This window comes from Bacillus sp. FSL K6-2944 (assembly GCF_038005385.1).
Taxonomy (GTDB): domain Bacteria; phylum Bacillota; class Bacilli; order Bacillales; family Bacillaceae_G; genus Bacillus_A; species Bacillus_A cereus.
On sequence record NZ_JBBOTE010000001.1, the window covers coordinates 690225 to 805567 of the forward strand.

Below are 115343 nucleotides of genomic sequence, written 5' to 3' on the forward strand. Positions count from 1 at the left end.
CTGCTGCCTTACAGCAAGTGTTTTCGGCTTTATATTTACAAAACAAATGCTCACAACAATAAATAATAGGCCAATAAATAAGCTCATTGTAATGGCTTCATGTAAGAAGATTGAACTTACAATAATAGCGATAAGAGGAATAAGGAATGTATAAGCCCCTACTTTACTCGCTTCACCAGCTCCAACGAGTGTGAAGTATGCAAGCCACCCCATTGCAATAACAAAGAATGAAATAAAGAGTAGTACACTAACAAATGGCATACTCCAAGCAATACTAGACCAACTTTCAAATTCTGAGCCAAATCCGATTAAACAAAGACCACCGATAAGAAGCTGAATTGTTACCATCCAAATGGCATTCACACGGTGACCAGTCTTCTTAATGAATACTGTGCCAAGTGCCCAGCCAATAGCGCATCCTAACGCGAGAAGGATTCCAATAACAGAAATATGTCCTGTTAAACTGCTTGAGCTAATAACACCTACACCAATAAATCCGAGAACAAGCCCGAAAATTTTCAAGCCGTACATTGATTCTTCAAGCCATATCCACGAGAAAATACCGAGTAAAACTGGTTGTAGAAATACAATGGCGGAAAATAACCCAGCAGGCATATATTGAAGACCAACAGTTTGTAACCCGTAAAATATAATGATGTTAAGTAAAGAAGAAATAACGTATAAATGCCACGTTTCTTTTAAATGTAATTCTTTATATTTGGGTAGAGCGAAAAGGAGTAAAATGAATCCTCCAATTAAAGTTCGAACGCCTGCAAATAAAACGGGTGGTGTATAATGCAGGGCAAACTTAGATAAAGGCCAATTGATTCCCCACATGAAAACGAGAAAGGTAAGGATTATGGCCGTCTTAGTTCGAGAAAGCTGTGTCACGGTAAGACCTCCTTGTTGTTATTCATTTCACTATGATATGATATCGAATGTAATAAATAAAATGAATCTTTTTTATAAGGAGTATAAGTGATTAGTTATGACTATTACACAACTGCAAGTATTAATAAAAACTATTGAGTTAGGTAGTTTTACGAAGGCTGCCAGGGTGTTAAATATGACGCAGCCAGCTGTAAGTCATGCCATTTTAAGTATTGAGTCAGAGTTAGGAGTTACGATTCTTATACGTGATAAACGACAAGGATTACTCGTTACGGATGTAGGAAACAGAATTCTTGTACATATTAGAGAGATTTTGAACGGTGTAGAGAAGATTGAACAAGAAGTTGCGATGGAGAAAGGACACGAAGTGGGGACGATTCGAATTGGGAGTTTTCCGAGTGCTTCTGCACATTTCTTACCGAAAATGATAAACCATTTTAAGGAGAAGTATCCGAGCTTAGAGGTCGTTCTTTGTGAAGGAACAATTAAAGAAGTTGAAGATTGGTTAATATCGAGGGTTGTTGATATAGGAATTGTTATTTTGCCTAATAAAGAGATGGAGATTGTCCCGTTAACGAAGGGAAAAATGGTTGCTATCTTAAGAGAGGATCATCCTCTTTGTAAGAAGGACTCTATTACAATTCGTGATTTGGAGAATGAACCGATCATATTATGTAAGGGCGGATACGAACCACCCATCATTGATATGTTTAAACAAGCCAACGTACCACTTCGGGCTGAGTATGTAATTTCTACCGTTACTACAGCTTTAAATATGATTCAAGAAGGATTAGGCATTGCAATATTAGCTGAATTATCTTTAACGAATTTACCACAGAATGTGCAAACGAGAGAATTGGAACCGCAAGTATGGAGAGAAATTGCTTTAGCTGTTCCTTCATTAAAGGATTCTTCAATCGCTGTACAGCTATTTATTGAAGAATTTCAAGCGCTATTTGCAGAATAAAAAGGGGTGTCTCATATATCATAATGGGGCACTTTTTAATTTGCTTATAAAAAATCTATGAAAAGGATTGACTTATTTTTTAGTTGTAACTATAATGATTACATCGAGGTGGTGATTACGATGAAAATTAGTAGCCGCTTTTCCATAGCTGTTCATATTTTATCTATTTTGAAAAACAATCCATCTTCACTTTGTACTTCAGACTATATGGCTGAGAGTGTCAATACAAATCCAGTAGTCATTCGTAAAATCATGTCGTACTTGAAACAAGCTGGCTTTGTTTACGTAAATCGTGGACCGGGTGGCGCGGGATTACTAAAGGATTTACATGAAATCACATTGTTAGATGTGTATCATGCAGTGAACGTAGTCGAAGAAGACAAGCTATTTCATATTCACGAGCAACCGAATCCAGATTGTCCAATTGGGGCGAATATTCAAGCGGTGTTAGAAATTATTTTAATTCAAGCACAATCCGCGATGGAAGAAGTTTTGAGAAATATTACGATGGGGCAGTTGTTTGAAACTTTGCAAGAAAAAATGAATGCTTAAATAATATTTATATTTTTTTATCATTAATGTAACTGGTTTGATTACAACGATAAGGTAAGGTGTAAAAGTTATGACTGTAAAAATGAAAGTATACTCAGATTTTATATGTCCGTTTTGTTTTTTAGCAAAAGGTCCATTAGATGAGGTAGCGAAAGAGAAAGGTGTAGAGATTGAATGGATGCCATTTGAATTACGTCCAAGTCCATATTCAAAAATAGATCCATGGAATGAACCAGAAAAATTAGGTTCATGGGATGCTTTCATTCTTCCGACAGCGAAGAAGTTTGGAATTGATATGCGCTTGCCACGTGTTTCACCACATCCATATACACATTTAGCTTTCGAAGGATGTCAATTTGCGAAAGAACGTGGACTAGGTAATGAGTATCATCACCGCGTATTCACAGCATTTTTTCAAGAAGAGCAAAACATTGAAGATATTGATGTGTTAACAAAATTAGCGGTAGAAGTAGGACTTCCTGAGGCGGAATTTAAAGATGCTTTAGTAACTCGTAAATATAAAGAAAAGCATCAAGAAGCAATTCAACACGCATATGATGAAGCGAATATTATGGCTGTTCCAACTGTCATGATTGGAGATGAAGTCATTCAAGGGCTTGCTAGTAAAGAAACACTAGAAAGGGTCATTGATAAAGAAATTGAAAAGGATAAAACAAATTCATTTGAAGGTATGCAATGTAATACCGATGGATATTGCTAATTCGCTTGTTATGAAATAACAAAATAAATTATAAAACAAACATTTGGAGGAATTAAAATGTCAGCAACTACAACAAACTTAAAAGAAGCGATCGTGAACCGCCGTTCAATTCGTAAAGTAACAAAAAACGATGCAATTACGAAAGAAAGAATTGAAGAAGTGTTAAAAACAGCTTTACACGCACCAACATCTTTCAATATGCAAAGTGGTCGTATGGTTGTATTAATGGATGGAGAGCATGAAAAGTTTTGGGATATCGTTAAAGAAACACTAAGAGCACGCGTACCAGCAGAAAACTTTGAAGCGACTGTAGAAAGACTAAAAGGCTTCCATGCAGGTGTAGGAACAGTTCTATTCTTTGAAGATCAAGCAACTGTAGAAAAAATGCAAGAAAATGCCCCATTATACAAAGATCAGTTTCCATTCTGGTCTCATCAAGGAAATGCGATGTTACAACATACTGTGTGGATGCTATTATCTGCTGAAGGAATTGGGGCGTCATTACAACATTACAACCCAATCGTAGATGCTGAAGTGAAAGAAACTTGGAACATTCCGGCAGAGTGGAGCTTAGTAGGTCAAATGCCATTTGGTGAACCAAACGAACAACCAGCAGAAAGAACGTTCTTGCCTACTGAAGATGTAGTGAAATTTTATTAAGAAATACAATATGTAACGAGAAGGAAGCTGTGCTTAAAAACAGCTTCCTTTTTTGTAGTGGTGTTAATTTATGCGCATTTAGGGAAGAAATATAAGAAATAATACGGTGAGAAGGGAATTAGAAAAATGAATGATGAGAAAAAATATACAGTGGTAGGTACTGATGTTGAGGAAGTAAAGCGTTTAAATAAAAATTCAGGATTAACGTATAATCAAGTGAAAGAAATGTTAGCAAAGCAAATGCAAAAAAAGAAGTAATTAGATTGAAATCTTTCATTTTTTCATTTAGCATTTTGATTGGAGAGAGTTAAGTAAAAGGTAACTCTCTTTTTTGTATAGCTAAGCATCTTATAGAGTGGAGGAAGCAACATGAAGAAATGGGTAAAGGTAACGCTGTCTATCACTGGAGGCATTGTCTTATTAGCGTGTGCCGGCGGATATTACGTGTATAAAAATTATTTTCCAAAGGAACCTGAGCGTATTGTATATGATAAAGAAAGAGTGCTACAACCGATACATAATCAGCTTAAAGGAATCAATATAGAAAATGTAAAGATAAAAGAAAGAGAAGTCGTAAATGCGACTGTAGATGAGCTTCAAAAAATGATTGATGATGGAAAGTTGTCATATGAAGAATTAACGAGTATTTATCTCTTTAGAATACAAGAACATGATCAAAATGGAATAACATTAAATTCTGTTACAGAGATAAATCCTAATGCGATGGAAGAAGCAAGAAAGTTAGATCAAGAGCGGGGTAGAAACAAAAATTCGAATTTATATGGTATTCCTGTCGTTGTAAAAGATAATGTACAGACGGAAAAAGTGATGCCGACTAGTGCAGGAACTTATGTATTAAAAGATTGGATTGCAGATCAAGACGCAACAATTGTGAAGCAGTTGAAAGAAGAAGGAGCATTTGTTTTAGGAAAAGCGAATATGTCTGAGTGGGCGAACTATTTATCTTTTACAATGCCAAGCGGGTATAGCGGGAAGAAAGGACAAAATTTAAACCCGTACGGTCCGATTACATTCGATACTTCAGGATCAAGTTCAGGATCTGCTACAGTAGTTGCAGCAGATTTTGCGCCGCTTGCAATTGGAACAGAAACGACGGGATCGATTATTGCACCAGCGGCGCAGCAATCAGTAGTTGGGTTACGTCCATCTTTAGGTATGGTAAGTAGAACAGGAATTATTCCATTAGCTGAAACTCTTGATACAGCAGGACCTATGGCAAGAACAGTAAAAGATGTAGCAACGTTATTTAATGCAATGATAGGTTATGACGAAAAAGATGTTATGACAGAAAAAATGAAAGATAAAGAAAGAATTGATTATACAAAGGATTTATCAATAGATGGATTAAAAGGGAAAAAGATAGGGCTTCTTTTTTCTGTAGACCAACAAGATGAAAATAGAAAAGTAGTAGTAGAAAAAATTAGAAAAGACCTTCAAGATGCAGGTGCGATATTAACTGATAATATCCAGTTAAGTGCTGAGGGTGTAGATAATTTGCAAACATTAGAATATGAGTTCAAGCATAATGTAAACGACTATCTTTCACAGCAAAAGAATGTACCGGTAAAATCGTTAGAAGAGATTATAGCGTTTAATAAAAAGGATAGTAAAAGACGAATAAAATACGGACAAACATTAATTGAAGGGTCTGAAAAATCTGCTATAACGAAAGAAGAGTTTGAAAACGTAGTGCAAACGAGTCAAGAAAATGCAAGAAAAGAGCTAGATAGGTATTTAGTAGAAAAAGGTTTGGATGCTCTAGTTATGATTAATAACGATGAAGTCCTTCTATCAGCTGTAGCTGGTTATCCGGAATTAGCGGTTCCTGCTGGATATGATAAAAATGGAGAACCAATCGGTGTAGTGTTTGTAGGGAAACAGTTTGGTGAAAAAGAGCTTTTCAATATTGGATATGCGTATGAACAGCAGTCTAAAAATAGAAAATCACCTAGTTTATAAAAGATTATATGAAAAATAACTGCCACCGAAATTATGTTGGTGGATTCCAGTTAAACGAATCTAACAATATGAAAAGAAAAAAAGGATTCTTCTCAATTAGTAAGAAAGATTGTCTATAGGAGTTCATAAAATGTAATATATTCAATTTCCATCCATTGAAGGGGGGGGGGGTTAATTCTTAATGAATGAAGTAAAGAGTTTTTTTCGAAGTAGAGGGTTTCAACGGTTTCTCGTTTTAATAATAGTAGCGCTTGTATTATACGCATTAAAAAGTATGATTAATTTAATATTAATTACGTTTATACTGACGTTTTTAATGGATCGATTTCAACGTTTTATTTCAAGAAAATTGAAAGTAAACCGGAAAATTGTTATTGCATGTTTATATATAATACTAGTTTCCTTTATAGGCACAACATTATATAAATATTTACCTGTGCTGACGATACAAATTTCACAATTAATTTATCAATTTAAACTGTTTTTTCAAAATCCACCTGATAATGAAATCGTTAAATATGCACTTTCGACAATTAATGGGATGGAAGTATCAAAATATATAGAACAAGGTGTAGACGTCATATATCAATCAATAGCAAATATAGGAAAGGTAAGTTTACAAATATTATTATCTCTAATTTTAAGCTTATTTTTCTTATTAGAAAAAGAGCGTATTATTACATTTACATCAAAGTTTAAAGATAGTAAGTTAAAAATCTTTTATGGAGAAATTGCATATTTTGGTGAAAGATTTGCAAGATCGTTCGGCAAAGTAATTGAGGCTCAGTTTTTAATTGCCGTTGTAAATTGTATTCTTACTGTCATTGCATTAATCGTTTTAGGATTTCCACAGCTACTTGTATTAGCTGTTATGATTTTCTTACTAGGGTTGATTCCTGTTGCAGGTGTGATTATTTCTTTGTTTCCACTTTGTATCATTGCTTACAACGTAGGCGGAGTTATGTACGTAGTATACATACTCGTATTCATAACAGTAATCCATGCTCTTGAAAGTTATTTTTTAAATCCGAAGTTTATGTCTGCAAAAACAAATTTACCAATATTCTACACATTTATGATTCTTATCTTCTCAGAGCATTTCCTTGGAATATGGGGGCTTATTATCGGGATACCAATCTTTATCTTTTTATTAGATGTACTTGATATAAATAATGAGGATGCGACTAAAAAATAAGAAATGATAGAAAATCACTAAAAAGTCATAGGAGATAATTAAAATAAAAAGCAATCCAAAATAAATTGGATTGCTTTTTATCTTAATTAAAGAACCGGAGCCATTGTTTCTTTCAATACTTGAACAGAGTGGTCGAATTTTAATTCTTCATCTTCACTTAATTCAACCTCTAAAATTTCACGAACACCGCCGCGATTTAAAACAGCAGGTACCCCGATATAAACATCTTTTTGACCGTATTGACCTTCTAAGTAAGCTGATACAGTTAATACACTATTTTCGTCGTTTAAAATTGCTTTTGTAACACGTAGAAGTGACATACCGATACCATAATAAGTTGCGCCTTTACGCTCAATAATATGGTAAGCTGCATCACGGACGTTTATGAAAATTTTGTCTAAATCTTCTTGATTATACGTGTTGTCTTTTTCAAGCAGTGTTTGTAGTTTTTGGATACCAACGGAAACATGGCTCCAAACTGGAAGTTCAGTATCGCCGTGTTCTCCGATAATATAAGCGTGAATGTTGTGTGGACCAATATCGAAGTACTCACCTAACATATAGCGGAAACGAGCAGAATCAAGCGTTGTACCAGAACCGATTACACGTTCTTTCGGTAAACCAGATTCTTTCCAAGTTACGTAAGTTAAAATATCTACAGGGTTTGTTGCGATTAAGAAGATGCCATCAAATCCGCTATCCATAATACTGCGAACGATTTGTTTGAAGATTTTAGCGTTTTTCTCAACTAAATCTAAACGTGTTTCGCCTGGTTTTTGTGGTAATCCAGCTGTAATAACTACAAGGTCAGCATCTTTACAATCTTCGTAGCTGCCTTTCCATACTCTAGTTGGAGCTGGTGCGAATGGGACAGCATGACTTAAGTCCATTGCTTCCCCTTCAGCTTTTGCCTCATTTACATCGACTAAAACAAATTCTTCAGCTACAGCCTGGTTAATCATGCAGTAAGCATAACTACATCCAACTGCTCCTGTTCCTACTAATACAACACGGTTAATACCTTTTTTCATTTCAAAATTCCTCGCAATTTCATTGATTTTATTATGTAAGATAATACGTCTTACTTCTATAGAGTCATATCTAGTTTATTACATTTTATAAAAGATATTCAAGTATTTGAAAATGTATCCGTGCAAATCCGCGAACAAAACATAGGAATTCAGTGAACCGAATATAATTCAGTAAAATCCTTTGTAAAAGGGGAAATGGCATGGGGAATCCATTAGCAATGGAAGAAATGCTTCATATTATTCATGCAGGGCTTGTTAAAAAGAATAACCCAAAACGGATTACGATTGCAGGTGCAGGGATTTCTGGATTAGTTGCAGGTTCTTTATTAAAAGAGGCTGGGCACGAAGTAACGATTATAGAAGCAAATAACAGAATAGGTGGCAGAGTGTATACGATTCGGGAACCATTTAGTGTGGGTTTATATTTTAATGCGGGACCGATGAGAATCCCTGACACCCATAAGTTAACCTTAGCGTATATTCATAAATTTAAACTACCTTTAAACCTTTTTATAAATAAAACTTTTGCAGATATCATTTATACGAATAACATTCAAACGAGATTGAATGTGTTTGAAAATGATCCAAGTGTACTTGAATATCCAGTTTTGGATAAAGAAAGAGGAAAAACGGCAGAAGAGCTAATGATTGAAGTATTAGAACCAATACTAAATTACATTAAGAAGGATCCTGATAAAAACTGGCTTATCGTTGAAAAAAAGTATAAAACGTATTCGCTTGGTTCATTTTTAATGGAGTATTATTCAGATGGTGCGATAGATATGATTGGGGTACTTCTTGATATGGAAGCTTATATGGGAATGTCCTTAATTGAAGTATTACGTGAAATGATTTTCTTTACTTCAACAACGAAATATTATGAAATAACTGGTGGAATGGATAAGTTATCGAATGCATTCTTACCACAATTAAGGGAACATATTTTAATGCCGTATAAGGTTGATAAAATTATACAAGAAGATAATAAAGTAATGTTACAAGGAAATCATGAACAAACGTTAGAGCAATTTACAATAACAAGTGATTTTGCTATTATTACAATTCCATTTTCAGCGTTAAGATTTGTAGAAGTTCAGCCATACTATTTATTCTCTTATTTTAAAAAAAGAGCAATTCGTGAATTAAATTATATTGCTGCAACTAAAATTGCAATAGAGTTTAAAAGTAGATTTTGGGAGAAAGCGGGACAGTGTGGCGGTAAATCTATTACTGATTTACCGATACGGTTTACATACTATCCGAGTTATGGCATTCATACTCCAGGACCAGCTATCGTTATAGCAAGTTATACGTGGGCAGATGAGGCGTTAACATGGGATAGTCTCCCGCAAAGAGATCGTATTCGGTACGCATTAAAAAATTTAGCGGAAATATACGGTGACATCGTCTATAGTGAGTTTGTCACTGGAACATCTTTTAGCTGGAGTAAAAATCCGTATTCTTGCGGTGCATTTACAGCTTTCGAACCAGGCCAAGAGCTCGAGTTATTTCCGTATATTACACCACCATCTGGAAAAGTACATTTTGCAGGAGAGCATACGACATTAACACATGGATGGATGCAAGGGGCAATTGAGTCTGGAGTTAGAGTTGCATATGAAGTAAATGAACAGTGAATCTCTTATATTTACAAATGGTCATTCTTTTAATAAAATGATAAATATAAATCGTAATTATTACGCTTTGAATACATTTGAAGTAAAGAAATGGATGGTCGGTTGAATGAATAAAGTGGAGATTCATATATTAGGTGGTTTTTTGGGTAGTGGAAAATCAACATTATTACAAAATTTATTGTTAGCAGAGAAAAAGAAGAATAGAAAAGTTGCAGTATTAATGAATGAAATTGGTGAATACTCAGTAGATACAGATATTATTGGAAAAGAGAATGTTTTAAGAGAACTTCTTAAAGGATGTATTTGTTGTACGTTAAAAGAAGAGCTTGAAATACAATTACATTCGTTATACCAACAAGAAAGACCAGATGTAATTTATATAGAAACGACAGGTGTTGCGCATCCAATTGAAGTGTTAGACGCGTGTGTCTCGCCAATTTTAGCTCCTTTTCTGGAAGTGAAATCAATTGTAGTCGTTTTAGATGCAGTAAGGTGGTTAAATCGAAGTATATTAAGTGCAAATGTACAACAGCTATTGCATGAGCAACTGAAATTTGGTAGTCACATTCTTGTTAATAAAGCAGATTTACTAACAGATGAAGATAAGAATACAGTATTTGAAGAAGTAAAGGCAATAAATGATCATGCGAAAATGTATGAGACAAAGTATTGTAATATATCTTTAAAAGATATAGAAGAAGCAGAATTTCCAAATGATGAGGAACACGAGACACTACATGTCAAACAGCATTTACATATACAAACAATGACATATCAATTTACGAAACCGATTGATCAAGACAAATTATATGAATGGCTTTCGAATTTACCAGATAGTATTTATCGAGTGAAAGGTTTTGTGAAATTCCATGGAGATAAATACCCTCACCTATTCCAATATTCGTTCGGAGTACCAACTTTATTAGAACAAGACTTCGGTTTCCCGACAAACTTAGTAGTAATAGGAGAAGGACTAGATAAGAAACAATTGGCTGAAGGGTTAGAGAAAGTAGAACTTAACTCTAATTAAGGGGAAAAGACTAACTTAAAAATAAGTTAGTCTTTTTGTATGGTCATTACTGAAATGAAACAGTATTTTCAATTGGATTGCAGAATATATATTGATTGTATGTCCGTTTCCATTACATAGGAAGGTGATTATATATTTGTGCCGAATGTAGAGGGTACTACAAGAGTTTTCCATTATCTATCGAATTAGTTAGTCATGATTACGGACAGGGGATTTTGGCGTGTTTGATTCTATCAGAAAGTAAAGTATGGGGAGGATCACAATGTCGATGAAAAAACGTAAGTGGCTAAAAACAATGTTTACTGGTTGTGTTTTAGGTTCGTTATTAATAACGGCAGCTTGTTCAGGAAAGAAAACAAGTACAGAGGATGAAAAAACGATTAAGGTAGGAGTCCTTGCTTCTTTAACAGGACCGCTAGAATCGTATGGAAAACAAACAGTGAACGGATTTGAATTAGGGTTAGATTATGCAACTGGTGGAACTGGGAAAGTAGATGGGAAAAAGATTAAGTTTGTTGTAGAAGATACAGAAACGAAAGCGGATGTAGCAGTTAAAAAAGCTACGAAGTTATTAGAAGAAGAGAAAGTTGATTTTTTAGTTGGATCGTCTAGTTCAAGTGATACGTTAGCGGTTTTACCACTGGCTGAAGAATATGAAAAGATTATGGTTGTAGAACCGGCAGTTGCGGATAGTATTACCGGGAAGAACTGGAATAAATATATTTTTAGAACTGGAAGAAGTTCCTCACAAGATGCGATTGCAGGAGCAGCAGCAATTGCGAAAAAAGATGTAAAGATTGCAACATTTGCCCCAGATAACGCTTTTGGTCGTGAAGGGATTGCTGCATTTAAAGCGGGTGCGAAAAAATTAGGTGCGAACATTGTGAATGAGCAATACGCGGATACAAATTCAACAGATTTTACAGCGAATATTCAAAATATCATTAGTTCAAAACCAGATTATTTATTTATCGTTTGGGCAGGGGCAAATTCACCTTGGAAACAGTTGAAAGATATGAATGTGGAAGCGCAAGGTATTAAAATTTCTACAGGTGCACCAGATATACCAGCATTAAAAACAATGGATGCATTAGTAGGTATGCAAGGTTTTTCTGTATATTATCACACACTTCCAAAAAATAAAGTGAATGATTGGCTAGTTGAAGAGCATAAAAAACGTTTTAATGGTGCAGTGCCAGATTTGTTTACAGCAGGAGGAATGTCAGCAGCAATTTCTATTGTAGAAGCCTTAAAGAAAACAAAAGGTGATACAGATGTAGATACCTTGATTAAGAAAATGGAAGGAATGGAATTTGATACACCGAAAGGAAAGATGAAGTTTAGAGAGAAGGACCACCAAGCGATGCAGACACTGTATTCTATCACATTGAAAAAGCAAGACGGTGTTGATTATCCGGTGCCAGTGTTAGAGCGAGAATTAACGATGAAAGAAACAGAACCACCAGTTCAAAATAAATAGACTGAATTTTCTGTTGTTTTTGTATAAAGAGGGGGGACCCTCTTTATACATATTTCTTTCATACTCACGGCTTTAAAGGGAGGGATTTCGTGACACATTTGCTAGAGACGAAAAATCTTAGTGTATCTTTTGGTGAACATCAAGTTATTAAAGATGTAAATTTAACTGTCCAAAAAGGAAAGCTCATTTCTATTATTGGGCCAAATGGTGCGGGGAAGACAACGTTATTTAATTTACTAAGTGGACAGATTTCACCCACAACAGGTGAAGTGTATTTTAAAGGGCAAGATATTACAAAACTATCGATTTCAGATCGAACACGCTTAGGAATCGGTCGCTCTTTTCAGCTTACAAACATATTCCCAGAATTAACGGTACTTGAAAATGTCCGTTTAAGTGTTCAATCATTCGTACAAGATTACTATAGTTTTTTCCCGAGTTCAGCAAAATTAAAGCAACAAGTTGGAGAGGCGAGACGTTTCTTAAAAACAGTATTACTTCATGAAAAAGAGAACGTATTAGCGAAAGATTTGGCACATGGAGAGAAAAGGAAGCTAGAACTTGCGATGTTATTAGCTTTAAAAACGGATGTGTTATTACTTGATGAGCCGACGGCAGGTATTTCGGTTGAGGAAGTCCCTGCTATATTACAAGTGATTGAAAATATTAAGAAACATCCAGAGAGCACAATTGTACTTATCGAACACAAAATGGATATGATACTAGGTTTGTCAGATCATCTTATCGTTTTATTTCATGGAGAGTTATTGGCTGAAGGATTGCCAGAAGAAATTATGAAAGATGAGCGTGTACAAAGTGCTTATTTAGGGGGATTATATAGTGGCACTATTACAAGTGAATAATATAGAAACGTATTTAGATCAGTTTCATATTTTGCAAGGAGTATCTCTTACTGTTGAGAAAGGGACGATTACTGTACTGTTTGGTAGAAACGGGGCAGGGAAAACAACGACATTACGTTCAGTGATGGGGTTTCACCGCATTGCAGATGGTGAAATTTATTATGATAGTGCAAAAGTAAGTGGATTACCTACACATTTAATTTCAAGGAAAGGAATAGGATATGTACCAGAAAATCAAGGTATTTTTCATGATTTGACAGTAGAAGAAACTTTCGCTCTTGCTAGGGGGAAAGGTGAAGAAGTAGAAGGGAAAATAGAGTGGATGCTAGAACTATTTCCGGATTTAAAGCAGTTTTGGAATAAGAAAAGTGGGCTCTTGAGCGGAGGGCAAAAGCAAATGTTGGCTATTTCAAGAGCGTTTATTAATAGTGATGGATTATTACTTATTGATGAACCGAGCAAAGGGCTATCCCCGATAATGGTGGAGAAATTAATGGTAGCTATTTTGAAGATGAAAGAGAAAACAACAGTTTTACTTGTTGAGCAAAATTTTATGATGGCTAGTCAAATTGGCGATTATTTTTACATTATGGATAACGGACGAATTGTTCATAACGGTTTTATGAATGAATTAAAAAAGGATAAGGAAATGTGTCATAAATATTTAGGAATCTCTTAACATGAATCCGAGGTGAAAAGGATGGATGTGTTAATCAATTTATTTGTAAATGGGATTTCAACAGGGATGCTCATTTTTTTGTTAGCATCAGGTCTTTCACTTATTTTCGGTTTAATGAGCGTTTTAAACTTTGCACACGGTGGTTTATTTGCATGGGGAGCATTTACAGGTGTTTGGTTATTTAATGTGACAGGAAGTTATATATTAGCTTTAGTTGGAGCAGTAGCCATGGGAATGTTCCTAGGATTTATTTTAGAAAGGTTTCTTATTAGGCCGGTATATGGAAATCATGTTCGACAGCTGCTCGTTACGCTTGGAGGAATGCTCGTTCTTAGTGAGTGTATTAAAATATTTTGGGGGCCAAACCCTATTAGTGCAAAATTACCGTTATGGTTACAAGGAAGTTTTACATTCGGAGGTATTATATTAATTAAATATCGTCTATTTGTTATTTTGATTGGGATAATTATTTACATTGCACTACTACTATTACTCAAAAAGACGAAGATAGGTCTTATGATCCGTGCAGGTGTAATGGATAAAGAAATGGTTCAAGCGCTTGGTATTAATGTAAAAGCGATATTTTCTTTCGTCTTTTTATTAGGGGCAGGGATGGCAGCTTTGGGAGGATTCTTATTAGCACCGTATTCGGGCGTTATTTTCGCCGAGATGGGCATGCAGTATGCAATTTTAGCTTTTATAGTAGTAATTATCGGTGGATTAGGAAGCGTTCAAGGTTCAGCTATTGCTTCTTTAATTGTCGGGTTAGCTGGTGCTTTTACAGCGTATTTTATACCAGATTTATCACTTGCAATTAATATGTTAATGTTACTATTTTTCTTAATAGTGAAGCCAACTGGACTTGTTGGTGAAAAGGGGTGAAATGGTGAACAACACATCGGACCGAATTAAAGTATACTTCGGAGTATGTATGCTCATTTGTTTAAGTGTATTTCCGTTCGTAAATGATTCACGGAGCCTGTTAATTTTGTTCACTCAAATCTTCATCTTTGCTATTTTTGCAATGAGTTTTGATGTATTACTTGGGTATACAGGAATTGTATCGTTCGGTCATTGTATGTTCTTTGGGATAGGAGCATATGGGGTAGCGCTTTTATTTGATCGACAAGGCGTATCAATAACGAACTTTTTAATTGGAATAGTAGCTGCAATTATCATTTCAGCAATCGTTAGTTATATAATTGGTTTACTTTCTTTACGATTGAAAAGTCATTTTTATGCAATGTTAACACTTGCTATTTCACAGTTGTTTTTCGTACTTGCTGAAAAATGGCGTGGGCTTACTCACGGAGGAGATGGTTTTACATTTGGGGTACCAGAAATATTCCGTGATCGTTTTACTTTTTATTATGTATCACTTGTATGTTTATGCTTCATTTTTATTCTATTACGTCTTTTTACAAAGTCTTCTATTGGGAAAGTATTAAAGGCAATTTCACAAAATGAACAACGTGTTGAAGCACTTGGATATAAAGTGCTTCATTATAAAATTATTGCTAGCATTGTTGCAGGAGTAGTAGCTGCGATTAGCGGTGGTTTATTTGTTATCACATTGCGTTTTGTTAATACGACTGTATTTTCAATTGAAATGACATTAAATGCATTATTGATGACGATGATTGGTGGGGTTGGAACGTTAATTGGAGCAATTGCAGGAGCTGGAATTATTGAATCTCTAAAATATTATTTATCAGAACTAGCTACAGAGTATCCGATCTTTGAACGATGGACGATTATTCTTGGTTTATTGTACATTATCGTATTGCTAGTTTTCCCGAAAGGATTAGTTGGCACGGTTAAGGGACTGAAGAATATGAAGCGGAATAAGAAGGAGAAAAGTGCAGAAGTGGAGCAAAATGTGTGAAAAATCAATTGTATAGAATATGAAAATCCCTCTTTTAGATTCATAAAGGAGGGATTTTTTATTAACCGAATAGTTCATCAGGGATTTGTTTGAAAGAGTTTTGATTTGTAAAAAAATGAACAGCTAATTTTTCAACTGGAACATCTTCAATTGGTACCAATTTATCATTTTTAATCGGCAAAAAGGCTATCCCTTTTCCGTCCTGAATAAACTCTTCCATAAGCGAATAAGAATCTAATTGTTGAAGTTGACGCTGAGATAAATTATTTTCTTTTAGAAATTGTATCGTCTTATTTCTAAAAGGGCACTTTTTGTCATTGCTAACGAAGAAGAGTTCCTTTGAATAGTCAATGATACATTTTTCTTGATCTTTTAGTAAGCCTATAGAAATTGAAGTAGTAAATACTTTTTTAAAACCTGCACCAGAATCATCCTCATAAGTGATGACCATATCAACTTTTTGTTGCTGCAGTAATTTTGGCAAATGACTACTATTTTCTACATATATTTGATAATTCATGAAATTTTCTTTAATACGCTTACTTAAATAATTAGTCAAAATCGATTGTGACGTCGCGATTATATAAGAAGACCCACTTGTTTTAATTTTATCTTTCGCTTCTTCTAATAGAGTTAATATTTGATTCGTGTAATCTAATAAAATGTCACCAGAAGGTAATAAGGAAACGCCTTTGTTATCTCTATGTAGTAAGGGTGTTTCTAATTCTTGTTCTAATTTTTTGATTCTTTCAGTTACGTTCGGTTGAACATAACCTAACTCTTTAGCAGCTTTACTAATAGAACCCTCACTGGCTACAGTTTTGAATATAATAAGATCATTTATTTCCATATATCTCAGCCCCTTATGCACTATCATTATAAATGATACCAAACATAATTTATACCTATTTTACGTTAGCTACTTATCGATTTATCATAATGTATATAAGATTGAAAGCGAGTGATAAACATGATTGGAATGCAATATAAGGTCATTTTGCCAAAGGATTATGACATGGAAATTATTAAGAAAAGGGTAAAGGATAATGGTTATAAAACTGATGGTTTCCAAGCACTAAATTTTAAAGCTTATTTAATTACGGAAACGGAGAAAGACGGGAATTTTTATAACTCCTATGCACCTTTATATATTTGGAATGGGCATGAAGGGATGAATAAATTTATCTTTGAAGGGTATTACGATAATATTTTACAATCGTTTGGTTGGCAACAAATACATATAGGTGTTCCATTAGTTGTTAATCTAAGTGATGATTTTAAGAAATGTAAGTATGTTGTTGAATACGTGGGGAGTATTTCTCAAAAGAATTCATTGATTGAAACTCAATTTAACTTTTTTAATAAGAATGTCCAGAATACAGAAAATTGTAAAGGGAATGTAATAGTGTATAACCCAGATAAGTGGGGATATAGTCAGTTTGAATTTTATGAAGTAAAGCCTGAAATTGAAGAGATAGAGGATATTACATTATATGAGGTTTTACACATTTCACAGTAGATGCGGAATTGAAATAGAAATAAATTATTTATAAAAAATCCATTTTGATTCAAGTAATAATGTTCAAAATGGACTTTTCTTAATTATCTTATGTATATTCAAAACAAATTACTGCTTTTCTTAATTCTTTATTAAAGAATAAGTAAATACGATCGGCACCATAAGCTTGAAAATAATATCCTGTAACAAATCCAACATATGTAAAGGGATGTCCATATTCATCTTTTTGTATATATAGAAGATTCGTAAAGTCAAAAATTTCGTCTTCGTTATCGCAGTCTTCTAATAATTCTTCACCTTCTTCTGTCATAAAACGAACATCATCTAGGATACCATTTACCACAGGATAATTTAATCCCCAGCCATTTGTTTGTTTTTCAACAAACTCTTGTTCTAATACTTCTACAGATGTTATTTCTTTTCCTAAGCTAGAATAAGGATAAATTTTTTGATTACGTTGAAAATACTCTTTACGGATTTGATAATCTCTTTTATTACTCTCATAGGCTTGTTCTATTATGTCAGAATTATTTTGTTCGATTTCGAAATAATTCCAATCCGCTTCAAATTTATATTTTCCATTAATGACATCGAATCCTAATGTATCTGCTTTCGTAAAATTTGTGTGAAATGGTTTGGTGAAATCACCCACGCAACCATCATGGATTTCTTTTGCTGACACAATATGTACCCATTCGTCCAATTCCGGTTCAATACATTGTAAGTTTATAGAACAAATGGGTAAAAAGTGCTTTTTATGTTGTTCCAAATCATCATAAAATATGTCTTCATATTCAGGGAATGGTTTTATAAATTGTTTAGAAATATGCATGTTCTGCCCACCTTTATATTAGTGATTTGTTTAATTTTATCATTTTATTTTAATTTTTTCTTATTTAAAAATTTATGATACACATAGTTATGGGAATAAAGAGTTCGTAAGTAAGGTGGATGTCTTATTGTTAAAATTTTATCATATGTCGAACAGTTGAGAGATGAAGCAAAGTAAGACTTCATACTTATACATAGCCTTATTACATTCGACACATAACGACAATATGCTGTTCATTTATCTGTTAGTATAATATATAGTTTTTGGGGATTTTTATCATTTTTACATTGGGGGAAGGGAATTTATGTTTAAAAAAATCGCGACAGTCACTTTAGCAGGGACGTTAGCTTTCAGTTTATCGGCATGTGATGAGAAGAAAGAAGTAGCTAAAACTGTATCAAATAATACGAAGGAAGAGCAAAGTAGTGCCAAAAAAGAAAATACGAAGAATGAAGATACAAGAGAATATAATGTTGAAAAAACTACTCAAATTAGAAATCAAAAATTAACAGTCCATAAAGTACAAATAGCGCAAGTGGCAGAATATGATAAGCTGGAAAAAGGTAATGAGTTTGTTATTGTTCATGTTACAGTAGAGAATATTGGTAATCAAAAAGTTAGAATTAATCCATTAGATTTTTACCTTGAAAGAGGAGATGGAAGTATCGTGGACCATACATTTTCAACTAGTAATAAAAACGTTTTTAAAATTAAAGATGTAGATCCAAACGGTAAGATAACAGGAGCCATAACGTTTGAAGCGAAAAAAGGTGATTCTAATCTTGAATTAATTTATAGACCTGATGTTATGTCTAAAGAGGAAGTAAAGGTAGAACTTAAATGATATATCCTGTAAAAGCCCAATTGGTGTAAACAAGGTTTTTTTATGCAAACTTATACAGGTTTTACATGAAGACGGTATGCTCAAATGAATTTACGTTACGATAAAAGAAAATAATAGATTAGATGGTGTGAATTTCAAACATACTGTTTTGAAAACAAAAAATAAATGCATGATAAGGATTGGCGTTGGAGCTTAATCCTTTTTTTATGAAGATGTAGAGAATGGCAAGTAGACCTAATACTACACGAGTGATGCCTTTAGTTAAGTAAAAGTAAGTTGAGTTATATAAAAAATGTGATTTTCTCTTGCATTACTATCACTTGAGTGGTAAAGTGATAGTAAGATTCACGATAGGAAGTGATCAAACATGCGTGATAATACGATAGGATCATTAATATGGTTACGTTTAATACGATTTACGAACCAAAGTAATCAAATGTCAAATGAGTTTTTAAAACGTTTTGATTTAACGACAGCTCAATTTGATGTGCTTTTGCAAATACGTACGTATCAACCACTAACACAAATGGAGTTAGCTGAAAAGGTAACTGTTACACAAGGTGGCATTTCTCGAATGTTAACTCGTCTTGAAAAAGAAGGATATATTGTACGAAAACAAGATTGGAAAACGAAAACAATTAGTCTTACAGAGCAAGGAGAAGCGGCTTTAGAGAGAGCATTGCCAGAGCAACTTGCATTTCAATCTTCGTTTTTTGATGATGTATTAAATGAAGAAGAGCAGAAAATATTATATGAGCTGATGACGAAAGTTCATAAGCATAGTGAAAAAAAAGAATTACCGCAAGAGTAATTTTTTTTACACCATCAATTGACTAATCAAGTGATGGTGTAGGTAATACGGAGATAAACTTGACTTACCAACGTTTTTAGAAAAAAACTAATACTACTTTATTAAAGGGGAGAGTAACTATGGAAAAATACCGTATAGATACAAGAAAAGGAATTGAGTTTGGATTATATTCAATTGGTGATCATGTTTTAAATCCACATAATGGGGACAAAATTACGCCAGAAAAAAGAATTCACGAACTAATTGAAACAGCTAAGTTAGCAGATGAGGCAGGACTTGATGTGTTTGCTGTCGGCGAAAGTCACCAAACACATTTTACAACGCAAGCTCATACAGTTATTTTAGGTGCGGTCGCGCAAGCTACGAAAAATATAAAAATTGCAAGTTCCGCAACGATATTAAGTACATCTGATCCAGTTCGAGTATATGAGGATTTCGCTACCATTGACTTGATTTCTAATGGACGTGCAGAAATTGTGGCTGGTCGTGGATCTCGTATTGGAGGATATAGTTTACTTGGTTATGACGTGAATGATTATGAAGAATTATTTGAAGAGAAGATGGATCTTTTATTAAAAATTAATAACGAGGAACATGTAACATGGAATGGACAGTTCAGAGCACCGCTCGCACATGCATCGGTTATTCCAAGAGCGAAAAATAATAACTTACCAATTTGGCGTGCAGTTGGAGGTCCACCAGCTAGTGCAATTAAAGCAGGACGTGCAGGTGTGCCAATGATGATAACAACACTTGGTGGTCCAGCAATTAACTTTAAAGTGTCAGTAGATGCTTACCGCGAGGCTGCTCAGCAAAGCGGATTTGATCCAGCTAGTTTACCAGTTGCGACAACTAGTTTATTTTATACGGCAAAAAATTCACAAGATGCACTTAGTGAATATTACCCTCACATTAATGCTGGTATGCTTACACTGCGCGGTGATGGGTATCCGAAACAGCAATTTACAAATGCAATAGATTACCGTGATGCTTTAATGGTTGGTAGCCCACAACAAATCATTGAGAAAATGCTTTACCAATATGAATTGTTTGGCCAACAACGCTTTATGGCACAAATTGATTTTGGCGGTGTACCATTTGATAAAATTGAGAAAAATATTGAATTAATTGCTACTGAAATTTTACCAGCCGTTAGAAAACATACAGCAAAATAAATAAAAAAACTGAGAGTTTAATCGACTCTCAGTTTTTTTATTTGTTCTGGAAAAATGACAAAAAAATGAACTTTTAGTCGAGGAAGAGGGAAGTTGTTTTCTATTTTTGAATAACATTATTTCGAGTTTGAATTTTGAAAATACATTTTTCTCTTGACAAAAAATAAGCATTTATCGTGGGTGCTTTCGAGGACATTTTTCCGAGTAAAAGTCAAGCGTATGAAGAAAAAACGATTGTTTTATAGATACAAAAGTAAGAAGTATATTGAAAAAACACATTTTGCTAATGAGAAAAATCTGATTCAAAAAAATGACAAAAGACATATTTCAGACAAAATGATGTCAATAATACGTCAAAAATAACCTGAATTTACTATGCAGGTATATTATACAATTCGATTAACGAATAAAACACTACAGAAATAGTGAAAAGGTAAAAAATAGCATTACAATAGTTTGAAAAACTGAAACTTCATATTTTTCGACAATACATACAAAATGTTTTTGTCTTTTCGTATTTCTTAATAATTGAGTTTGATAAGATTGCTCAATTAACTTTTATTATAAAAACTATGAAGGAAGTGATTTTAGTATGGAAACGCTCGAATTGGCACGAATACAGTTCGCATCAACAACGATTTTCCATTACTTTTTTGTTCCGCTGTCAATTGGTTTAGCTTTTATTATTGCGATCATGCAAACGTTGTATGTGGTAAAAGGGCAAGAGGTATATAAGAAGATGGCAAAGTTTTGGACGCAATTATTCCTTATTAACTTTGCAGTAGGTGTAGTAACAGGTATTTTACAAGAATTTCAGTTTGGTATGAACTGGTCAACGTATTCACGTTTTGTAGGTGATGTATTTGGTCCCTCGCTTGCAATTGAAGGATTACTGGCATTTTTCATTGAGTCTACATTCCTAGGTTTATGGGTATTCGGTGAGGACAAATTACCGAAGCGAATTCACTTAATGTGTATTTGGCTCCTTTCAATTGGAACGATGTTATCAGCATTCTGGATTTTAACTGCAAGTGCATTTATGCAGTCACCTGTCGGGTATGAAATGGCAGCTGATGGTCGTGCGCAAATGAATGATTTCTTAGCCATTATTCAAAACCCACAACTATGGGTACAATTCCCGCATACAATTACAGCGGCAATTGCAACAGGTGCATTCTTTATTGCTGGTGTAAGTGCATGGAAAATTACAAAAGGACAAGAAACTGTAGTATTTAAAAAATCTTTCCGAATTTCTATCATTGTTGGAACAATTACAACGGCGCTTGTATTGTTCTTTGGTCATGCACAAGCGCAACAATTAATTAAGACACATCCAATGAAGATGGCGGCAGCTGAAGCGCTATGGAATACAAGTGAGGATCCAGCACCATTTACAGTATTTTCGAAAATTGATACAGAGAAGAAAGAAAATTCGTTTGAGATTCAAATCCCTTATATGCTAAGTCTATTATCGTATGATAAGTTTAGCGGTCAAGTTGAAGGAATGAATCAAATTCAAAAACAATATGAAGAAAAATATGGACCTGGGGATTATATTCCTCCAGTGCATACAATGTTTTGGAGTTTTAGAGCGATGGTAATGAGTGGAACATTCATGCTTCTTCTAGGAGCTTACGGATGGTTCTTATCAAGAAAAGATCGTTTAGCTGAAAAAACGTGGTATTTAAAATTAATGGTGTATGCAATTTCTCTTCCATTCATCGGTAATACAGTAGGGTGGATTATGACTGAAATGGGTCGTCAACCTTGGGTAGTATTTGGTGTAATGAAAATAGAAGATGCTGTATCACCAAATGTAACATTCGGTGAAGTATTGTTCTCACTTATTTCATTCACATCAATGTATTTAATTATGGGTGGAATTTGTGTGTACTTATTTGTTCGTACCATTAAGGGCCACACGAATAAGAAAACGAAAAAGGATTATCAAAGCCATGATCCATTTGATAAGGAGGAAGAGTATGTTATCTCTTAATGAGTTGTGGTTTTTAGTTATTGCAATCTTGTTTGTTGGATTCTTCGTACTGGAAGGTTTCGATTTTGGTGTAGGAATGGTTTCGAGGTTTTTAGGAAAGAATGATTTTGAAAAACGAGTTTACTTAAATACAATAGGACCGTTCTGGCACGCGAATGAAGTATGGCTTGTTTGTGCTGGTGGAGCCATGTTTGCGGCATTTCCGCACTGGTATGCAACTTTATTTAGTGGTTTTTATATTCCATTTGTATTTATGCTTCTTGCTTTAATTTTAAGAGGTGTTTCCTTTAAATTTCGTGCGAAAATAGATAATCATAAATGGAAGAGTGCATGGGATTGGGGGATGTTTATTGGAAGTATGTTACCTCCTATCCTTTGGGGAGTTGCGATTGCAAACTTTATGGTAGGTGTACCTATTGATGAGAGTAAAAATGTTGTAGGTGGATTCTTGCAATTACTTCATCCATTTGCGTTACTTGGAGGAGTAATGTTTCTCCTACTATGTATTGTTCACGGATTACAATTTCTTACGATACGTACAACTGGTAAATTGAGAGAACGTGCACGAATTGCTGCAATAAAAATTGCACCATTTTCATTAATTACACTTCTTGTTTTTGCTGGTGTGGGGTTATGGAAAACCGACATTTTCACTGCTCATGGAACAGAATGGATTATGGTACCAATCGGAGCTTTTGTAGCACTATTAGTGTCCACTTTATTAAATAAAAGAAGAGATGGTTGGGCTTTCTTTATGACGAGTTTAACGATCATTTTACTAAGTGCGAGTGTATTTATCGGTATGTTCCCACGTGTTATGATTAGCTCTTTAGGAGCAATGAATGATTTGACAATTTACAACGCAGCATCAGGAGCTTATGCATTAAAACTTATGACTTACTTTGCGATTGCTATTTTGCCTTTCGTTATCGGAAGTCAAATATGGAGTTATTATGTATTTAGACAACCTGTTAAGTCAGACAACGATTTGGAGTACTAATGAAAAGAAAAAGAGGACTTCCGTCTTATCCCGGTAGCCGTATTTTATATGTAGCGTTAACGATTATTAGTATTTTAGAAGCTTTTAGTATTATTGCGCAAACAATCTTTTTAGCACGAGCTATTACGTTTTTATTTCATGGAGAGACAGTACAAACAATATTAAGTGAAGTTGTTTATTTTGGTATCGCGTTTGCAGCGCGTAACATAGTAGTTCGAACATCACAAATATTAGTGGAACGTTTTGCTGAAAAAACAGGGTCGTTACTAAGAAAACAATTGATAGAGGCATATTTCACATTAGGTCCAAGGTATGTTCAAACTGTTGGAACTGGTCATCTGGTTACCTTATCAATTGAGGGGATTGAGAAATTTAAAACATATATTGAATTAACGATTCCTAAAATGATTAGAAGTAGTATCGTTCCAGGTCTAATTGTACTATACGTTTTTACGCTAGATATTGAGTCTGGAATCATTTTAGTTGTAACGATTCCTATCGTGATCATATTTATGATTCTTCTCGGATTAGCAGCGCAAAAAATGGCAGATAGTCAGTATGAGATATATCGTGTACTTTCGAATCATTTTGTAGATACGTTAAAAGGTTTAGAAACATTAAAGTATTTAGGGAAAAGTGAACAGCACGAAGGAAAGATTGAAAAAGTAAGTAAAAGATATAGAAAAGCAACGATGCGTACTTTGCGAGTTGCTTTTCTTTCTTCTTTTGCATTAGATTTCTTTACGAGTTTATCAATTGCGTTTGTGGCAGTTGGATTAGGGATACGTTTAATAGATGGAACGATTATACTATTACCAGCCCTTACAATTTTGATTTTAGCTCCGGAATATTTTCTGCCGATTAAACAAGTGGGAGCAAATTATCATGCGACATTAGATGGACAAATTGCGATGGAGCAAATAGAAGAGATTTTGCAACAACAAAAAGGAATACAAAAGAAAGATTTAAATGAAGATATAGTATGGAATGCCTCTAGTAGCTTGAAATTACAAGATATCAAAGTTAATAATACTGAATCTGAAAAGGCTATATTAGAAGGAATTAATTTTACTTGGGAAGGTAACGGTGCTATTGGTGTTATTGGTGAAAGTGGTGCAGGGAAATCGACGTTAATCGACGTATTAGCAGGTTTTTTATCTCCTTCGAGTGGAAAGATGTTAGTAAATGGTGTAGAAGTTGATGGATCTACTCGTGAAGATTGGCAAAAAAATATTGCTTATATTCCGCAGCAACCTTATATTTTTCCGCTTTCATTAAAGGATAATATTCGTTTTTATGAAACAAATGCAACAGATGAAGAAGTTGAAAGAGTTATTAATGAAGTCGGCCTTCGTTCACTCGTTACATCACTTCCAAATGGGATACACGAAAGAATTGGAGAAGGTGGACGTATGCTAAGTGGCGGACAAGAACAGCGTGTTGCTATGGCGCGTGCGCTTTTAAGTAAAAAACCAATCATTTTATTAGATGAGCCTACGGCACATCTTGATATTGAAACCGAATTTGAAATAAAGCAAGCGATGTTACGTCTATTTAATGGAAAGTTAGTATTTTTAGCAACTCACCGTCTACATTGGATGAAACAAATGGACCATATCCTTATTCTAAATAAAGGGGAAATGAAAGAAAGTGGGACGTATGAAGAACTTTTAGAGAATGAGACATTACATTTTCATAGGGAAGAGAGGGGAGAGAAATGAGTAACTGGGTTAAACCTTATATAAAACAAAATAAAGGTAGAATGACTTTAACTATTTTCCTTGGTCTTCTTGGAGTTAGTTCAGGAGCGATGTTACTTTTTATTTCAGGTTATTTGATCTCAAAATCTGCCCTTAGACCAGAAAATGTAATGGCTGTATATGTTCCTATTGTTGCAACAAGAGCGTTTAGTATAGGGCAAGCTGTATTTCATTATATAGAGCGCCTAGTCGGACATGATGTCGTACTACGTATATTAGAAAAAATGAGAACGAGGCTATATAGAATAGTAGAACCACAGGCGTTATTTTTCCGTTCTCGATTTCAAACGGGTGATATGTTAGGAGTGTTATCCGAAGATATAGAGCATTTGCAAAACCTATATTTACGTACAATATTTCCTAGCATATTAGCGCTAGTTGTTTATAGTATCTTCGTACTTGTTATCGGTGCATTTGATTTTGTTTTTGCACTTATTGTAGGTTGTATGTTAGCTATTATCGTTTTTCTTCTTCCGTTTGTATCATTACTTTTGATGAAGAAACATCATGTTACTTTAAAGCAAGGAAGAAACCGTTTGTATCAACAACTGACAGATGCTGTTTTTGGATTATCTGATTGGCAAGCAAGTGGTCGTAAAGATGAATTTATTAATGAGTATGTAAAACAAAATGATCAGTTGTTAAAAATCGAAAAGAGAGTGAAACGCTGGTATCATATTCGGGACAGTATCATTCAATTAGTAGTAGGTATTGTAGTTATTTCGATGATCATATGGACTGGGAATGAAGCGGCAAGTGAACAAATTGCTCCTACAGTTATCGCAGCTTTCGTATTAATGACTTTATCTGTAACAAACGCACTTATTCCTATTGCAGATGCCATCGATCGAATACCGTCGTACGTAGAATCTACCCATCGTCTTAATGGCGTAGAAAGTGATAGTGTTTTACATGATGAAACGGATTTGCATGGAGAGAAAGATTATATTGAACCAAAACATGTAGAGATTGAACTGAATCACGTATCGTATAGTTATCCAGATAGTAATGAGATTGTATTAAAAGATGTATCATTACAAATAAAAGCAGGGAAGAAAATTGCTATTTTAGGGAGAAGTGGGACAGGGAAATCTACTTTACTAAAATTGTTAACAGGGGCGTTAAGCCCAGTAAATGGCCAAGTTGTATTGAATGGTGAACGAGCTCATACGAATCTTTTATCTAAATATATTTCTGTATTAAATCAAAAGCCGCATTTGTTTGATACGACAATTGGAAATAATGTACGAATTGGCAAACCGGAGGCGACGGATGAAGAGATATGGAAAGCTTTAGAGAAAGCACAATTAGCTTCACATGTTACTTCTCTTCCAGACGGATTACAAACAAAAATGCATGAAATGGGAAAGCGGTTTTCTGGTGGGGAAAGACAAAGGGTTGCTTTTGCTAGAACTCTTATGCAAGAAACACCAATTATTGTACTTGATGAACCGACTATCGGTTTAGATCCAAAAACAGAATTGTCCTTAATCGAAACAATGTTTTCTGCAACGGAAGAAAAGACGGTTATTTGGATTACGCACCATCTTGTAGGAATAGAACATGTAGACGAAGTTATATTCCTTGATCGTGGCCAAATTGTCATGCAAGGTAGTCATAAACAACTTCTGAAAGAAAATGAAAAGTATCGTAAACTTTATGAGTTAGATAAAGGAATATGATTTGAATAAGCAATAATTGTAAAAATAGCTACGCCTAATGGTGGAGCTATTTTTTTGTTAGATTGCAGGTGTATATGATTGTTACGAATTAAAAATGAATTTCATATTATACATATAATGGAGGGGATGTACATGAAGGAGCAATATAAAATCATTGTTTTAAGTGATGAGTTATCAGGGGAGAGGATTCGAAATACGTTAGACAAAAATAAATGTAAAACAATAGTTCATGTTGTAGACGTTTCAGATGTTGTTCGTATAGAAAGTTCTTTTCAATATATAGTCATTTGGAGAGGGGACGCAGAAAAACTTACAAATGACTTGATAAATAGGGGCGTGCAAAGTTCAAAAATTATTAATTTAACAAAATACATGTATGAATGGAAGGATAAATTAATTTCTATCTATCAAATAAATCCGGATCTTATGTCTTTATACATTTCTATGAAAAAAGCAAAGAGTGATCCGACGTATGAATTGTTTGCTACCGGTTTGTCTTATCCACATTGTGGCATAAGTACGGAGCTTCTCTCAAAAAAGTCAATAAAATTAACACTTCCATCGCAAGATCTATACTATGATTATTTAATAGCGTCACAACTTTTATCAAACAATCATTCATTTCAATATTGTTTAATAGGAATAGCCTATTTCTCGTTTTACTTTGATATGTCGTTATCATCTGAATCATATAGAATTCACAAAGTATATTATCCATTGTTTCAAGATGGTCATCATACTGTAGTTCATTCTCCTCTACCCACTGATGGATTCTCACATCTAAATACTCCGAAACCACTTCTTTCTATTTTTAATTTGCATTTTGAATATATTTTATTAGACGAACTAAAAGATGAATCATTGACGCTGCCTTGGATAAATGCTGAATGGAATACTACTTCTCTTCATATTCCTTTTGAAGAACACGGGAAAATAAGAGCAGCTTCACATGCTAAATTGGCGTATCCTCATACTTTAGTTGAAAATAAAATGATTTTTAAGAAATATTTAGAATTACTGTTAAAAAACGATATAAAGCCATTAATTGTTGTGTTCCCTGTTACTTCACATTATTTCAATTGTAGTAGTAAGAAATTAAAAGAAGATTTTTATAAAGTTATAAATGATTTTCAAACTCAATATTCTTTTCAAATTATAGATCTATTTGATTCGCCATTATTTTGTGACGATGATTTTTATGATAGTGATCATATGAATAAAAAAGGTGCAAATAAAATGTCCGCATTATTAAATATGTTTATTCAGGAACGAAAAGTATGATATTTTGTTTCCTGTTTGCATAAAAGTATATAGGCTCCATACAGTTAAAGTAATGTGATTTTTGTGTCGCGTATATAAATAATATGCGAAGAGGTGAGAGAGTTAAAATGAGAACTCGTATTGAAAGAACTGAAGAAATGGTAGAGCAACTTCCGTTGGTAAGTGTATTAATTCCTACGTATAATCGTCCTAGTTACTTTGAAAAGGCGTTATGTAGTGTGTTAGAACAAACGTACCCTAATATAGAAATTATAGTTGGAGATGACAGCACGAATGATGAAACAGAAAAATTGTTACAAAAATACTTATGTGATCATTCAAATATTATTTATATAAAAAATAGGTCAACTCTCGGACAATTTGAAAATGCGTTAATGTTATTTAATGAAGCGAACGGTGAGTATATAAATTTTTTAATGGATGATGATGTATTTCATGTGAATAAAATTGAAAAAATGATGAAGTATTTTTTCAATGATTTAGATAATGAAATTAAGCTTGTAACATCTCATCGTCAAGTCATTGATGATAAAGGGAAAGAACTGCGACATATTTATTCGACTGTCCGTTTATTTGAAGAGGATACCATTATAGAGGGAACAGAATTAGGAAATAAGGTAATTGTGGATCAAAAAAATTATATTGGAGAACCGACAACAGTTTTATTTCGTAAAAATGATTTACAAGAACCATATGGGATTTTTGATAAGAGGCGGTATTTATGTAACGTAGATATAGCTTCATGGTTATCTTTATTAAGTAAAGGAAAAGCAGTATATATAGCAGAGACACTCAGTTACTTTCGATTACATCCAGATCAACAGTTAAATGAATCTAATAAAATGATGGATGGGTTAGAAGATTTTTCACACAGTATTATAGCAGGAGAACAATATGGTTTCTTATCCACCGAAAAAGAGTTAGACAAAGCGATAACTAATTTTCTAGATTATGCAAGAAGGATAGTTCCATCATCAATATTATATACATTAGACTATTACCAAAAAATTAGAGCGAAGAAAATAAACATAGAAAAGAAAAAACAACATATAAATAATAATTCTTCATTACCGAAAGTAAGTATACTTATTCCTGCATACAATAGACCTTATTACTTGGAATTAGCACTCAACAGCGCTTTGAATCAAACATATGAAAATATTGAAATTATTATTTCTGACGATAGTACAAATAATGAAGTCAATGCCATGATTCAACCGTACTTACGTGAATATGAGTGTATTACATATGTTAAAAATGAAACGCCGTTAGTTGCCGAAAACTTTAATAAGTGTGTAGAACTTGCGAATGGGGACTATATAAACTTTTTATTAGATGATGATTTATTTCATCATGAAAAGATCGAGAGAATGATGAAATACTTTTTGACGTTAGAAAATATTTCATTTGTGACGTCATATCGTGAACTGATTGATGAGAATGGAGAGATATTACCACCTTCAACATTAAATATGAAAATCGCGAAAGAAACTACACTTTTTGAAGGAAAAGAATTAGGAAATTATATGTTAAAAAACTTAAAAAATGTAGTTGGTGAGCCGACAACTGTTTTGTTTAATCGGGATTTGTTTGACGGGAAGTTTGGATATTTTAAAGGAAAGGCTTATTCTGCTATTAATGACATTGCAACTTGGCTAGATATGATGAGGAAAGGAAAAGTAGTTTATATGCAAGAACCTCTTAGTTATTTTAGACAACATAGTGGACAAAATCAAAAACAAATGCATTTTATTTTAATGACAATTGAAGAGTGGATTGAATTAATTATAGATGCATATAATAGTGGATTTTTAAGCTCCGAAAGTGAGTATAAAGAGAGTTTATCTTATTGTTTAGAAAATGCGGGATTTATAGTTAAGGATGCAGTAAGAAATGGCGAACTAGATCAAATTTATAATGAAAAGATAAAAAAAGGGTTAAACAAGTTAGTTGCTCATATGTTTGAGAAAGAATCTTGTTATTGTCAATATTGCAATCAACAATTTGAAAAATTTTCACCTTGGCCAGCGCATTATGATTTTCCGAAATATAAATTTGAGATGTGGAATAAAGATACAGGGATATGTCCAGTTTGCAATTCGATGGATCGTGAAAGATTGTATCGTGCGTACATTGAAACGGAAACGGACTTGTTAAATAGAAACTATACAATGCTTCATATTGCACCTGAAGCGAAGTTAAGAGATTGGTTTAACGAGTATAAAAATATTACGTATGTATGTGGTGACTTAGAACCAAAGGATCCATTAATGAAGGAAATTGATGTTACAAGGATTACATATGATAGTAATACTTTTGATGTAATATTATGTAGCCATGTGTTAGAACACGTTCCTGATGATGACAAAGCAATGCGAGAGTTATATAGAGTGTTAAAGCCAAATGGATGGGGAATTATTCAAGTACCGATCGTAATGAATGTAGATTTTATTATAGAGAATGAATTAATTGTAACACCACAATTGAGGAAATTAGCTTTTGGTCAAGAAGATCATGTGAGAATTTACAATCAATCGGGATTTATTCAACGATTAATGAATGCAGGATTTAAGGTAGAATTATATAACATAGCGGAAAAACAAGGAATGAAAAGTGCTAGGAAATTTGGATTATCTGAAACAGATATGCTCTATATTGTCCGAAAATGATAGGAAGGAATAGATAGATATGGAGAATATTCCTTTTTTACGTGCTTCAACTGTACCTGTAAGTGAGTATTTGGACGAATTGAAGGAAATTGATACATCTCACATATATACGAATTATGGACCTATAAATCAACGTTTTGAGGAAACAATTATGTCGTCATTTTTTCAAAACAGGGGAGCTGTTACAACAGTAGCAAACGCAACGTTAGGGTTAATGGCGGCTATTCAACTAAAGAAAAGAAGAAAGGGAAAGTATGCTCTCATGCCTAGCTTTACATTCCCTGCGACTGCCTTAGCCGCTATTTGGTGTGGATTGGAACCGTACTTTATTGATATTTCAATAGATGATTGGTATATGGATAAAACCGTACTTTTGGATAAAATAGAAGAATTAAAAGAAGAGGTTGCGATTGTTATCCCGTACGCCACTTTTGGATCATGGATGGACTTAGAAGAATATGAAGAACTAGAGAAGAAGGGGATTCCGGTTGTCGTAGATGCGGCGCCGGGATTTGGATTAATGAATGGAGGGATGCATTACGGTCAAGATTTTAGTGGAATGATTGTATATAGCTTTCATGCAACAAAGCCGTTCGGAATTGGTGAAGGAGGGCTCATATATAGTAAAAACGAAGAAGATATACAACGTATTAAAAGAATGGGGAATTTCGGATTTGATAAAAATCGTGAATGTACGATGATGGGGTTTAATTGTAAAATGTCTGAATACGCAGCAGCTATTGGGATAGCGACTATAAAAAAGTGGGATCAAAAATTAAAAGAACGCAGCCGTATTTCTGAATGGTATAAACAGTTGTTACAAAATACTGGGTTAATGAAAAAAGGGTGGAAAGTCCAAAAGACAGAAGCGGTTATTCATCAATTTATGCCTATCATTTGTCCAGAAGAAGTTCGCAATATACAAGTAATAGAAGAACTGAAAAAACAGAAAATAGAAGCTAGATTATACTTTTCACCATCTTGCCACCAACAAGTTCTTTTTAAAAACTATAAGTCTACAGATTTAACAAAGACGAATAAAATAGCAAAACGAATCGTAAGTTTACCTTTATGGGAAGGAATGACGAAAGAACTAGTAGAGCAAATTGTAATCTGTTTAGAGCAGAAGGTGGTGTCGGTAGATGAATAGTTTTTATAGTCAAGAAGAACTAAAGCAAATTGGATTTTTATCTGTTGGGAAAAATGTATTGGTTAGTAAAAAAGCAAGTATATATAATCCGAGTGCTATATCAGTTGGCAATCATGTAAGAATTGATGATTTTTGCATTTTAAGTGGTAAAATCACAATTGGAAGTTATTCGCACATATCAGCGTATACAGCGTTATATGGAGGGGAAGTTGGGATTGAAATGCATGATTTTGCAAACATCTCAGCTAAAACAATCGTATATGCAGTACTTGATGATTTCAGTGGAAATACATTAATGGGGCCAACCGTCCCGAATCAATATAGGAATGTGAAAGCAGAAAAAGTTATTTTAAAAAAACATGTGATTATTGGTGCTAATTCTATTATTTTTCCAAATGTAACGGTAGGAGAAGGTACGGCAGTCGGCGCGATGAGTATGGTAAAAGAGAGTTTAGATGATTGGTATATTTACGCTGGAGTTCCCGTAAGAAAAGTAAAACCTCGTCAAAAAAAGATGCTAGAGTTAGAAATTGATTTTTTAAAAAGCATCCATTCTTAACAAAAAAGAATGAATGCTTTTTATTTTTATCTCGCTATTCGCCGATAAAGATTCGACTGGTGAGGGCTAATTAAAGTTTCACTTTATGATAGAGCGGAGTGTATCTTAACTTATTATGTTTTAAATTTTGCTGACCAAGGCAATACTGAGCCATAGTGAATGTAAAGTTGGAGGGCGAGCGTATATGTTTGATGAAGATGGGATTGTTTTAATTATGGAACCAACTGATGAAAGAAACTTGAGGAGATTTATTTTTTCAGTGCCAAAGTCAGTGTATGAAAAGAAGGGGCTTACATTACACTATGGAACAGCTATAGGACAAGGATATATGGATATAATTGAAGATATTATAAGCGTACATATAGAAATAGATGTTGTAACGATAATAGGGCATGTAAGAGGATAAATAGCTATTTGAAAAAGGTTATAAACAATTTAGCTAGAAGTTATGTATAGAGAAAATTACAGACAATGATAAAGACGAAGGGGGTCTAAAATGAAAATAAAATCAATTTTATTAGTATTTATAGTTTCAATTGGTTTAATGGGATGTTCAATAGTGGAAGAAGGAAAGAACTCCATAGATTATGCTCAAAAGGCGACAGACTATGTAAATGAAATAAGTGCATTTGCAAATGATGCACCAGCATTAGCAGAAAAGGCCGTTAATGATAGCGAGGCTCGAAAAGAATTAGAAACGAAGCTTAGTGAAATTAAACAAGATATACCCGCATTCAATGAATTAACGCCACCTGATGTAGCAAAGGATATTCATCAACAAATCGTCGGATATAACGAAAAGTTAAATACGTTAATTGATACGGCGATGACAAAGATAGAAGAAGGAAAAGTGGATGTAGAGCAATTTAAAAACTCTGAGCTTATGCAGACGGTAGATCAAGTTCGAGATTTGAAAGATAAAGTGCAAAATTTAGGTCAATAGTAAAAAGCTCCGTTTGTGATAAACGGAGCTTTTTACTATTGGATACAATAAACGATTACACCAACGATAATAATCATGTTGCCGATGAGTTTACGTTTCGTTATTTTTTCTCCTAGGAAATACCAACCAAAAATTAATATGATGATATAACTTAAGGATTCTAATGCTGATGCTTGTTTTAATGCCATGCCCTTCATGGCGATAACATTTAATCCGGCGTTAATTACAAATAAAGAGTAGCCGATAATAACATAAGGATTCACATATTCTTTTATTCTAGAATCGTATTGTTGCAAAGTAGCTTTTTTTAATAATATTTGTGAGTAATTAGCTAAAATTATCCCGAAAATAAATAATAACATATAACTATTCATCTTTTGTCACCACCACAATTCCGACGATAATAATAGCTGCACCAAGTAAATGATTCCACTGAATCGTATCTCCAAATAGAAATACTGACCAAAGCATTGACCACAGTATAATAATCCCGCGATGTGAATATGCTTTTGAAATTTCGAAATGTTTAATTACTTGTTGCCATAAAATTGCATATCCGAATAAAAGTATAACTAATCCGAAATAAGCAACAAAAAATGAGATGGAAGCAATGGGGAATTTAGCTGCCCATTTCATGTAAACCATAATGATAGAATATATCAAAAAAGCTACATGTAAAAATACGTAATTTTTAATAGTTGGTTTCATTTATTCACTCTCTTTTGCATATAAATATATATTTATACCTAATTTTTCTAGTGTTAGATATTGGAACATATTTTGTTTAATCTTTCACATTTCAAATTATATAGTATCATGGCTTTTATTGTAAAACAATAGAAGCTATGCATTCATTTTTTCCAAGGTTCTACAATATGTATCGTTTTATTTGTTGCATCCAACTCTACTTGAACACCGATAGGCATGGTAATCATTGGATGTGTATGACAACAATCGAAGTCAGCTAGAAAAGGAATTCTTTGATTTTGAAGTACTTCTAGTAGTATTTCAAAAGGTTTTCGATTTGTACCACAATCATCAAATTGCTCATGTTTTCCAAGAATGATACCTGAAATTTTATCGAATACACCGTTAATTTTAAGTAATGAAAAGCTTCTTTCAATAGTAGCTGCATCTTTTGAACTGTCCTCAATGAAGAGAATGTCGCCTTCTTGAATATGTGGCATATAGGGGCTACCCCAAATTCCTTGTATCGTGTTTAAATTTCCGCCAATAATACGCCCAGTAGCTTTTCCATCAATTACTGAAATCCAATCGTTTGGTCGAAGTTCTTTCTCCTTTGTCTTTTCTTCCCAATTAATAAATTCATCTGACCAAAATAATGGTTGTTTTATATGATAAGGAAGAGAATGATCATGTAGTAAAGTTTCAGCGAAATATTTGTATGTGCAATCAACAAAAGGTTCAAATTCGCCAAAGGAAGGGACGAGAGCTGGTCCATAAAATGTAGGGATTCCTGTTTTGGTGTAAATTGCTAGTAATAAAGCAGTTGCATCTGAATACCCAATCATTATTTTAGGATTCTTTAGAAAAGCATCATAATCAATATAAGGTAATATTGAATTTGAATTCATCCCACCAATTGTTGACATAATACAAGAAATATTAGGATTTCTTATTAAGACATTTAGCTCCTCAGCACGCTCTTGTATACTACCAGAACGATAAAAATCATATCGACCTGTTAATGAACCTTCTAATATATGAAACCCTTTCTGTTGTAAGTAAGATTTTGCTCGTTCAAATCTCTTTGGTGAAGTGTAGGTTACTGGTGAAGAAGGGGAGTAAATCCCAACTGTGTCTCCGTATTTTAATGATTTTGGAAGTAGCATTTGTATGAATCCCTTCTATTAAATAGTTTATCTCGCTATTTGACGGGTAGCCTGATTGGTGGGGCTGATTAAAGTTTCGCTTTATTTACGAGATTTTATTATTAAATATTCTTACGTTTCAATATTGTAAGTTTAACATAAATAAATTAAAATAATCATTGCTGTACTATGAATAAATATACCTTTTACCTTGACTGTATAAAGGAATTGTTGATAAGGTTAAATGTGAGTGTATAAAAGGTTTGCTAAAGGAGTTTTGAAATGAATCGGTTAAAATGGGGAAGGATGACAGTCCTATTAGTCATTATTTTAGGGATATGTTGGTTCTTATTCCAAGGAAATCAAAAGAGCATAGCGAATGTAGAGGGACGACCTTTGCAAGTGGCAGAACTACCTAAAGCAGGATTTACTGAAAAAGTAGTCCCGCCAAAGTACATCCCACCAGAAATTAACGCAAAAGCAGCTATGATTATCGATGCGAGTGATGGAGATATTATTTATCAATATAATGAAAATGAAGCTTTTGCACCGGCTAGTATGTCTAAGATGATGACAGCGTATCTCTTACTAGAGAGTATACATAACGGGAAAGTTCGCTGGGAAGATCCAGTAAAAATGAGTGCGAAGGCGGCACAAACAGAGGGAGCGAGAATCCCAGTACAAGTTAATGATACATTAACTGTTAAAGATTTATATCATGCATTAATGATTGAGTCAGCTAATAATTCAGGTGTGGCTTTAGCAGAACATATGGCAAAATCGGAGAAAGATTTCGTTCAGCTTATGGATGCAAAAGCGAAACAGTTAAAAATGTCGGAACATGCTAAATTTGCAAATGCTTCTGGATTACAAGAGCCAGATGGAAGTGAAACAAAAATGACGGCTGCTGATGTAGCGCAATTGGCATATCATCTTATAAAAGATTATCCGGAAATATTAGAAGTGACTCACTTACGCCAAAGTCAGCTAGCATTTAATAATATTAATGTTATAAGCACAAACGACATGTTAAATAAAAATAATAAAAGTTTATATATAGAAGGAATGGACGGACTAAAGACTGGATTTACAGATAGTGCAGGATACTGTTTTACTGGGACTGCAAAGCAAGGCGATAATCGAATTATTACAGTGGTCATGGGGACATCAAGTAAAACAAAACGTTTTACAGAGACAAATAAGTTAATGTCGTATGCATTTGGATTAGTTAATTAAGTAAGTAAAATACGAATCTAGATCGCTACATAAGTAAGACTGTTTGTTGTTACTAATTTTAGATAACAACAAACAGTCTTTTTATTTTTATTTTAAAAAGGAAAAAGCTTCTAAATACAAGTGTTATCATTTGAGTTTATTTGTTGCTGTGATATTATAAAGTTATAAGCTTATTAATAATAAGTTTAAGGGGCGTAATATGATATATACATATGAAATAGCCTCAATTGAAAATTGGAGGGAATTATGATGGCAAAAGATTTTTACTCAGCAATTGAAGACAGAAGATCTATTTATGCAATTAGTAAAGAGCAAGTAGTTTCTGATGAGAAAATTCAAGAAGTGATTTATCATGCTGTAAAACATACACCTTCAGCTTTTAATTCTCAAAGTGCTCGCGTTGTTGTTTTATTAGGAGAACAACATGATAAATTATGGGATATTACGAAAGAAACGTTACGAAAAATTGTACCTGAAAATAACTTTGCACCTACTGAAGAAAAAATGAATGCATTTAAAAGTGGTTATGGAACGGTTTTATATTTTGAAGACAGTGAAGTAGTGGAAAGCCTTCAAGCAAACTTTGCATTATATAAAGATAATTTCCCAACTTGGTCTCAGCAATCATCAGGAATGTTACAATTTGCAATTTGGACAGCTTTAGAAATTGAAGGGTTTGGTGCTACGTTACAGCATTACAATCCACTAATTGATGAAAAAGTGAGAAAAGAGTGGGATGTTCCAGCAAATTGGAAACTCACTGCGCAAATGCCATTTGGTAAACCTGTAGTACATGCTGGTGAAAAAGAATTCCAACCGTTAGAAAACCGTGTGAAAATTTATAAATAAAATAATTTGATAAAAGGTGAACAGGAATATAACCTGTTCACCTTTTTTTATACGTAATAAGGGTTTTTTTGTCCGGCATTTTTCATCTGATTTTTTAATTCATTTTTACGTGTTTCAATAGCTGATACTTTTTGTAATGTTATCATTGAAACGAATTGAATAAAAGCATAGTATAGCTCTATGTTTTTTTGTATTGGATCATCTATTATATTTCTCACAAATATGCCTCCTCTTTTTATTCCAATAAAACTCCGCATTAATGGGCAGCCCGAGTGGTGAGGGTTAATAATTAGCGGAGGATGTATAAAAATTTTATAAGGGAATGAAACTTTAATCAATTCGCTAAAATTCTTGTTTATTAAGATATGTATATAATACTATAAATATCCTATAAATTCCATTATAAGAAAAAGAGAACAGTTGATATAGTGTGTGTTTTCTTTAAAGGAGAAATGGCTTTTGTGAAATAAATCTTACAATTCGTCAAATTATTTCAAAATTGTAGATAGTATAGAAATTTAGTTTTCTAAAAATATTATACTATTGATAAATAGAGTGATTTTTGTCATGATGAAAGTATACTTCATGTAAGGAGCTTTATAAGGAAATACATACTTGAGTTTGTATTAGGTTAATAGAATTTTTTATAATAGATAGAAAAGGGATATTTTATATTAAAATATTAAATAGAATGTCGAATTTTCATGCGATATATAAGAAATTTGAAAAAACCATTGCAAAAACACTGTGTTTAATGATAAAGTTCACATGAAGTTCACACGGATTTCACTTTGTTCATTTAAAATGAACTCTGTGTGAAAAATAAAACTCTTGCTAAAAAATGGAACTGGATGAATATTTTACTTTGATAATATTGTAAAGTATTAAAGTTTTAGTTTTTTTTAAGAGGATAGTAGGGAAAGGAAGTAAAGACAACTTATGAAAAAAGTAATTGCAGGTTTAGCAGCAGCTTCTGTAGCTGGCGTTGCAGTTCCAGGAATGGATTCTGCTCATGCACAAGTTTCAAATGAAGCGCTAAAAGAAATTAATGGACAAACTCAAACTCAAACTCAAACGACTGTAACTGAAACAAAAACTGTAGAAACAACTTCTGAATTAAAATACACAGTAACTGCTGATGTATTAAATGTTCGTTCAGGTGCTGGTACAGGACATAACGTTATTTCTAAAGTAAAATCAGGCCAAGTGCTACAAGTAGTTGGACAAGAAAATGGTTGGTTCAAAGTAAACGTAAATGGTCAAACAGGTTATGTAAGTGGTGACTTCGTAACGACTGGTGGCAAAACAGGAACGACTGTTCAACAAGGAACAGGTACTTACACAGTAAACGTTTCTTCACTTAACGTACGTACAGGCCCAAGTACATCTCATACAGTATTAGGTTCTGTAAACAAAGGTAAAACAGTACAAGTTGTAGGTGAAGTACAAGATTGGTTTAAAATCAACTTCAATGGTGGAACTGGATACGTAAGCAAAGACTTCGTAACAAAAGGTGGTTCTGCTGTATCTAACGAAACACAACAACCAACTACAAACAACAATACTACAACAGTTCAAACTGGTGGTTCTTATGTTGTTAACACTGGTGCTTTAAAAGTACGTACAGGCCCAGCTACATACAACGCTGTAATCGGTGGAGTAACAAATGGTAAAGTATTAAACGTTACTGGTGCTGAAAATGGTTGGTACAAAATTAACCATAACGGCCGCACAGGTTACGTAAGTGCAGACTTCGTTAAGTTTGTAAAAGGCGGAGTAAACAACCTTACAAATAACAATAATGTTACAAATAACGTTCAACAACCAGGTAAAGACGTACAAAAACCAACAACAGGTGGAGATACATCTTCAATCGCTGGATTCGCTAGATCTTTAAATGGTTCACCATACAGAACTGCTGGTACAACACCTGCTGGTTTTGACTGCAGTGGATTCATTCACTACGTATTAAATCAAACTGGTCATAAAGGCGCTCGTCAAACAGTTGCTGGATACTGGAGCTCTAAAACAAAAACTAGCAATCCACAACCAGGTGATTTAGTATACTTCCAAAATACTTATAAATCAGGTCCTTCTCACATGGGTGTTTACTTAGGAAACGGTCAGTTCATTAGTGCAGAAACAGATGCAACTGGTGTACGTATTAGTTCTGTAAGTAACTCTTACTGGAGTAAGCACCTATTAGGTTACACAAAAGCATACTAAGAAAAAGTAGTTTTATATACTTTTCGTATAGAGAAAAGGCTTTCCAAGGAAACTTGGGAAGCCTTTTTATAGTTGAATAAATTGGAAGTTTAATAGTTTTTATTTTAACTTTCCATTTAAAAATCGATCATATAAGTCATGGAAATAGTTAGGACGAAATAAGTTCGCTGCATGTCCCGCTAACGGTATTTCCTTATATAGAACGTTAGGTAAAATAGATTTCAAATCAAATAGACAAGATTTATAGAGATAATCATGCTCTCCCATTACCCATAGTATAGGGTGAGGAAGTGATTTTAATTTAGATTTTAAATCGAATTCTAACCTATGTCGTAATGACTGGGCAATTATGGATGAATGTAATTGTAATCCGAAACGGTAGTAAATATTTCTTGAAATGACTGCGAACGGATTTGCTTTTAGTATACCGCTTGGAAAAATAGTATTTGCGTATTGAGAAAGCCATTTAGAGTATTCATCTCCTCGCTTCTCCCAAAAATTTTGAAATACATTATATAAACGAGAAGGGTTATTGTAATGTCCTCCAATATGACAAATACTTAATACTTTTTCTGGATGCATTTGTGCAAAAATTGTAGAGATGTAACAGCCGTAACTTAGCGCACAAATATGTGCTTTTTTAATACCTTCTTGTTCATATAAGTTTAATAATTGATCTACGAGGCGCTGTAATGAAAAGTCGATTGCTTCTCCTTTATCATCACCGTGACCTAATAAGTCATAAGTTATAATGTTGTAGGAGGCAGAAAAACGTTTTTGCTCCTTTTTGAAGGCGCGACGATTGCCAACTAATCCATGAATAAAAATAATTGTTTCCTTTTCAGAATGTATATTTGTTTGCAAAAAGGATACTCCTTTCACTAACTGGAGATTTATATCGTGTTGTAAATTATTTATCTATAATTTACATAGAATAATATTAAGTACCAGGTAATAATATCAGATATTTATATCTGTTGTAAAGATGAGTTTTTATGTATATTTTGTAAAAATAGAAAAAGTGTGTTTACATTCAGTTTACATTTGTATCGTATTCTAATTTTAGAAAGAACAGTTTGGTTTAACACGAGGAGATGAACAGGAATGGAAGTTAGAAATGAAATGAAGAAAAAAGGGAGTTGGAGGCAGTTTTTACGCCTTATTCAAGATACAAATCCTCCGAAAGGAATTTTAGTTTTTGCGTTATTAATGAGTTTGCTTTCTACGGGAGCGAGTTTATTTATTCCTATGCTTACAAAAGGATTAGTAGATAATTTTTCGCTTTCTTCAATTAGTGCAGGACAAATTGTTGGATTAGTTGCTTTCTTTGTAATGCAAACTATTGCGGCAGGGTTGTCTATATATTTACTAAATTATATTGGGCAGAAGATTGTAGCGGGACTAAGAGAACGTTTGTGGAAAAAGGTACTTATCTTGCCGGTATCTTATTACGATCAAAATAGAACAGGTGATACAATTAGCCGTATGACGAATGATACAGGTGTAGTGAAAACGTTAATTTCTGAGCATTTGTCAAACTTATTAACAGGCGGTATTTCAATTGTTGGATCGTTAATTGTATTATTTGTTTTAGATTGGAAAATGACTGCGTTACTTTTAACGGTTATTCCATTGTCTGTATTAATTTTAGTTCCACTTGGACGAAAAATGTATAAGATTTCAAAAGCGCTTCAAGATGAAACGGCATCTTTTACAAGTGTGTTAACGCAAGTGTTATCAGAAATTCGTTTAGTGAAATCTTCAAATACAGAAAAAAGAGAATATGAAACGGGCAATACAGGTATACAAAAGTTATTGCAATTTGGTTTGAAAGAAGGGAAAGTGCAAGCATTAATTTCGCCAGTTATGTCGTTTGTTTTAATGGCACTACTTGTTATTATCGTAGGATATGGCGGGATGCGAGTTTCTAGCGGTGCATTAACAACCGGTGAACTTGTAGCGTTTATTTTGTATTTAGTTCAAATTGTAATGCCGATGAGTCAATTATCTATGTTCTTTACACAATTCCAAAAGGCAATTGGTGCAACGGAAAGAATTAGTACGATTTTAGAATATGAAGTAGAAGATCATGAAACTGGTGTGAAAGTGACAAATGCTAAGCAACCGATTGTTCTTGAAAATGTACATTTTGAGTATAACGAAGAAGAGAAAGTTTTGAAAAATATTGATTTCACAATTGAATCTGGAAAAGTGACAGCGATTGTAGGACCAAGTGGTAGTGGGAAAACAACGTTATTCTCATTACTGGAACGTTTTTATGAGCCAACTAGTGGTGCCATTAAATTAGGAAAAGAATCAATTACGAGTTATTCATTAGAGTCATGGCGACGTCAAATCGGTTACGTATCACAAGATAGTCCGTTAATTGATGGAACGATTCGTGATAATATTTGTTACGGCGTTGAGGGCGAAGTAACAGATGAAGAAATTGAAAAAGTAGCAGCAATGGCATATGTTGATGCATTTATTCATGACTTACCAAACGGTTATGCAACAGAAGTTGGAGAACGCGGTGTGAAGCTTTCTGGGGGACAAAGACAGCGAATTGCCATTGCTCGAGCGTTACTTCGAAATCCGCAAATTCTTATGTTAGATGAGGCAACTTCAAGCTTAGATAGCAAATCTGAGTCTGTCGTTCAAAAAGCGTTAAATAACTTAATGAAAGGCCGAACAACATTAGTGATTGCACATAGACTTTCTACTGTTGTAGATGCAGATAAAATTATCTTTATTGAAAAAGGCAACCTTACAGGAAGTGGTACACATGATGAATTATTACAGACGCATGACATGTATCGTGAGTTTGCAACGCAGCAATTGAAAATTAAAGAGGGTGCATTATAAAATGAATCATCAGTGGGATTTTACTCCACTGATGATTCGTTTTTAAAAAATATATTAGATGCTAAGTAGAAAGGAAATGGTTCCTTTGATACCTAAAATTTTAATAGTAGACGACGATCCACACATTAGAGAACTCGTTTCTGTATTTTTAGAACGAGAAGGTTTTCAAACATATGAGGCAATTGATGGAGTAGATGCACTTCAGAAAATGGATGACGTAAAAGTCGATATGGTTATTCTTGATATCATGATGCCAAATATGGATGGATTTGATGTATGTTTTGAATTAAGAAAATACTATGATATCCCGGTTCTGATGCTAACTGCCAAAGGAGAAACATCACAAAAAGTAAAAGGATTTCACCTTGGGACAGATGATTATCTTGTAAAGCCATTTGACCCTATAGAACTAGTAGTGAGAGTAAAAGCATTATTGAAACGTTACCAAATTACAGTTTCACAATCGATTCAAGTTGGAAATGTATTATTAAATCGTAAAACATTCGAAGTTACATGTGGAGAACAAACGGTTACGTTACCGTTAAAAGAATTTGAGCTGCTCTTTACTTTAGGGTCTAAATCGGGAAGAACTTGTTCGAGAGAGCAATTAATTGAAGAAATATGGGGATATGATTTTGAAGGGAATGAACGTACACTAGACGTTCATATTAATCGATTACGTGAGAAGTTTCAAGAAGAGCAGTCGAAATTTAGTATTAAAACAATAAGAGGATTAGGGTATCGCTTAGAGGTAAGTAAATGAGAAAAAGAAAACGAAAACGAATGAGTAAGTTGAAGATGCTGAAAGTATTTGGAGCGGTATTAGCGCTCTTTTCTTTTCTTACTGTCATTTGGTCTATCGCATTTTATGTAGCAACTAGTATATTGAATGCTTTTGACGTAAACGTATCGCCATTTGTTGCCTTTCTAATTAGTGATATGGTCGGTTTTGTATTTATTATTCTTATTTGGACATTAATTGGAATATTAATGAGGCCAAAACGAGAGGCAATGATTTGGACTATTATTGAACCGATACAAAAAATTGCAAAAGGAGACTTCTCCGTAAAAATACGAAATGAAGAAAAGTATGATGGAGAAATTGGTGTGCTCGTAAAAAGTATAAATGATATGACAGATGAACTGAATACGATGGAGAAAATGAGACAAGAATTTGTATCGAATGTTTCTCATGAAATACAGTCACCATTAACTTCTATAAAAGGATTTGCTAGAGCACTACAAGACGATAATCTTTCTGAGGAAAAAAGAAAACATTATCTTACCATTATTGAAACTGAAACAACGAGATTATCTAAACTAAGTCAAAACTTATTGAAGCTAACTCTTTTAGAATCAGAAGAGTATATACCAGAAAGAGTGAGTTATCGATTAGATCAGCAGTTAAAGCAAATTGTGTTAAATAGTGAACCACTCTGGGCTGAAAAAGAAATCGAGTTAGAACTAGATTTAGAAAAAGTACATGTTATTGCTGACCAAGAAAGTATGAGTCAAGTGTGGATTAATTTAATTCATAATAGTATTAAATTTACTCCAAGCGGTGGCACGATTACTATTCAGTTAAAGGAACATGAAACAGTAGTGGAAGTGCGCATCCGTGATTCGGGAATCGGTATATCAGAAGAACAGAAACAACATATTTTTGAGCGTTTTTATAAAGCGGATTCTGCACGAAATCGTGCCTATGGAGGAAGTGGCTTAGGTTTAGCTATTGTAAAGAAAGTACTCGACCTTCATCAAGGAGAGATAAAAGTGGAGAGTGAGGAAGGAAAAGGTACTGAATTTATTGTGCGTATGCCGAATCATGAAGAGAAATAGTGTTAGAAGGAGAACCTTCTAACACTATTTCTCTTTAAAAATGCATTTACCGTTACTGCAATTATATTGAAAAGCTTTTCCTTCGCTTTTCATACTCATACACTCCCCTATGCTGAATTTGTTTTTATTTTACATGAATAATGGTAAAAAAATGAAACTTATAAATAAAAACTTTCTATAGTTACCTACAAGTAACCTACGCACATGAAAGTGCATCATTGCCTTTTTACATAAACATAGATACAATTTTAATATAATACATAACTGAGATGATTAAGGAGTGTTATACTTGGCAGAATTATTACAAGGTAAAAATGCTTTAATTACAGGAGCAGGTAGAGGGATTGGTCGCGCTGTAGCAATCGCATTAGCGAAAGAAGGCGTAAATGTAGGCTTATTAGCTCGTTCAGAAGAAAACTTAAAAGCTGTAGCGAAAGAAGTAGAAGCAGAAGGTGTAAAAGCCGTTATTGCAACTGCTGATGTTTCTTCATACGAAGAAGTAACAACTGCGATTGAAACGTTAAAAAATGGTTTAGGATCTATCGATATTTTAATTAATAACGCTGGTATTTCTAAATTCGGTAAGTTTTTAGAACTAGACGTTGCTGATTGGGAAAAAATCATTCAAGTAAACTTAATGGGTGTATACTATGCAACTCGTGCAGCTTTACCGAGCATGATTGAACAACAATCTGGTGATATTATTAACATTTCATCTACAGCAGGACAAAAAGGCGCACCTGTAACAAGTGCATATAGTGCTTCTAAATTTGGTGTCCTTGGCTTAACAGAATCGTTAGCGATGGAAGTTCGCAAACATAACATTCGTGTAACAGCTTTAACTCCAAGTACAGTAGCAACTGATATGGCTGTAGATTTAGGATTAACTGATGGAAACCCTGATAAAGTAATGCAAGCAGAAGATATTGCAGAATTTATCGTAGCGCAGCTGAAATTAAATAAACGTACATTTATTAAATCTGCTGGGCTTTGGTCTACTAATCCATAGGAATTAAATTTAACTTTAAAAGAAGGGATATCTATTCTATAAGGGGTAGATGTCCCTTCTTTATTTTTTGTATTCAAGACAGAATTTTCGGTATAATTAAAAGTGAATGGTAGAAAGCATTGGTAAATTGAAAGGAATGGCAGTTGTAAAAGAGTGATGTAAGGAGGGAAAAGGAATGAAAAAGAAGTTTCAAAAATTATAACGTGTATCGTGTATAACGAGATTAGCTCGTGGACCTCCAATATACATAACACTATATTGTATATTAAAAAATTGGAGGCTATAAGTAGATGAGAACTGAAAAAGAAATGTTAGATTTAATTATAAATACAGCAATAGAGGATGAAAGAATTCGAGCTGTCATCATGAATGGATCGCGTGTAAATCCAAATGTGAAAAGAGATTGTTTTCAAGACTATGATATTATGTATGTTGTAAATGATATACAATCTTTTACGTCTAATCATAATTGGGTTCATAGATTTGGAGAAATAATGATAGTACAAATGCCAGAAGAAATGTCGTTAGTTCAACCAGATGAAGATGGGAAGTTTCCGTATTTAATGCAGTTCATGGATGGGAATCGGATTGATTTAACGCTAGTTCCAGTTGAGTTAATAAAAAAGTTCGTTGGACAAGATAGTTTAAGTAAATTACTTCTCGATAAAGATAATTGTCTGGAAGGATTCCCGCCAGCAAGCGATAAAGATTACTTAATAAAAAAGCCTACAGAAAAAGAGTTTTTGGATTGTTGTAATGAATTTTGGTGGTGTAGTACGAATGTGGCAAAAGGGCTATGGAGAGAAGAGCTTTCTTATGCAAAAGGAATGCTTGAGGGACCAGTGCGAGATATGTTCATCGTAATGCTAGAATGGTATATTGGTATGAAAACAGATTTTACAGTTAATGCAGGGAAGTTTGGAAAGCATTTCGAGCAATATATTGAAAAAGATATGTGGGTGCAATTTAAAAGAACATTTTCTAATGCAGAATATGAAAACATATGGGAGTCATTCTTTGTCATGGGTGATTTATTTAGGGAAGTGGCGAACGAAATCGCTAACAAATATGAATATCAATATCCGCAAGATGATGATGATAAAGTGACGAACTATTTAAAACATGTGAAAGCTTTGCCAAAAGATAGTACATCGATTTATTAATAATAGTAAGCAGTAAGACTGTCCTAATTAAGGACAGTCTTATTTTTGTTTATGAATAACAATTTCTCTAACAAAGTGCAGATGAATCACATATGAAAATTTAGGGAGGTTTTTTATCATGTATTATTTTTATTCGCCACAAATGTTTACTCCATATCAATGGGGACTAGAACGAGATGTTTCGTATGCTTATATGCCATATAACTCATTTTATTATGGAGAATATATAAGCGCATTGCCATACGCATATATCCCTCAAAGCTATGAAGTACAAATGAAAGCAGATGATCGTGGATCGTGGACACCATTTTCATGGGTTGAAAAATATGCGTACGCATTTTCAGGACCGTATAATAAAGCGGAAGTAGCTCTTACATTTGATGATGGACCAGATTCAGAATTCACGCCAAAAATATTAGATAAGTTAAAACAACATAATGTAAAAGCTACTTTTTTCTTACTTGGTGAAAACGCAGAAAAATTTCCGAACGTAGTAAAGCGTATTGCAAATGAAGGGCATGTAATTGGTAATCATACGTACAGTCATCCGAATTTAGCGAAAGTAAATGACGCTGAGTACCGTAATCAAATTATAAAAACGGAAGAAATATTAAAACGTTTAGCCGGCTATGCGCCTAAATTTATACGTCCACCGTATGGTGAAATACTTGAAAATCAATTGAATTGGGCAACTGAGCAAAATTTTATGATTGTACAGTGGAGTGTTGATACAGTTGATTGGAAAGGTGTAAGTGCCGATACGATTACAAATAATGTGTTAGGGAATTCATTTCCAGGTAGTGTCATACTGCAGCATTCTACTCCAGGTGGGCATTTACAAGGATCTGTAGATGCACTAGACAAAATCATTCCGCAGTTAAAAACGAAAGGGGCACGTTTTGTAACACTTCCAAGTATGTTCCAGACATCAAAAGAAAGAAAGTGAATGTGTTATAAATTAGGAAAATAAGGGTTATGTCGTATAATGAAAGTGTAAGTTAGGGGGATATAATTGATTGATGCACTAGTAAACATAGGAATAAGCATATTGATTGGTATTATTTTTATACTTACGGCAATTATTTTCCAAAAAAATCCACCGACCGATATTAATGCGGCATATGGTTATCGTACGAAACGATCTATGAAAAATAAGGAATTATGGGATGCGGGTAACAGGTATAGTGTAGAAGTGATGAAGCAGAACGGATTCATCATGATGTTAATTGGAAGTGTTATTAGTATACTGTTTAGATATCCACATACAATAATAGCGATTATGGTGGTTATGCTGTTATTAATTATTCGTTTATTTATACAAGTAGAGAATAAATTAAAGATACTTGAACAATAATAAAAATAGGACTCTACGCAATATTATGCTAGGAGTCCTATTTTATTTATAAACTATTATTTTTTAATAATTCTTTTCCTTTCTCTATAACAAATTCATAGTATGCAAGATCATATGGATAAATATCATCAAAAGTTATCGTTATCGGTTTATTGCTCAAAACAGAAGTAGCTGTAAAAGATGAAATTTCACCATTTAATAGTTGTAGAAAAGAAGTTGCATGTACTTTCATCACATCGTCTACTTCTTCACCTAGTGCGAATGGAAGTGGATTGATGACATTGTGAAAATACATATGACAAAATTCACGATCAGTAAGATTTGAAATTTCATAATCTATTTTAAAGATTCCTTTGTATACTAAATCAGTAGTTTGAAAGGAAAGCCCCAATTCTTCTTCGATTTCACGAAGACCACCAATTTGTACATCTTCATCATGCATAATATGTCCAGCTGAAGTAATATCCCATATAAGTGGAGCTTCTTTTTTATTTTTAGAGCGTAATTGGAAATATAAGAATATATCTTTAGCATCTTTTTCTACAAACCAACAATGAAATGTTTCGTGCCAATCACCGTCACGATGCACTTCATCGCGTAATTTCTTCCCAAGTGTATTTCTTTCAGAATCAAATATTGTTAACCACTCTGCCATTTTAATTCCCCTTTCTGCAAATTTTATTATACAATATTCGTATTGAATTTTGGGAAAATAAAGAAAAAGGGGCGATTATAAGTGGAGATAGAGCGTATGGAAATAAAATCGATTATTTCAACAGAGGAAGAGTTACGGAAAATATTGGGGAAACCAAGTGAGCGAGCATTGAAAAAAGTTATTTCATCATTAGACCACCATTGTGTAGATTTCCTTTCTAAATCTCCTTTTCTAGTATTATCTACTGCAAATAAGTTGGGGGAGTGTGACGCCTCGCCGAGAGGAGACGCACCTGGATTTGTATACGTACTCAATAATAATAAAATTATCATTCCAGAAAGGCCAGGAAATCGTCGTATAGACTCCATTTTGAATATTATTTCAAATCCACGTGTAGGACTAATCTTTTTTATTCCAGGTCTTGGGGAGACACTTAGAATAAATGGCCGAGCGTATATTACAAACGATGAAGAAATTTTGAAAGAAATGCAGGCGAATGGACGTAATCCGTTGCTTGGAATTGTTGTTGAAATAGAAGAGTGTTACATTCATTGTGCAAAAGCGTTTATTCGTTCTAAGATGTGGAATCCAGAATCTTGGTTAAATAAAAAAGAGTTACCATCAGCAGCAAAAATGTTGCTGGAGCATGCGAAAGTGAATACTTCAGAAGAAGATGTTGCACGTTCTTTAGAAGAAAGTTATACAAAAAGATTGTATTAAAAATTTTATTAATATAGTTTTGTAGAGCGGGTATGTACGGGTTTTAGAATGGGGAATTTATCCCGCATTAACGGGCAGTAACACTCCTACCTCAAAATTCAGCGAAAACAAAGAAGTTAGGTGGGGATCAACTGCCCGGAAAAGCCCGATTGGTGAAGGCTAATAATCAGTGGGGATAAACAAAATCCCCACTGATTAAAGTTTCACTTTATATATGAACCGTTGATTTATAAACTGGAGAAATAACAAAATAGGTAAATTGAGTGGCGGTTGCATAATGATATTGTGAAATATAATAAAAAAAATTCTTGAAAATAGTTAGTAAAAATAGGCTTGCTTTTTAAAAAGTTGATAACTATAATGAATTAACAAATAGACATGAACGAAAAAGTAACGATAAGGACAAGAAATCATTTTTACGGTTTACAGAGAGGGAAGCCAAGGGTGTGAGCTTCCTAACACGAGAAATGATTTTACCACCTTTGAACTTCAATAGTGAACGAGTAATCTAGTAATTATTGACGGTATCAGCCGTTATCTGAACTTGAGCAATCTAGGGAGAAATACGTCTAGATTGGAACAAGGGTGGAACCACGAAAACACATTCGTCCCTTTCCTAGGGATGAGTGTGTTTTTTTACGGATTTAGAGATTGAAAATTTAAAATAATTTAAAAATAGTATTGATTTTGTTTTTTATGCGAGTATAATGAGTTAACAAATAAACATGAACGAAAAAGTAACGATAAGGACAAGAAATCATTTTTACGGTTTACAGAGAGGGAAGCCAAGGGTGTGAGCTTCCTAACACGAGAAATGATTTTACCACCTTTGAACTTCAATAGTGAACGAGTAATCTAGTAATTATTGACGGTATCAGCCGTTATCTGAACTTGAGCAATCTAGGGAGAAATACGTCTAGATTGGAACAAGGGTGGAACCACGAAAACACATTCGTCCCTTTCCTAGGGATGGGTGTGTTTTTTTTATTACTTTGAAGGGAGGTGCGGTAACATGAAACGATTTATAAGTACGGAAATAACCACCACCTGCATGACAAAAAAGCAGAATAAGGTGATTTATAGGTGTAACAATTAAACTTTTAGGAGGAGATTAGAAGATGAATAACGTTATAAATGTTGGAGTATTAGGTTTAGGTACGGTCGGAAGTGGTGTTGTTCATATTTTGAAAGAACATTATAAAAAAATCGCTCTTGATACAGGATACGAAGTGAAAGTGAAAACAGTCGTTGTACGTGATTTGGAAAAAGAACGCGATGTTTGTATTGACGGGATTGCAGTAACAAGTCATGCAGATGAAGTTCTAAATGATTCGAATATTGATATTGTAGTAGAGGTAATGGGCGGAATTGAAGAAGCGAAGCAGCATATTGTTAAGGCTTTACGAAATAAGAAACATGTCGTGACAGCAAATAAAGATTTAATGGCTGTATACGGTGCAGAGCTTCTTCAACTGGCGAACAATAATGATTGTGATTTATGTTATGAAGCGAGCGTAGCAGGCGGTATTCCAGTGTTAAGAGGACTAACTGACGGGCTAGCATCAGATCAAATTGAAAAAATAATGGGAATTGTAAATGGTACAACAAATTATATGTTAACAAAAATGAGTCAAAATGGATGGTCTTATGAAGAGGCTTTACAGGAAGCGCAAAAATTAGGTTTTGCAGAATCGGATCCGACAGCAGATGTAGATGGACTAGATGCGGCGAGAAAGGTAGCAATTCTTGCAAACTTAGGTTTTTCGATGAATGTTTCATTAGATGATGTGCAAGTAAGAGGGATTCGAAAGGTCGAAAAAGAAGATTTACAAATGGCTGAAAAGTTAGGATTTACTATGAAGTTAATTGGGAAAGCAGAAAAACAAGGATCAGCCATTCATTTAAGTGTAGAACCGACGCTTTTACCGAGCCAGCATCCATTATCAAATGTGAATAATGAATTTAATGCAGTATATGTTCACGGTCAAGCGGTAGGAGAAGTAATGTTTTACGGACCTGGAGCTGGAAAGTTGCCAACTGGTTCTGCTGTAGTAAGTGATATTATTTCCATTGTTAAAAATATGAATCAAGTGCCGAAAAATAAAAGTGCGTTAAAAGAACCAGTTCCTTATGAATTACAAGGTGATGAAGAAGTAGTTTCGAAATATTTCTTGCGTATTTCATTACGAGATGAGCCTGGGATGTTACAAAAAATAACAGAATGTTTCGTTAATTGCTCTGTAAGTTTAAAAGAAGTTATTCAATTACCTTTAAACCGTGAATTGGCAGAAGTTGTTGTTGTGACACATCGAACTTCCAAGTATCAATTCGAACGAGTTTTAGGAGCGATAGAAGCTGTCGCAAGTGAAATAAACAGTTACTACATTATTGAGGAGGAAAAACAATATGTATAAAGGACTATTGAAACAATATGCTTCTTATTTACCGGTGAATGAAAACACACCTGATGTCAGTTTAATGGAAGGAAATACACCTCTTATTCCGTTATTAAATATATCAAAGCAATTAGGGATTCAGCTATATGGTAAGTACGAAGGAGCGAATCCGACAGGTTCTTTTAAAGATCGTGGTATGGTGATGGCAGTTGCTAAGGCGAAAGAAGAAGGTTCAGAAGCAATCATTTGTGCATCAACAGGTAATACATCAGCATCAGCTGCAGCATATGCGGCACGTCTTGGGATGAAATGTATAATCGTAATCCCTGAAGGAAAGATTGCGCATGGAAAATTAGCGCAAGCGGTCGCTTATGGAGCTGAAATTATTTCAATAGAAGGGAATTTCGATGATGCACTTAAGGCTGTAAGAAATATTGCTGCAGAAGAGCCGATTACATTAGTAAATTCAGTGAATCCTTATCGAATTGAAGGACAAAAAACGGCAGCATTTGAAATTTGTGACCAATTGCAAAATGCACCAGATGTTCTAGCTATCCCTGTTGGGAACGCAGGGAATATTACAGCATATTGGAAAGGCTTCTGTGAATATGAGAAAGAAAAAGGTTATAAGAAGCCAAGAATTCATGGCTTTGAAGCAGAAGGAGCAGCGGCAATTGTAAAAGGGCATGTAATTGAAGAGCCTGAAACAATTGCAACAGCAATTCGCATTGGTAACCCAGCAAGTTGGTCGTATGCAGTAGAGGCTGCCGAGCAGTCTTGTGGTGAAATAGATATGGTATCAGATGAAGAAATTTTACATGCGTATAGGTTATTGGCAAAAACTGAAGGAGTTTTCGCTGAACCGGGATCAAATGCTTCATTAGCTGGCGTAATTAAACATGTTAAATCTGGAAAAATCAAAAAGGGAGAAACAGTTGTTGCGGTATTAACTGGAAATGGTTTGAAGGATCCTGATATCGCTATTTCTTCAAATCAACTAGACATCGCAAGTTTGTCAAATGATATAGAACAGATTAAAGATCATATTAAAGGGGTGATTATGTCGTGATACCATTAAGTGTTCGTGTCCCTGCTAGTACGGCAAATGTTGGTCCTGGATTTGATTCAGTTGGAATAGCTTTGTCATTGTATTTAGATGTGGTGGTTAAAGAAAAAGCTGATAAATGGCAAGTAATCCATTCCTTTGAAGAATCAATTCCGACAGACGATAAAAATTTAATCGTTAGCACGGCATGTAAAGTCTGTCCTTCTATATCACCCCATATAATAGAAGTTACTAGTAATATCCCATTAACAAGAGGGCTAGGAAGTAGTGCATCAGCGATTGTAGCTGGGATAGAACTTGCGAATCAACTAGGCAATTTGAACTTAACTGCTGATCAAAAAGTTCAAATTGCTACAAATTTTGAAGGACATCCTGATAATGTTGCTGCTTCTATATTAGGTGGAACTGTAATCGGAGCACTTGATGGAAAGGATATTTCCGTCGTAAGAATTGAGAGCAAGGAGTTAGGGGTAATTTCTCTTATTCCGAATGAAGAATTAAATACAGATGAAAGTCGATCTGTATTACCAAAGATGTTTCCGTTTCATGAGGCAGTTAAAGCTAGTGCGATAAGTAACGTATTAGTAGCTGCATTATGTCAAAAGCGGTGGGAAGTTGTAGGTGAAATGATGGAGAGAGACCATTTTCACGAGCCATATCGTTTAGAACTCGTACCGTTATTACCATCTATTCGTAAATGCGCAAAAGAATTTGGTGCGTACGGTACAGCACTTAGCGGTGCGGGACCATCTATTTTTATATTAACGCCATATGAGAAACGTCAAGAAATCGCTGAGCAATTAGCGAGAGTATTTACAGATATGAAAGTATGTGAGCTTGAAATCGACCATAAAGGTATTATTGTAAATAAGGAAGAGCATATTGGATCGTAAAGAAAGCTGGCATGGCTAGCTTTCTTTACGTTGCAAACCTATTTTAAATTAGGTTTTTTCGGAAAAAAATATAAAACAAATGTTGATTTTGAATAATGTAAGTAAAGAGTGCATTCATTTTGGAGGTGATTAAATGAATAAAGAGTCACCAGAAGAAAAAAGAGAGCGTATGAGACAAAGTGAATTAAAAAGTAATCCTACGGGTTCTTTACATGACGGACTCAATAGAGCGGAAACAGGTAGTCCAGTTGATATAGCAGGCGGTATGAATTGGAAAGGTACAGGGATAATCATTTTAGTACTACTTTTAGGATACATTGTATACACTTATTTTTTCAGTTAAAGAATGCTTGTTAAAATTTTGATTTGTTTAGTTTCATAATTGTTGAGAAAAAATGCAGTTACTGTATTACATATCTTCTAAGCGAATTATAGTTGTTCATATCAACTTTTAATACTCCAAATAGAGCTAGCAAAATGCTAGCTCTATTATTTTTTGCCACATTCCTGTAACAAACCACCTGTATATTCATTGGTGGAGGTGCAGAGGATGAAAAAAATGATAGCGATATGTCTTCTAACAACTATGCCATTTTCGACTTTAGTCGGTTGTGACGTAAAAGGTAGTAATGCTGTACAAGAGTCTAAAATAAAGAAATCGACGTATAAAGATTTTACTTATGATGTAAATCCAGAAACATTCACATTAACTGTAGAACATGAGGGGGTAAAGGAACAGGCATCACAACCCCTACCGAAAATGAAGGTATCGAATGTAAAAAAAGAAAAGGATCGTACATCGTGGGAATATCCAGATCAAAAAGTAAAAATAAAATTAGAAAAGAAAAAAGACCACTTAAACATTGAAGTGGAATCGACTGGTGCAGAAAGCTTTACATGGCCGAAAGTAGAAGCTGAAAATTATACACTTCCGTTATGGGAGGGTAAGCAAATTCCGAGCAATGATGAGAATTGGAAGAAGTTTTTAAAGGATGATGCATATTCATTTGCTGAATCATTTTCTATGAAGTTTTTCGCATTAAATGGTTCGAAATATTCAATTGTATATATTGCAAACAATATGTTTAATAATGAATTGAAGTTTCATTCGGATCCGAAAATAGGATTTGATTTTACACATGAATTTCCGAGCATAAATAAAAATAAAACATATGGATTTCAATTATATGTGACAAATAATGATGCGGTAAGCATTGCTAAACTGTATAAGGATGATATTGTTCGAAAAGGTGAATTTAAAACATTACAAGAAAAGGCTAGAAAAAATAAAGAAATCGAAAAGTTATATGGAGCGGCGCATTTTTATTTTTGGAATCAAAATGGTTTATCAGAAAATAATATAAATTGGCCAAAACTAAGGGAGCAAATAAATAGCCCGCTGTTTAGTCATATAAAAGAACTTATTCAAAAGAATAGTTCAGAGCCTGGGGAACTGAATGTATTAGATCAAGTAAGTAAACAAGATTTCATTGATAAGTATCAAAAAAATGTTATTTTACGTTATATAAACGAAGTATTATCCATGAAGGAATTTTATAAAGAGGATATTTTTCAAAACGTTGATCAGGAAGCTAGTGTGCTATTAAAGAAAGGTGTAGGTCACTTAACGAACACAGAATTGTATAGCTTAAATAAGCATTTATTAAAGTCGCTACTTGGTGATGCGGTTGAAGAGGTAAGTAAATGGGGTAATGCAGATGGAACGGACATACTAAAGGAAATGAAAGAGGTAGGAATAGAAAAAGCGTGGATTGGTCTGCCGAACTGGGAACAAGGATTTATGCAACCTAATTTCGTGACAAAAGCGAAGGAAATGGGGTATTTAGTTGGTCCGTATGATTCATATCATTCCATTCACGAAAAAAGTGATAAAAATTGGAACACAGCATCCTTTAATGACCCATCATTATATGAAGAGGCTACTGTAACGAAGAAAAACGGAGAAAAGGTGCAAGGCTTTTTAGGCAGAGGTCGCAAGTTAAACCCGACTTTATCGCTGCCTAGTGTAAAGGAACGCATGAATGATATATTACAAAATGGTCCTAAATATAATTCATGGTTTATTGATTGTGATGCGACAGGTGAAATTTACGATGACTATTCAGCGAAACATATAACGACACAAGAGCAAGATTTAAAAGCACGTTTAAAACGAATGGACTACATTGCGCAAGAAAAGGGTATGGTCGTTGGTTCTGAAGGTGGAAATGATTTTGCTAGTAGTACGATTGCATTTGCACACGGAATTGAAACACCTGTTATTAAATGGGACGATGAAGATATGCGGAAAAATAAAACAAGTCCGTATTATGTCGGTGGATATTGGTCACCAAATCAAAATGTTCCCGAAAAATATGCAAAACAAGTACCATTGAAAGAAGAATATAAACAAGTGTATTTAAACCCAGTATATTCGGTGCCATTATATAAATTAGTATACAATGATTCCGTTATTACAACGCACCATTGGGAATGGGGAAGTTTAAAGGTAAAAGATGAAGTTGGAAATCGAATGCTGTCTGAATTATTGTATAATGTTCCTCCGTTGTACCATTTAGATGAAGTAGAGTGGAATAAACATAAAAAAGAAATTACAGAGCATCTAAAAGTTTGGAATGAAGTTCATGAAAAAGCAGTAAAAGAAGAGATGACGAATTTTGCGTATTTGTCAGAAGATAAGCTAGTACAATCTGTTTCTTATGGAAAAAATATTAAAATCATTGTGAACTTCTCAAATGAAGACATGGAAGTAGAAAAAACGAAAATAAAAGCAAAGTCGGCTTTTATTGATAATCAGGGGAAGAAAAGCATGTATACGCCGTTTGAGAAATAATAACGTGAAATATACTGTATTCATAGAGGTTTTATCATTAGCTGGACTCTTTATTCATATCGTTTATCTGGAAAAAGATATCCTAATTTAAAATGAAAGAGTTAATGAATTTATAAATTTGCATGTTGCGAAGTGCTAAATTTTTGAAATTGGTAAATAGTGACTTGCCAAAAATAAGTACGAGAGTATAATGTGAAATGGAATACGTATTGGGTTTTAGTAGTAACCTTACAAAATTGTAAGGTTAATGAAAGGAAATTCAATATGAAGATAAATAGACTTACATTATACTTGGTAAAGAGAAAGAGAGGCGAATGGGTATGAGCTCTGAATTAGAACAAAATACGAGAAGTAATAAAAAGCGTTCTAAAAGAAAGTCAATAAAATGGTTCATATTAATTCCATTTTTCCTACTTATTTTTGGAGGAGTAGGATATGGTTCGTTTATATATAATAAAGCAAAAGCTGTTGTAAATGATGCGTATGCGAAAATTGAAAAGTCATCAAAGCGTGATAAAGAAGTTGAACCTTTAAAGGATAATATTTCAATATTAATCATGGGTGTAGATGGAAGTGAAATGAGAAAAAGCCAATATGGCGAAGCAGTTCGAACAGATGCACTTTTATTAGCAACAATTAATAAAGATGATAAGTCTGTTAAGCTAGTAAGTATTCCACGTGATTCACGTGTTTATATTCCAACTAGAAAAAAATTAGATAAAATTACTCATGCTCACGTATTTGGTGGCGTAGAAAGCACACGCGATACGGTGGAAAGATTCTTAAATGTCCCTGTTGATTATTATGTGAAGTTTAACTTTGAATCATTCGTACAAATTGTCGATTCAATTGGTGGTATTGATATTGATGTACCAGTTACTTTCACTGAACAAGATAGTAAAGACCAAGCTGGTATGATCCATTTAGAAAAAGGTTACCAACATTTAAATGGAGAACAAGCACTTGCACTTGCAAGAACGCGTAAAATTGATAGTGACGCAATGCGTGGACAGAGACAGCAACTTGTAATAGAAGCAATTGCTAAAAAAGCGATGTCTGTTCAATCAATTAGCAAAATGGGCTCTTTACTAGATGCGGTTGATAAAAATATGAAAACGAACTTAACATTTGACGATATGCTTGCCATTACAAAAAATATGGCAGGATCTAATTTGGAAATGGAAAAATTGCAAATAGAAGGCACAGATAAACGTATCGGTGGTATTTATTATTACATTCCAAATGAAAAAAATGTAAAAGATATTTCAAAAAAATTAAATGATCATTTAGGTGTAACGCCAAAATCAGTCCGAAATGAATAATAAAAAAAGATTGGCTTTTGCCAATCTTTTTTTTTGGAATGTATTTGTAACTTTTCTGTAACGATTTTTTAGTTTAGAAAAATTATACTCATATGTATGAGTATAATGGATAGGTAAAAAAGTAAAAGGACATATTCAAAATTTGTGGTAAGGAAAGATATCATATGCAGAAATGGTTAAGCATGATGGGAATTATCTTTATATTGACTGGATGTAAAATGTCTGAAGCTCCAACAAGTCTAATGGAAGCTCCTACAAATGAAAAATGGATTAATGAATTAAAGGAACAAATTGATAAAGATTTACCTGTTAATTATCGCTTACTTACTCCAATGTCTAACAAAGATAAACAGATGATTTGGTCAATGAATTTTAAACAAGATAATAAGAAAGAAGCCATCTTATTTTATAAATTGCCGAATGAAGATCATAGCGTATATTTAGCCGTATATGAAGAAATCGGAAATGGCTGGAGAATAAAGTCCACACATAAATTTGATGGTGGAGATGTAGATATCGTTGAAGTCGGTGATTTTACAGGGAACGGGAAGAGAGAGTTGTTAATCGGAATCTCTGTAAATCGTGAATCGTTAGAACATGTTATGTATGTTTTTTCGGAAGAAAATGAAGAGATGAAGGAAATATATAATCGAAGTTATACGAAGTTATTCATAGAGGATCTAAATGAAAATGGACTGAAAGATATAAGCCTTGTTACATTTGAAAAAGATGAGAAGCTGACAGTTGAGTTCATGGAACAATTTAAGACTTTATCTGAAGTGTCATACGATCCATTTATAAATAGTATTCAAAGAATACAAATGGGTCGTATATCTAAATCACTAAAGGCGGTAGTAATTGATGCAGGAGTTGGCGCTCATTCAGGTATAACTTATGTAGCAAAATTTGATCAGGATCATTATGAAGTATTACCTATAGGTGGGAAAGAAGATTTATTTAATGAATATGTTGTAGAAAGTAAAGATGTTAATGAAGACGGCATTATTGAATTTGTTCGTACTGTACGTCCAAAAGGTTGGGAGGATAAATCACATGGTGATAGTCCGCTTTTTGAACGTTACATACAGTGGAGTGAATCTGGAATTAAACCAATTGAAGAACGATATATAGATATAGAAAAAGGGTATTATGTGAAAATTCCTAAAGAGTTAATAGGGAAAATTACAATACCAGATCAGCAAAAAGAATCAAATTCTCAAAAGTTTTTGGATACAAGAACAAATAAAATATGGCTTGAAGTTCATATTTTTAAGCGGAAAGAATGGTTCAATATAAAAGGCTACAGCGCAGCAATTAAAACGGCTTCTCACGTATATGCAGTACCGAAGCAATCGGAATTTGAAAAAGTGAAAGCATATATAAAACCGCTAGCGGATTATCAACAAGAGTAGGAGGTGGGAATTATGTCAAAAATTTTAGTTTTAGAAGATGAATTAACGATCCGTAGCTTTATTGTTTTAAATTTAAAACGTGCTGGATTTTATGTAATAGAAGCTACTACTGGAGAAGAAGCGTTACAGATTTTGAGTGAACAAACTGTTGATATAGCACTGCTGGATGTAATGTTACCGGGGATTGATGGTTTAGAAGTTTGTAAGGCTATCAGGAAAGAAAATAAAAAAATGGGTATTATTATGTTAACCGCACGTGTACAAGATGAAGATAAGGTGCAAGGACTAGGAATAGGTGCAGATGATTATATTGCAAAACCGTTTAGTCCAGTAGTATTAACTGCACGTATACAGTCTTTATTAAGAAGAATAGAAGTACATGAAGAAAAAACGAATATTGTTACGTCAGGTCCATTTTCGTTAAATATTATAGAAGAAAGATTGTATAAAGATGGACAATTAGTCGATTTAACACCTACAGAGTATATGATATTACAGTATTTAATGAATCAGGCTTCAAAGCCAGTTTCGCGTGATGAAATTTTAAATATGATTTGGGGAACCAATTACGTAGGTGAGACGAAAGTAGTAGATGTAAATATGAGACGGTTACGTCAAAAGATAGAATGTAATCCATCAGAACCTGAATTTATTCTTACGGTGTGGGGAAAAGGATATGTGTGGAAGGAAAGTATGAGATGAAACGGAAAGTGACTTTATATTTTATGACGGTCATTACACTTATGCTTGTATTATTTGAAGTTGTATTTTCAGTCTCAATTTATCGATACTATTATAATGGTATTGTGCAATATATAGAGTCTCATGCGAAAACGAGTACACGTTTTTTTTCAGAATACAATTCACTATACTTTATTCGATTACAAGAATATAGTGGTGACATAATTAGTAGCTTTCAATTAGAAGGAACAGAATTACAGTTAATTGATCGTCACGGCTCGGTTATACAATCTTCAAGTGGTGAAAAGGTAAAAGGTAAAGTGAATATTCCACAATCATTATTAGAAGGTGAAATGTATAATCAAGTTACTACGAAAGGTAATAAAAAACAACTAGAGGTGCTAAGCCCACTTATACATCAAGGACAAACTATTGGTGTTTTAAAATATACGACTGTTTTAATAAATGTAAATAAAAAGATTATTGAAATTATTACGTTTACTATTTCTGTAGGTATTGTTATTTCGGGAGTCGCCTTCTTAATTAGTAGACGTTTGGCAAATTCATTTGTTGAGCCAATTGAATCCATTATTCAAGCCTCTTCACAAATTGCAGAAGGCACATTAAAGCAAAAAATTAAAGAAGATTATCCTGGAGAATTAGGTGAATTGGCACATAGTTTAAATTATATGGCTTATAAAATAGATAAGGCTGAGCAGATGAAAAATGAATTCATTGCTTCTATTTCGCACGAAATACGAACGCCTTTAACAGGAATTAAAGGTTGGAGTGAGACGTTAAAAACAGTAGATCATTTAACAGAAGAAGAAATAAAGCAAGGTATGGGCATTATTTCAGGTGAGACAGATAGATTGATTCATTTAGTAGAAGAATTGCTAGATTTTTCAAGATTACAATCAAATCATTTTAATTTATATAAACAAAAGGTGCAGTTGTACGATATACTAGAGGAGACGATTTGGCAATTAACTCCTAAATCGGAAGAGAAGGAAATTCAATTTATTACTACTATAGACCGAATTGAATTGATGGGAGATCGAAATAGGCTAAAGCAAGTTTTCTTGAATATTGTTCAAAATGCAATTAAGTATTCACATAAAAAAAGCACAATACACATTGAAGCGACTAAAATAGAAGGACAAGCAGTGATTAAGGTAAGAGACGAAGGGATTGGAATTGCTAAAGAACATTTACCATATATTGAGCAATCATTTTACCAAATTAATAATCATGCTGCAGGTGCAGGTATTGGTTTAGCTATCGTTAAAAAAATGGTGGAGCTTCATGGCGGTGCGCTTAGTGTTACAAGTAAAGAAGGAATAGGAACAACAATTTTGATAAAACTCCCATTATAATACAAATAAAATCTATTTATATGGTGAAATAAAAATAAATAGATGTATAATTATATTGGGCGATTTATATATAAGATTAATAGGGAGAGGAATTCGATAGAATGGAAAAAGCTTTAAAAATTAAACAAATAGTAGTCGTTTTAATAGCGATTGCCGCAGTAGCTATTGGGTATTACATGTTTCAATCAATTACTTCACCAGCAAAAGCTGTTGCGAAACAAGAAAATGTAGTGCAGCTTGCAAGTGAACAGCCGAAAGTTGAAATGAATAAAACGGCACCAAGTCGTTTTAATGGAAAAGAAAGAAAAGTTGCTTATCTTACATTTGACGATGGACCAGGGAAATATACGGCTGAATTATTAAATACGCTAAAACAACATGATGCGAAGGCGACGTTCTTTTTAATTGGAGCGAATGTAAAAGAATTTCCTGATTTAGTGAAACGTGAAAATGCTGAGGGTCATTATGTAGGCATGCATAGTATGACACATAATTTCGCAAAGTTATATAAAAATGGCGAGTATGTAAATGAGATGAAAGAAGATCAAGGTTTAATCGCTAATATTATTGGGAAATCACCTAAATTAACACGTCCTCCATATGGTTCGATGCCTGGATTGAATGAAGGTCTTCGAAATAAAGTGGTAGAAGGCGGATTTAAAGTATGGGATTGGACAATTGATTCATTAGATTGGAGATACAATAAAATGCCAGTTGATGCAGCTGCAGCACAAATTGCTCAAAACGTATTAACAAACGCAACAAAACCACAAGAAGTAATTTTAATGCATGATATTCACCCGCAATCAGTTGCTGCTGTGCCAGCAATTTTAAAGGGACTAAAAGAAAAAGGTTATGAGTTTGAAGCTTATCATGAAGAGAGTCACTTCCCAGTGAACTTCTGGCATGATAACCGTATGTAATGGAGGAATGAACGTTGAAGTATGGAAAAGTAGCAGTAGTTGGAGCATTATCAGTAGGACTTTTAACAGGTTGTTTCGGTGAAAAGCCAGAAGAAAATCTATATACAGCTTTTGAAACAGCAGCAACACAAGAAAAATCTTTAGTGGATGAAGCAAAAAAATTAGAGCAATTAGAGAAACAAGGGCAAGAATTATATGCTCAAATTTTGCAAGAAGGTAAAGAACATAATGAAGCAGTTGTGAAGAAAATAGAGCAAGCTACTGCAAATGTAGACGATCGTGAAAAAGTATTGAAAAGTGAGAAAGAAATGCTAGAAAAAGCACAGAAGGAAACGAAGTCTGTTCAAAGTAATATAGAGAAGATTGAAGATAAGAAGTTACAAAAACAAGCAAAAGCAGTAGAAGAGTCGTATAAGAATCGTTATGATGCATTCCAAAAGATGAATGAAAATTACACGAAAGTGTTAGCGACTGAAAAAGAACTGTATGAAAAATTAAAAGTAAAAGAAACGAAATTAAAAGAAATCGGTGAAAAAGTTAAAACTGTTAATGAATTAAATGTGGAAGCACAAAAGTCGAAAGAGCAGTTTAACAAATTTACAAAAGAGTATAATGACAGTAAATTAGCATTCTACAAAGATGCAGAAATTAAGATTAAAGATCAGAAATAAAGAAGAATCTAAAGTGTAATAAAAAGCCGGAGAAACATCGTTATAAATGTTTTTTCGGTTTTTTACGTTAAATGAATAGAAAAGACTGGAATTGATATCATAAAAGAGTTATAGTGAGTTATTCTAAGGGAAACATTGTAAAGTAAGGAGAATGGGAATATGTCATATGAATTTTTACTCAAATTAGGTTTAGCACTCTTTTTAGGATTATTCATCGGGATAGATAGGCAGCTAAAGAATAAACCACTTGGTGTGAAAACAAGTATGGTTATTTCTGTAGCAAGTTGTTTAATTACGATGGTTTCAATTGAATCTGTACATGTATATTCTGTTCCAGGACATACAAATATGGATCCGATGCGACTGGCCGCTCAAATTGTTAGTGGAATTGGTTTTCTTGGCGCGGGTGTCATTTTACGAAGAAGTAATGACGTTATTTCTGGATTAACAACAGCTTCTATGGTGTGGGCTGCTTCAGCTTTAGGGATCGCAATTGGTGCGGGATTTTATTTACAAGCGACAGTTGCGATGGTTTTAATTATTTTAGCGATTAATGTACTTCCGCAACTTGTGAAAATTGCAGGACCGTATTCATTAAGACAAAAGGATTTATCTATAAAAATTACTGTTAAAGAGCATCATGAGTTAGATGGTATATTTAAGCAAATTAAAAATTTAGGCATGCATGTGAAACGCGTGAAAATTAAAGATATAGATAGTGGAGCATTTCAGCAACTAGAGATGGTTATTTTAGCTCCAGAAGATTTATATACAACAGAGTTATATAGTTCCCTGAAAGAGATAGATCGAGTAGTTTCAGTTGAAGTGGAAAGTAGATAATTGTGATAAAAAAGAGTGAAGTGAATTCACTCTTTTTTATTTGGATTCTTAAGGAATGAAATTGATATAATGATGAGTAACAAGGAGGGAGAAATGATGGGAATACATATTAGAAGAGCAATAAAGGATGATATACAAGGTATAGCAAAGGTGCATGTTGATAGTTGGAAAACAACGTATAAAGGGATATTTGCTGACGAAATTCTAGATAATATAGCATATGAGAAACGAGAAAAACAATGGGAAGATATTTTTCAAAAAGAGGGTAATCATCAATTTAGATTTGTAGCAGAGAATTTAAATGGAGAAATAGTTGGATTCATCGATGGGGGAGTAGAAAGAACTGGTACATATAATTGTGATGGAGAATTATATGTAATCTACCTTTTACAAGAGTATCAAGGAATGAAAATAGGACAAAAGTTATTTCAAGCTTTATTATCGGATTGTATAAATAATGATATGCAATCACTTTTAGTTTGGGTTGTTACGAATAATCCTTCTAAAAAGTTTTATGAAAAATTCAACCCTGAAAAAATTGATACAAAATTTTTAGAGCGATTACAGGTAGAAGAGACAGCATATTGCTGGAGAGATATAAATAATATTATTATGTAAATTTTATGTTTGAAAGAGGTATACCAATTAAGGTATACCTCTTTTGTTTAAACATTTTGGATAGATTACTAATGAAAAATAGTAAGTATGTAGTTTGAAACTGAGTATTTTTTTGTGTATTTTTAACTAGATTAAAGAAAAGAGGGAAAACAATAAAAATTAAAGCAGATAAAAAAATTCTGAAATATACTATTGAATTGAATATCATTATCAATTAGAATCATAGTTGATAACGATATTCAATTATCAATTGTAATATGAAATTCTCATAGCGTTAATATAAAGAGGAGGACCAACATGCAGCATGCGAAACAAATCGCAGAACATGCAACATTACAAAGCTTTTTAAACTGTTATTTAAGAGAAACAGGGAGTGGAGAATGGATTACAGAGGATGAAAGAATGAAGAGTATCTTCAGTAATACGTTGAATAGAGATACAGTCCCCACATATTTATGTTGTCGGCTATCGGCACAGAACGTTACTTTGTATGGAGAAGTTATATATAAATCATCAACAGATCGCCATTTGTTTGGAGAACAATTTTATTATCAAATTGGAGATAGTCATTCTGTTATTACAGCAGATTATGTTACAGTTATTACATTTTTAATAAAAGAGATGTCTATCAACTACGGAGAAGGAACGAATCCTGCGGAACTTATGCTTCGAGTCATCCGTAGTTGTCAAAATATTGAGGAATTTACAAAAGAGAGAATAGAAGATACATCCGCATTATACGGTTTTCATACAACTTTTATAGAAGCGGAGCAGTCTTTATTATTTGGGCATTTAACTCATCCTACACCAAAGAGTAGACAGGGGATATTGGATTGGAAAAGTGCAATGTATTCTCCAGAATTAAAAGGAGAATGTCAGCTTCATTATTTTCGGGCACATAAAAGTATAGTAAATGAAAAATCATTATTATCAGATTCTACAACAATGATTATAAAAGAAGAATTAAGTAATGATGAGATGGTTAGTAAGGAATTTATAGCGAAGTACTGTAAGGAAGATCAATATGCATTAATTCCAATTCATCCGCTTCAGGCAGAATGGCTCTTGCATCAAGCTTACGTACAAGATTGGATAGTTCAAGAATTGCTTGAGTATATTGGTCCTGTAGGTAAGTATTATATGGCAACATCATCACTAAGGACGCTATATCATCCCGATTCGAAGTATATGCTTAAGTTTTCATTTCCGGTGAAAGTAACGAATTCAATGCGTATTAATAAACTGAAAGAACTTGAGAGTGGTCTTGAAGGGAAGGAAATGTTAAATACGGCTATTGGTGAAGTACGAGAAAGATTTCCAGGATTTGATTTTATTTGTGATCCAGCCTTTATTACATTAAATTATGGAACACAAGAATCTGGATTTGAAGTGATTATTCGTGAGAATCCTTTTTATAGTGAACATGCAAACGACGCAACATTAATTGCTGGGCTAGTTCAAGACGCTATACCTGGGGAGCGTACGCGGTTATCGAATATTATTCATCGCCTAGCAGATTTAGAAAGTAAAAGCTGTGAAGAAGTAAGCTTAGAGTGGTTTAGACGATATATGAATATTTCTTTAAAGCCAATGGTATGGATGTATTTACAGTATGGTGTTGCATTAGAAGCTCATCAGCAAAATAGCGTTGTTCAGCTAAAAGATGGTTATCCGATCAAATATTATTTCCGTGATAATCAAGGATTTTATTTCTGTAACTCAATGAAAGAGATGCTTAATAATGAATTAGCTGGTATTGGAGAACGTACTGGAAATTTATATGACGACTATATTGTGGATGAGAGATTTCGTTACTACTTAATTTTCAATCATATGTTTGGCCTCATTAATGGTTTTGGCACAGCAGGATTAACTAAGGAGGAAATTCTTCTCTCGGAATTAAGGTCTGTACTTGAATCATTTCTTCCATATAACCGGGAACCTTCTACATTTTTAAGAGAATTATTGGACGAAGATAAGTTAGCGTGTAAAGCAAATTTACTAACGAGATTTTTCGATGTCGATGAGTTAAGTAATCCATTGGAGCAAGCTATTTATGTGCAAGTACATAATCCACTCGTTAGAGAAGTGGCTGTTCGTTCATAAATAACGTTAAAATTTCACGTAATACAAATAATGGTATTTTGTCATAAGGTGGAGGGTTTTATGAGAGTGGACATGTATCATACGAAAGTATTGAAGGCGCTCGAATCAGAAGATTACATTTCAGTACGAAGAAGAGTGCTACGTCAATTAGTAGAATCGTTAATTTATGAGGGGATTATTACACCGGTTCGCATAGAAAAAGAAGAACAACTTCTTTTTCTAATACAAGGACTTGATGAAGAAGACAAAAGTGTCACGTACAAATGCTATGGCAGGGAACGGATGACATTTGGACGTATTTCGTTAGACTCATTAATAGTAAGAGTTCAAGATGAACAGCAAGAAATACAGTCTGTCTCGCAATTTCTAGAAGAAGTTTTTCGGGTTACTAGTGTAGAACAAGCTAAATTAGATTCTTTTATGCACGAATTAGAACAAACAATATTTAAAGACACGATTGCACAATATGAAAGAAATAATAAGAGAGAATATACTCAAAAATCTTACGATGAGTTTGAAAGCCAATTAATAGATGGCCATCCATACCATCCTAGTTATAAAGCACGTGTTGGATTTCAATATCGTGACAATTTTCAATATGGTTATGAATTTATGCAGCCAATAAAACTCATATGGATTGCAGCACATAAGAATTATGCGACTGTAGGTTATGAGAATGAAGTGATGTATAACAACCTTTTAAAAGAGGAGATTGGCGATCGTAAATTAGAAGAGTTTATGGAACGAATTCGTAATAAGGGATGTAATCCAAAACAGTACGTGTTTATACCTGTTCACCCATGGCAGTGGGAGAATTTCATCATTTCAAATTATGCGGATCATATACAGGGTAAATTTATTATTTATTTAGGAACATCAGAGGACGATTATTGCGCGCAACAGTCAATGAGAACGTTAAGAAATATTACGAGTCCAAAGAAACCGTACGTTAAATTATCGATGAATTTACTCAACACTTCAACACTTCGTACGCTGAAACCATACTCTGTTGTGAGTGCACCAGTAATATCAAATTGGTTAAATGATGTTGTAAGTAATGACGCCTATTTAATGGATGAAGCACGTTTAATCTTGTTAAGTGAGTTTTCAAGTGTAACGTATGACACGAATAAGAAAGCTATATATGGTTCATTAGGATGTATTTGGCGCGAAAGCGTTCATAAGTATTTAGATGCACAAGAGGATGCAATTCCTTTTAATGGTTTATACGCTAAAGAGAAAGATGGTACACCAATTATTGATGTGTGGTTGAATAAATATGGAATGAAGGATTGGCTACAATTACTTATTCAAAAAGCGATAATACCAGTTATACATCTTGTTGTAGAGCATGGCATCGCACTGGAATCACATGGACAAAATATGATTCTAGTCCATAAAGAAGGGGTGCCTGTTCGTATTGCGTTAAAGGATTTTCATGAAGGGCTTGAGTTTTATCGTCCATATTTGAAAGAAGTTGACAAATGTCCCGACTTTACTAAAATGCATAAAACATATGCGAATGGAAAAATGAATGATTTCTTTGAAATAGATGGCATTGAATGTTTGCAAGAGATGGTGTTAGATGCACTATTCCTGTTTAATTTAGGAGAATTAGCATTCGTACTTGCGGATGAATATGGATTGAAAGAAGAACATTTTTGGATGATGGTTGTTGAAGAAATTGAAGATCATTTAAGAATATATCCACATTTGAAAGGTAGATTTGAAAATATTCAATTATATGCACCTACATTCTATGCTGAACAATTAACGAAACGTCGATTATATATGGATGTGGAATCGCTTGTTCATGAAGTTCCAAATCCATTGTATAGAGTAAGACAACTTATGAAACAAAAATCAATTGTTACAGGGGGAAATTATGCTAATCGTTAATAAACAAGAGTATAGCAAAAGTAATTTTAATTTGAGATTACAAGTTTATGAGGAAATGGAACAATTTCAAGAAGCAGAAGGAAATAGATTTGCACTTTGTCTGAAAGATCCATTCGATATTATTACGCTTGTGTTTTTCTTAAAAGAAAAGAAATCATCAGTATTACTTATACATGAAGATACGCCAAAAGAAACGGCTATTGAAATGGCAAAGCGTGCAAATTGTGTAGGAGTTTTATATGGAGAATATGGCGATTTTACAAAATTAGAAGTAGGGAACTTTTTACTAGAAGAGCCTTCTTTATTGCAATATAGTTCGGGAACTACGGGAGAACCGAAACTGATTCGTAGAGCATGGACGGAAGTTGATACAGAAATTACTGCCTATAATGAAGCTTTAAACTGTGAAGTAGATGAAGTGCCAATCGTTATGGCTCCTGTTTCACATTCATACGGACTAATATGTGGTACGTTATCAGCAATTACGAGGGGGAGCAAACCTGTAATCATTACGAACAAAAATCCTAAATTCGCATTAAATATAGTTCGCAATACAGAAAAACATATCATATATGCAGTACCACTTATGTTACACATTATGGGGAGTTTTCCATTAGGAACGTTCCAGTTTCATAAAATTATGACATCAGGATCGCCTTTGCCAGAAGCACTATTTTATAAACTAAAAGAAATGACAACATATATGATGCAGCAATACGGTTGTTCTGAAGCAGGTTGTATTAGTATATGTCATGATATGAAGAGCCATTTAGATTTAGGAAACCCTCTACCTCATGCGAGTATAAGCATAGGTTCAGATGAAAATGCACCGGAAGAAATCGTCGTGAAAATGAATGATAAGGAAATTTTCACGAAAGATTTAGGTTATAAATCTGAGCGTGGCATTCATTTTATGGGGCGTATGGACGATGTAATTAATGTTTCAGGATTAAAAGTCTTTCCTATAGAGGTAGAAGAAACGATGCTTCGATTGGAAGGTGTGCAAGAGGCAATTGTATATCGAGGGAAACATCCTGTGATGGGCGAAATAGTTAAAGCGAAAGTGATCTCTCATGTTGATCCAGTGAAAATAAGAGAATGGTGTATTCAGCACTTACCTTCTTATAAAGTTCCGTATGAAATTGAAAGTGTAAATGAAATTCCTAAAAATAAAACCGGAAAAGTAAGTAGAAAGTTACTAGAGATGGGAGAGGTTACAACATGAGACGGGAAGCGTTAAAGAATGCCGTGTTAAAAATTATGATAGAAAAAATGGAAATGAAAAATGTAACGCATTTAGAAGAAACGATGCGCTTAAATCAAGATTTATATATAGATTCGGTAATGATGTTACAGCTTATTGTATACATAGAAATGGATGTAAAGCTATGCGTTCCAGAGGATGAGGTAGATCCAAAGGCATTTCTTACTGTAGGATCTTTGCTTGATTTTATGGAGGAGTTAGAGCCGTTACAGGAAGTAAATGTGAATAACTAACCTTTAGGAAAGTGGATGAGAGTATGACTTCAATTAAAGTGCACTGTTTAGTGAGTTGTTTTTGTGAAATTATAAAAAGGCGTAGCGACATTGATTTTCGTCCATTTTATTTTGGACTATGGGATGGAGATTTTGATATAACAGAAGGCGGAATTATTTCATATCACTCTGAAAACATTAACCATGATCATTATTTACTTTGGTTTGAAAAATTGTACGGTATTAAAGTAAACGAATGGTATGATCATGCAAAAGATAAAGATAGCAATGTAGAAACGTTTTTAGAATTAGTAGAAAACAAGCCGGAAAATCGTTATGTCATTGTAATGGTTGATATGTCTCTATTACCAGAGAGGGAAAATAAATTTCATCAAAAACCGTTTCCACATTATTTAATGATATCAAAAACAGAGAAAGAAGAAGAGTGGTTCATGCTAGATCCTGATTTTCGTTGGGAAGGAAATATGGAAAGAGAAAAAGTACTTCACTCTATTCAAGATAACCCATTTGGTGGAGGTTATTTCATTGATATAGAAGGAATTGGGGAGCCAACGCAAGAAACAGTAGCTAGTTATTTCACAGAAACATTCAAAAAGAACGACAATGAACTGACTATGGAACTGAAAAATTTAATTGTAAAAATGGCAAATGAGGAAGAAGGATATGCGCTTTCTGGACTTGTAGCAGCAGTAAAACAAATACCAGTACTTGCAATTCGTAAATATAGTTATGAGCATGCCTTTGCATACTTCCGTGAAACGTTGCAATATTCGGAGCAAGAATTTGATTATTGGTGTGATCGGGTAGAGGATATTGTACAAGGATTTACAAATGTACAGTATCGTGCAATTAAAATGGCAATGACGAATAATAAAGGTATGCTAGTATCGATTATTGAAAAACTGGATGAAATGAATGCAATTGAACTGCAAATTAAGAAGGAATTAGAGAGACAGTTTCTATCATGGAAAGGTATGAAAACAAATCAATCTGTCGCAACTCTTTAATAAGCTAACTGAATTTAAGATAGGGGAGTTTAATGCTATGAAATATTCGCTATGTACCATTTCATTTCGTCATCAATTAATTTCATTTACTGATATTGTTCAATTTGCATATGAAAACGGTTTTGAAGGAATTGAATTATGGGGGACGCATGCACAAAATTTGTACATGCAAGAACGTGAAACGACAGAACGAGAATTGAATTTTCTAAAGGATAAAAACTTAGAAATTACGATGATAAGTGATTACTTAGATATATCATTATCAGCAGATTTTGAAAAAACGATAGAGAAAAGTGAACAACTTGTAGTACTAGCTAATTGGTTTAATACGAATAAAATTCGCACGTTTGCTGGGCAAAAAGGGAGCAAGGACTTCTCGGAACAAGAGAGAAAAGAGTATGTAAAGCGAATACGTAAGATTTGTGATGTATTTGCTCAGCACAATATGTATGTGCTGTTAGAAACACATCCCAATACACTAACGGACACATTGCCTTCTACTATAGAACTATTAGAAGAAGTAAACCATCCGAATTTAAAAATAAATCTTGATTTTCTTCATATATGGGAGTCTGGCGCAGATCCAATAGACAGTTTCCATCGATTAAAGCCGTGGACACTACATTACCATTTTAAGAATATATCTTCAGCGGATTATTTGCATGTGTTTGAACCTAATAATGTATATGCTGCAGCAGGAAGTCGTATTGGTATGGTTCCGTTATTTGAAGGTATTGTAAATTATGATGAGATTATTCAGGAAGTGAGAGGCACGGATCTTTTTGCTTCCTTAGAATGGTTTGGACATAATTCAAAAGAGATATTAAAAGAAGAAATGAAAGTATTAATAAATAGAAAATTAGAAGTAGTAAGTTCGTAATGTGAAATGATGTGAGAGTCTCGTTTTAGAGGCTCTTTTTTTATGGTAAAAAATAACCAAAAATTCCCATGTATTTTAATTTGAATTTAACACAATTTATATATAAATAAGGAGGTGATTGGTAATGGCTAGAAATCGTAATTCTAATCAATTAGCATCACATGGAGCACAAGCAGCTTTAGATCAAATGAAGTATGAAATTGCACAAGAGTTCGGTGTACAACTTGGAGCTGATACTTCTTCACGTGCAAACGGTTCTGTAGGCGGTGAAATCACAAAACGCCTAGTAGCGATGGCAGAACAACAGCTTGGTGGCGGATATACTCGCTAAATGTAGAAGGTTATAGGAGAAAGGAAGGATTCTTCCTTTCTTTTTTTTTTTCAATTAATTGGTATGAATATATTGCGAACAGAATTCAAAGAATAAAAGTAATACTATATTTTACCCAATTTCTTTTGTTGTGAATGGGAAGTATTAAAGATGTAATAGCCCTGGTGGAATGAAAATTATGTTCCAGCAGGGCTATTATATGGTAAGAAATATATGATGAAAGGTTCCGAAATCAACATGTTAAAAAAAGAAAACTGTTGTTTAATTGCGCTTGCATCAGTTCCACTTGTCATGACATTAGGGAATTCAATGCTCATTCCAATCTTGCCGACAATTGAAAAGAAATTACATATTTCATCGTTTCAAGTATCCATGATTATTACAATTTACTCTATCGTAGCCATTTTACTTATACCGATTGCTGGTTATTTATCAGATAGATGGGGACGAAAGATGGTAATGGTTCCGAGTTTGCTGATTGCGGCTATAGGAGGAGCTATAACTGGTTGGGTATCTTGGAAAGTTGATAATCCCTACACTTGGATATTAATCGGTAGAGCGATTCAAGGTATTGGTGCTGCTGGGGCAATGCCGGTTGTTATACCGTGTGTTGGTGATTTATACAAAGACGAAAAACAAGTTAGTACAGGCCTGGGAATTATTGAGACATCCAATACATTTGGAAAAGTGCTGAGCCCTATTTTAGGATCTGCTCTTGCTGCCATTGTATGGTTCTTACCATTTTGGGCGATTCCAGTTTTATGTGTCATATCAATTGTTTTGTTGCTTGTTCTAGTAAAGGCAAAGAAACAAGAAGGAGAAGTACCACCACTTAAAGAGTTTATAAAATCTATTCTGTCTACGTTTCGAGAAAAAGGAAGATGGTTAATTGCCATTTTTGCATTAGGTGCAATTATTATGCTTATTTTATTCGGAATTCTCTTTTATTTGTCGACTATACTGGAATCAAAGTATGACATTCATGGTATATGGAAAGGGTGTGTGCTTGCTATCCCGTTACTTGTACTGTCACTTAGTTCATATATGGCCGGTAAAAAAATTGGAGATAATCAAAATGTTATGAAGAAGTGTATTTATATTGGTTTTTTAATGGCAGCTGCATCAGTCATCATTCCTTTATTTATAAAAGGGATTTATTTACTACTTCTTTGTCTCGTTATTATGGGGATAGGGATTGGTATGGCACTCCCATGTTTAGATGCCCTCATTACACAAGGAATTGAAAAGGAGCAAAGGGGAACGGTTACGTCATTTTATAGTTCAATGCGATTTATCGGTGTAGCAGCTGGACCACCTTTATATTCTTTTTTCATGAAAGGGGCGGACCATGAAGTGTTTTATTTGACAAGTATTTTCGCTGCCATTGGTGCTATCATAGCAATCATTTGGATTAAACCAGCAAAGGATGCAAAGACGGTAAAACAGAAACCAGAGCCTACTTCATAATTTGTAAGAGAATTGCATGATGTTTTGAGTAACATGCAATTCTCTTTCGTTCATTAAGAATAAATAACTTGTTTTAACATATAAAGCGCGACACCCCATATGATGAGACCAGAAAATTTATTTAATAATAAAATTGTCTTTCCGGTTGAGTCTAGTCTTTTTAGAAATTTCCCCGCTAACGCTAAGCTTATAAACCAAATCCAAGAAACGATAATAGTTGCAAGTGTGAAAGCCCATTTTTCACTTCCTATGTATTGAATAGAATTTGTTCCAATTACACCGATTGTGTCTAAAATAGCATGTGGATTTAATAACGAAACGGATGCTGCGAAAAGGATTTGCTTTTTTAAGGGCATACTTTTTTCTTGTTTTACATCGTTGGAAGGGTTACTTCTCCAAATAACAAAGCCCATGTATAGGAGAAAGAAAAATCCAATTATATATAACGAGTTAGTTAGCCAAGAAAAAGTAAGGAGTACAAGGGAGACACCTTGCACTGCAATCAATATGAGTAACGTATCACATATAGAGGCAGTTAATACTACAGGGGCTGCCCTCCAAATGTTTGGTTGGCTCGCACCTTGGTTAAAGACAAAAACATTTTGTACACCTAATGGAATGATAAGTCCAAATGCAAGAATGATACCATGAATAATTGCTTCACTCATCATATTACCTCCTATTTTAATTCATTATGATAGTGTATATTGTATAGAAGAAATGAAAATTTGTATCCATCCATATGGTTGGGGAGGTTACCAACCAAAAAGAATATAAGGTGATATAATGGAAAGATTCGTTTGGAAACCGAATATGTCTCTAGCGACTCCTCTGTATAAACAAATAGAAACGTATATAAAAGAAAGGATCGTTAATGGAGAATGGACCGTTGGAACGAAATTACCTTCACAAAGAGATTTGGCACATACATTTAGTGTGAATCGAAGCACAATTGTAATGGCTTTCGGTGAACTAGTTGCAAAGGGATACATAGAAGGGAATGGCAGGAAAGGAACAATTGTTGTAAATAATAATGAGAATGCTTCAACTTACGCACCCCCGCCTAATTGGCAGTCTTATGTAGAAACAGGACTTCATTATCCGAATCTCCCAGCTATTCAGGAGATTAATCAAGCTGAATTTTATCCACATGTAATTCGATTAGGAACAGGTGAGCTCGCGCCGAGTCTCTTACCTGAGAAAAAGATGAAAGAAATTATGAATAAGCTTTTAAAGTCAAATGTGACGCTTGGGTATGAAGAGCCGAAAGGAAATTTTTATTTAAGGGAAAAGATTTCCGAATACTTAAAGGGGCATGGTATATGTGTATCTCCTGACTCTATATTAATTGTTTCAGGAGCAATTCAAGCGCTGCAACTTATCTCTATGGGGCTTCTTCCAAAAGGGGCATCCATCTTATTAGAAAAACCATCCTATTTATATTCGCTTAATGTTTTTCAATCCGCAGGAATGCGTTTCATTGGAATACCAATGGATGAGAACGGTTTAAATACATCATATATTACAAAATATAAGAAGCAATTTAATGCATCTATTTTATATACAATCCCGTCTTTTCATAATCCAACGAACTTTAGTATGAATGCGAAGAGACGAATAGAAGTGATGGAAATATGTAATGAAATTGGATTACCTATTATAGAGGACGCAGTGTATCAAGACTTATGGTTTGATGCACCTTGTTCGAAACCTTTAAAAGCCTATGATAAAAATGGAATCGTACTACATATTGGAAGCATGTCCAAAGTAATTAGTCCAGGGTTAAGAATTGGATGGATTGTTGGACCTGAGCCAGTAATTCAAAGATTGTCAGACATAAAAATGCAAACAGATTATGGTTCAAGCACTATATCCCAGCAAATTGCAGCAGAGTGGTTTACAAATGGTCTATATGATGAGCATTTGCGCTTTGTAAGAAGTGAATTGAAAAAACGAAGAGATTTTATGTTACTAATGTTAGATAAATATCTTCGTGAAATAGCAACTTGGCATGAACCAACAGGGGGATTTTATATATGGGTACATATAAAAGTAACCATTTCATATCGCAGTTTATTTGATAAAGCTCTGCAAGAAAAGGTTTTATTAAACCCAGGTACTTTATATGATAGAAGTGCAAATCAATTTTTGCGCCTATCGTATTCATACGCAACGTTAGAAGAAATTGAAATAGGTATAAAAAAACTTGCACAACTAATGAAAAAGTAAGAGGAGAAAGTAATGAAACAATATGTAATTTGCCAAATGATCAATGGAGAAAAATATTTAGCTGCTTATGCGGAGACGAAGCAAGAAGCGATTGAAAAAGCAGAACTGTTAGGATTAAGAACGGGAAATCGTTACATAGTTATTACTGCAGAGGAAGCCGAAGGGTTAACGTATCCTTAAACAATGTACGAGATTATATAATAATAAATAAGTCTAGTAATATAAGAAATTACTAGACTTATTTATTATTAAGTTGTTAAACGTTCTCGTATTTATACGCAAAGTAATAATATTATGAGTCAAGTTGACGAAAAAATCGATTTGTCTTTCGGTCTTGCTTTCCTTTTCTATATTCATCGATATATTGCCTAAAGTTCCAAGCTTGTAAAAATTTATTAGCAGAGTTATAACCAGAATTGTAAAGCCATTCTTTTTCTTCCTTTGTCAGTTCAAAATTAGTACTTGTAATCGTTCCTGTTGGAATTGTAATCGTTCTTGCTTTTGATTCCTTATCTAAATGACGTAAATCATGAGCTTGCATCATTGTTTTAAATAGTCCTTTGAACATGGAAATAGGCTCGTTATAGTGAGCAGGATCAGCTTGAATCTCATCTTTTACAAAATGAAATCCGAAAGTCGGCCAGCGAGGAGTGGTAGGTGAATCGAAGATCCAAATTGGATAATTACTTAGAATTCCTCCATCAACCATATAACAAGGCTGCTTCCATTTTGGAGTTCTCCATTTTACGGGTTCAAAGAAGAAGGGGATTGTACTACTCATTCTTACCGCTTTAGCGATAGAGAAGCGATAATTTAAAAATCCGTAGTTTGGTAAGTCGTCAGGAAAGACAACCATTTTACCATTACTAATATCAGAAGCGATGATTTTGAGTTTGTTTAGATCCGGTAAATCAGTAAATAAATGAACACCTTTTTTTCGAAGTAATTCTTCAATCCATTCTTCTATAAATACATTAGAGTATATACCTAGAGTAGTCCATGCACTTAGTCCTTTTCCGATAAAGGGGATTTTGTCAATAAAGGTTTTCTTCGTAAATTTGTTATAATCGATATCAGTTATAATCGTTTTTAGCTCTGAACAAGAATATCCTGCCGCTACAAGTGCCGCGATAATTGCACCAGCTGATGTTCCAGCTACACGTTCCCATTCATAACCTTTTTCGGCTAATGCGCAAATTGCTCCAACATGTGCAATACCGCGTACACCGCCTCCTTCGAAAACACCATCGATCTTCATTAAACATACTTCCTTTCAAATAAAAGATTTGGAAATGGCAAAAAAGCACGTATTGTACGTGCTTTTTTACAATGGTTTTTAAGTTTACTAGCAGCCTACAAAGCCGCCCCAACAGCTAGCTCCGATGATGATTAGAAGGATGAATAAAACGATTAATAAAGCGAAACCTCCGTAACCACAACCACCACAGCTACCGCCGTAACCGTAACCGCCGCAACTATATCCGTAACCCATGTGGAATTCCTCCTTATATTAAAAATAAAAATGAACGAGGGGAAAATGTACTGGAAGAACTAAAGAACTATCGTGTTTGTAGGAACAATGTATAGTATGCTTTTTTAAACTTGTTCGCGTACGAAGGATAAGCCCGTTTTTGGGAGGCTTGTTGATTTTGTAAAGAATGAAGTATAATCTTTGTACTATGATATAAATAAGTATGTAAATGTAAGGAGAATTTATGAATAAAAAAATTGAAGTATTAATTGATAAATATGAACTAACACACTTGAAAGAAGAACTTATTAATACTGTATTTCCTTGTATAAAAGTTGTGCCAAAGCAGCAGGGAACTGTTGCGATAGGTAGTTCGAAAATGGGAGGAGTTCCTGATCTACCAGCTTTATTTGAATATCCAAAGCATAAAGGAAATCCACTACAATTTATCGCGCAATTTAACTTAAGTGATTTACAAAACGTTGGTATGAATCACAATCTTCCTAAGACGGGGATGCTGTATTTCTTTTGCATTGAAAATTATTTTGAAGAAAATGTGAATCTAACAGAAGCTGGGCGTGTACTTTATTATGATGTTCCTGTAGAGCAATTACGAAGAGAAAATGAAATACAAGCGAAATATAACCAGTGTGCAATTACTTTTGAACTGACATACAAATTACCAGAACTTTTTATTGAAGATGAGGCTGATTCAGATTGTTTCTTGCAATTACTTGAAGAGCTAATTCCAGATAACTACGATAACCATCAAATGTTTGGTGAGCCATTCTCTGTACAAGAAGAAGTGTTATATGAGACAGGAGAATATATGGGAGTAGACCCGCAGCAAATGACTCTTTTATTCCAAATTGATTCAGATCATAAAAATTGTAATATGGTTTGGGGAGAACTAGGGATGCTATATTTCTGTATTAGTAATGAAGATTTGAAAAATCAACGTTTTGAAAATACATGCTGTGTATTACAAACATGCTAATGAAAAAAGGTTGTTCTTTTAAAAAGAACAACCTTTTTATGTGAATTAGTTAATATGCATAATCTCATATGACCTATACGAAAAAGTATTGTATACTCTGAAACTATACGATACTTTTTCGTATAGTTATAGAATATAAGGAGTGACAAGATGGGAAAGACAAGTAAGTATGTGACAGCTGCCGCACTTTGTTCAACTATAGTAATGGGAGGCTTGCAAGCGTCATCTGTATCTTATGCAGCTACAAATCCGACTACAGTGACAGCACAATCAGATGTAAAGTTATTAGATGATTTCAGAAAAGAATTAAAAAAACAGATTGATAATCGAGAAGAAAATATTACAATCACATATAAAACAAAAGATAGAAATGCTAGAAATATTATGGATCAATTGTATGGTGAGTTTAATAAAATTGTAGATGCTGATGAGTATGTAAAATATAATGTAGCGTCTACTAGATATTCTATTAAAGGAATGCCAGGGGACTATACGTTTACACTGCAAGTAAAATACCGTGAATCAAAAGAACAAACTCAATATGTAAAAGCTCAGGCGAAATCAATTGTTGGATCAATTGTAAAACCAGGGATGGATGAGCATGAGAAAGTAAAAGCTATTCACGATTACGTTGTTAAGCATGTGTCTTATGATACGTCTTATCAAGCGTATACAGCATATGAAGCATTAGCGAATCGTTCTGCCGTTTGCCAAGGATATACATTATTAACGTATGAGTTGTTAAAAGAGGCAGGTATTCAAAACCATATTGTAACAGGCACAGGAAACGGACAAGCTCACGCGTGGAATTTAGTGAACATTGAAAACAAATGGTATCACCTAGATACTACATTTGATGATCCAGTACCAGATAAAGCAGGGCGTGTAACTTACTCATATTTTAACATGTCTGACGAACAGTTAAGTAAAGATCACGACTGGGATCGTAGTAAATATCCAGCAGCAACTACAAGTTATTTTGGTGAATTAACAAACAAAATAAAAGCTGGTAGCTCAAAAACTGTCGTATATGAGCAGATGTTAAAAGAAACAAATTTACAATACTTATCTGCAGAATACGGAGCAGAAAATTATAATGAATTTAAGCAAAAGTTGCAGCAACAGTTTGCAGCCAAACCAGAAAAAGTAGAAGTGCGATATAAGCAGTCCATGGATGGGACGATGCAAGATATAAAGAAAGTATTAAATGAAATAAATTGGCCAAAAGGTGCAAAGCGTGTGTCTTATCAAGTAGCGCCTTATAGTGCATTGGCGGGTTATTCATTAGCGACAATTACATTTACGTATTAAGCAATGGGAAAAAGCACCTGTAAAAGGTGCTTTTTTTATTTATTGATTGATTACTTTTGAATATTAAGAATTATGTGATAAAATAAAGTGATAAGGATGTGAATGTGGAATGAACTTGTTCGAAAGCGATATTTTTACATTGATATATACTTGTTTAGTAATCGGACTTATCGTTTTGTTTTTCATATCATTTACTTTGTTTATTAGAAGAGTATTACAAAGCAGTGCTGCAAAGAAACACCACGTGATTAATATGAACCAGAAGCTAGATCGAATCATTGAATTGCTTGAAAAAGATAAGAAATAGCGATAGAAGAGGTATGAAAAGGGGAATGAGAATGGCGAATTATATAAAAGAATTACGTGAAAAAGTAGGACATGATTATGTTTTCTTAAACTTTGCCGGTGGTTGTGTATTTAATAAAGAAGGAGAAGTATTACTGCAAAAAAGAGGAGACTTTAACGCTTGGGGCTTTCCAGGTGGTGCAATGGAGATAGGAGAATCAGCTGCGGAAACTGCAATCCGGGAAATAAAAGAAGAAACCGGGTATGATGTAGAAATAAATGAGCTTATTGGAGTGTATACAAAATATTTTCAATCATATCCAAATGGAGACAAGGCCCAGTCAATTGTGATGTTCTTTTCATTCTCAATAGTTGGAGGTGACAAAAAAGTAGATGGTGATGAAACGTTGGATTTGAAGTTTTTCCCGTTAGACGACATGCCACCGTTATTTTGTAAACAACATGAAGATTGCCTGCAAGATTTATTGGAGAAAAGAGTAGGGGTATATCGTTAACATATAAAAAAGAAGCTAAATGAAGATTAGCTTCTTTTTTATGTTTAATTTATTTCCACCAATCATCAAACATTGACGCTGGTACTTGTCTTTTATGCTCACTCACTGTGTAACGTTTTTCAATTTTCTCTGCAACGTCAGCTGGAACTGCTTTACCTTCTAAATAATCATCTAATTGATCATAAGTAATACCTAACTCTGTTTCATCAGCTTGACCTGGTTTTTCATCTAATAAATCAGCTGTTGGCATTTTTAAGTACAGTCGCTCGTCTGCGCCTAACTCTTGTAATAATGCACGTCCTTGGCGCTTCGTTAATCCCGTTAATGGTAATAAATCTGCACCACCATCTCCGAATTTTGTAAAGAACCCTGTTACAGCTTCTGCAGCGTGATCTGTTCCGATAACAAGTAGCCCTTTTTGTCCACCAATTGCATATTGAGTAACCATACGGATACGTGCTTTCACGTTACCTTTATTGAAATCTGTTAGTGATTCACCCAATAAGTTTTCATATTGATTTGAAAAAGCATCAACAGTTGAAGCAATATCAAATGCAACAGATTGATCTGCTTGAATGAATTGTAATGCTAATTGTGCATCATCTTCATCTTTTTGTACTTTATAAGGAAGACGCACGGCGATAAACGTTGCATTACCACCTTCGTTACGAATTTCTTCAACTGCAAGTTGTGCTAAGCGTCCTGCTAATGTAGAGTCTTGTCCGCCGCTAATACCAAGTACAAATCCTTTTGCACCTGTTTTTTTTACATAATCCTTTAAGAAATCAACTCGTTTACGAATTTCAACTTTTGGATCAATTACAGGCTGAACATGTAATGCTTTCATAATCTGTTCTTGTAATGTCATTATGTTTTCCTCCTATTCATATTAAAGCGGTAAATAAGTTTATATGTATAATGGTACATACTTCTATCCTTTATTATTTCGCAAAACTAACGAATATACAATAGGATGTGTGTATGAATATGAATGTAGTCATTATAAATAAAGTACTACGTATAAGCAATTTTTTTAAACCTTTCAAAAATGTAAGGTTTTTGTCATTTGAATCGATGGAAGGTATTTCCGCACTTTACTAATATAAAAACATAGATAGTAGAAGGGCGGAGAAGTAATATGAACATTAGAGAACTAGCATATCGGAATGTAACCCGAAATAGACGGACATACTCAGCCTATTTTTTGAGTAGTGCATTTGCAATTATGGCCTTTTTTGTGTATTCATTTTTTGCGTTTCATCCGGCATTAAGTGCAGGAGAATTAGGTCAGTACGTATTCGTAAGTATGTCTTTTGCACAGTCTATTATTTACTTATTTACATTCTTCTTTATTTTATATTCGATGGGAATGTTTTTAAAAACGAGAAAGCGTGAACTAGGAATTTTAATGATGCTAGGTATGACGAAATATCAATTAAAGCGTCTGATCTTTTTTGAAAATATTATGATTGGAATAGGGGCAATTATTTTTGGTATTCTTTCAGGTATGTTATTTTCAGGGGTATTACTATTTGTCGCTCCGATGATATTGAAACTAGATATCTCCTTATCCTATTACATACCGATGAAAGCAATTGTTGTAACGGGTATTATGTTTTTTATTTTATTTATGATCATATCATTGTTTAGTGCAGGAATGATTCGTAAAAATAAGATTATGAAGTTGTTTAGAGGATCAGCAGAGGCGAAACCGGAACCGAAAGCATCAATCATTTCTTCAATATTAGCAGTAGTATTGCTTAGTGCTGGCTATGTAGGAGCTCTTCTATCACATGGAGCAATGGTATTTATTATGATGATTCCTGTTACAACGGTAGTTATTATTGGGACGTATTTGTTGTACAAGCAGCTGAGTGTCTTTATTATTCGATTATGTAAAAAAAGTAAACGTTTCTATTGGACACAGACTAATATTATTACGTTATCAGATTTAGCGTATCGTATGAGAGATAACGCAAGAATGTTCTTTATTGTAACCATTATTTCTACTGTAGCATTTTCCGCAATAGGGACATTAGTCGGCTTCGCATCCATGACGAAAGGTATAATGGAGAGAACAATTGCGTTTCATTACCATTCTAAGCAAGGGAATAGTAACGAATCACAACATATACAAATGATTGACAAAGGATTAAAGAAACATAATATAGCAGCTTCAAAAACTAATATTTCGACAAAGAAAACGGAGGAACAGTCGTTAAGAAGCGCCACTTTTATAAAAGAATCAGACTATAAGGAATATGCAAAGTTAACGGGAGAACCATTTAATACTGTAGCAAATAAAGAGGTTGTATTTTTGTCAGCTGATATACCAGGGCCAGCGATGAAAGAAAGAAAAGAAATTACTTTACCTAATATGAATGAAAGTTTAAAGGTGAAAAAAGTTACTTCATCTTCATTGGGGAAAATATTAAGAGGAAATGTTTATGTAATCTCTAATGATCAATATGATTCATTACAAGATGGATTTATAGAGACAAAAGATTATATGTATAAAACTGAAAGAACGAAAGATGAGATTGAAATTGGTAAAGAGCTTACGCATCAAATTAAACCGTATCAAGAATATTCAACGTTTAGTGCGGAAGAGTACGAGCAAAACCAAAGTTTACAAATTGCAGGACCGATTTTATTTGTAGGTTTCTTTATTGGTATAGTATTTTTCGTTTGCGCAGGAAGTTTCCTTTACTTCCGTTTATTCTCCGATTTGGAGGATGATGTTCGCTTGTTCGAAATGATTCGAAAAGTTGGATTGACAAGCAGGGAATTATCGAAGGTAGTTACAATTCGATTGGCGCTTTTATTCTTCGTTCCAATTGGTGTTGCAACATTACATGGGGCAGTAGCCTTAACGGCGTTAGGGCAAATGTTTGAGTACTCATTGTTTAAAGAAAATACAGTTGTATTAAGTATTTTCATAGGTATTCAAGTTGTATACTTCTTACTTATAAGATCCCGTTATGTAAAACAATTGAAAGAGAGATTACGTATGCATTAAATGTGTTTTTTTAACTCGAGTACAAAATTTTCTAAAAAGAGGCAAGTATTGCCAAAAAGTGATAAAATGGAAAAAGCGAGGTGAAAAAAATTAATAGAGAGAAAGGGGGGAGAAATATGAAAGCAACAGGAGTTATTCGAAAAGTAGACGAATTAGGACGAATTGTTATCCCTAAAGAATTACGCGATGTATTGGGAATACAAATCAAATCACCGCTTGAAATTTTTGTAGAAGCAGATAAAATCATTTTACAAAAATATCAACCTTACAATGCTTGCCAAATCACAGGTGATGTTTCAGAACAGAACATATCATTAGCAAATGGAAATATTACTGTTGGGATAGAGGGAGCGGAATATTTAGTAAAAGAAATAGAAAAGTTTTTAAACAAGAGTGAGGTTTAGTCTTAATTTATATTATTTTTCAAATTACATATCATTCTTTTAAAAGACTGTAAGAGGACCATTAATTGGTCCTTTTATTTTGGTTATTAGTTGAATGACCCAGGCTGTTATTTCCTATAAATCATAGGGGAAATACAAAAGTAGTATAGAGTTAGTAAATGATGTTGAGAAATATTTGAAAAGAAGGAAAACAAAAAGAATAAAACGAATGTTACATTTACACGTATTCAAAAGTGGTCTGAAATGAAAATAATACATTTTCAGGAGGGATTACGATGAGTAGTACAGTGAATAAACAAAAAGGTATACAATTGATTCCATTTACCGTAAATAAGGTTGTAGAACAAGTAAATGAAATTCCACCAGGTGTACAACTGATTCACGCTCCGCAAGTATGGGGAAAGAGTGTGAAGGGGCAAGATGTAGTCGTTGCCGTATTAGATACAGGGTGTGATACTAATCATATAGATTTAAAAGATCGTATTATCGGCGGAAGAAATTTCACAAAAGATTATGAAGCTGATCCAAATGTGTATCTTGATAATAACGGACATGGTACTCATGTCGCGGGGACGATTGCAGCAACTGAAAATGGTGTCGGTGTATTAGGAGTTGCACCGCTTGCTAAAATGTTAGTATTAAAAGTTTTAGCGGGAGATGGTTCTGGAAGTTACGAGCAAATTATTGAGGCAATTCATTATGCTGTAAATTGGAGAGGGCCGAATCAAGAGAAAGTGAGAATTATTTCAATGTCACTTGGTGGTCCGCAAGATGTTCCAGAATTACATGAAGCAATTCAAAAGGCGGTAAAGCAGGATGTTCTCGTCGTATGTGCTGCTGGGAATAATGGAGATTGTAATGATAATACAGAGGAACTAGATTACCCAGGTGCTTACTCGGAAGTAATTGAAGTCGGCGCTGTCAATTTAGAACGGAAAATCACATGTTTTAGTAATTCAAATCAAGAAATTGATCTAGTAGCGCCAGGTGATGAAATATTATCTACGTATCCAGATGGGAAATATGCAGTGTTAAGTGGAACTTCCATGGCGACGCCGCATGTTGCTGGAGCGCTTGCCTTGCTCATTAAACAGTGTGAGAAAGAATACGGTCGAAAGTTATCAGAGCCGGAAATATATGCACAACTTATTAAAAGAACTGTACCTTTAGGGTATGAACGTACATCCGAAGGTAATGGATTATTAGATTTATTAAAAGAATAGCCATATTAAAAAAACATCTCATATGAATATGAGATGTTTTTTTAATATGGCTCTGTCGCATGTAATACAACTTGTAATAAACCTGGGAATCTAGCATTTAAATCTTCTTCACGAATTGAAATGAAACGTTGTGTTCCTTCAAGGCGCGTGTACATAACACCTGACTCACGTAAAACTTTGAAATGGTGAGATAAAGTTGATTTTGCAACAGGGATGTTTAAAGCACCACAAGATTGTTCATTTTTCTCTAGTAACATATTTACAATTTGTAAACGAATTTGATCGCTAAGTGCATATAAGACAGAAGAAAATTGAATTTCTTCTCGATTTGGATGATAGAGTGTACGCATATTTCACCTACTTGTATAAGTTAAGATATTTGCACTATAACATATAAAGTGGTATATTTCTATTGTTCGAATATGTTCGAACAATAGAAATATAGGGGGAGAAAAAATGAAGTATACAAAATTGCAAAAGGCAGGATTAAATATTTCAAAGTTGGGTTTAGGTACAAATGCAGTAGGGGGACATAATTTATATGCTGATGTGAATGAAGAAGAAGGAAAGCGATTAGTAGAAGAAGCTATTCAGCAGGGGATTACATTTTTTGATACAGCAGATTCATATGGTTTCGGTAGATCAGAGGAATTAGTAGGAGAAGTATTAAAGGGAAAACGTCATGAGTTTATACTTGCTACAAAAGGTGGAATTCAACCGTTGTTAAATGGAGAAACTTATATTAACAATGAACCAAGTTATTTAAGGAATGCTGTGGAAAATAGCTTAAGAAGATTACAGACTGAATATATTGATTTATATTATTTACACTTTACAAATCCTGAAACAAGTTACATAGATTCAATCGGAGAGCTTACTCATTTAAAAGAAGAAGGGAAAATTCGTTCAATTGGAATATCGAACGTAAACATAGAACAATTAAAAGAGGCGAATCAACATGGTCATATAGATGTTGTACAATCTCCATACAATATGTTAGAACGTACAGCTGAGGAAGAACTGTTGCCGTATTGTATAGAAGCGGGTATTTCATTTATTCCATATGGGCCTCTTGCTTTTGGAATATTAGGCGAAAAATATACAGAAGATTTTAAATTAAATGAAGTCGATTGGCGTCAAAATGTAAATCTATTTGAAGAAAATACATATAAGAGTAATTTTAAGAAAGTGAATAAGTTAAAAGGGCTAGCTAAAGAAAATGATATTGAAGTGTCTCATTTAGCGTTAGCATGGTTATTAAATAAAGAAGGAATTGATACTGTTATACCTGGTGGAAAGCGGGCAGAGCAGGTAAGAGAAAGTGTGAAAGCGGTAGACGTTGCATTGAATGAAAGAGTCATGAAAGAAATCCAATCTATTTTAGAAGATTAGTTAAACAGAGGGAGAGTACCCTCTGTTTATATAAGGAGAAGGTCTAAATGAACAGAGTACTAGCTGTATTTTTTATGATAATGTTTATGATCGGTACAGATACTTTCTTAATTTCACCACTGTTGCCGACATTGCAACAGGTGTATCATGTTTCAACTGAGTTGTCAGGATGGATGGTGAATTCGTATGCTTTAGGGTATGCTGGATTTGCGCTTATTGCTGGTCCTATATCAGATGGATTAAACAGAAAAAAAGTGATGGTACTAGGTATGAGTTTTTTTGCAATAAGTACGTTTTTGTGTGGAATTGCACCGAGTTTTTTATGGATGCTAACATTTAGATTTTTAGCAGGTGTAAGTGCAGCTTTTGTATCTCCACAAGTGTGGGCATCTATTCCGCTCCTTATAGAGAAGAAGCAAATTGTGAAAGCAATTGGGGTTGCAACAGCAGGGTTATCAATCTCTCAAATTTTAGGGCTGCCACTGGGAGCTTATTTAGCAACGATACATTATACAATCCCATTCTATTTCATTGGTATATTATCAGCACTACTTGTCATTCTTATTTATGTTGTATTACCAGAAATACAGTCGGTTCATATAGGTGGAAATAAAAAAGCGATTTTACAGCGTTATAAACAATTACTTACAGATTCAAAGGTTTCACTTTCTTATTTTGCATACTTTGTTTTTCAAACCGGAAATTTTGCTGCATTTTCATTTTTTGGTGTATGGCTTTCCATTCAATTTGGCTTACAAGTTCATGAAGTAGGTACAGCTATGCTCGTATTAGGGTTAGGAAATTTAACTGGTAATATTTTTGGTCCTAGAATCGTAAATAAAATTGGTTATAACCTTTCTTTCTATGGTGGAATTATATTTACAGCAGTGCTATATGTATTACTTCCACATGTAAAGAACATTGTATTGGTGGAGTTATCGTTCTTTGCTTTGTTTTTTTGGACAGGAATTTTGTTTGTATTAATGATGAGGCACTTACAAAACATATCTAGTGCAGCAAGAGGAACAGGAGCCGCGCTTGCAAATACTTCTATGTATATTGGTCAAATGATTGGTGCGGCAATAGCAGGAATGTTATTTGCAGTATCTCACAATTTTATACTTATAGGTAGTTTTACTACTTTACTATATATAGGAGCTTTATTTTTGTTTAGAAAAAGTGAAAAACTTACTGAAAGTAGTGAAACAGGAATTGCATCATAAAGCTTGTATAAATATTTCGCAAATCAGAATTAATAAGAGTGTGAATACATGAATGTGCTTTTAATTAAAGTAGTTACTAAAAGTATAGAAATAGTAGAAGAAATGTATTGTAACAAAGTTATGAGGAATCAAAAAATAAAAATCCCTATAAAGATAGGGATTTATATATCGGCATATAGTTCCTTGGAAAAGGATATACTTAGTTTAGCATATCGGACTACTTATATTTGTGAAATAGATGTGAAAGTAATGTGAAAAATGCCGAAGGAAAAAACTATTTAAATAGAGGGCAATTTAGATGGGGATATGGATTTTACATAAATGTTGTGTTATATTTCTACTTATCTGTTAATAATTACATATTTTAATTTTATTGGGGATAAAAGGGAGAGGTTTAAATGCAATGGTATTTGAAAGCTCTAAAGAATTATGGGAATTTTAGTGGTAGAGCTACGCGAAAAGAGTACTGGATTTTTAGTTTATCCAATATCGTAATTTTTTGGCTACTGTTATTTTTATCATCATTTTCAGAGGTGTTAGTTGCTATTATTGCGTTGCTATTTATGTTAGTAATGATTATACCAAGTTTTTCGGTTGGTGCACGACGATTACATGATATTGGGAAAACGGGATGGTGGCAACTATTAAATTTTGTACCGTTTGGTAGCGTTGTTTTACTTGTATTTTTTATCATTGAAAGTGAAGAAAATGACAATCAATACGGACCAAATCCGCATTCAGATTTAAAAGAAGCGATTTAATAAACTTATTTAGTTTGTAGCATTACTAGTTCAATTATTTTATCTATTATTAAAATGGTTTGCGTGGGCTAATATTATTAGGTTGATCTTTAGGTCTAGATGACTTTTGAAACTGTAAAAATGGAAAGATAAAGGCAGAGAGAATATAGCATGGAAAGAAAAAAATTCTAAATAAAAAGCACTGTTTTAGCTAATGTAGCTAAAACAGTGCTTTTCTCTTTGATTGAACAGTTGCAGCATTTTCATCATGTATACCTGCATCTTTAATAATTCGTTGTTTTGCTTTATTTAATAGATGGTTTACTGCTTCACCAAAATAGTTAGCTTCGCTTTTTGTGCGGGCTTCTCGTAAACATTTATAGTTTTCTAGCAGTTCCTCTTTTTCGGAGTTTGTTAAGAAATCTTCTATTTTCTTTTTTGTCATACGAAACACCCTTTCTCCTGACAAACGACGCAATAGAAAATATTTATTTCTCATTATAACAATAATTTTAAAAGAAAGTATACACTAACGTCGCAATAATTTGTCAATTTCTTGAATCTTCTCATCAGCTTTCCCAATTTGCGTATTTTTAGCCTGTTCGCCACCAAGAGCTTGATGTAGTAAGAAAGTTTGACCGGAAATAGCAGTTACAATGGATACTTTTATAATTTCTTTTATTGCGGTGACATCGAATAAAACGAGCCCAAGAAGTGCGGCTAGGCTACCAGTAAAAATGTCAGTTAAAAATCCAAAATGAAAAAATGTTTTCAAACGGCGTGGAAGCAATAACTTACCTTGGTTATTGATTAGATGGGAAACGAAGCCGGTAATGCCACCAACGAGAACAGCGGTTAGCCATTGATACATTTCCATCGAATCCACTCCTTTTAGTGAATAAGATTCGATTATTTTATATTGATTCCTTTTAATATTTCATATAAGCATATTGAGAAAGTTTGTTTGGGTATATTTTGTATTCAATTTAATTATAACAGAAAATTTCGAAAGGTTTCAGTCTATTATATGAATCATTTTTACAATAATATGAATGCAGAAAGGGGTGCGTGATATGAAGATAGATTATCGAATAAGAAGTGTAGATGGTTATACAAAAACTATAGGGGAATTAGTAAGCATGCTGGAGCATACGAGGGCTGTAACATTAGGCGAAGTAAAAAATTTATTAGTTGAGCAATTAGATTTAATTATGCAGAGCAGCGGAAATTCAATTGGCGCCTTATTAAAGCATATAGCAGCTATTGAAAAAGTTCATCAGCTTATTTCATTTCAAAATCGTGACTTTACAAAAGAAGAATTAGAAATATGGGAAGATGCACTGTATTTAGGGGAAGCAGGTAGAGCGATCCGTGGTCATGAAATACAGTATTATGTACAACTTCTACAAAGTGTTCGAGAAGAATCTCTGAAGTATTTAAGTGAACAAAGTGATGAGTGGCTCATGTCAGAAAGAAAGTGGCCTAACGGTGTAATATATAACCAGCACTATCTTTGGTATCATGTGCTAGAAGATGAAATTAGTCACCGAGGACAAATTAGAATGCTCAAAAGAAAGTTGTTTGAAAATTACGTTAAATAATGTAGCTTTTTATAGGAGAATTCCATATAATGAGAGTAATTAAAAGAAGAACGGGGTGATGTATTATGGCGAAAATAACTTATATGAATAATAAACCAAATACAAAGGTGGATGGAAAGGGCGAGACTATATAAGTGAGCGCACGATCCTTCCGCTTAGCTTACACTAGGGAGGATATCAATTTGAATCAAAATATTTTAGAATCGTTCGGCTGGGATTCTTTTTTTGAGGAACAAGCTGTTGAGAACTTTGAAGTAGGACGAATTTTACTCGAGCATAAGCATATATATCGAATTATTTGTAATGATGGTGAGTATATGGCGGAACTGTCTGGGAAGTTTCGGCATGAAGCAGTTACGAAAGGCGATTATCCAGCAGTTGGTGATTGGGTGTATATAAAGAAAATAGAAGATGAAAAGAAAGCGATTATTCATCGTATTTTCCAGCGAAGAAGCTCTTTCTCAAGACAAGAGGCTGGAACAAGAACAGAAGAACAGATTATAGCAGCAAATGTAGATTATTTATTTTTAGTGAATGCACTTAATCATGATTTTAATGTTAGAAGGATGGAACGTTATTTATTATTAGCGTATGAAAGTGGCGCTATGCCAGTTATTGTTTTAACAAAGAGTAGTATATGTAATGATATAGAACAAAAAATTGTAGAAACGGAAGCTATAGCAATTGGTGTTCCTATTTTTGTTGTTGATAGTTTAGAGCATACAGGTATTGATTCGTTGAAACAATTCGTTTCTTCAGGGAAAACAATTGCTTTAGTTGGGTCATCAGGGGTAGGAAAGTCAACTTTGTTAAATGCGCTAATAGGAATTGAGGTAGCAAAAACGGGAGATATACGTGAGGAGGATAGTAGGGGAAGGCATACGACAACGCATCGAGAGTTATTCCAATTGCCAAGTGGCGCTCTCGTAATTGATACTCCCGGTATGAGGGAATTGCAACTTTGGGAAGGAAGCGAAGCGATTCAAACAACATTCTCTGATATTGAAGAACTTGCGACAACATGCCGTTTCCGTGATTGTAAGCATGAGAATGAACCAGGGTGCGCGGTGTATAGTGCAATTGAAAACGGACTTATTACGATAAATCGTTTGAAAAGCTATAAAAAATTACAAAGAGAACTGGCGTATTTTATAAGAAAACAAGATGCAATCCTTGCCAGAGCAGAGCGTGATAAGTGGAAAAAGCTTTCTAAACAACATAAAAAAATGGTAACTACTCAGCTTCTTCAAATAAAAAAACAGGCCAAATACATGTTTCCGATTCGAAAACATGAAAAGAAAATACTCCAATCAGAGAAAGAATCTATGCCAAATAGAGAAATTCTCTTATGAAGTCGTGTTATTCCAAGGAACCGTTCTAGTTTCTATGACTTGGTTTATCGCTTGTAAGACCGATTGTTTTTGTTTTTTCATGGTACTCATAAAGCTTCGTATCTGACAAAAAGATTCTGCGCCTTTCTTACTTCGGAAAGTCCCAGACACTTTCTGTTTTACTTTCGTCATCCGAATATCCCGTTCTGCTTGATTGTTATCAAATGGAATGGCTGGATGTTCTAAAAACGCTAGAATTCTGTCAGAATACTTGACGAAGCGATTCCATAAATTTTGAGAAGGCGTCTGCTTTCCTTTCTTCTTTTGTTTCGTGGAAAGAATCTGTTGTTCTTTCAATATGGATTGATACATAATAAACAGATTCTTTTGCGTCGCTTTTGGCATGGTACCTTCGGATTGCTTTTTCATCGTCAACGCTTGCGTTAGAAATTTCTGCATCTGTTGTGCCCATTGTTCTCCAGTACTATCTATAATTCCTTGTAAATCTCGTAAGAGATGGGCATTACATAAAACGTGACGACAATCTGTATACGCATCATACGATTTCCAACCATCATGCATCGCAATTCCAGAAAAAGATGGCAAGATTTCTCCAGCATCCATTGCTTCTTTTCCACGTTTTTGATGAATATGTTGCAATGTCACCTCCGGTGTACTGGCAGTATGTAACCATTGTGTTTTGTTTTCTACACGCATACCAGTTTCATCAAAATGGACAACAGGAGACTGCAGAATCTTTTCCTTTACTTCTTTTATGAATGGCTGCAATTGAGAAGCGAAAGCCTGTGTATGATTTACCAGGGTTCCTTCGCTTATAGAATGTCCAAAACAATCCTGAAAGAATTCTTTTGTTCGCTTCAAAGAAATGCATTGATAATGCGTTAAATAGGGAATCAGTCTTTTTATATTTGGACCATATTGAACAGGACGAGATACTGTCGAAGGAAATTGGGCTTCTTGGATAGAATGGCAATGTGGGCATTCTTTCTGTTCTACTTTATGTTCTGTCACTTCGATCTGAATAGGTGGTAAGTCATACACTTGGCGAATGCGATACCCTTTTACAGGCTCGTGGTTCAAGGAAGTATGACAACAAGTACAATATGTAGGAGAATGTGTAATCGTATGATCTGGAGTCGCTGTCAAACCAAGAGTATGTCCCTTGTGGCCCAACTGGCCACCCGTTTGACGATGAGACGGTTTGCGCAAACTTTTTGTAACGGGCTTACCCAAACCATCTGTAGAAGGTGGCTTATGACTATTTTTGGAGTTTTTTTTTGAAGCATTTTCTAGTTCTTGTATACGTTTTTCTAACTTAGAAAATGTTTCTTCAAATAAAGAAATAACAGCTTCAGGTCCTTTTTTATATGTATCTAAAATAATTTTTCGATCGACCATAAGATTCACCTCCCCTGTTTGATATACTCAGTATTTACAAATGGGAGGCATATGAAACTAGTAAAATTTAAAAAAGACACCGAAAGGTGGCTGAGTAGTTACAAAAAATGTAAAAACCAAAGGGGCACCCTTTGGTTTTTTCTATTTATAAATTTTATAATAATATTATTTATATATATAGACAAAGGGAAGTTAATTGTTTAAACTTTACAAAGTATTCATCATAATAGGTTATGAAAATAATAATTAGGGATTGGGAAATATTCATAATTAACTCAATTTAACTTTTAAATTTGAAAATTAGGAGGTTCATAATGGGTAAACTATTAAATTTGTTTCGTGATATGAAAGTAGCAAAAAAGCTATTAATTTCATTCTTTGTAATTTTAATTGCGGCTGTGTCTATTATCGGAGGCATGTCTTATCAAACAGCCAAAAAGAATTTTGAATCGCAAATTAAGAGTAGTGCCAACGACAATATAAAAATACTGGATAATTTAATCAATCAAATGATTGATGCAAAATTTAATGATGTGAATAATTTTGCACGGGTGATTCAGGGGAATATGTATCAAGGAGATAATCAGGATGAATTAAGAAAAATGTTATCTCAATATATAAATTTAAATAAAGATATTGAACAAGTATATGTTGCCGGAAATGATAAAAAATTTGTACAAGAACCAAATATACAAATGGCAGCAGACTATGATCCAACAGAGCGTTCTTGGTATAAAGATGCGGTTGCAAAACAAGGTGGTATTGTTGTTACTGAGCCATATAAGGCAAAAGGAAATGGACATATTGTCGTAACAATCGCAAAACAAACAGAAGATAAAAATGGAGTTGTTGCGCTAGATTTAAGTTTAGATAATTTATTAAAAACATCAAAGTTAATTAATATTGGTAAAAAAGGATATGCCTTCATTTTAGATGGAAAGCAAAAAATAATTGCTCATCCACAAGAAAAATCAGGGGAAAAAGCGGCTGATTCTTGGGCAAAGAAAATTTATGAAGATAATCACGGTGCTTTTTCATATTCTTATGGCGGTAGTGAAAAGAATATGGTATTTGCTACAAATGTAAAAACAGGTTGGAAAATTGGTGGGACGATGTACTCAAGTGAAGTAATTGAAGCTGCTCAACCTGTATTTTATAATATGTTAATTGTTATGCTTATCTCATTAGTAGTAGGCGGGGCACTTATTTATTTTGTAACACTTTCAATTACGAAGCCTTTAAAGAGATTAGTTGTTACCTCTAAAGAAATAAGCGAAGGGGATTTAACGCAAACAATTGAAATTCATTCTAATGATGAAATCGGCCAACTTGCTAAAGGTTTTAATGAGATGACGAATTCGTTACGGACGTTAATTGGAAGAATTAACGATTCAGCTGGGCATGTTGCAGCGGCATCAGAAGAGTTAACTGCAAGTGTAAGGCAAGCAAGTGAAGCGACTGAGCAAATCACAATCGCAATGGATGAAATATCAAGTGGGGCAACGACGCAAACAACAAGCGTAGAAAATGGCGCTATGTTACTGTTTGATGTAACGGAAGGAATTCAACATGTAGCAAATAGTTCATCATCTATTAATACGGCTTCTGCACATACTCGTGAAAAAGCAGAAGATGGTGGGAAACTAGTAGGAAGAACAGTAAACCAGATGCAGTCTATTGCAGAATCGGTTTCACAATCAGATGCAGTTATACAATTACTAAATAATAAATCAAAACAAATTGGTGATATTTTAGAAGTGATTCAAAATATTGCAGATCAAACAAACCTTCTAGCTCTAAATGCGGCGATTGAAGCCGCAAGAGCCGGTGAGCATGGAAGAGGTTTCGCAATTGTTGCAGATGAAGTGCGTAAATTGGCAGAGCAGTCTAGCGTATCTTCTAGTGAAATTAGTAAATTAATATGTGAAATACAAGATGATATGGGTAAGACAGTCAAATCTATGAATCATGTAAATGAGGAAGTTCAATCTGGACTTGTTATCGCAAATGAAACGAAGCAAAACTTTGCTGAAATCTTACAATCTACAAATGAAATAGCTAATCAAATTAAGACGATGGTTGAAACGGCTAATGGAATGTCAAAAGGGGCAAATGAAGTATCTATTTCGGTAGGACAAATTGCAATGACAGCACAAAATAATGCGACAAGCACACAAAATGTTGCGGCTTCAGCTGAAGAACAGCTAGCTTCGATGGAGGAAATTGGATCTGCAGCAGGCACGTTATCTCAAATGGCTGAAGAGTTGCAAGGACTAATTGACAGATTTAAAGTCTAATAGAGAACAGACTATCCCCTAGTAGGGTAGTCTGTTTTATTGTGTAAAATCAAATGGAGATGTAAACTTCCTTTATGACGTTTAAAATGGTATTTTGCATAATGTTTGTCGAAAAATAGAGGTATTTGTTAGCTTTGTGTATAATTATTAACGTATAGAATACAAATAAAAGGAGAGTATTATGGGAGTGTATTGGGGGACAAAAAGACATTCTTGGCTTAGTTACGTCTCATTTTGGCTAAGTATTTCATTTTTTATTGTTTTTCTAATTGAAGTGTTTATATTAAAAACACTTTCGAATAGCTCGGTGCAAATTGTTAAATATTTTTATTTTATATTTGTACCAGTAAATATTTTTCTTAGTTTAAAGTTACTATTTAAGAAGAATGAAAAGAAAGCGTTACCTATTTTTAGTTTCATTGTCTCATTATTATTTGCAATTTTAATAATCGTATTAGTTTTAGCAGCTATAGGGAAGGTCTTTTGAGGGGAGTGGTATAAGTCACTCTCCTTTTTTATTTGTGGTAGTCTTACTATATATAAAAGTGTGAATGCTGTGAGCTAATAAAAGCAGAGAGTAGACAATATTTGCATGGATTAAAGTCTGTCGTTATTTGAACTTGTAAGAGTGTATGGAGTAATGAGGTAATATACATAATAATGGAGATAGAATTAGTTATTTTATAAGTATGTATGAAGCAAATGAATACGGTAAGAACGTTGATATATGGTACAATAGCTATGGATAGTGATAGAGATAAAGGGTATATAAAATACTCATCGTTTTTTAGTAAGAGAGGGGTTATCTTATGCTATACGAGGATTTGGAGACATTATTTCAAACAGCTCCGAAAGAAGATAGAGGCGGATGGAAATATATAATCCAAGAACAAAATAATACATTTAAAATTGTTGATGAAATACTGAAAAATCAAATGAGTGTCGAATTATATTTTAATGAATACGATGAGGTGAAAATCACTTTATATAAAGATGGAATTCCCATTACAACTATGCAAAGAATTGCGATTTCAAAAGTTGAATTAGACGAAGATGAAGAAGGTATTCAATTTGTTTTAGAGCGCATGCCTAGTCGAATGATTCGGTTGCAGTTAAAGCCATATTTAGCATTAGAAATGGGACCGTACTGGGAAGTATGTGATGATTGTGAATGAGCATAAAAAAGCATCCAATAACATGGATGCTTTTTTATGTTTTTTGAAGTTGTTTAAACGCAATGATTGGCAGTATAACAATACTTACCCATCCGATGATAGGATATAGAATGTGAAGTAAGTCACTGTAACCGATGTAGCTAAAGCAATAACTAATTAGTAAAATGAAGAAAATAATATTGTTATTTTTCCACCCAGTAATAGATTGCATCTGTTTTGTCATTCCGAACACATTACCAACTAAAGTTGTGAAAACTTCACCGAAAATAATGAGAACGAAAAAGAAGTGAAAAGTTGCATTAAATCTTCTTATGACTTCAGCCATTGGGATGTTATATTGGTAAAATTGATCGACTGATAAGATTGCTAAATGGCTGCATAATAAAATTAAAGAAAGTCCAGCACCACCCAAAATCCCACCCCAAAAAATAGCTTTTCGATCTCTTACTTCACTGGCTAATGGGACGAGAACACTTTGGGCGAGAGAAAGATTTAAGGCGACATATGTAATAGGGCTAGTAATCCATTTCATATTCCAGTTCTCTGCAGGAATAGTGTTATTAATGGAAGGTGTACCGTGAAAAAAGGTTGTAATAGCAAGTCCGATAATAAAAATCATCATAATAGGTACGACAAGTGTATTTACTTCAAAAACACCTTGTAATCCGCGGCTACTTATAATAAGACAAGCGATAACTGTAATAAGAATACCGAGTTGTCTTGGTAAGCGAAGTTGCTCTTCAAATACTGCACCAGCCCCTGATAACATAACGCTCGTTACGCCGAATAAAACGAGTAATAATAATGTGTTTACAACATTCCCAAATACATCCCCAAATAAATATTTGTTAAATTCTTGCGCTGAAAATGCCCCGATTTGTGATGAAAGTAACATCATCTTTGTGCCAAGCCAAATAAAAAAAAATCCACTTACACATATGCCAATTGTCCCGTATAATCCATTCACTGTGAAAAATTCAACAATTTCTCGTCCAGTAGCAAATCCAGCTCCAACGACAGTTCCGATATAAGTAGCGGCTACTTTCTTTGCTACTTGCCATTGTTGATTGTCCATGTTATCCCTCTTTCTACTATGATGAGCTTGATGTACTATTATGCATATGTATGAGCTTGGACAATTAGACGTATGAAGTGTTTGAAAAAATACATGAATTTAATGATATTAGGGAAGCATTAAAGGTGTTAAAACTTTGTTACATATAAGCCAATTGTTCGAAAGGAAAGGGAATGTATGGTAAAATGTAATTAGGTTATTAAAAGATAAACATTACAAAATGATAAGAGGAGTGATTGTATGAGTACGAAAACAAATGTTGTTGAAGTATTAAACAAGCAGGTAGCAAACTGGAATGTGTTATATGTTAAACTACATAATTATCACTGGTATGTGACAGGGCCACACTTCTTTACATTACATGAGAAATTTGAAGAGTTTTATAATGAGGCTGGAACGTATATTGATGAGTTAGCAGAACGTATTTTAGCTTTAGAAGGTAAACCATTAGCGACAATGAAAGAATATCTCGCAACATCTAGTGTCAGCGAAGGGACAAGCAAAGAATCTGCAGAAGAAATGGTGCAAACATTAGTGAATGATTATTCTGCACTTATTCAAGAATTAAAAGAAGGTATGGAAGTTGCAGGTGAAGCTGGTGATGAAACATCAGCTGACATGCTGTTAGCAATTCATACAACATTAGAACAGCATGTATGGATGCTAAGTGCATTCTTAAAATAACGATAAATATAATAGAAACCCATTGAAAAATTATTTCAATGGGTTTTTTTATGATTTTTCAGTTTTCTTTTATGCTATAATATAGTAAAAAGGAGGCGATGCGATGTTTCGCTTTTTCAGAACTGGAAAAGAAGAGCGGGAAATTACGAAAGATGAATTAGAACAAGCGATGGCTCAGTTTTTAGAAACGAATGCTAATATCGTTTATACAGTATTAGTAAATGAAGATTATACAGTAAATTATGATTTGTTAAAACCGTATTTACCTGCATTTCCAACAAATGATTTTCTCATAACGAAGGAAACGCTTGAGGTATTTGAACATACAGCAGAAAATTTAAGCCTAGTGAAAGAAATTGATGTCGTACAAAAAGCAGTAGACCAATACGTAACAGAAAAAGAAATGTTCCCAATTGTTGAAGGTAGCGAAGATCGCCTCATATGCGGAATGAAGCTAGGACCTTACTTAAATCGTAGCTTAAAAAGAGACTTATATATTTCAGAAAAACATTATTTAGTTTCAAGTAAACCAGATAGAAAAAAACAAAAGAGCGGGTAGATGTAATGAAAACAACAATACATATATTGTTGTCTTTTTTTGTTTGTTAAAATATTGATTTTTCAGTCTATTATTATTTATACTAAATGTATTGGACAGGGAAGAGTAACTATTAAGCATCATTTTGAGAATAAGGTATTGTTAGCGTGGGTTATACAAAGTGGTATAAAGATTCGCAAAAAATATTATAAAAGGTTTCGGGGGAATTGGTACATGAAAAATAGCATGACTTACATTCAATTATTAAATGAAACGTTACGTTGTTATGCAAATAAAGGAAGTTTTGAAGCGTACAATTATATAATGGAAAACGCTACAGGTGTAATAGGGAATGAGGCGCAAATATATAATTTTAAGTATGCACTCGCAAGTGCATCGGGACTTGAAAAAGAAGCATTACATTTAATGAGAGAGGCCATTATAGAAAAGGGATTCTGGTATGGAAATGAGTATTTAATTTCCGACGAAGATTTAAAATCACTACATAAATTTGAAGAATTTCATACAATGGTGCAATTATGTAAAGAAAGAGAAGAATTAGCACATAAAAAGGAAAGACCAGATGTGAAATATATATACAGCAAGAAAGAAGGAAATCTACTACTTACATTGCACGGTGACCAAGAAAATATTCAAATAGTAGAGCCATATTGGAAATCAGTTTTGACACAAGATTACACGTTAGCTTTACCACAGTCTTCACAAATTCAGTTTTCAGATGGATTTGTTTGGGATGATATAGAGAGAGGGAAAGAAGAATTAAAAGGGCATTACAATAAGTTTATAGAAAACCATACAGTAGAAAATGTAATCATTGGTGGTTTTTCTGCAGGGGCAAGAGTAGCTTTATATACGATTTTGCAAAAAGATATAGAGGTTGATGGTTTTGTTTTTATGGCACCATGGCTTCCCGAGATTGAAGAATGGGATGAGTTGCTAAGAGTGCTGCAGGATAAACATATAAAAGGATATATAGTATGCGGGGATCAAGATGAAGATTGTTTCGAATACACGCAGCAATTTGTACAACTATTAAGAGAGAAGAATATAGAACATAAGTATAAAGTTGTGCCTGACTTAGATCATGATTATCCTATTAACTTTGAAGAGCTATTAAAAGAAGCTATTGAATATATAGGAAATGAAAACAATAAGTAGTAAGAAAAAGAGATGCATCATATGTGATGCATCTCTTTTTAGAATTATAAATTAAAAGCATTTGCTAATAAGCGATAAGACTTTAATTTATGTTCAAATTGATGAGTAATCGTGACAATCATAAATTCGTCAGTATTGTATGCTTTGCTTAAGTTTATTATTTTTTCTTTTACAGAAGACGGATCACCAACAATCATACGTTGACGATTTTCTTTTATACGGAATAAATCATAAGCGCTGTATGAATAATTTTGAGCAGTTTCAATAGAAGGTGTACCAGTAGTTCGTTTTCCTTGCTCTAATAATAAGATTGATAAATCTAAACTAGAAGCAATTTTTTCCGCTTCTTCATTTGTTTCTCCGCATATAACAAAAATGGCAACGATTGAATTAGGCTTATCTCCTAAAAATGAAGGCTGATATTGTTCTTGGTAAGCCCTCATAACTTCAGGGCCTCCGAAGCCATTAATAAATTGCGCAAATGCGAAAGAAGCTCCGTTGTTTGCAGCAATTTTAGCGCTCTCTCCGCTAGAACCGAGCATCCACATTTCAGGAGACGTTGGGATAACTGGAGTGGCTTTTAAGTTTGCATAGTGATGGTTTTCTGGTACTTGATCATGTAAGTACATTGCAACATCTGCAATTTGTTCTGGATATTGATCAAGTGAGACCATTTTCCCTTCTTGAAGTGCGCGAGTTGCTATTGGCATACCACCAGGAGCTCTACCAACACCGAGATCGATACGATTTGGATACAGTGCTTCTAAAACGCGGAAATTCTCAGCGACTTTATATGGGCTATAATGCGGTAACATAACACCACCTGAACCGACTCTAATACGGTCCGTTTTCGCGGCAATATGAGAAATAAGTATTTCTGGACTTGAACCAGCTAAGCTTACGGAATTATGATGTTCGGATACCCAAAAACGTGTGAATCCGAGTTTTTCAACTTCTTGTGCAAGCGTAACTGTATGTGAAAAAGCTTGGGCTGCTGTGCTACCATCTGAAATAGGTGATTGGTCTAATACACTTAACTTGATCATAGAATATACCTCTCAATCTTAATGTACATCCTATTATATATTTACTTATGAAAAATGCGTAGTGAAATGCTCAAAATGAAAAGTGGATAATCCTATTTCCGCTTTTAACGAGAAAATCCGCGTTCATAATGATTCATTTCGACCAGATTTAAAATATATTCATAGTTGTCAATTTCACATTTTAGCTGTTCACGTTCTTTTTCAGATAGTGTCATATTGCTAAGTTTTTTACATAAGTTTTGTTTCTTTAATTCTAAATGTTTTTTTGTAGCATCGTAGTCATAAGTATGTTTCATTTTTAACCACTCCTTCTTTGTAGTTGCTATATTATACGAAGTATAAAGAAAAGTGAGATCTGTCTCTTATGTACTTTTAGTGAATATTCAAATTGCAATGGTGTTATGTTTATGGGGATGTATGAATAAAATGCACTAAACCACTAACGTCCATTTGATGAAGTAAGGGGTGGAATTGTGCAGAAAGATATAATGTATAACACTGAAATGGATGAAGCGTTAAAAGTTATAGATAAAGGATTGAAGAAGACGATAAGCCCAAAACAAATTATTGTAGTGGGAGCTGGTATGGCTGGGTTAGTTTCAGCTTCTTTATTAAAGGCTGCAGGACATGATGTGAAAATTTTTGAAGCAAATAACCGGGTAGGTGGCCGTATAGAAACGGTTAGAATGGAAGATACCGGATTATATTTAGATGTTGGAGCAATGAGGATTCCATATTCGCATACATTAACGATGACATATATAAGAAAATTTGGGCTACAGGTGAGACCTTTTATTAATAGAAATGAGACGGATATTATATACGTAAATGGACGGAAAACGACGTTAAAACAATATGAAAAAGATCCAAGTATTCTAAGATATCCTGTGGAAATGAATGAAGTTGGAAAAACGTCAGAGGAATTATTATTGTTAGCGGTACAGCCCATTATAAATTTTATAAAAAAGAACCCAGAAAAAAATTGGGACGTTGTAGTAAAGGATTTTGGAAGATACTCTACTGGGCAATTTTTAAAGTATCATCCTTATCAGTATAATACTTACTTTTCGCCAGTAACAATTGAGATGATTGGTGTTCTATTAGATTTAGAAGGTTTTTTGGAACGATCGTTTGTAGAGACTTTACGCTTTCTATACATTATGCAAGAGGAGAGCGGATTTTGTGAAATTGTGGGCGGGAACGATAGATTGCCAAAGTCATTTTTACCGCAATTAGAAGAAAATATTATATATAATCAAAAATTAATGAAGCTACATCAACACGATAATGGTGTGACAGCTTTCTATCGGAACGAGGAAACTTTTGAATATAGTAGTATTACAGGAGATTTAGTTATTGTTACCATTCCGTTTTCGACAATGCGTTTTGTAGAAGTAGATCCGTTTGATTCTATATCTCATGAAAAATGGAAAGCAATTCGTGAATTACATTATATGCCTGCGACGAAAATAGGAATTCAATTTAAAAGCCGATTTTGGGAAGAACAAGGACAATTAGGCGGCAGAATTATAACAGATTTGCCAATTCGTTATGCCTATTATCCAAGCTATGGAATTGGGGAGAAAGGACCGGCTATGATGTTAGGTAGCTATACATGGTCTTATGACGCGTTGTTATGGGATGGTTTATCAAAAGGTGATCGTATTTATTACGCATTGCACAACTTAGCAACAATATTAGGTGGTCAAGTGTATGATGAGTTCATATCTGGAATATCAAAAAGCTGGACATTAGATCCGTATGCGCTTGGAGGGTTTGCACTTTTTCAAGCAGGTCAAGAATCTGAGCTGCAACCAGCGATTGTCAAACCAGAGGGGAGAATATTCTTCGCTGGAGATCATACAACGCTATATCACGGATGGATTCAAGGTGCGATTGAATCTGGAATTCGTGTAGCGTTGGAAGTGAATGAGTAAAAGGTTTTCAATTCAGAAAATTCTTTACTATATAACTTGAGATAGATATTATTATATATAAAAGAAATATAGGGAGTGTTTACAGTGAATCCGTTATTATTCGATTTTCCTTCTGAATTTTATACTGACAGGCTTTTTATTCGAATGCCGAAACCAGGAGATGGTAAAGTTGTATATGATGCAATTCAGGCTTCAATAGAAGAGCTAAAACCTTGGATGGTGTTTGCACAAAAAGAGCAAACAGAGCAAGAAGTAGAAGAAAGTATTAGAAAATCACATATTCAATTTTTGCAACGTGAGGATTTAAGATTACTAGTATTTTCGAAAGAAACAGGTGAATTTATTGCTTCAGCCGGATTACATCGTATTAATTGGGATATACCTCAATTTGAAATCGGATATTGGATTGATACAAGGTTTAGCGGAAAAGGCTATATGGTAGAGGCTGCGAAAGGTATAACGGATTACGCTTTTTCTGAATTGAAAGCAAACCGTGTAGAAATTCGTTGTGATTCTTTAAATAAGAAGAGTAGAGCGATACCTGAGAAATTAGGTTTTAAGTTAGAAGGTACGTTAGAAAGTGCGAGTGTTGCGGTAGATGGAAACGGATTAAGGGATATGTGTGTATTTGCCATGATTAGAAATACATATGAAAAAGAAGAGCTGTAAGAAAATAGCTCTTCTTTTTATGCATTATGGTACAGGATGTCCATTAGAGCTTTCGAAAATTGTAAACCATTGTTGACGGTCTAAGTTAACTTTTGTAGCAAGAGCGGCAGTTTTTACGCGATCTAATTTACCAGAGCCAACGATTGGCATCATATTAGCTGGATGAGCAAGTAACCAAGCATACATAACCGTATCGATATTAGAAACACCTAGCTCAGTAGCAACTTTTTGCACAGTTTTGCGTACACGTACAGCACGTTCTGATTGACCAGTAAAGATCTCACCACCAGCAAGAGGTGACCAAATCATTGGATTGATTCGTTTTTCTTGGCATAAGTCAATTGTTCCTTTTTCAAAATGCTCAAGCTGCAATGCAGAAACTTCAATCTGGTTCGTAATAAGTGGGAAATCTAAGTACGAACTTAACATATTAAATTGTGAAGGTAAGAAGTTAGATACACCGAAGTGACGAACTTTTCCTTCTTGTTTTAATTGTGAAAAGGCTTTTGCCACTTCATTTGGATCCATAAAAGGATCGGGACGATGAATAAGTAATACGTCAATATAATCTGTATGTAAATTTTTAAGTGATGCTTCTACACTTTGCATAATATGCTCTGCACTAGTATTGTAGTGAGCCACATATCGCTCTGGAAATTTCGGTGATGGGGGAGCGATTCCACACTTTGTAATAATTTGCATGTTTTCTCGTAAGGAAGGCTTTAATTGTAAAGCTTCGCCAAATAACCCTTCACATGTATATGCGCCGTAAATATCAGCGTGATCAAAAGTAGTAATTCCCATATCCATACAATCTTCAATGAAAGAAAGTAATTCTTGTTTCGTCATATTCCATTCTGCTAAACGCCAAAATCCTTGAATAATACGAGAAAATTCTAGCGTTTCGGCCATTTGAACTCGTTCCATGATAAGTACCCCCTTGATGAATGATTATTATTTTGAAAAGGCTTTCTTACTACATATTATTATATAGTTAGAGGGGCGTACAAACAATAAATATGTTTTGCTAAAAAAATGATTTTCTCTATATGCTATAATGTAGAAACATATAGCTAGAAGGAGATGTACGAAATGATTCCAGTAACAATATTAACTGGTTTTCTTGGATCTGGGAAAACGACATTATTAAATCGTATTTTATCAGAAAATCACGGTAAGAAATTAGCGGTGATTGTAAATGAAATAGGGCAAATTGGCATTGATAATCAGTTGATTATGAATGTGGAAGAAGAAATTATGGAAATGACAAATGGCTGTTTATGCTGTACTGTACGTGAAGATTTACTCGTTGCTTTAAAACAGTTACTGGACGTAAAAGCGGAAGGGAAAATGGATTTTGATGGTTTAGTAATTGAAACGACTGGCCTTGCAAATCCAGGCCCGATTATTCAAACATTCTTTTTAGATCCAGTCATTCAATCTGCTTACCAAATTAACGGTGTTGTAACGGTAGTAGATAGTTATCATATACATAAACATTTTGAAAAAGGATTAGAAGCAAAAGAGCAAATTGCGTTTGCTGATGTCGTTTTAGTAAATAAATTAGATTTAATTGAAGAGAATGAGAAAGAAAATCTCTTGCATGAAATTCAAGGAATTAACCCGACTGCAAGGTTAATTGAGGCGACTAACTGTGAGGTAGATATACCATCTTTATTACAAATCCAAACGTTTAAAACGAAAGATACGTTGCAAATTTACCCTCATAAAGAACATAACCACTTAGAAGGTGTGAAATCATTTGTATTACGTGAAGAACGTCCGCTGGATTTACAAAAGCTTAATGAGTGGATGTCAGCTGTCGTTCAAGAGCTAGGGGAATATTTATATCGTTACAAAGGAATTTTATCGATAGATGGAGTAGATAAACGTATCGTTTTCCAAGGTGTACATACGTTATTTGCTGCTTCGTACGATAGAGAGTGGCAAGAGGGAGAAGAGCGAGTAAGTGAAGTAGTTTTTATCGGAAGAGATATTAATAAAGAGTGGTTCCAAGAACATTTCGAGGAGTGTGTGAAATAAGTCTGCGTAAATTGCAGGCTTATTTTTTTATGAGCATTCTATTAGATTGTAGAACAGAATTAAATAAGGAAAAGAAACTAAAAAATGATAACTGTATAATAAAAAGCCTGTTTTCACAGGCTTGTATTTTCGTCTATTAGTAACTCCATTACAACACCTACAACTGGACCTTCATCATCAATATCCCCATTTAAGCGGAAACCAAATGATTCATACAGTCCCATTGCAAGTTTGTTGTCTGGATGTAAACTTAAGTAAATTATTTTGCATTCAAATTTTTCTTGTAAGAATTGAATGAGTAAGCGAAGGAAACGTTTTGCGTATCCTTTTCCTTGATATTGTTGGTCAATCATAAAGCGATCGAGCCATACACTTTTATGTTTTACTGAATACCATCCATACATTGCGTATCCTACAAGTGTTTCTCCATCATATAAACCTACTGACGTTCCGTTTCCTTCATATAATGATTCTGCTAAAGAAAACGCGTTACTTTCAATAAATTGTTGCTGATCTTTTGCGACGTCTAAAGCAACTACTGAACGCCAATTTTTTGCTGTTACTTCACAAATGTGAAGATTCATAATTCCAACTCACCTTCTAAATTAATATAGCTTTCAAGCTAATATGGATAATTTTACTTGTTATTTTGGTCAAGTCAAGGATAAATAGATAAAAAGGCAGCTGAATAACAGATTCAGCTGCCTAGAAAATATAATGGATTAGTTTGTTGCTTCTTTCAATGTATTTACGTTTTCTTCCATTAAAGTGAAGTAATCTTTATTATTTTTTGCATCATCTTCAGAAATAGTAGCTAAGTGATTTAAGCGTAAAACTTTTGTACCAGTTTCTTTTTGAATTACGGATGCTACTTTTGGAGTAGAGAACGTTTCGAATAAAATATATTTTAGATTATGTTCTTTTACTGTTTTTGTAATGTCAGCAAGCTGCTTTTGAGATGGTTCATCAGAAGCTGAAATTCCAGCGATAGGAATTTGTTTTAGGCCGTATCGTTGTTCCCAGTAACCATAGGCAGCATGAGAAACTAAAATTTCTTTCGTTTTTGCGTTCGCTACAGCTGCCTTAAATTGATCGTCTAAATCAGTAAATTTAGTTTGAAGTGCTGCAAAGTTTTTTTCGAATTCTTTTTTATGTTCAGGTTGTAATTCTACAAGTGCATTTTTAATTTTTTCTGCCTGTTTCATTGCTAGAGTAGGATCTAACCAAACATGTGGGTCTTTATCGTGATGATGTTCATCTTCTTTATGGCCATCTCCATGATCATGATGCTCTTCTTCAGTAGAAGCACGAAGCTCAATACCTTTAGATGCATTTACAATTTTAACATTTTCTTTTTGTAATGTTTTTTCCATTTTTTCAGCAAATGGTTCTAATTCAGCGCCGTTATAAACAAATAAATCGGCTTTTGCAACTTGTACTGTTTGTTTTTGACTTGGTTCAAATGTATGTGAATCTGCACCAGGTGGGTAAATTGCTTCAACATTTACATAGTCGCCACCAATTTTCTTTGCGAAATCAGCAAGTGGGAAAATCGTTGTATAAACTGTTAGCTTTCCATCTTTCTTGGCATTACTTTCTTTTTTATTTGAGCAGCCAGCGAAAATTAAGGTAAAAATAAGTAAGAATGAAAATATAGTCAATCTTTTAGGCATGAAGTTCTCCTCTTTTCTTTTTTACGGATATATTTTCCCCAATTATAGAAGAAAAATATCATTTTAATACAAAACGGAATAATTACGTTTTAGTTTGCGAACTTAGTATAATACATCTTTAATAAAGTTGCAATAAATAATAATCATTCCGATTTGTTTTTGTTATAAAGTTGTCAAATATAGGTGTATTATTTTTGCAAATGCATGCATATTTGACAACGCTGTTTTCATATATTGAAAAGGAGGTAAAGAGGGGGATGAGCGCTTGGGTTACTTAATGGAAGCTATTTTATTAATATTAGCGGTAGTATTGCCATTATCTTTCGTATTAATTTTTTTAAGAAGATTAATAAGTAATTTAGGGGACGCTACAACAATAACGAAATTACAAGAGAGAGATGAGAAAAAAGAGTGAGTAAAGCACTATGCGTACGCATAGTGTTTTACTTGTGGTAAAATAAGAGCAGGAAACTCCTAAAGGTTGTATTTTATTGAAGGAGAGAAAAGTAAAATAAGAGGTATATGCATATATGAATAAGCGAACAGCGTTAATACTTGGTGCAAGTGGTTTAGTTGGACAAGAGATAACGCGTCTATTACTTGAATCAGATTACTACGATTCGGTTACTATTTTTGTAAGAGAGCCAATGCAATTGCAACATGAGAAGTTACAGCAGAAACAAGTTGATTTTTCGGTATTAGAGGAATATAAAGAGTTCTTTGCTGTGGATGATGTTTTTAGTTGCTTAGGAACAACAATAAAAAAAGCAAAAACAAAAGCAAATTTTAAAAAAGTAGATTATGAATATACGTTACGAGCTGCTTGTTTAGCTGAAAAACAAGGGGTACAAAATTTTCTTGTCGTGTCTTCTATGGGAGCGAATCCTAAATCATTTTTCTTTTATTCACAAGTGAAAGGGAAAATGGAAGAAGAATTGCAAAAGTTAGTGATCGGTGGTATTCACATTTTTAGACCATCATTATTAGTAGGAAATCGACAAGAATTTCGTTTCGGCGAACAAATGGCTGAAAAGTTATCTCGTATTATTCCTTTTATCTTTAAAGGGGCTTTCAAAAAGTATAAACCAATTTCAGCTAAAGATGTGGCGAAAGGGATGTATATAACCGCGCTGCGAGAAGAATCGGGTATCCATACTTATAATTCAAATGAAATTACAACGATAGAATAAATAAAACCGAGAAGAATGACTTCTCGGTTTTATTTATTCGTATGAATTTTCCCTGGCGCTCGCTCATATTGATACGGTTCTTCTAACTCAAAGCCAAGTTCATTGGCGGCTATTCGTGGAAAGTAAGGATTGCGAAGTAACTCACGTCCGATAAAAATTAAATCTGCTTCGTTATTGTTTAAAATTTGCTCTGCTTGTACTCCGGTCGTAATCAATCCAACTGCACCAGTTGCAATGTTAGCATGCTCTTTAATATGTTTAGCATATTGTACTTGATACCCAGGATAAACATCGATACGTGCAGGGACAACAGCTCCAGAGCTACAATCGATTAAATCTACTCCTTGTTCTTTCATCCATTTTGTATACTGAACATAATCTTGAACTGTTAACCCTTCAGGATGATAATCATTTGCTGAAATACGGACAAATAACGGTCCGTTCCAAACTTCATTTATCGAGTCAATGATTTCGCGTAAGAAACGATAGCGGTTTTCAGGTGAGCCGCCGTATTCATCCGTCCGTTTATTAGTAAGTGGTGATAGGAATTCATTGATAAGGTAACCGTGAGCGCCATGTATTTCAATAACATCAAATCCAGCTTGTTTTGATCGTACTGCAGCTTGCTGAAAAGCTAATACAGTATTTTTAATTTGGTGTTTGCTCATTTCTATTGGCATTTTCATTGTTTCATTAAATGGAATGGCTGAAGGAGCTAACGCATCTGTTTCTAATTCTGCTTTTCTTCCGGCGTGAGCGAGTTGAATGGCAGCTTTTGCGCCGTTATCATGTATAAAAGTAGTCGTTTTATGTAAGCCTTCAATTAGGTTGTCATCCCAAATACCTAAGTCTTTGTTAGAAATTCGTCCTTCAGCTAACACCGCAGTTGCTTCAACCATAACTAAACCTACTTGGCCAGCAGCGCGAGTTCCATAATGAATGAGATGAAAATTCGTAACGCTGCCATCCTCATTCCCCGATGAATACATACACATAGGCGACATAACGATACGATTTTTTAGTGTAACGTTCTTAATTGTATAAGGTGAAAAAAGCTTGGAATTCATCAAATAGCCTCCTTGATTGAATTTTCTTATATTTTACCATTCTCTTTTTTGTTTCTCTAATAAAACGCTTATACGAAAAATTTTGTATATTCGTGTTACAATGACTAATATGAACTGAATTGGAGGATGGCATATGTACCAGGCTTATTATGAAAGCGAAGTAGGTTTGCTTGAAATTACAGCGAATCAAGAAGGAATTACGTCTGTTATATTTGTTGATGAACGAGAAGAAGAAAATAAAAATGAAATGATAGAACAATGTATAAATGAGTTAGATGAATATTTTAAAGGGAAAAGAAAAGAGTTTACGGTCCCGCTGTCTGCGGAGGGAACAGCATTTCAAAAAAATGTATGGGATGCACTTTATACTATTCCATACGGCGTAAGTGCTTCATATTTAGATATTGCAGAGAAAGTTGGAAATATAAAAGCTGTACGGGCAATAGGAGGGGCAAATAGTCGGAATCCAATTTCAATAATTGTTCCATGTCACCGTGTAATAGGAAAGAGTGGAAAGCTTGTTGGATATGCTGGTGGTTTATGGAGGAAAGAGTGGTTATTAAAACACGAAGGAATTTTGAAATGACGTATGGATGGGAAGAGGGATTGTTTTGAAATGTATAAATTGTGGGCAACCTTGCGAGGAGGAACAGTTAAATTGTGCAAGTTGTCAGCGAAACTTGGATAATGAACAAGAGGAAGGTAGCTCGTTAATAGATAAAGAACTGGAAGTATATGTAGGGAGACAATATCCGTATTACAAAAGGAAATGGGATCTTGAGAATAAGCGGATTGCTAGGTGGAGCTGGAATGGTTGGGCTGCTATTTTCAATATAGGCTGGCTAGGATATCGTAAGTATTATGTACCAGCTGCTTTATTTATGTTGTTATTAGTAGCGTGTGATGCATTTTCGTATTATATGGGATTTAATGTAGCGTTGCCAATCATTAATATGGTGCCTCTTACGTTTTTATTACTCATTTTTATTCTGTTTGGAATGGGGATTTTTGCAAATGGATTATACTATCAATTTGCGGAAAGACGTATATACCGAATAAAAGCAAGAGAAATAAAAGATAAATCAGTTGAAAACTATCTAATCAATGATAGCGGCGGAACGAGCAAAATGGGAGCGACAATTGTTACTATTTTAGCAGTTGCTAGCATATTTTTTAGTCATTTCTTTTTTCCGACTGATCGAGACGTTATTCAAAAGGTTCGTACAAGCTCGCTTTATGAATATCCTTTCTTTTCAATAGGTGAATCTTTCGAAAATTATTTTCAAAATTCAGGTTGGATATATTATCGTGGAACGGAAGGGTTAGAATTAGTAGAATTCCAAGGGTATAACACCGGAACGCCAAGACAAAAGGTGAAGATTCAATTTGTTGTCGATTATAAATTAGGTGAAGTGGAACCATACTCACTTATGGTTAATGGTGAATCTAAAACTGAAGAAGAGTTTTTGAAGCTGATGGAAGAAATATTTAAAGTTCAAAATCCATTTGATATAGAGGATGGATTACAAGTAAATGCTATTCAAGAAAGCGGCTGGAAAGAAATTTCCGATCGCTTTTTTCTATGTTTGTTAAAATAAATATTTAAAATAATCAGAATCTTTTGTATAATGAAATATATTATATAGGATTTAACTTATACATATAGATTGGGGGAAGGAAGAATGAAGAGAAAGACAACAACAATTGCTGCACTTGCGTTAACGACGAGTGTATTGGTTGCAGGATGTGGGAATGGTGAGAAGGCTTCGACAACGAAGAAAGAATCGAATAAGGGAATGGCCGATAAACAAGTTTTAAATTTGCTAGAAACAGCTGAAATTCCTTCAATGGATACATCTAAATCAACAGATTCTGTATCTTTCCGTGTATTTGTAAATGCAATGGAAGGTTTATATCGTCTAGATAAAGATAATAAACCAACACCAGGTATGGCAAAAGATGTGAAGATTAGTGAAGATAAAAAGACATATACATTTGAATTACGTGATGCGAAATGGTCAAATGGTGATCCAGTTCGAGCACAAGATTTTGTATATGCATGGCAACGTACATTAGATAAAGCATTAGCGGCAGAATATGCATTCATTTTATTTGATGTGAAAAATGCACAGAAAGTAAATAAAGGTGAATTACCAGCAGATCAATTGGGTGTTAAAGCGAAGGATGATAAAACGTTGGTAGTAGAATTAGAGCAACCAGCACCTTATTTTCTTGAGCTTACGTCGTTCCCTACATTTTTCCCATTAAATGAAAAATATGTGAAAGAGCAAGGAGATAAATACGGATTAGAAGCAGATAAATTATTATATAATGGACCATTTACAATGAGTCAATGGAAACATGAACAAAATTATCAGTTGAAGAAAAATCCTAATTATTGGGATAAAGATACTGTAAAATTAGACGAAATTAATGTAAGTATTGTGAAGGAAACAAGCACGGGAGTAAATTTATATGATAGTGATCAAGCAGATCGAGTTATTTTAACTTCTGAATTTGTTGATAAATATAAAAAGAATAAGCCAGATGAATTTAAAACGAAGTTAGATCCACGCATATATTTCTTACGTTTTAACCAAAAAAATGCAACATTTAAAAACCAAAAAGTACGTGAAGCGATTGATTTAGCATACGATAAAAAAGGAATTGCTGATGTCATTCTAAATGACGGTTCATTGCCAGCATATTTCTTAGTACCTGAAAAATTCACGACAGGTCCGGATGGAAAAGATTTCCGCTCTGTAAATAAAAACTTCCGTGATAGTAAAGATAATGCAGAGAAAGCAAAAAAATTATGGGAAGAAGCGAAGAAAGAGCTTGGTCAAGATACAATTACGGTTGAATTACTAAACGATGATAACGGTAGCCGTAAAAAAGTGGGCGACTTTATTAAGGAAGAACTAGAGAAAAACTTGCCTGGTATTAAAGTGAATTTGAAACAGCAACCATACAAGCAGAAGCTAGATTTAGAAAAGAAATTCCAATATGAATTCTCATTATCTGCATGGAGTCCTGATTATCCGGATCCAATGACTTATATTGATATGTTTGTTACTGGAAGCTCATTTAATGAAATGGATTATTCTAATCCGAAGTATGATGATTTAGTAGCGAAATCAAAAGGAGAGCTATTAAAAGATGATAAAGCACGCTGGAATGCACTTGCGGAAGCTGAAAAAATCTTAATTGGTCAAGACGCAGCAATTTCTCCTACGTACCAACAAAGTACAGCTTATTTAGAGAAGCCGTTTGTAAAAGGCATTGCTAACCATACGTTTGGCGGGGACTTCAGTTATAAATGGGCATATATTACAAAAAAATAGTATAATAAAAGATGAGTGAATTTTCGCTCATCTTTTATTTGTATAAGGAGGAATTATAGTTGTTAAGGGGAATCAATCATATTTGTTTTTCGGTATCTAATTTAGAAAACTCTATTATGTTTTATGAAAAAGTATTAGAAGGAGAATTATTAGTTAAAGGAAGAAAATTGGCTTATTTTAACATATGTGGAGTATGGATAGCGCTTAATGAAGAGACGCATATTTCGAGAAATGAGATTCATCAATCTTATACGCACATTGCATTTTCTGTTGAACAAGAAGACTTTAAATGTCTAATACAGCGATTAGAAGAAAATGATGTTCATATTTTACAAGGAAGAGAACGTGATGTAAGAGATTACGAATCTATATACTTTGTTGATCCTGACGGTCATAAATTTGAGTTTCACTCAGGGACACTGCAAGACCGTTTAAATTATTATAGAGATGAGAAACCTCATATGACATTTTATTAGGGAGGGATAGCATTTGCATGCACTTGTAATTGGTGGAACAGGAATGCTAAAGAAAGTTTCTATGTGGTTTTGTGAGAAAGGATTTTATGTTTCTATTATCGGGCGAGATGAAGTGAAATTAGAAAATGTTAAGCGAATGAGTTCTGCACCAGAAAATATTACATGCCTTTCGTTAGATTATCATAATGATGAAGATGTAAAGCTAGCTATTAAAAGTACAATTAAGAAAAATGGCCCAATCACATTAGTTGTTGCATGGGTACACACAAGTGCAAAGCATGCACTATCAAATATTTGTAAAGAACTAGATTTGTCGTCTAAAACATATAGTTTATTTCATATTTTAGGTAGTAAAGCATCACGTATGCCTGCACAAAAAATAGGGAGTACGCGATGTATTTATCATAGAATTATTTTAGGTTTTATTTTAGAAGATACATATGGAAGATGGCTTACTCATGAAGAGATAGCTGATGGAGTTATAAAAGGGATTGAAAGTAAACGAGCGGAGTGGATTGTAGGGAGAGTTGAACCGTGGGAATTACGACCAACATGGTGAGGGGGAGTAAGAAATGAAAACAACTATATATGTAACAAGGCATGGTGAAACAGAGTGGAATGTAGCGAAGCGAATGCAGGGACGGAAAAATTCTGCTTTAACTGAAAATGGTATAGTTCAGGCGAAACAATTAGGGAATCGAATGAAAGATTTACCAATCCATGCGATCTATAGTAGTCCGAGCGAAAGAACGCTTCATACGGCAGAGTTAATAAAGGGGGAACGTGATATACCCATTATAGCGGATGAGCATTTCTATGAAATCAACATGGGTATATGGGAAGGACAAACAATCGCGGATATAGAAAAGCAATTTCCAGAAGAAGTACATCTGTTTTGGAATGAGCCACATCTTTTTCAGTCAACATCAGGCGAAAATTTTGAGGCCGTTTATGAAAGAGTAATTGAAGGGATGCAGCTTCTTTTAGAGAAGCATAAAGGACAAAACATATTGATTGTTTCTCATGCGGCAGCAGCAAAATTACTTGTAGGGCATTTCGCGGGAATGGAAATAGAAAATGTGTGGGATGATCCATTTATGCATAGTGCCAGTTTGAGCATAATAGAATTTGAAGAGGGTATTGGTAAAGTGAAACAATTTGCAGATATAAGTCACTTTCAATAAATGTAAAAAAGGCCGCAAAACGGCCTTTTTTGGGTGGTATAAAAACTAGCAGTTACGTTTTTTATACCAGAAGTGATCGAATTTCTTATTTTTGCAAGATGGGAATTTATGTCCGCCTTTGCAATCATTCCATTTGTGTCCGCTATCGTGACAGTCTTTACCATGATCACATGAATCATCGCAAGAGTGACCGTGTCTGTTAGGGAAGAATTCGCATTTTTTACAGAAACTTCGTTTTGTCCAGAAAAATTTCTTTTCAAAGCGTATGCATTTTGTAATGAATGTACAATGTTTTCTGCGAGTACGTTTTGTAACTAATACGCATTCTTTTCTACGCGTTACTTTCGTAACGAACGTCCATTTTTGAACACGTACACGTGTACATTTCGTAACAAATGTCCATTTTTTTACGTGCGTACATTTTGTAACGAACGTACAATGTTTCACGCGAGTACATCTTGTTCTTGGACATTTACCCCCAGTTGTACATTTACATCCAGTTGTACAATGATGATGAGTGAATTTATCATCATCGCATTCAAAAGTACTTGGATCTTGGTGTAAGAAATCCTCCATCCCAGCACTTTTGATTTCTTCGACAGCTTTTCTAATATCACGTTTCATAGAAATCCTCCTTATCATGTATTAAAGTGAAAAGGTATTCTTTTTCCTTAACATGATATGTATGTAGGCATCTTTCTGAACAGGACAAGAGTGTAATTTTATATAAATAGATGATTGCGGATGTATGGACAAGAAAAGGCGCATACATTGAAGGAAGAGAACTGAGAAGGGATGAGAAAACATGCTGCCTTCATATGATTTTT

119 protein-coding genes, 2 pseudogenes and 2 other annotated features (2 of these 123 cut by a window edge) are annotated in these 115343 nt (G+C 34.0%); of the genes and pseudogenes, 94 read left to right on the plus strand and 27 right to left on the minus strand.

Annotated elements, in window-relative coordinates:
- Positions 1-891, minus strand: the 5' portion of a protein-coding gene (locus MHH55_RS03595) for a DMT family transporter (protein ID WP_000192812.1). Its footprint begins 15 nt before the window's first position; only the first 891 of its 906 coding nucleotides appear in the window; its start codon is at positions 889-891; its stop codon lies beyond the left edge, outside the window.
- A 97-nt stretch (positions 892-988) separates the two neighbouring features.
- Between MHH55_RS03595 and MHH55_RS03600 the strand changes: the two genes are divergently transcribed.
- From MHH55_RS03600 to MHH55_RS03630, 7 genes are all read left to right on the plus strand, one after another.
- On the plus strand, positions 989-1858 hold the full coding sequence (locus MHH55_RS03600; protein ID WP_078186977.1) for a LysR family transcriptional regulator: 870 nt from the start codon (positions 989-991) through the stop codon (positions 1856-1858).
- A 120-nt stretch (positions 1859-1978) separates the two neighbouring features.
- Entirely contained in the window at positions 1979-2410 is a 432-nt protein-coding gene (locus tag MHH55_RS03605; RefSeq protein ID WP_000704073.1) for an Rrf2 family transcriptional regulator, read from the plus strand.
- Between the two features lie 70 nt (positions 2411-2480).
- On the plus strand, positions 2481-3131 hold the full coding sequence (locus tag MHH55_RS03610; protein ID WP_017656790.1) for a DsbA family oxidoreductase: 651 nt from the start codon (positions 2481-2483) through the stop codon (positions 3129-3131).
- Between the two features lie 57 nt (positions 3132-3188).
- Positions 3189-3791, plus strand: a complete 603-nt coding sequence (locus tag MHH55_RS03615; RefSeq protein ID WP_001277021.1) for a nitroreductase family protein — start codon at positions 3189-3191, stop codon at positions 3789-3791.
- Positions 3792-3917: 126 nt separating this feature from the next.
- The gene (locus MHH55_RS03620; protein WP_000997344.1) at positions 3918-4049 is read left to right on the plus strand and encodes a hypothetical protein; all 132 of its coding nucleotides are present in this window, start codon (positions 3918-3920) and stop codon (positions 4047-4049) included.
- A 111-nt stretch (positions 4050-4160) separates the two neighbouring features.
- Positions 4161-5771 carry an amidase family protein gene (locus MHH55_RS03625; RefSeq protein WP_078186976.1) on the plus strand — a complete coding sequence of 537 codons (1611 nt, stop codon included), beginning with the start codon at positions 4161-4163 and terminating at the stop codon, positions 5769-5771.
- Between the two features lie 181 nt (positions 5772-5952).
- Positions 5953-6966 carry an AI-2E family transporter gene (locus MHH55_RS03630; RefSeq protein ID WP_048518828.1) on the plus strand — a complete coding sequence of 338 codons (1014 nt, stop codon included), beginning with the start codon at positions 5953-5955 and terminating at the stop codon, positions 6964-6966.
- Between the two features lie 86 nt (positions 6967-7052).
- On the opposite strand, the gene MHH55_RS03635 is transcribed toward MHH55_RS03630, so the two are convergent.
- Entirely contained in the window at positions 7053-7997 is a 945-nt protein-coding gene (locus tag MHH55_RS03635; RefSeq protein ID WP_000715321.1) for an L-lactate dehydrogenase, read from the minus strand.
- A gap of 200 nt (positions 7998-8197) precedes the next feature.
- Between MHH55_RS03635 and MHH55_RS03640 the strand changes: the two genes are divergently transcribed.
- From MHH55_RS03640 to MHH55_RS03670, 7 genes are all read left to right on the plus strand, one after another.
- Complete coding sequence (locus tag MHH55_RS03640) at positions 8198-9634, plus strand: flavin monoamine oxidase family protein (RefSeq protein ID WP_000528002.1); 1437 nt, start codon at positions 8198-8200, stop codon at positions 9632-9634.
- Between the two features lie 106 nt (positions 9635-9740).
- Entirely contained in the window at positions 9741-10664 is a 924-nt protein-coding gene (locus MHH55_RS03645) for a CobW family GTP-binding protein (RefSeq protein WP_001044939.1), read from the plus strand.
- A gap of 262 nt (positions 10665-10926) precedes the next feature.
- Positions 10927-12144 carry a substrate-binding domain-containing protein gene (locus tag MHH55_RS03650; RefSeq protein WP_000061996.1) on the plus strand — a complete coding sequence of 406 codons (1218 nt, stop codon included), beginning with the start codon at positions 10927-10929 and terminating at the stop codon, positions 12142-12144.
- Positions 12145-12233: 89 nt separating this feature from the next.
- Complete coding sequence (locus tag MHH55_RS03655) at positions 12234-13007, plus strand: ABC transporter ATP-binding protein (protein ID WP_000149338.1); 774 nt, start codon at positions 12234-12236, stop codon at positions 13005-13007.
- Entirely contained in the window at positions 12985-13686 is a 702-nt protein-coding gene (locus tag MHH55_RS03660) for an ABC transporter ATP-binding protein (protein WP_001196709.1), read from the plus strand. The genes MHH55_RS03655 and MHH55_RS03660 overlap by 23 nt, the downstream gene beginning before the upstream one ends.
- Before the next feature lie 21 nt (positions 13687-13707).
- The gene (locus tag MHH55_RS03665) at positions 13708-14568 is read left to right on the plus strand and encodes a branched-chain amino acid ABC transporter permease (RefSeq protein WP_000382805.1); all 861 of its coding nucleotides are present in this window, start codon (positions 13708-13710) and stop codon (positions 14566-14568) included.
- 49 nt (positions 14569-14617) lie between these two features.
- Entirely contained in the window at positions 14618-15571 is a 954-nt protein-coding gene (locus MHH55_RS03670; protein ID WP_048568923.1) for a branched-chain amino acid ABC transporter permease, read from the plus strand.
- Between the two features lie 61 nt (positions 15572-15632).
- Here MHH55_RS03670 and MHH55_RS03675 read toward each other — a convergent pair whose 3' ends face one another.
- Entirely contained in the window at positions 15633-16421 is a 789-nt protein-coding gene (locus MHH55_RS03675; protein ID WP_000405005.1) for a LysR family transcriptional regulator, read from the minus strand.
- 120 nt (positions 16422-16541) lie between these two features.
- Here MHH55_RS03675 and MHH55_RS03680 point away from each other — a divergent pair, with 120 nt between their 5' ends.
- Positions 16542-17090, plus strand: coding sequence for a DUF4865 family protein (locus MHH55_RS03680; RefSeq protein ID WP_078186974.1), 549 nt, complete (start codon positions 16542-16544; stop codon positions 17088-17090).
- Positions 17091-17178: 88 nt separating this feature from the next.
- Here MHH55_RS03680 and MHH55_RS03685 read toward each other — a convergent pair whose 3' ends face one another.
- Positions 17179-17922, minus strand: a complete 744-nt coding sequence (locus MHH55_RS03685; protein WP_078186973.1) for a siderophore biosynthesis protein — start codon at positions 17920-17922, stop codon at positions 17179-17181.
- A 304-nt stretch (positions 17923-18226) separates the two neighbouring features.
- Here MHH55_RS03685 and MHH55_RS03690 point away from each other — a divergent pair, with 304 nt between their 5' ends.
- From MHH55_RS03690 to MHH55_RS03750, 13 genes are all read left to right on the plus strand, one after another.
- Positions 18227-18766: a DUF4352 domain-containing protein gene (locus MHH55_RS03690; RefSeq protein WP_000473159.1), complete on the plus strand. Its 540-nt coding sequence runs from the start codon at positions 18227-18229 to the stop codon at positions 18764-18766.
- Positions 18767-19133: 367 nt separating this feature from the next.
- The gene (locus MHH55_RS03695) at positions 19134-19577 is read left to right on the plus strand and encodes a MarR family winged helix-turn-helix transcriptional regulator (RefSeq protein WP_001205523.1); all 444 of its coding nucleotides are present in this window, start codon (positions 19134-19136) and stop codon (positions 19575-19577) included.
- Positions 19578-19696: 119 nt separating this feature from the next.
- Positions 19697-20752 (plus strand): LLM class flavin-dependent oxidoreductase, encoded by a 1056-nt coding sequence (locus MHH55_RS03700; protein ID WP_000417543.1) that lies wholly within the window; start codon positions 19697-19699, stop codon positions 20750-20752.
- A 592-nt stretch (positions 20753-21344) separates the two neighbouring features.
- Positions 21345-22748: a cytochrome ubiquinol oxidase subunit I gene (gene cydA / locus MHH55_RS03705; protein WP_078187322.1), complete on the plus strand. Its 1404-nt coding sequence runs from the start codon at positions 21345-21347 to the stop codon at positions 22746-22748.
- Positions 22735-23748, plus strand: coding sequence for a cytochrome d ubiquinol oxidase subunit II (gene cydB / locus MHH55_RS03710; protein ID WP_078187323.1), 1014 nt, complete (start codon positions 22735-22737; stop codon positions 23746-23748). The genes cydA and cydB overlap by 14 nt, the downstream gene beginning before the upstream one ends.
- The gene (gene cydD, locus MHH55_RS03715; RefSeq protein WP_000824039.1) at positions 23748-25469 is read left to right on the plus strand and encodes a thiol reductant ABC exporter subunit CydD; all 1722 of its coding nucleotides are present in this window, start codon (positions 23748-23750) and stop codon (positions 25467-25469) included. Before cydB ends, cydD begins: the two co-directional genes overlap by 1 nt.
- Entirely contained in the window at positions 25466-27190 is a 1725-nt protein-coding gene (gene cydC / locus MHH55_RS03720) for a thiol reductant ABC exporter subunit CydC (protein ID WP_078187324.1), read from the plus strand. The genes cydD and cydC overlap by 4 nt, the downstream gene beginning before the upstream one ends.
- A gap of 132 nt (positions 27191-27322) precedes the next feature.
- On the plus strand, positions 27323-28471 hold the full coding sequence (locus MHH55_RS03725; protein ID WP_000664263.1) for a hypothetical protein: 1149 nt from the start codon (positions 27323-27325) through the stop codon (positions 28469-28471).
- Between the two features lie 107 nt (positions 28472-28578).
- Positions 28579-31140, plus strand: a complete 2562-nt coding sequence (locus MHH55_RS03730) for a glycosyltransferase (RefSeq protein ID WP_001260412.1) — start codon at positions 28579-28581, stop codon at positions 31138-31140.
- A 19-nt stretch (positions 31141-31159) separates the two neighbouring features.
- The gene (locus tag MHH55_RS03735; RefSeq protein ID WP_000427963.1) at positions 31160-32290 is read left to right on the plus strand and encodes a DegT/DnrJ/EryC1/StrS aminotransferase family protein; all 1131 of its coding nucleotides are present in this window, start codon (positions 31160-31162) and stop codon (positions 32288-32290) included.
- Positions 32283-32849: an acyltransferase gene (locus tag MHH55_RS03740; protein WP_001084195.1), complete on the plus strand. Its 567-nt coding sequence runs from the start codon at positions 32283-32285 to the stop codon at positions 32847-32849. Before MHH55_RS03735 ends, MHH55_RS03740 begins: the two co-directional genes overlap by 8 nt.
- A 184-nt stretch (positions 32850-33033) precedes the next feature.
- Positions 33034-33255: a hypothetical protein gene (locus tag MHH55_RS03745; RefSeq protein ID WP_000459114.1), complete on the plus strand. Its 222-nt coding sequence runs from the start codon at positions 33034-33036 to the stop codon at positions 33253-33255.
- 90 nt (positions 33256-33345) lie between these two features.
- A complete protein-coding gene (locus tag MHH55_RS03750; protein WP_000695202.1) occupies positions 33346-33792 on the plus strand; it encodes a DUF6376 family protein in 447 nt (148 codons plus the stop codon).
- Between the two features lie 35 nt (positions 33793-33827).
- Here MHH55_RS03750 and MHH55_RS03755 read toward each other — a convergent pair whose 3' ends face one another.
- The 3 genes from MHH55_RS03755 to MHH55_RS03765 all read right to left on the minus strand — a co-directional run bounded on the left by MHH55_RS03755 (position 33828) and on the right by MHH55_RS03765 (position 35645).
- Complete coding sequence (locus tag MHH55_RS03755; protein ID WP_001089868.1) at positions 33828-34166, minus strand: EamA family transporter; 339 nt, start codon at positions 34164-34166, stop codon at positions 33828-33830.
- Positions 34159-34500 carry an EamA family transporter gene (locus MHH55_RS03760; protein WP_000805125.1) on the minus strand — a complete coding sequence of 114 codons (342 nt, stop codon included), beginning with the start codon at positions 34498-34500 and terminating at the stop codon, positions 34159-34161. Before MHH55_RS03760 ends, MHH55_RS03755 begins: the two co-directional genes overlap by 8 nt.
- Before the next feature lie 143 nt (positions 34501-34643).
- On the minus strand, positions 34644-35645 hold the full coding sequence (locus MHH55_RS03765; protein WP_000926333.1) for a S66 family peptidase: 1002 nt from the start codon (positions 35643-35645) through the stop codon (positions 34644-34646).
- A gap of 261 nt (positions 35646-35906) precedes the next feature.
- Between MHH55_RS03765 and MHH55_RS03770 the strand changes: the two genes are divergently transcribed.
- Together MHH55_RS03770 and MHH55_RS03775 are read left to right on the plus strand one after the other, a co-directional pair.
- Positions 35907-36860, plus strand: coding sequence for a D-alanyl-D-alanine carboxypeptidase family protein (locus MHH55_RS03770; protein ID WP_340880376.1), 954 nt, complete (start codon positions 35907-35909; stop codon positions 36858-36860).
- A 246-nt stretch (positions 36861-37106) separates the two neighbouring features.
- Entirely contained in the window at positions 37107-37709 is a 603-nt protein-coding gene (locus MHH55_RS03775) for a nitroreductase family protein (RefSeq protein ID WP_025687201.1), read from the plus strand.
- A gap of 47 nt (positions 37710-37756) precedes the next feature.
- Here the strand turns inward: MHH55_RS03775 and MHH55_RS03780 are convergent, their stop codons facing one another.
- The gene (locus tag MHH55_RS03780; RefSeq protein WP_001244279.1) at positions 37757-37927 is read right to left on the minus strand and encodes a hypothetical protein; all 171 of its coding nucleotides are present in this window, start codon (positions 37925-37927) and stop codon (positions 37757-37759) included.
- Between the two features lie 721 nt (positions 37928-38648).
- On the opposite strand from MHH55_RS03780, the gene entFM reads away from it, so the two are divergent.
- Positions 38649-39935: an enterotoxin EntFM gene (gene entFM, locus MHH55_RS03785; protein ID WP_078188079.1), complete on the plus strand. Its 1287-nt coding sequence runs from the start codon at positions 38649-38651 to the stop codon at positions 39933-39935.
- Positions 39936-40034: 99 nt separating this feature from the next.
- On the opposite strand, the gene MHH55_RS03790 is transcribed toward entFM, so the two are convergent.
- On the minus strand, positions 40035-40799 hold the full coding sequence (locus MHH55_RS03790; protein WP_078188080.1) for an alpha/beta fold hydrolase: 765 nt from the start codon (positions 40797-40799) through the stop codon (positions 40035-40037).
- Positions 40800-41039: 240 nt separating this feature from the next.
- Here MHH55_RS03790 and MHH55_RS03795 point away from each other — a divergent pair, with 240 nt between their 5' ends.
- From MHH55_RS03795 to hitS, 3 genes are all read left to right on the plus strand, one after another.
- Positions 41040-42800, plus strand: coding sequence for an ABC transporter ATP-binding protein (locus MHH55_RS03795; RefSeq protein WP_025710348.1), 1761 nt, complete (start codon positions 41040-41042; stop codon positions 42798-42800).
- Positions 42801-42885: 85 nt separating this feature from the next.
- Positions 42886-43563, plus strand: a complete 678-nt coding sequence (gene hitR, locus MHH55_RS03800; RefSeq protein WP_025710347.1) for an envelope stress response regulator transcription factor HitR — start codon at positions 42886-42888, stop codon at positions 43561-43563.
- Positions 43560-44639, plus strand: coding sequence for an envelope stress sensor histidine kinase HitS (gene hitS, locus MHH55_RS03805; protein ID WP_139362443.1), 1080 nt, complete (start codon positions 43560-43562; stop codon positions 44637-44639). The genes hitR and hitS overlap by 4 nt, the downstream gene beginning before the upstream one ends.
- Before the next feature lie 24 nt (positions 44640-44663).
- Here hitS and MHH55_RS36360 read toward each other — a convergent pair.
- Positions 44664-44732: pseudogene (locus MHH55_RS36360) on the minus strand (DUF3139 domain-containing protein); the annotation flags it as partial.
- A gap of 196 nt (positions 44733-44928) precedes the next feature.
- Here MHH55_RS36360 and MHH55_RS03810 point away from each other — a divergent pair.
- The 4 genes from MHH55_RS03810 (at position 44929) to MHH55_RS03825 (ending at position 48165) form a co-directional block, all read left to right on the plus strand.
- The gene (locus MHH55_RS03810; RefSeq protein ID WP_000818985.1) at positions 44929-45648 is read left to right on the plus strand and encodes a 3-ketoacyl-ACP reductase; all 720 of its coding nucleotides are present in this window, start codon (positions 44929-44931) and stop codon (positions 45646-45648) included.
- 290 nt (positions 45649-45938) lie between these two features.
- Complete coding sequence (locus MHH55_RS03815; protein ID WP_078186658.1) at positions 45939-46811, plus strand: aminoglycoside 6-adenylyltransferase; 873 nt, start codon at positions 45939-45941, stop codon at positions 46809-46811.
- Positions 46812-46929: 118 nt separating this feature from the next.
- Complete coding sequence (locus tag MHH55_RS03820) at positions 46930-47757, plus strand: peptidoglycan-N-acetylglucosamine deacetylase (protein ID WP_078186657.1); 828 nt, start codon at positions 46930-46932, stop codon at positions 47755-47757.
- A gap of 66 nt (positions 47758-47823) precedes the next feature.
- Positions 47824-48165 (plus strand): SdpI family protein, encoded by a 342-nt coding sequence (locus MHH55_RS03825; protein WP_025710344.1) that lies wholly within the window; start codon positions 47824-47826, stop codon positions 48163-48165.
- A gap of 46 nt (positions 48166-48211) precedes the next feature.
- Here the strand turns inward: MHH55_RS03825 and MHH55_RS03830 are convergent, their stop codons facing one another.
- Positions 48212-48820 carry an NUDIX hydrolase gene (locus MHH55_RS03830; protein ID WP_078186656.1) on the minus strand — a complete coding sequence of 203 codons (609 nt, stop codon included), beginning with the start codon at positions 48818-48820 and terminating at the stop codon, positions 48212-48214.
- A gap of 81 nt (positions 48821-48901) precedes the next feature.
- Here MHH55_RS03830 and MHH55_RS03835 point away from each other — a divergent pair, with 81 nt between their 5' ends.
- The 22 genes from MHH55_RS03835 (at position 48902) to MHH55_RS03940 (ending at position 73779) form a co-directional block, all read left to right on the plus strand.
- Positions 48902-49540, plus strand: a complete 639-nt coding sequence (locus tag MHH55_RS03835; protein WP_078186655.1) for a pyridoxamine 5'-phosphate oxidase family protein — start codon at positions 48902-48904, stop codon at positions 49538-49540.
- A 384-nt stretch (positions 49541-49924) separates the two neighbouring features.
- Positions 49925-50156: a binding site (T-box leader), on the plus strand.
- Between the two features lie 115 nt (positions 50157-50271).
- Positions 50272-50503, plus strand: a binding site (T-box leader).
- A gap of 155 nt (positions 50504-50658) precedes the next feature.
- Positions 50659-51954 (plus strand): homoserine dehydrogenase, encoded by a 1296-nt coding sequence (locus MHH55_RS03840; RefSeq protein WP_078186654.1) that lies wholly within the window; start codon positions 50659-50661, stop codon positions 51952-51954.
- Positions 51947-53005, plus strand: coding sequence for a threonine synthase (gene thrC / locus MHH55_RS03845; RefSeq protein WP_000276434.1), 1059 nt, complete (start codon positions 51947-51949; stop codon positions 53003-53005). Before MHH55_RS03840 ends, thrC begins: the two co-directional genes overlap by 8 nt.
- Positions 53002-53895, plus strand: a complete 894-nt coding sequence (thrB, locus tag MHH55_RS03850; protein WP_000612682.1) for a homoserine kinase — start codon at positions 53002-53004, stop codon at positions 53893-53895. The genes thrC and thrB overlap by 4 nt, the downstream gene beginning before the upstream one ends.
- Positions 53896-54028: 133 nt before the next feature.
- Positions 54029-54238 (plus strand): DUF6366 family protein, encoded by a 210-nt coding sequence (locus tag MHH55_RS03855; protein WP_001031479.1) that lies wholly within the window; start codon positions 54029-54031, stop codon positions 54236-54238.
- A 207-nt stretch (positions 54239-54445) separates the two neighbouring features.
- Entirely contained in the window at positions 54446-56749 is a 2304-nt protein-coding gene (locus MHH55_RS03860) for a glycoside hydrolase (protein WP_053564716.1), read from the plus strand.
- 320 nt (positions 56750-57069) lie between these two features.
- On the plus strand, positions 57070-58071 hold the full coding sequence (locus MHH55_RS03865; protein ID WP_002182662.1) for an LCP family protein: 1002 nt from the start codon (positions 57070-57072) through the stop codon (positions 58069-58071).
- 164 nt (positions 58072-58235) lie between these two features.
- Positions 58236-59483 (plus strand): hypothetical protein, encoded by a 1248-nt coding sequence (locus MHH55_RS03870; RefSeq protein WP_001174867.1) that lies wholly within the window; start codon positions 58236-58238, stop codon positions 59481-59483.
- A gap of 12 nt (positions 59484-59495) precedes the next feature.
- Positions 59496-60185: a response regulator transcription factor gene (locus MHH55_RS03875; protein WP_000036071.1), complete on the plus strand. Its 690-nt coding sequence runs from the start codon at positions 59496-59498 to the stop codon at positions 60183-60185.
- On the plus strand, positions 60182-61540 hold the full coding sequence (locus MHH55_RS03880; RefSeq protein WP_078186653.1) for a sensor histidine kinase: 1359 nt from the start codon (positions 60182-60184) through the stop codon (positions 61538-61540). The genes MHH55_RS03875 and MHH55_RS03880 overlap by 4 nt, the downstream gene beginning before the upstream one ends.
- A 101-nt stretch (positions 61541-61641) precedes the next feature.
- Complete coding sequence (locus tag MHH55_RS03885; RefSeq protein WP_000409484.1) at positions 61642-62463, plus strand: peptidoglycan-N-acetylglucosamine deacetylase; 822 nt, start codon at positions 61642-61644, stop codon at positions 62461-62463.
- 14 nt (positions 62464-62477) lie between these two features.
- A complete protein-coding gene (locus MHH55_RS03890; RefSeq protein ID WP_000873570.1) occupies positions 62478-63134 on the plus strand; it encodes a YkyA family protein in 657 nt (218 codons plus the stop codon).
- 159 nt (positions 63135-63293) lie between these two features.
- Positions 63294-63974 (plus strand): MgtC/SapB family protein, encoded by a 681-nt coding sequence (locus tag MHH55_RS03895; RefSeq protein ID WP_000119510.1) that lies wholly within the window; start codon positions 63294-63296, stop codon positions 63972-63974.
- Positions 63975-64070: 96 nt separating this feature from the next.
- Positions 64071-64592 (plus strand): GNAT family N-acetyltransferase, encoded by a 522-nt coding sequence (locus tag MHH55_RS03900; RefSeq protein WP_139362444.1) that lies wholly within the window; start codon positions 64071-64073, stop codon positions 64590-64592.
- A 297-nt stretch (positions 64593-64889) separates the two neighbouring features.
- Complete coding sequence (locus MHH55_RS03905) at positions 64890-66698, plus strand: IucA/IucC family protein (RefSeq protein WP_078186651.1); 1809 nt, start codon at positions 64890-64892, stop codon at positions 66696-66698.
- Between the two features lie 60 nt (positions 66699-66758).
- Positions 66759-68597 (plus strand): IucA/IucC family protein, encoded by a 1839-nt coding sequence (locus MHH55_RS03910; protein ID WP_139362442.1) that lies wholly within the window; start codon positions 66759-66761, stop codon positions 68595-68597.
- Entirely contained in the window at positions 68584-69822 is a 1239-nt protein-coding gene (locus MHH55_RS03915; RefSeq protein WP_000909585.1) for an AMP-binding protein, read from the plus strand. The genes MHH55_RS03910 and MHH55_RS03915 overlap by 14 nt, the downstream gene beginning before the upstream one ends.
- Positions 69819-70094 carry a petrobactin biosynthesis protein AsbD gene (gene asbD, locus MHH55_RS03920; RefSeq protein ID WP_048656276.1) on the plus strand — a complete coding sequence of 92 codons (276 nt, stop codon included), beginning with the start codon at positions 69819-69821 and terminating at the stop codon, positions 70092-70094. The genes MHH55_RS03915 and asbD overlap by 4 nt, the downstream gene beginning before the upstream one ends.
- Before the next feature lie 23 nt (positions 70095-70117).
- Complete coding sequence (locus MHH55_RS03925; RefSeq protein ID WP_000200705.1) at positions 70118-71101, plus strand: DUF6005 family protein; 984 nt, start codon at positions 70118-70120, stop codon at positions 71099-71101.
- A 37-nt stretch (positions 71102-71138) separates the two neighbouring features.
- Positions 71139-71981: a sugar phosphate isomerase/epimerase family protein gene (locus tag MHH55_RS03930; RefSeq protein ID WP_000877681.1), complete on the plus strand. Its 843-nt coding sequence runs from the start codon at positions 71139-71141 to the stop codon at positions 71979-71981.
- Between the two features lie 124 nt (positions 71982-72105).
- The gene (locus MHH55_RS03935) at positions 72106-72312 is read left to right on the plus strand and encodes an alpha/beta-type small acid-soluble spore protein (protein WP_000113545.1); all 207 of its coding nucleotides are present in this window, start codon (positions 72106-72108) and stop codon (positions 72310-72312) included.
- A gap of 237 nt (positions 72313-72549) precedes the next feature.
- The gene (locus MHH55_RS03940; protein WP_002197672.1) at positions 72550-73779 is read left to right on the plus strand and encodes an MFS transporter; all 1230 of its coding nucleotides are present in this window, start codon (positions 72550-72552) and stop codon (positions 73777-73779) included.
- Between the two features lie 53 nt (positions 73780-73832).
- On the opposite strand, the gene MHH55_RS03945 is transcribed toward MHH55_RS03940, so the two are convergent.
- Positions 73833-74447 carry a LysE/ArgO family amino acid transporter gene (locus tag MHH55_RS03945; protein ID WP_001287303.1) on the minus strand — a complete coding sequence of 205 codons (615 nt, stop codon included), beginning with the start codon at positions 74445-74447 and terminating at the stop codon, positions 73833-73835.
- A gap of 118 nt (positions 74448-74565) precedes the next feature.
- Between MHH55_RS03945 and MHH55_RS03950 the strand changes: the two genes are divergently transcribed.
- Positions 74566-76008, plus strand: a complete 1443-nt coding sequence (locus tag MHH55_RS03950) for an aminotransferase-like domain-containing protein (RefSeq protein ID WP_078186650.1) — start codon at positions 74566-74568, stop codon at positions 76006-76008.
- 12 nt (positions 76009-76020) lie between these two features.
- Positions 76021-76188 carry a DUF3933 family protein gene (locus tag MHH55_RS03955; RefSeq protein WP_000816389.1) on the plus strand — a complete coding sequence of 56 codons (168 nt, stop codon included), beginning with the start codon at positions 76021-76023 and terminating at the stop codon, positions 76186-76188.
- Between the two features lie 112 nt (positions 76189-76300).
- On the opposite strand, the gene MHH55_RS03960 is transcribed toward MHH55_RS03955, so the two are convergent.
- Entirely contained in the window at positions 76301-77266 is a 966-nt protein-coding gene (locus MHH55_RS03960) for a patatin-like phospholipase family protein (protein WP_025710166.1), read from the minus strand.
- A gap of 87 nt (positions 77267-77353) precedes the next feature.
- Positions 77354-77500: a YjcZ family sporulation protein gene (locus MHH55_RS03965; RefSeq protein ID WP_000540425.1), complete on the minus strand. Its 147-nt coding sequence runs from the start codon at positions 77498-77500 to the stop codon at positions 77354-77356.
- Between the two features lie 223 nt (positions 77501-77723).
- Here MHH55_RS03965 and MHH55_RS03970 point away from each other — a divergent pair, with 223 nt between their 5' ends.
- The 4 genes from MHH55_RS03970 (at position 77724) to MHH55_RS03985 (ending at position 80587) form a co-directional block, all read left to right on the plus strand.
- The gene (locus MHH55_RS03970; protein WP_078186649.1) at positions 77724-78476 is read left to right on the plus strand and encodes a YwqG family protein; all 753 of its coding nucleotides are present in this window, start codon (positions 77724-77726) and stop codon (positions 78474-78476) included.
- 150 nt (positions 78477-78626) lie between these two features.
- A complete protein-coding gene (locus MHH55_RS03975; protein WP_000520862.1) occupies positions 78627-79787 on the plus strand; it encodes a transglutaminase domain-containing protein in 1161 nt (386 codons plus the stop codon).
- 109 nt (positions 79788-79896) lie between these two features.
- A complete protein-coding gene (locus MHH55_RS03980; protein WP_001048091.1) occupies positions 79897-80094 on the plus strand; it encodes a DUF4083 domain-containing protein in 198 nt (65 codons plus the stop codon).
- A 31-nt stretch (positions 80095-80125) separates the two neighbouring features.
- A complete protein-coding gene (locus MHH55_RS03985) occupies positions 80126-80587 on the plus strand; it encodes an NUDIX hydrolase (protein ID WP_000024999.1) in 462 nt (153 codons plus the stop codon).
- Positions 80588-80636: 49 nt separating this feature from the next.
- Here the strand turns inward: MHH55_RS03985 and nadE are convergent, their stop codons facing one another.
- Positions 80637-81455, minus strand: coding sequence for an ammonia-dependent NAD(+) synthetase (nadE, locus tag MHH55_RS03990; RefSeq protein ID WP_000174901.1), 819 nt, complete (start codon positions 81453-81455; stop codon positions 80637-80639).
- 270 nt (positions 81456-81725) lie between these two features.
- Here nadE and MHH55_RS03995 point away from each other — a divergent pair, with 270 nt between their 5' ends.
- The 3 genes from MHH55_RS03995 to MHH55_RS04005 all read left to right on the plus strand — a co-directional run bounded on the left by MHH55_RS03995 (position 81726) and on the right by MHH55_RS04005 (position 85233).
- Positions 81726-83606 (plus strand): FtsX-like permease family protein, encoded by a 1881-nt coding sequence (locus MHH55_RS03995; RefSeq protein ID WP_078186648.1) that lies wholly within the window; start codon positions 81726-81728, stop codon positions 83604-83606.
- A gap of 116 nt (positions 83607-83722) precedes the next feature.
- Positions 83723-84010 (plus strand): AbrB/MazE/SpoVT family DNA-binding domain-containing protein, encoded by a 288-nt coding sequence (locus MHH55_RS04000; protein WP_000648324.1) that lies wholly within the window; start codon positions 83723-83725, stop codon positions 84008-84010.
- 275 nt (positions 84011-84285) lie between these two features.
- Entirely contained in the window at positions 84286-85233 is a 948-nt protein-coding gene (locus MHH55_RS04005) for a serine protease (RefSeq protein WP_000099760.1), read from the plus strand.
- A 41-nt stretch (positions 85234-85274) separates the two neighbouring features.
- Here the strand turns inward: MHH55_RS04005 and MHH55_RS04010 are convergent, their stop codons facing one another.
- On the minus strand, positions 85275-85583 hold the full coding sequence (locus tag MHH55_RS04010; protein WP_001259906.1) for an ArsR/SmtB family transcription factor: 309 nt from the start codon (positions 85581-85583) through the stop codon (positions 85275-85277).
- Positions 85584-85689: 106 nt separating this feature from the next.
- Here MHH55_RS04010 and MHH55_RS04015 point away from each other — a divergent pair, with 106 nt between their 5' ends.
- From MHH55_RS04015 to MHH55_RS04030, 4 genes are all read left to right on the plus strand, one after another.
- On the plus strand, positions 85690-86625 hold the full coding sequence (locus MHH55_RS04015) for an aldo/keto reductase (protein WP_078186647.1): 936 nt from the start codon (positions 85690-85692) through the stop codon (positions 86623-86625).
- A gap of 47 nt (positions 86626-86672) precedes the next feature.
- Positions 86673-87848 (plus strand): MFS transporter, encoded by a 1176-nt coding sequence (locus tag MHH55_RS04020; RefSeq protein ID WP_078186646.1) that lies wholly within the window; start codon positions 86673-86675, stop codon positions 87846-87848.
- A gap of 48 nt (positions 87849-87896) precedes the next feature.
- On the plus strand, positions 87897-88103 hold the full coding sequence (locus MHH55_RS04025) for a hypothetical protein (protein ID WP_001101741.1): 207 nt from the start codon (positions 87897-87899) through the stop codon (positions 88101-88103).
- 143 nt (positions 88104-88246) lie between these two features.
- On the plus strand, positions 88247-88609 hold the full coding sequence (locus tag MHH55_RS04030) for a DUF805 domain-containing protein (RefSeq protein ID WP_001198796.1): 363 nt from the start codon (positions 88247-88249) through the stop codon (positions 88607-88609).
- 199 nt (positions 88610-88808) lie between these two features.
- Here the strand turns inward: MHH55_RS04030 and MHH55_RS04035 are convergent, their stop codons facing one another.
- On the minus strand, positions 88809-89033 hold the full coding sequence (locus MHH55_RS04035) for a hypothetical protein (protein WP_000162602.1): 225 nt from the start codon (positions 89031-89033) through the stop codon (positions 88809-88811).
- An 84-nt stretch (positions 89034-89117) separates the two neighbouring features.
- Positions 89118-89465 (minus strand): DUF4257 domain-containing protein, encoded by a 348-nt coding sequence (locus MHH55_RS04040; protein ID WP_000426317.1) that lies wholly within the window; start codon positions 89463-89465, stop codon positions 89118-89120.
- Between the two features lie 196 nt (positions 89466-89661).
- On the opposite strand from MHH55_RS04040, the gene MHH55_RS04045 reads away from it, so the two are divergent.
- Together MHH55_RS04045 and rsgA are read left to right on the plus strand one after the other, a co-directional pair.
- Positions 89662-90189 (plus strand): DinB family protein, encoded by a 528-nt coding sequence (locus MHH55_RS04045; RefSeq protein WP_033695507.1) that lies wholly within the window; start codon positions 89662-89664, stop codon positions 90187-90189.
- 182 nt (positions 90190-90371) lie between these two features.
- Positions 90372-91541 carry a ribosome small subunit-dependent GTPase A gene (rsgA, locus tag MHH55_RS04050; RefSeq protein ID WP_254849812.1) on the plus strand — a complete coding sequence of 390 codons (1170 nt, stop codon included), beginning with the start codon at positions 90372-90374 and terminating at the stop codon, positions 91539-91541.
- Here rsgA and tnpC read toward each other — a convergent pair.
- On the minus strand, positions 91536-92939 hold the full coding sequence (tnpC, locus tag MHH55_RS04055; RefSeq protein WP_100910632.1) for an IS66 family transposase: 1404 nt from the start codon (positions 92937-92939) through the stop codon (positions 91536-91538). The genes rsgA and tnpC overlap by 6 nt on opposite strands.
- A gap of 416 nt (positions 92940-93355) precedes the next feature.
- On the opposite strand from tnpC, the pseudogene MHH55_RS36365 reads away from it, so the two are divergent.
- From MHH55_RS36365 to MHH55_RS04070, 4 genes and pseudogenes are all read left to right on the plus strand, one after another.
- Positions 93356-94294, plus strand: a pseudogene (locus tag MHH55_RS36365) (HAMP domain-containing protein); the annotation flags it as partial.
- 123 nt (positions 94295-94417) lie between these two features.
- Positions 94418-95236 (plus strand): methyl-accepting chemotaxis protein, encoded by an 819-nt coding sequence (locus MHH55_RS36370; RefSeq protein ID WP_406741423.1) that lies wholly within the window; start codon positions 94418-94420, stop codon positions 95234-95236.
- A gap of 181 nt (positions 95237-95417) precedes the next feature.
- On the plus strand, positions 95418-95723 hold the full coding sequence (locus MHH55_RS04065) for a hypothetical protein (protein WP_000539569.1): 306 nt from the start codon (positions 95418-95420) through the stop codon (positions 95721-95723).
- 322 nt (positions 95724-96045) lie between these two features.
- Complete coding sequence (locus MHH55_RS04070) at positions 96046-96411, plus strand: DUF3979 family protein (RefSeq protein ID WP_000965068.1); 366 nt, start codon at positions 96046-96048, stop codon at positions 96409-96411.
- Between the two features lie 34 nt (positions 96412-96445).
- Here MHH55_RS04070 and MHH55_RS04075 read toward each other — a convergent pair whose 3' ends face one another.
- Positions 96446-97486 carry a YkvI family membrane protein gene (locus MHH55_RS04075; RefSeq protein ID WP_000370205.1) on the minus strand — a complete coding sequence of 347 codons (1041 nt, stop codon included), beginning with the start codon at positions 97484-97486 and terminating at the stop codon, positions 96446-96448.
- A 240-nt stretch (positions 97487-97726) separates the two neighbouring features.
- Here MHH55_RS04075 and MHH55_RS04080 point away from each other — a divergent pair, with 240 nt between their 5' ends.
- The 3 genes from MHH55_RS04080 to MHH55_RS04090 all read left to right on the plus strand — a co-directional run bounded on the left by MHH55_RS04080 (position 97727) and on the right by MHH55_RS04090 (position 99887).
- A complete protein-coding gene (locus MHH55_RS04080) occupies positions 97727-98170 on the plus strand; it encodes a Dps family protein (RefSeq protein ID WP_000105199.1) in 444 nt (147 codons plus the stop codon).
- Between the two features lie 103 nt (positions 98171-98273).
- Positions 98274-98729, plus strand: coding sequence for a DUF3939 domain-containing protein (locus MHH55_RS04085; protein ID WP_000488210.1), 456 nt, complete (start codon positions 98274-98276; stop codon positions 98727-98729).
- Between the two features lie 213 nt (positions 98730-98942).
- Positions 98943-99887, plus strand: a complete 945-nt coding sequence (locus tag MHH55_RS04090) for an alpha/beta hydrolase (protein ID WP_078186769.1) — start codon at positions 98943-98945, stop codon at positions 99885-99887.
- A 44-nt stretch (positions 99888-99931) separates the two neighbouring features.
- Here the strand turns inward: MHH55_RS04090 and MHH55_RS04095 are convergent, their stop codons facing one another.
- Both MHH55_RS04095 and MHH55_RS04100 read right to left on the minus strand, forming a co-directional pair.
- Positions 99932-100933: an LLM class flavin-dependent oxidoreductase gene (locus MHH55_RS04095; protein WP_000594045.1), complete on the minus strand. Its 1002-nt coding sequence runs from the start codon at positions 100931-100933 to the stop codon at positions 99932-99934.
- Between the two features lie 104 nt (positions 100934-101037).
- Entirely contained in the window at positions 101038-101229 is a 192-nt protein-coding gene (locus MHH55_RS04100) for a DUF3896 domain-containing protein (RefSeq protein WP_000683356.1), read from the minus strand.
- 177 nt (positions 101230-101406) lie between these two features.
- On the opposite strand from MHH55_RS04100, the gene MHH55_RS04105 reads away from it, so the two are divergent.
- Positions 101407-102870, plus strand: a complete 1464-nt coding sequence (locus MHH55_RS04105) for a flavin monoamine oxidase family protein (protein ID WP_001168121.1) — start codon at positions 101407-101409, stop codon at positions 102868-102870.
- An 84-nt stretch (positions 102871-102954) separates the two neighbouring features.
- Entirely contained in the window at positions 102955-103539 is a 585-nt protein-coding gene (locus MHH55_RS04110; protein ID WP_078186768.1) for a GNAT family N-acetyltransferase, read from the plus strand.
- Between the two features lie 24 nt (positions 103540-103563).
- Here MHH55_RS04110 and MHH55_RS04115 read toward each other — a convergent pair whose 3' ends face one another.
- Positions 103564-104466 carry an aldo/keto reductase gene (locus tag MHH55_RS04115; RefSeq protein ID WP_000442782.1) on the minus strand — a complete coding sequence of 301 codons (903 nt, stop codon included), beginning with the start codon at positions 104464-104466 and terminating at the stop codon, positions 103564-103566.
- A gap of 165 nt (positions 104467-104631) precedes the next feature.
- Between MHH55_RS04115 and MHH55_RS04120 the strand changes: the two genes are divergently transcribed.
- The gene (locus MHH55_RS04120) at positions 104632-105582 is read left to right on the plus strand and encodes a CobW family GTP-binding protein (protein WP_078186767.1); all 951 of its coding nucleotides are present in this window, start codon (positions 104632-104634) and stop codon (positions 105580-105582) included.
- Positions 105583-105695: 113 nt separating this feature from the next.
- Here MHH55_RS04120 and MHH55_RS04125 read toward each other — a convergent pair whose 3' ends face one another.
- Together MHH55_RS04125 and MHH55_RS04130 are read right to left on the minus strand one after the other, a co-directional pair.
- Complete coding sequence (locus MHH55_RS04125) at positions 105696-106166, minus strand: GNAT family N-acetyltransferase (RefSeq protein ID WP_001048677.1); 471 nt, start codon at positions 106164-106166, stop codon at positions 105696-105698.
- A gap of 138 nt (positions 106167-106304) precedes the next feature.
- Positions 106305-107255 (minus strand): metal ABC transporter substrate-binding protein, encoded by a 951-nt coding sequence (locus MHH55_RS04130; RefSeq protein WP_001126150.1) that lies wholly within the window; start codon positions 107253-107255, stop codon positions 106305-106307.
- Between the two features lie 265 nt (positions 107256-107520).
- On the opposite strand from MHH55_RS04130, the gene MHH55_RS04135 reads away from it, so the two are divergent.
- Entirely contained in the window at positions 107521-107670 is a 150-nt protein-coding gene (locus MHH55_RS04135; RefSeq protein ID WP_000540932.1) for a hypothetical protein, read from the plus strand.
- Positions 107671-107785: 115 nt separating this feature from the next.
- Complete coding sequence (locus MHH55_RS04140) at positions 107786-108445, plus strand: oxidoreductase (protein WP_001042735.1); 660 nt, start codon at positions 107786-107788, stop codon at positions 108443-108445.
- Positions 108446-108474: 29 nt separating this feature from the next.
- Here MHH55_RS04140 and namA read toward each other — a convergent pair whose 3' ends face one another.
- Positions 108475-109512 (minus strand): NADPH dehydrogenase NamA, encoded by a 1038-nt coding sequence (gene namA / locus MHH55_RS04145; RefSeq protein ID WP_001086181.1) that lies wholly within the window; start codon positions 109510-109512, stop codon positions 108475-108477.
- A gap of 133 nt (positions 109513-109645) precedes the next feature.
- Between namA and MHH55_RS04150 the strand changes: the two genes are divergently transcribed.
- The 6 genes from MHH55_RS04150 (at position 109646) to MHH55_RS04175 (ending at position 114516) form a co-directional block, all read left to right on the plus strand.
- Positions 109646-110098 carry a methylated-DNA--[protein]-cysteine S-methyltransferase gene (locus tag MHH55_RS04150; RefSeq protein ID WP_000283910.1) on the plus strand — a complete coding sequence of 151 codons (453 nt, stop codon included), beginning with the start codon at positions 109646-109648 and terminating at the stop codon, positions 110096-110098.
- Between the two features lie 7 nt (positions 110099-110105).
- Entirely contained in the window at positions 110106-111110 is a 1005-nt protein-coding gene (locus MHH55_RS04155; protein ID WP_002023926.1) for a DUF2628 domain-containing protein, read from the plus strand.
- Positions 111111-111194: 84 nt separating this feature from the next.
- A complete protein-coding gene (locus tag MHH55_RS04160) occupies positions 111195-112856 on the plus strand; it encodes a peptide ABC transporter substrate-binding protein (RefSeq protein ID WP_000824276.1) in 1662 nt (553 codons plus the stop codon).
- 59 nt (positions 112857-112915) lie between these two features.
- On the plus strand, positions 112916-113332 hold the full coding sequence (gene fosB / locus MHH55_RS04165; RefSeq protein ID WP_000943775.1) for a FosBx1 family fosfomycin resistance bacillithiol transferase: 417 nt from the start codon (positions 112916-112918) through the stop codon (positions 113330-113332).
- A gap of 13 nt (positions 113333-113345) precedes the next feature.
- A complete protein-coding gene (locus MHH55_RS04170; protein WP_000543107.1) occupies positions 113346-113891 on the plus strand; it encodes a short-chain dehydrogenase in 546 nt (181 codons plus the stop codon).
- 13 nt (positions 113892-113904) lie between these two features.
- Positions 113905-114516, plus strand: a complete 612-nt coding sequence (locus tag MHH55_RS04175; RefSeq protein WP_074555711.1) for a phosphoserine phosphatase 1 — start codon at positions 113905-113907, stop codon at positions 114514-114516.
- A 45-nt stretch (positions 114517-114561) separates the two neighbouring features.
- On the opposite strand, the gene exsB is transcribed toward MHH55_RS04175, so the two are convergent.
- Entirely contained in the window at positions 114562-115140 is a 579-nt protein-coding gene (gene exsB, locus MHH55_RS04180) for an exosporium protein ExsB (RefSeq protein ID WP_000817498.1), read from the minus strand.
- 181 nt (positions 115141-115321) lie between these two features.
- Between exsB and cotH the strand changes: the two genes are divergently transcribed.
- Positions 115322-115343 carry the start of a spore coat protein CotH gene (cotH, locus tag MHH55_RS04185; RefSeq protein ID WP_017656823.1) on the plus strand. Its footprint extends 1055 nt past the window's final position, so 22 of the gene's 1077 nt are visible here — the first part of the coding sequence; the start codon lies at positions 115322-115324; the stop codon falls past the right edge of the window.

Bases quoted from the DNA above. Each gene is read 5' to 3' on its own strand.
- nadE (WP_000174901.1), bottom strand. From the start codon at position 81,455: ATGACATTACAAGAACAGATTATGAAAGCATTACATGTTCAGCCTGTA.
- asbD (WP_048656276.1), top strand. From the start codon at position 69,819: ATGAGACGGGAAGCGTTAAAGAATGCCGTGTTAAAAATTATGATAGAA.
- MHH55_RS04075 (WP_000370205.1), bottom strand. From the start codon at position 97,486: ATGGACAATCAACAATGGCAAGTAGCAAAGAAAGTAGCCGCTACTTAT.
- MHH55_RS03760 (WP_000805125.1), bottom strand. From the start codon at position 34,500: ATGAAACCAACTATTAAAAATTACGTATTTTTACATGTAGCTTTTTTG.
- MHH55_RS04070 (WP_000965068.1), top strand. From the start codon at position 96,046: ATGCTATACGAGGATTTGGAGACATTATTTCAAACAGCTCCGAAAGAA.
- MHH55_RS03925 (WP_000200705.1), top strand. From the start codon at position 70,118: ATGACTTCAATTAAAGTGCACTGTTTAGTGAGTTGTTTTTGTGAAATT.
- MHH55_RS03860 (WP_053564716.1), top strand. From the start codon at position 54,446: ATGAAAAAAATGATAGCGATATGTCTTCTAACAACTATGCCATTTTCG.
- thrC (WP_000276434.1), top strand. From the start codon at position 51,947: ATGTATAAAGGACTATTGAAACAATATGCTTCTTATTTACCGGTGAAT.
- MHH55_RS03995 (WP_078186648.1), top strand. From the start codon at position 81,726: ATGAACATTAGAGAACTAGCATATCGGAATGTAACCCGAAATAGACGG.
- MHH55_RS03855 (WP_001031479.1), top strand. From the start codon at position 54,029: ATGAATAAAGAGTCACCAGAAGAAAAAAGAGAGCGTATGAGACAAAGT.
- MHH55_RS03960 (WP_025710166.1), bottom strand. From the start codon at position 77,266: ATGAAGATCGATGGTGTTTTCGAAGGAGGCGGTGTACGCGGTATTGCA.
- MHH55_RS03905 (WP_078186651.1), top strand. From the start codon at position 64,890: ATGCAGCATGCGAAACAAATCGCAGAACATGCAACATTACAAAGCTTT.
- MHH55_RS03930 (WP_000877681.1), top strand. From the start codon at position 71,139: ATGAAATATTCGCTATGTACCATTTCATTTCGTCATCAATTAATTTCA.
- MHH55_RS03615 (WP_001277021.1), top strand. From the start codon at position 3,189: ATGTCAGCAACTACAACAAACTTAAAAGAAGCGATCGTGAACCGCCGT.
- MHH55_RS04045 (WP_033695507.1), top strand. From the start codon at position 89,662: ATGAAGATAGATTATCGAATAAGAAGTGTAGATGGTTATACAAAAACT.
- MHH55_RS03900 (WP_139362444.1), top strand. From the start codon at position 64,071: ATGGGAATACATATTAGAAGAGCAATAAAGGATGATATACAAGGTATA.
- MHH55_RS03895 (WP_000119510.1), top strand. From the start codon at position 63,294: ATGTCATATGAATTTTTACTCAAATTAGGTTTAGCACTCTTTTTAGGA.
- MHH55_RS03770 (WP_340880376.1), top strand. From the start codon at position 35,907: ATGAATCGGTTAAAATGGGGAAGGATGACAGTCCTATTAGTCATTATT.
- MHH55_RS03795 (WP_025710348.1), top strand. From the start codon at position 41,040: ATGGAAGTTAGAAATGAAATGAAGAAAAAAGGGAGTTGGAGGCAGTTT.
- MHH55_RS03940 (WP_002197672.1), top strand. From the start codon at position 72,550: ATGTTAAAAAAAGAAAACTGTTGTTTAATTGCGCTTGCATCAGTTCCA.
- namA (WP_001086181.1), bottom strand. From the start codon at position 109,512: ATGAATTCCAAGCTTTTTTCACCTTATACAATTAAGAACGTTACACTA.
- MHH55_RS03690 (WP_000473159.1), top strand. From the start codon at position 18,227: ATGTTTAAAAAAATCGCGACAGTCACTTTAGCAGGGACGTTAGCTTTC.
- MHH55_RS03670 (WP_048568923.1), top strand. From the start codon at position 14,618: ATGCTCATTTGTTTAAGTGTATTTCCGTTCGTAAATGATTCACGGAGC.
- MHH55_RS04085 (WP_000488210.1), top strand. From the start codon at position 98,274: ATGTTTCGCTTTTTCAGAACTGGAAAAGAAGAGCGGGAAATTACGAAA.
- MHH55_RS03915 (WP_000909585.1), top strand. From the start codon at position 68,584: ATGCTAATCGTTAATAAACAAGAGTATAGCAAAAGTAATTTTAATTTG.
- MHH55_RS03980 (WP_001048091.1), top strand. From the start codon at position 79,897: ATGAACTTGTTCGAAAGCGATATTTTTACATTGATATATACTTGTTTA.
- MHH55_RS03745 (WP_000459114.1), top strand. From the start codon at position 33,034: ATGTTTGATGAAGATGGGATTGTTTTAATTATGGAACCAACTGATGAA.
- MHH55_RS03620 (WP_000997344.1), top strand. From the start codon at position 3,918: ATGAATGATGAGAAAAAATATACAGTGGTAGGTACTGATGTTGAGGAA.
- MHH55_RS03680 (WP_078186974.1), top strand. From the start codon at position 16,542: ATGATTGGAATGCAATATAAGGTCATTTTGCCAAAGGATTATGACATG.
- MHH55_RS03970 (WP_078186649.1), top strand. From the start codon at position 77,724: ATGAATAAAAAAATTGAAGTATTAATTGATAAATATGAACTAACACAC.
- MHH55_RS04025 (WP_001101741.1), top strand. From the start codon at position 87,897: ATGAATGTGCTTTTAATTAAAGTAGTTACTAAAAGTATAGAAATAGTA.
- MHH55_RS03840 (WP_078186654.1), top strand. From the start codon at position 50,659: ATGAATAACGTTATAAATGTTGGAGTATTAGGTTTAGGTACGGTCGGA.
- MHH55_RS03600 (WP_078186977.1), top strand. From the start codon at position 989: ATGACTATTACACAACTGCAAGTATTAATAAAAACTATTGAGTTAGGT.
- MHH55_RS04090 (WP_078186769.1), top strand. From the start codon at position 98,943: ATGAAAAATAGCATGACTTACATTCAATTATTAAATGAAACGTTACGT.
- MHH55_RS03765 (WP_000926333.1), bottom strand. From the start codon at position 35,645: ATGCTACTTCCAAAATCATTAAAATACGGAGACACAGTTGGGATTTAC.
- MHH55_RS04155 (WP_002023926.1), top strand. From the start codon at position 110,106: ATGGGAAGAGGGATTGTTTTGAAATGTATAAATTGTGGGCAACCTTGC.
- MHH55_RS36370 (WP_406741423.1), top strand. From the start codon at position 94,418: ATGGATGAAATATCAAGTGGGGCAACGACGCAAACAACAAGCGTAGAA.
- MHH55_RS04005 (WP_000099760.1), top strand. From the start codon at position 84,286: ATGAGTAGTACAGTGAATAAACAAAAAGGTATACAATTGATTCCATTT.
- hitS (WP_139362443.1), top strand. From the start codon at position 43,560: ATGAGAAAAAGAAAACGAAAACGAATGAGTAAGTTGAAGATGCTGAAA.
- MHH55_RS03735 (WP_000427963.1), top strand. From the start codon at position 31,160: ATGGAGAATATTCCTTTTTTACGTGCTTCAACTGTACCTGTAAGTGAG.
- MHH55_RS03650 (WP_000061996.1), top strand. From the start codon at position 10,927: ATGTCGATGAAAAAACGTAAGTGGCTAAAAACAATGTTTACTGGTTGT.
- MHH55_RS03635 (WP_000715321.1), bottom strand. From the start codon at position 7,997: ATGAAAAAAGGTATTAACCGTGTTGTATTAGTAGGAACAGGAGCAGTT.
- MHH55_RS03885 (WP_000409484.1), top strand. From the start codon at position 61,642: ATGGAAAAAGCTTTAAAAATTAAACAAATAGTAGTCGTTTTAATAGCG.
- MHH55_RS03875 (WP_000036071.1), top strand. From the start codon at position 59,496: ATGTCAAAAATTTTAGTTTTAGAAGATGAATTAACGATCCGTAGCTTT.
- MHH55_RS03955 (WP_000816389.1), top strand. From the start codon at position 76,021: ATGAAACAATATGTAATTTGCCAAATGATCAATGGAGAAAAATATTTA.
- MHH55_RS04010 (WP_001259906.1), bottom strand. From the start codon at position 85,583: ATGCGTACACTCTATCATCCAAATCGAGAAGAAATTCAATTTTCTTCT.
- MHH55_RS03665 (WP_000382805.1), top strand. From the start codon at position 13,708: ATGGATGTGTTAATCAATTTATTTGTAAATGGGATTTCAACAGGGATG.
- MHH55_RS03675 (WP_000405005.1), bottom strand. From the start codon at position 16,421: ATGGAAATAAATGATCTTATTATATTCAAAACTGTAGCCAGTGAGGGT.
- MHH55_RS03755 (WP_001089868.1), bottom strand. From the start codon at position 34,166: ATGAATAGTTATATGTTATTATTTATTTTCGGGATAATTTTAGCTAAT.
- MHH55_RS03640 (WP_000528002.1), top strand. From the start codon at position 8,198: ATGGGGAATCCATTAGCAATGGAAGAAATGCTTCATATTATTCATGCA.
- MHH55_RS03820 (WP_078186657.1), top strand. From the start codon at position 46,930: ATGTATTATTTTTATTCGCCACAAATGTTTACTCCATATCAATGGGGA.
- MHH55_RS03730 (WP_001260412.1), top strand. From the start codon at position 28,579: ATGAGAACTCGTATTGAAAGAACTGAAGAAATGGTAGAGCAACTTCCG.
- MHH55_RS04040 (WP_000426317.1), bottom strand. From the start codon at position 89,465: ATGGAAATGTATCAATGGCTAACCGCTGTTCTCGTTGGTGGCATTACC.
- tnpC (WP_100910632.1), bottom strand. From the start codon at position 92,939: ATGGTCGATCGAAAAATTATTTTAGATACATATAAAAAAGGACCTGAA.
- MHH55_RS03700 (WP_000417543.1), top strand. From the start codon at position 19,697: ATGGAAAAATACCGTATAGATACAAGAAAAGGAATTGAGTTTGGATTA.
- MHH55_RS03685 (WP_078186973.1), bottom strand. From the start codon at position 17,922: ATGCATATTTCTAAACAATTTATAAAACCATTCCCTGAATATGAAGAC.
- MHH55_RS04065 (WP_000539569.1), top strand. From the start codon at position 95,418: ATGGGAGTGTATTGGGGGACAAAAAGACATTCTTGGCTTAGTTACGTC.
- MHH55_RS03975 (WP_000520862.1), top strand. From the start codon at position 78,627: ATGGGAAAGACAAGTAAGTATGTGACAGCTGCCGCACTTTGTTCAACT.
- cydC (WP_078187324.1), top strand. From the start codon at position 25,466: ATGAGTAACTGGGTTAAACCTTATATAAAACAAAATAAAGGTAGAATG.
- MHH55_RS04175 (WP_074555711.1), top strand. From the start codon at position 113,905: ATGAAAACAACTATATATGTAACAAGGCATGGTGAAACAGAGTGGAAT.
- cydA (WP_078187322.1), top strand. From the start codon at position 21,345: ATGGAAACGCTCGAATTGGCACGAATACAGTTCGCATCAACAACGATT.
- cydD (WP_000824039.1), top strand. From the start codon at position 23,748: ATGAAAAGAAAAAGAGGACTTCCGTCTTATCCCGGTAGCCGTATTTTA.
- MHH55_RS04030 (WP_001198796.1), top strand. From the start codon at position 88,247: ATGCAATGGTATTTGAAAGCTCTAAAGAATTATGGGAATTTTAGTGGT.
- MHH55_RS04160 (WP_000824276.1), top strand. From the start codon at position 111,195: ATGAAGAGAAAGACAACAACAATTGCTGCACTTGCGTTAACGACGAGT.
- MHH55_RS03605 (WP_000704073.1), top strand. From the start codon at position 1,979: ATGAAAATTAGTAGCCGCTTTTCCATAGCTGTTCATATTTTATCTATT.
- MHH55_RS04150 (WP_000283910.1), top strand. From the start codon at position 109,646: ATGTACCAGGCTTATTATGAAAGCGAAGTAGGTTTGCTTGAAATTACA.
- MHH55_RS03965 (WP_000540425.1), bottom strand. From the start codon at position 77,500: ATGGGTTACGGATATAGTTGCGGCGGTTACGGTTACGGCGGTAGCTGT.
- MHH55_RS04080 (WP_000105199.1), top strand. From the start codon at position 97,727: ATGAGTACGAAAACAAATGTTGTTGAAGTATTAAACAAGCAGGTAGCA.
- MHH55_RS03945 (WP_001287303.1), bottom strand. From the start codon at position 74,447: ATGAGTGAAGCAATTATTCATGGTATCATTCTTGCATTTGGACTTATC.
- MHH55_RS03910 (WP_139362442.1), top strand. From the start codon at position 66,759: ATGAGAGTGGACATGTATCATACGAAAGTATTGAAGGCGCTCGAATCA.
- MHH55_RS03645 (WP_001044939.1), top strand. From the start codon at position 9,741: ATGAATAAAGTGGAGATTCATATATTAGGTGGTTTTTTGGGTAGTGGA.
- MHH55_RS03625 (WP_078186976.1), top strand. From the start codon at position 4,161: ATGAAGAAATGGGTAAAGGTAACGCTGTCTATCACTGGAGGCATTGTC.
- MHH55_RS03865 (WP_002182662.1), top strand. From the start codon at position 57,070: ATGAGCTCTGAATTAGAACAAAATACGAGAAGTAATAAAAAGCGTTCT.
- MHH55_RS03610 (WP_017656790.1), top strand. From the start codon at position 2,481: ATGACTGTAAAAATGAAAGTATACTCAGATTTTATATGTCCGTTTTGT.
- MHH55_RS03935 (WP_000113545.1), top strand. From the start codon at position 72,106: ATGGCTAGAAATCGTAATTCTAATCAATTAGCATCACATGGAGCACAA.
- MHH55_RS04130 (WP_001126150.1), bottom strand. From the start codon at position 107,255: ATGCCTAAAAGATTGACTATATTTTCATTCTTACTTATTTTTACCTTA.
- MHH55_RS03695 (WP_001205523.1), top strand. From the start codon at position 19,134: ATGCGTGATAATACGATAGGATCATTAATATGGTTACGTTTAATACGA.
- MHH55_RS03630 (WP_048518828.1), top strand. From the start codon at position 5,953: ATGAATGAAGTAAAGAGTTTTTTTCGAAGTAGAGGGTTTCAACGGTTT.
- MHH55_RS03880 (WP_078186653.1), top strand. From the start codon at position 60,182: ATGAAACGGAAAGTGACTTTATATTTTATGACGGTCATTACACTTATG.
- MHH55_RS04115 (WP_000442782.1), bottom strand. From the start codon at position 104,466: ATGGAACGAGTTCAAATGGCCGAAACGCTAGAATTTTCTCGTATTATT.
- exsB (WP_000817498.1), bottom strand. From the start codon at position 115,140: ATGAAACGTGATATTAGAAAAGCTGTCGAAGAAATCAAAAGTGCTGGG.
- entFM (WP_078188079.1), top strand. From the start codon at position 38,649: ATGAAAAAAGTAATTGCAGGTTTAGCAGCAGCTTCTGTAGCTGGCGTT.
- MHH55_RS04125 (WP_001048677.1), bottom strand. From the start codon at position 106,166: ATGAATCTTCACATTTGTGAAGTAACAGCAAAAAATTGGCGTTCAGTA.
- MHH55_RS03985 (WP_000024999.1), top strand. From the start codon at position 80,126: ATGGCGAATTATATAAAAGAATTACGTGAAAAAGTAGGACATGATTAT.
- MHH55_RS03740 (WP_001084195.1), top strand. From the start codon at position 32,283: ATGAATAGTTTTTATAGTCAAGAAGAACTAAAGCAAATTGGATTTTTA.
- MHH55_RS04095 (WP_000594045.1), bottom strand. From the start codon at position 100,933: ATGATCAAGTTAAGTGTATTAGACCAATCACCTATTTCAGATGGTAGC.
- MHH55_RS04015 (WP_078186647.1), top strand. From the start codon at position 85,690: ATGAAGTATACAAAATTGCAAAAGGCAGGATTAAATATTTCAAAGTTG.
- cydB (WP_078187323.1), top strand. From the start codon at position 22,735: ATGTTATCTCTTAATGAGTTGTGGTTTTTAGTTATTGCAATCTTGTTT.
- MHH55_RS04100 (WP_000683356.1), bottom strand. From the start codon at position 101,229: ATGAAACATACTTATGACTACGATGCTACAAAAAAACATTTAGAATTA.
- MHH55_RS04140 (WP_001042735.1), top strand. From the start codon at position 107,786: ATGAATAAGCGAACAGCGTTAATACTTGGTGCAAGTGGTTTAGTTGGA.
- MHH55_RS03725 (WP_000664263.1), top strand. From the start codon at position 27,323: ATGAAGGAGCAATATAAAATCATTGTTTTAAGTGATGAGTTATCAGGG.
- MHH55_RS03750 (WP_000695202.1), top strand. From the start codon at position 33,346: ATGAAAATAAAATCAATTTTATTAGTATTTATAGTTTCAATTGGTTTA.
- MHH55_RS04035 (WP_000162602.1), bottom strand. From the start codon at position 89,033: ATGACAAAAAAGAAAATAGAAGATTTCTTAACAAACTCCGAAAAAGAG.
- MHH55_RS03830 (WP_078186656.1), bottom strand. From the start codon at position 48,820: ATGGCAGAGTGGTTAACAATATTTGATTCTGAAAGAAATACACTTGGG.
- MHH55_RS03815 (WP_078186658.1), top strand. From the start codon at position 45,939: ATGAGAACTGAAAAAGAAATGTTAGATTTAATTATAAATACAGCAATA.
- MHH55_RS04020 (WP_078186646.1), top strand. From the start codon at position 86,673: ATGAACAGAGTACTAGCTGTATTTTTTATGATAATGTTTATGATCGGT.
- MHH55_RS03775 (WP_025687201.1), top strand. From the start codon at position 37,107: ATGATGGCAAAAGATTTTTACTCAGCAATTGAAGACAGAAGATCTATT.
- MHH55_RS04120 (WP_078186767.1), top strand. From the start codon at position 104,632: ATGATTCCAGTAACAATATTAACTGGTTTTCTTGGATCTGGGAAAACG.
- MHH55_RS03950 (WP_078186650.1), top strand. From the start codon at position 74,566: ATGGAAAGATTCGTTTGGAAACCGAATATGTCTCTAGCGACTCCTCTG.
- MHH55_RS03870 (WP_001174867.1), top strand. From the start codon at position 58,236: ATGCAGAAATGGTTAAGCATGATGGGAATTATCTTTATATTGACTGGA.
- MHH55_RS04000 (WP_000648324.1), top strand. From the start codon at position 83,723: ATGAAAGCAACAGGAGTTATTCGAAAAGTAGACGAATTAGGACGAATT.